The 112,280-nt window shown below is 70.7% G+C and carries 110 protein-coding genes and 1 tRNA gene (1 of these 111 running past the window's edge); 45 read left to right on the forward strand and 66 right to left on the reverse strand.

Features of this window, described 5'->3' with window-relative positions; translation table 11 throughout:
- The 3 genes in view from EDF55_RS08925 to dnaK are tightly spaced (at most 23 nt apart) and all read right to left on the reverse strand, a layout consistent with a single transcriptional unit that may run on beyond the window.
- Nucleotides 1–116, reverse strand: partial view of a DnaJ C-terminal domain-containing protein gene (locus EDF55_RS08925; RefSeq protein ID WP_123654569.1) — the 5' portion only. Its footprint begins 889 nt before the window's first position; the window shows 116 of its 1,005 coding nt (coding positions 1–116); the start codon lies at nt 114–116; the stop codon falls past the left edge of the window.
- A 23-nt stretch (nt 117–139) separates the two neighbouring features.
- Nucleotides 140–775: a nucleotide exchange factor GrpE gene (locus EDF55_RS08930; RefSeq protein WP_123654570.1), complete on the reverse strand. Its 636-nt coding sequence runs from the start codon at nt 773–775 to the stop codon at nt 140–142.
- Nucleotides 776–778: 3 nt separating this feature from the next.
- On the reverse strand, nt 779–2,647 hold the full coding sequence (dnaK, locus tag EDF55_RS08935) for a molecular chaperone DnaK (RefSeq protein WP_123654571.1): 1,869 nt from the start codon (nt 2,645–2,647) through the stop codon (nt 779–781).
- 244 nt (nt 2,648–2,891) lie between these two features.
- On the opposite strand from dnaK, the gene EDF55_RS08940 reads away from it, so the two are divergent.
- The 5 genes from EDF55_RS08940 to EDF55_RS08960 all read left to right on the forward strand — a co-directional run bounded on the left by EDF55_RS08940 (nt 2,892) and on the right by EDF55_RS08960 (nt 11,427).
- Nucleotides 2,892–4,763 carry a hypothetical protein gene (locus EDF55_RS08940; protein ID WP_123654572.1) on the forward strand — a complete coding sequence of 624 codons (1,872 nt, stop codon included), beginning with the start codon at nt 2,892–2,894 and terminating at the stop codon, nt 4,761–4,763.
- A gap of 240 nt (nt 4,764–5,003) precedes the next feature.
- Nucleotides 5,004–7,601, forward strand: a complete 2,598-nt coding sequence (locus EDF55_RS08945) for an Ig-like domain-containing protein (protein ID WP_123654573.1) — start codon at nt 5,004–5,006, stop codon at nt 7,599–7,601.
- Nucleotides 7,602–7,702: 101 nt separating this feature from the next.
- A complete protein-coding gene (locus tag EDF55_RS08950) occupies nt 7,703–8,854 on the forward strand; it encodes a glycosyltransferase (protein WP_221180735.1) in 1,152 nt (383 codons plus the stop codon).
- Nucleotides 8,851–9,885: a glycosyltransferase family 4 protein gene (locus EDF55_RS08955; protein WP_123654574.1), complete on the forward strand. Its 1,035-nt coding sequence runs from the start codon at nt 8,851–8,853 to the stop codon at nt 9,883–9,885. Before EDF55_RS08950 ends, EDF55_RS08955 begins: the two co-directional genes overlap by 4 nt.
- 66 nt (nt 9,886–9,951) lie before the next feature.
- Nucleotides 9,952–11,427, forward strand: a complete 1,476-nt coding sequence (locus EDF55_RS08960; RefSeq protein ID WP_221180736.1) for a polysaccharide biosynthesis tyrosine autokinase — start codon at nt 9,952–9,954, stop codon at nt 11,425–11,427.
- 119 nt (nt 11,428–11,546) lie between these two features.
- Here the strand turns inward: EDF55_RS08960 and EDF55_RS08965 are convergent, their stop codons facing one another.
- The 4 genes from EDF55_RS08965 to EDF55_RS08980 are packed head-to-tail and all read right to left on the reverse strand — an operon-like array spanning nt 11,547 to nt 16,460.
- Nucleotides 11,547–12,818, reverse strand: a complete 1,272-nt coding sequence (locus EDF55_RS08965; protein ID WP_123654575.1) for an O-antigen ligase — start codon at nt 12,816–12,818, stop codon at nt 11,547–11,549.
- On the reverse strand, nt 12,815–14,092 hold the full coding sequence (locus EDF55_RS08970) for a hypothetical protein (protein ID WP_123654576.1): 1,278 nt from the start codon (nt 14,090–14,092) through the stop codon (nt 12,815–12,817). The genes EDF55_RS08965 and EDF55_RS08970 overlap by 4 nt, the downstream gene beginning before the upstream one ends.
- Entirely contained in the window at nt 14,089–15,174 is a 1,086-nt protein-coding gene (locus EDF55_RS08975) for a glycosyltransferase (protein ID WP_123654577.1), read from the reverse strand. The genes EDF55_RS08970 and EDF55_RS08975 overlap by 4 nt, the downstream gene beginning before the upstream one ends.
- 17 nt (nt 15,175–15,191) lie before the next feature.
- The gene (locus EDF55_RS08980; RefSeq protein ID WP_123654578.1) at nt 15,192–16,460 is read right to left on the reverse strand and encodes a nucleotide sugar dehydrogenase; all 1,269 of its coding nucleotides are present in this window, start codon (nt 16,458–16,460) and stop codon (nt 15,192–15,194) included.
- Between the two features lie 172 nt (nt 16,461–16,632).
- Between EDF55_RS08980 and EDF55_RS08985 the strand changes: the two genes are divergently transcribed.
- Both EDF55_RS08985 and EDF55_RS08990 read left to right on the forward strand, forming a co-directional pair.
- Nucleotides 16,633–17,058, forward strand: coding sequence for a DUF3060 domain-containing protein (locus EDF55_RS08985; RefSeq protein WP_123654579.1), 426 nt, complete (start codon nt 16,633–16,635; stop codon nt 17,056–17,058).
- Nucleotides 17,059–17,078: 20 nt separating this feature from the next.
- Nucleotides 17,079–18,251, forward strand: coding sequence for an ankyrin repeat domain-containing protein (locus EDF55_RS08990; RefSeq protein WP_123654580.1), 1,173 nt, complete (start codon nt 17,079–17,081; stop codon nt 18,249–18,251).
- Here the strand turns inward: EDF55_RS08990 and EDF55_RS08995 are convergent.
- The 7 genes from EDF55_RS08995 to EDF55_RS09025 form a co-directional block, all read right to left on the reverse strand.
- Nucleotides 18,248–19,444, reverse strand: coding sequence for a glycoside hydrolase family 1 protein (locus tag EDF55_RS08995; protein WP_221180741.1), 1,197 nt, complete (start codon nt 19,442–19,444; stop codon nt 18,248–18,250). The genes EDF55_RS08990 and EDF55_RS08995 overlap by 4 nt on opposite strands.
- Before the next feature lie 8 nt (nt 19,445–19,452).
- Entirely contained in the window at nt 19,453–20,325 is an 873-nt protein-coding gene (locus EDF55_RS09000) for an alpha/beta fold hydrolase (protein WP_123654581.1), read from the reverse strand.
- Entirely contained in the window at nt 20,322–22,076 is a 1,755-nt protein-coding gene (locus tag EDF55_RS09005) for an ABC transporter ATP-binding protein (protein WP_123654582.1), read from the reverse strand. Before EDF55_RS09005 ends, EDF55_RS09000 begins: the two co-directional genes overlap by 4 nt.
- The gene (locus EDF55_RS09010; protein ID WP_123654583.1) at nt 22,069–23,004 is read right to left on the reverse strand and encodes an ABC transporter permease; all 936 of its coding nucleotides are present in this window, start codon (nt 23,002–23,004) and stop codon (nt 22,069–22,071) included. The genes EDF55_RS09005 and EDF55_RS09010 overlap by 8 nt, the downstream gene beginning before the upstream one ends.
- On the reverse strand, nt 23,001–23,981 hold the full coding sequence (locus tag EDF55_RS09015) for an ABC transporter permease (RefSeq protein WP_123654584.1): 981 nt from the start codon (nt 23,979–23,981) through the stop codon (nt 23,001–23,003). The genes EDF55_RS09010 and EDF55_RS09015 overlap by 4 nt, the downstream gene beginning before the upstream one ends.
- On the reverse strand, nt 23,978–25,702 hold the full coding sequence (locus tag EDF55_RS09020; RefSeq protein WP_260233354.1) for an ABC transporter substrate-binding protein: 1,725 nt from the start codon (nt 25,700–25,702) through the stop codon (nt 23,978–23,980). Before EDF55_RS09020 ends, EDF55_RS09015 begins: the two co-directional genes overlap by 4 nt.
- 563 nt (nt 25,703–26,265) lie before the next feature.
- Nucleotides 26,266–27,366 (reverse strand): LacI family DNA-binding transcriptional regulator, encoded by a 1,101-nt coding sequence (locus EDF55_RS09025; protein WP_185017267.1) that lies wholly within the window; start codon nt 27,364–27,366, stop codon nt 26,266–26,268.
- Nucleotides 27,367–27,601: 235 nt separating this feature from the next.
- On the opposite strand from EDF55_RS09025, the gene EDF55_RS18785 reads away from it, so the two are divergent.
- On the forward strand, nt 27,602–27,739 hold the full coding sequence (locus tag EDF55_RS18785) for a hypothetical protein (protein ID WP_165931293.1): 138 nt from the start codon (nt 27,602–27,604) through the stop codon (nt 27,737–27,739).
- 142 nt (nt 27,740–27,881) lie between these two features.
- On the opposite strand, the gene EDF55_RS09030 is transcribed toward EDF55_RS18785, so the two are convergent.
- Nucleotides 27,882–28,586, reverse strand: a complete 705-nt coding sequence (locus EDF55_RS09030; RefSeq protein ID WP_260235868.1) for a GntR family transcriptional regulator — start codon at nt 28,584–28,586, stop codon at nt 27,882–27,884.
- Nucleotides 28,587–28,721: 135 nt separating this feature from the next.
- Between EDF55_RS09030 and EDF55_RS09035 the strand changes: the two genes are divergently transcribed.
- Nucleotides 28,722–29,867: an MFS transporter gene (locus EDF55_RS09035; RefSeq protein ID WP_123654743.1), complete on the forward strand. Its 1,146-nt coding sequence runs from the start codon at nt 28,722–28,724 to the stop codon at nt 29,865–29,867.
- Between the two features lie 96 nt (nt 29,868–29,963).
- Here EDF55_RS09035 and EDF55_RS09040 read toward each other — a convergent pair whose 3' ends face one another.
- Complete coding sequence (locus EDF55_RS09040) at nt 29,964–31,289, reverse strand: hypothetical protein (protein WP_123654587.1); 1,326 nt, start codon at nt 31,287–31,289, stop codon at nt 29,964–29,966.
- Nucleotides 31,290–31,704: 415 nt separating this feature from the next.
- On the opposite strand from EDF55_RS09040, the gene EDF55_RS09045 reads away from it, so the two are divergent.
- Nucleotides 31,705–32,751, forward strand: a complete 1,047-nt coding sequence (locus EDF55_RS09045; protein WP_123654588.1) for an acyltransferase family protein — start codon at nt 31,705–31,707, stop codon at nt 32,749–32,751.
- Nucleotides 32,752–32,813: 62 nt separating this feature from the next.
- On the opposite strand, the gene EDF55_RS09050 is transcribed toward EDF55_RS09045, so the two are convergent.
- Nucleotides 32,814–33,962: a Vms1/Ankzf1 family peptidyl-tRNA hydrolase gene (locus EDF55_RS09050; RefSeq protein WP_123654589.1), complete on the reverse strand. Its 1,149-nt coding sequence runs from the start codon at nt 33,960–33,962 to the stop codon at nt 32,814–32,816.
- Between the two features lie 197 nt (nt 33,963–34,159).
- Here EDF55_RS09050 and EDF55_RS09055 point away from each other — a divergent pair, with 197 nt between their 5' ends.
- The 4 genes from EDF55_RS09055 to EDF55_RS09070 are packed head-to-tail and all read left to right on the forward strand — an operon-like array spanning nt 34,160 to nt 40,561.
- A complete protein-coding gene (locus EDF55_RS09055; RefSeq protein ID WP_123654590.1) occupies nt 34,160–35,524 on the forward strand; it encodes a sugar ABC transporter substrate-binding protein in 1,365 nt (454 codons plus the stop codon).
- On the forward strand, nt 35,521–36,597 hold the full coding sequence (locus tag EDF55_RS09060; RefSeq protein WP_123654591.1) for a carbohydrate ABC transporter permease: 1,077 nt from the start codon (nt 35,521–35,523) through the stop codon (nt 36,595–36,597). Before EDF55_RS09055 ends, EDF55_RS09060 begins: the two co-directional genes overlap by 4 nt.
- Nucleotides 36,594–37,529, forward strand: coding sequence for a carbohydrate ABC transporter permease (locus EDF55_RS09065; RefSeq protein WP_123654592.1), 936 nt, complete (start codon nt 36,594–36,596; stop codon nt 37,527–37,529). The genes EDF55_RS09060 and EDF55_RS09065 overlap by 4 nt, the downstream gene beginning before the upstream one ends.
- Nucleotides 37,526–40,561, forward strand: coding sequence for a glycoside hydrolase family 2 TIM barrel-domain containing protein (locus EDF55_RS09070; protein ID WP_260235869.1), 3,036 nt, complete (start codon nt 37,526–37,528; stop codon nt 40,559–40,561). The genes EDF55_RS09065 and EDF55_RS09070 overlap by 4 nt, the downstream gene beginning before the upstream one ends.
- Before the next feature lie 172 nt (nt 40,562–40,733).
- Here the strand turns inward: EDF55_RS09070 and EDF55_RS09075 are convergent, their stop codons facing one another.
- Genes EDF55_RS09075 through EDF55_RS09090 form a run of 4 tightly spaced genes read right to left on the reverse strand, consistent with a single transcriptional unit; the run spans nt 40,734 to nt 44,127 of the window.
- Nucleotides 40,734–41,153: a DUF3151 domain-containing protein gene (locus EDF55_RS09075; RefSeq protein ID WP_123654593.1), complete on the reverse strand. Its 420-nt coding sequence runs from the start codon at nt 41,151–41,153 to the stop codon at nt 40,734–40,736.
- 13 nt (nt 41,154–41,166) lie between these two features.
- Complete coding sequence (locus EDF55_RS09080) at nt 41,167–42,315, reverse strand: MFS transporter (protein WP_185017268.1); 1,149 nt, start codon at nt 42,313–42,315, stop codon at nt 41,167–41,169.
- 47 nt (nt 42,316–42,362) lie between these two features.
- Complete coding sequence (locus EDF55_RS09085; protein ID WP_123654595.1) at nt 42,363–43,559, reverse strand: glycosyltransferase; 1,197 nt, start codon at nt 43,557–43,559, stop codon at nt 42,363–42,365.
- 1 nt (nt 43,560) lies between these two features.
- On the reverse strand, nt 43,561–44,127 hold the full coding sequence (locus tag EDF55_RS09090; protein WP_123701295.1) for a TIGR00730 family Rossman fold protein: 567 nt from the start codon (nt 44,125–44,127) through the stop codon (nt 43,561–43,563).
- 375 nt (nt 44,128–44,502) lie between these two features.
- Here EDF55_RS09090 and EDF55_RS09095 point away from each other — a divergent pair, with 375 nt between their 5' ends.
- The gene (locus EDF55_RS09095) at nt 44,503–46,071 is read left to right on the forward strand and encodes an ABC-F family ATP-binding cassette domain-containing protein (protein ID WP_123654597.1); all 1,569 of its coding nucleotides are present in this window, start codon (nt 44,503–44,505) and stop codon (nt 46,069–46,071) included.
- Here the strand turns inward: EDF55_RS09095 and EDF55_RS09100 are convergent.
- Genes EDF55_RS09100 through EDF55_RS09115 form a run of 4 tightly spaced genes read right to left on the reverse strand, consistent with a single transcriptional unit; the run spans nt 46,068 to nt 48,803 of the window.
- Nucleotides 46,068–46,763 (reverse strand): SDR family oxidoreductase, encoded by a 696-nt coding sequence (locus EDF55_RS09100; RefSeq protein ID WP_185017270.1) that lies wholly within the window; start codon nt 46,761–46,763, stop codon nt 46,068–46,070. The two genes, EDF55_RS09095 and EDF55_RS09100, sit on opposite strands and share 4 nt — an antisense overlap.
- Before the next feature lie 10 nt (nt 46,764–46,773).
- The gene (locus EDF55_RS09105) at nt 46,774–47,265 is read right to left on the reverse strand and encodes a DedA family protein (RefSeq protein ID WP_123654599.1); all 492 of its coding nucleotides are present in this window, start codon (nt 47,263–47,265) and stop codon (nt 46,774–46,776) included.
- Nucleotides 47,266–47,304: 39 nt separating this feature from the next.
- Nucleotides 47,305–48,336, reverse strand: coding sequence for a YihY/virulence factor BrkB family protein (locus EDF55_RS09110; protein WP_123654600.1), 1,032 nt, complete (start codon nt 48,334–48,336; stop codon nt 47,305–47,307).
- A 2-nt stretch (nt 48,337–48,338) separates the two neighbouring features.
- Entirely contained in the window at nt 48,339–48,803 is a 465-nt protein-coding gene (locus EDF55_RS09115) for a hypothetical protein (RefSeq protein ID WP_123654601.1), read from the reverse strand.
- A 75-nt stretch (nt 48,804–48,878) separates the two neighbouring features.
- Between EDF55_RS09115 and EDF55_RS09120 the strand changes: the two genes are divergently transcribed.
- Nucleotides 48,879–49,619 carry an MBL fold metallo-hydrolase gene (locus EDF55_RS09120; RefSeq protein WP_123654602.1) on the forward strand — a complete coding sequence of 247 codons (741 nt, stop codon included), beginning with the start codon at nt 48,879–48,881 and terminating at the stop codon, nt 49,617–49,619.
- A gap of 171 nt (nt 49,620–49,790) precedes the next feature.
- Here the strand turns inward: EDF55_RS09120 and EDF55_RS09125 are convergent, their stop codons facing one another.
- The 7 genes from EDF55_RS09125 to EDF55_RS09155 form a co-directional block, all read right to left on the reverse strand.
- The gene (locus EDF55_RS09125) at nt 49,791–50,834 is read right to left on the reverse strand and encodes a Gfo/Idh/MocA family protein (protein ID WP_123654603.1); all 1,044 of its coding nucleotides are present in this window, start codon (nt 50,832–50,834) and stop codon (nt 49,791–49,793) included.
- Nucleotides 50,835–50,922: 88 nt separating this feature from the next.
- Nucleotides 50,923–51,834, reverse strand: coding sequence for a prenyltransferase (locus tag EDF55_RS09130; protein ID WP_123654604.1), 912 nt, complete (start codon nt 51,832–51,834; stop codon nt 50,923–50,925).
- On the reverse strand, nt 51,831–52,256 hold the full coding sequence (locus EDF55_RS09135; protein ID WP_243698164.1) for a lycopene cyclase domain-containing protein: 426 nt from the start codon (nt 52,254–52,256) through the stop codon (nt 51,831–51,833). The genes EDF55_RS09130 and EDF55_RS09135 overlap by 4 nt, the downstream gene beginning before the upstream one ends.
- Entirely contained in the window at nt 52,253–52,597 is a 345-nt protein-coding gene (locus tag EDF55_RS09140; protein WP_123654605.1) for a lycopene cyclase domain-containing protein, read from the reverse strand. The genes EDF55_RS09135 and EDF55_RS09140 overlap by 4 nt, the downstream gene beginning before the upstream one ends.
- Entirely contained in the window at nt 52,597–54,273 is a 1,677-nt protein-coding gene (gene crtI / locus EDF55_RS09145; RefSeq protein ID WP_185017272.1) for a phytoene desaturase family protein, read from the reverse strand. Before crtI ends, EDF55_RS09140 begins: the two co-directional genes overlap by 1 nt.
- The gene (locus EDF55_RS09150; RefSeq protein WP_123654606.1) at nt 54,270–55,205 is read right to left on the reverse strand and encodes a phytoene/squalene synthase family protein; all 936 of its coding nucleotides are present in this window, start codon (nt 55,203–55,205) and stop codon (nt 54,270–54,272) included. Before EDF55_RS09150 ends, crtI begins: the two co-directional genes overlap by 4 nt.
- The gene (locus EDF55_RS09155) at nt 55,202–56,260 is read right to left on the reverse strand and encodes a polyprenyl synthetase family protein (protein ID WP_123654607.1); all 1,059 of its coding nucleotides are present in this window, start codon (nt 56,258–56,260) and stop codon (nt 55,202–55,204) included. The genes EDF55_RS09150 and EDF55_RS09155 overlap by 4 nt, the downstream gene beginning before the upstream one ends.
- 21 nt (nt 56,261–56,281) lie before the next feature.
- Here EDF55_RS09155 and idi point away from each other — a divergent pair, with 21 nt between their 5' ends.
- Entirely contained in the window at nt 56,282–56,815 is a 534-nt protein-coding gene (idi, locus tag EDF55_RS09160) for an isopentenyl-diphosphate Delta-isomerase (protein WP_123654608.1), read from the forward strand.
- An 82-nt stretch (nt 56,816–56,897) separates the two neighbouring features.
- Here idi and EDF55_RS09165 read toward each other — a convergent pair whose 3' ends face one another.
- The gene (locus EDF55_RS09165; RefSeq protein WP_123654609.1) at nt 56,898–57,350 is read right to left on the reverse strand and encodes a hypothetical protein; all 453 of its coding nucleotides are present in this window, start codon (nt 57,348–57,350) and stop codon (nt 56,898–56,900) included.
- 326 nt (nt 57,351–57,676) lie between these two features.
- Between EDF55_RS09165 and EDF55_RS09170 the strand changes: the two genes are divergently transcribed.
- The 5 genes from EDF55_RS09170 to EDF55_RS09190 all read left to right on the forward strand — a co-directional run bounded on the left by EDF55_RS09170 (nt 57,677) and on the right by EDF55_RS09190 (nt 64,551).
- Nucleotides 57,677–58,708, forward strand: a complete 1,032-nt coding sequence (locus EDF55_RS09170) for a magnesium and cobalt transport protein CorA (protein ID WP_123654610.1) — start codon at nt 57,677–57,679, stop codon at nt 58,706–58,708.
- 116 nt (nt 58,709–58,824) lie between these two features.
- Nucleotides 58,825–59,847, forward strand: a complete 1,023-nt coding sequence (locus EDF55_RS09175; protein WP_123654611.1) for a LacI family DNA-binding transcriptional regulator — start codon at nt 58,825–58,827, stop codon at nt 59,845–59,847.
- Nucleotides 59,848–60,570: 723 nt separating this feature from the next.
- Nucleotides 60,571–62,094, forward strand: a complete 1,524-nt coding sequence (mmsA, locus tag EDF55_RS09180; protein WP_123654747.1) for a multiple monosaccharide ABC transporter ATP-binding protein — start codon at nt 60,571–60,573, stop codon at nt 62,092–62,094.
- On the forward strand, nt 62,091–63,383 hold the full coding sequence (gene mmsB / locus EDF55_RS09185) for a multiple monosaccharide ABC transporter permease (protein WP_123654612.1): 1,293 nt from the start codon (nt 62,091–62,093) through the stop codon (nt 63,381–63,383). The genes mmsA and mmsB overlap by 4 nt, the downstream gene beginning before the upstream one ends.
- Nucleotides 63,384–63,444: 61 nt before the next feature.
- A complete protein-coding gene (locus EDF55_RS09190; RefSeq protein ID WP_123654613.1) occupies nt 63,445–64,551 on the forward strand; it encodes a sugar-binding protein in 1,107 nt (368 codons plus the stop codon).
- A gap of 157 nt (nt 64,552–64,708) precedes the next feature.
- Here the strand turns inward: EDF55_RS09190 and EDF55_RS09195 are convergent, their stop codons facing one another.
- From EDF55_RS09195 to dcd, 3 genes are all read right to left on the reverse strand, one after another.
- On the reverse strand, nt 64,709–65,038 hold the full coding sequence (locus tag EDF55_RS09195) for a DUF86 domain-containing protein (RefSeq protein ID WP_123654614.1): 330 nt from the start codon (nt 65,036–65,038) through the stop codon (nt 64,709–64,711).
- A complete protein-coding gene (locus EDF55_RS09200; protein WP_123654615.1) occupies nt 65,035–65,550 on the reverse strand; it encodes an XRE family transcriptional regulator in 516 nt (171 codons plus the stop codon). The genes EDF55_RS09195 and EDF55_RS09200 overlap by 4 nt, the downstream gene beginning before the upstream one ends.
- 80 nt (nt 65,551–65,630) lie before the next feature.
- Nucleotides 65,631–66,218 carry a dCTP deaminase gene (gene dcd, locus EDF55_RS09205; RefSeq protein WP_123654616.1) on the reverse strand — a complete coding sequence of 196 codons (588 nt, stop codon included), beginning with the start codon at nt 66,216–66,218 and terminating at the stop codon, nt 65,631–65,633.
- A 92-nt stretch (nt 66,219–66,310) separates the two neighbouring features.
- On the opposite strand from dcd, the gene EDF55_RS09210 reads away from it, so the two are divergent.
- Nucleotides 66,311–67,387, forward strand: coding sequence for a GNAT family N-acetyltransferase (locus tag EDF55_RS09210; protein WP_123654617.1), 1,077 nt, complete (start codon nt 66,311–66,313; stop codon nt 67,385–67,387).
- A 68-nt stretch (nt 67,388–67,455) separates the two neighbouring features.
- On the forward strand, nt 67,456–69,516 hold the full coding sequence (locus tag EDF55_RS09215; protein ID WP_123654618.1) for a cytochrome c oxidase assembly protein: 2,061 nt from the start codon (nt 67,456–67,458) through the stop codon (nt 69,514–69,516).
- A 69-nt stretch (nt 69,517–69,585) separates the two neighbouring features.
- Here EDF55_RS09215 and EDF55_RS09220 read toward each other — a convergent pair whose 3' ends face one another.
- The 3 genes from EDF55_RS09220 to EDF55_RS09230 are packed head-to-tail and all read right to left on the reverse strand — an operon-like array spanning nt 69,586 to nt 71,222.
- The gene (locus EDF55_RS09220; RefSeq protein WP_123654619.1) at nt 69,586–69,768 is read right to left on the reverse strand and encodes a hypothetical protein; all 183 of its coding nucleotides are present in this window, start codon (nt 69,766–69,768) and stop codon (nt 69,586–69,588) included.
- 25 nt (nt 69,769–69,793) lie between these two features.
- A complete protein-coding gene (locus EDF55_RS09225; RefSeq protein WP_123654620.1) occupies nt 69,794–70,141 on the reverse strand; it encodes a hypothetical protein in 348 nt (115 codons plus the stop codon).
- Nucleotides 70,131–71,222, reverse strand: a complete 1,092-nt coding sequence (locus EDF55_RS09230) for a DUF6177 family protein (protein WP_123654621.1) — start codon at nt 71,220–71,222, stop codon at nt 70,131–70,133. Before EDF55_RS09230 ends, EDF55_RS09225 begins: the two co-directional genes overlap by 11 nt.
- Before the next feature lie 197 nt (nt 71,223–71,419).
- On the opposite strand from EDF55_RS09230, the gene EDF55_RS09235 reads away from it, so the two are divergent.
- The 4 genes from EDF55_RS09235 (at nt 71,420) to EDF55_RS09250 (ending at nt 73,969) form a co-directional block, all read left to right on the forward strand.
- A tRNA-Gly gene (locus EDF55_RS09235) sits at nt 71,420–71,490 on the forward strand.
- 37 nt (nt 71,491–71,527) lie between these two features.
- Nucleotides 71,528–72,628 (forward strand): FAD-dependent oxidoreductase, encoded by a 1,101-nt coding sequence (locus tag EDF55_RS09240; RefSeq protein ID WP_123654622.1) that lies wholly within the window; start codon nt 71,528–71,530, stop codon nt 72,626–72,628.
- A 20-nt stretch (nt 72,629–72,648) separates the two neighbouring features.
- Nucleotides 72,649–73,722, forward strand: coding sequence for a glycerate kinase (locus EDF55_RS09245; protein WP_123654623.1), 1,074 nt, complete (start codon nt 72,649–72,651; stop codon nt 73,720–73,722).
- Nucleotides 73,723–73,777: 55 nt separating this feature from the next.
- Nucleotides 73,778–73,969 carry a hypothetical protein gene (locus tag EDF55_RS09250; protein WP_123654624.1) on the forward strand — a complete coding sequence of 64 codons (192 nt, stop codon included), beginning with the start codon at nt 73,778–73,780 and terminating at the stop codon, nt 73,967–73,969.
- Between the two features lie 9 nt (nt 73,970–73,978).
- On the opposite strand, the gene EDF55_RS18790 is transcribed toward EDF55_RS09250, so the two are convergent.
- Nucleotides 73,979–74,137, reverse strand: coding sequence for a hypothetical protein (locus EDF55_RS18790; protein ID WP_185017274.1), 159 nt, complete (start codon nt 74,135–74,137; stop codon nt 73,979–73,981).
- A gap of 279 nt (nt 74,138–74,416) precedes the next feature.
- Between EDF55_RS18790 and EDF55_RS09255 the strand changes: the two genes are divergently transcribed.
- Nucleotides 74,417–75,463 carry an NAD(P)-dependent alcohol dehydrogenase gene (locus tag EDF55_RS09255; RefSeq protein WP_123654625.1) on the forward strand — a complete coding sequence of 349 codons (1,047 nt, stop codon included), beginning with the start codon at nt 74,417–74,419 and terminating at the stop codon, nt 75,461–75,463.
- A 63-nt stretch (nt 75,464–75,526) separates the two neighbouring features.
- On the opposite strand, the gene EDF55_RS09260 is transcribed toward EDF55_RS09255, so the two are convergent.
- Entirely contained in the window at nt 75,527–76,120 is a 594-nt protein-coding gene (locus EDF55_RS09260) for a TetR/AcrR family transcriptional regulator (RefSeq protein WP_260235870.1), read from the reverse strand.
- Nucleotides 76,121–76,213: 93 nt separating this feature from the next.
- Here EDF55_RS09260 and EDF55_RS09265 point away from each other — a divergent pair, with 93 nt between their 5' ends.
- Together EDF55_RS09265 and EDF55_RS09270 are read left to right on the forward strand one after the other, a co-directional pair.
- Nucleotides 76,214–76,528 carry a multidrug efflux SMR transporter gene (locus EDF55_RS09265; protein ID WP_123654626.1) on the forward strand — a complete coding sequence of 105 codons (315 nt, stop codon included), beginning with the start codon at nt 76,214–76,216 and terminating at the stop codon, nt 76,526–76,528.
- Between the two features lies 1 nt (nt 76,529).
- Complete coding sequence (locus EDF55_RS09270; protein WP_123654627.1) at nt 76,530–76,895, forward strand: multidrug efflux SMR transporter; 366 nt, start codon at nt 76,530–76,532, stop codon at nt 76,893–76,895.
- A 205-nt stretch (nt 76,896–77,100) separates the two neighbouring features.
- On the opposite strand, the gene EDF55_RS09275 is transcribed toward EDF55_RS09270, so the two are convergent.
- Nucleotides 77,101–78,240 carry a CE1758 family FMN-dependent luciferase-like monooxygenase gene (locus tag EDF55_RS09275; protein WP_123654628.1) on the reverse strand — a complete coding sequence of 380 codons (1,140 nt, stop codon included), beginning with the start codon at nt 78,238–78,240 and terminating at the stop codon, nt 77,101–77,103.
- Between the two features lie 183 nt (nt 78,241–78,423).
- Between EDF55_RS09275 and EDF55_RS09280 the strand changes: the two genes are divergently transcribed.
- Nucleotides 78,424–78,888, forward strand: coding sequence for a hypothetical protein (locus EDF55_RS09280; RefSeq protein WP_123654629.1), 465 nt, complete (start codon nt 78,424–78,426; stop codon nt 78,886–78,888).
- Here the strand turns inward: EDF55_RS09280 and EDF55_RS09285 are convergent.
- Complete coding sequence (locus EDF55_RS09285; RefSeq protein ID WP_185017276.1) at nt 78,885–79,706, reverse strand: phosphatase PAP2 family protein; 822 nt, start codon at nt 79,704–79,706, stop codon at nt 78,885–78,887. The genes EDF55_RS09280 and EDF55_RS09285 overlap by 4 nt on opposite strands.
- Nucleotides 79,707–79,806: 100 nt before the next feature.
- On the opposite strand from EDF55_RS09285, the gene EDF55_RS09290 reads away from it, so the two are divergent.
- The gene (locus tag EDF55_RS09290) at nt 79,807–80,478 is read left to right on the forward strand and encodes a DUF4383 domain-containing protein (protein ID WP_165931296.1); all 672 of its coding nucleotides are present in this window, start codon (nt 79,807–79,809) and stop codon (nt 80,476–80,478) included.
- Between the two features lie 161 nt (nt 80,479–80,639).
- On the opposite strand, the gene EDF55_RS09295 is transcribed toward EDF55_RS09290, so the two are convergent.
- The 13 genes from EDF55_RS09295 to EDF55_RS09355 all read right to left on the reverse strand — a co-directional run bounded on the left by EDF55_RS09295 (nt 80,640) and on the right by EDF55_RS09355 (nt 92,805).
- Nucleotides 80,640–81,941 carry an ATP-dependent RecD-like DNA helicase gene (locus tag EDF55_RS09295; RefSeq protein WP_123654632.1) on the reverse strand — a complete coding sequence of 434 codons (1,302 nt, stop codon included), beginning with the start codon at nt 81,939–81,941 and terminating at the stop codon, nt 80,640–80,642.
- Entirely contained in the window at nt 81,938–84,169 is a 2,232-nt protein-coding gene (locus EDF55_RS09300) for a cytochrome c oxidase assembly protein (protein ID WP_123654633.1), read from the reverse strand. Before EDF55_RS09300 ends, EDF55_RS09295 begins: the two co-directional genes overlap by 4 nt.
- Before the next feature lie 193 nt (nt 84,170–84,362).
- Entirely contained in the window at nt 84,363–84,650 is a 288-nt protein-coding gene (locus tag EDF55_RS09305) for an HU family DNA-binding protein (protein ID WP_111114318.1), read from the reverse strand.
- Between the two features lie 306 nt (nt 84,651–84,956).
- Nucleotides 84,957–85,262 (reverse strand): 30S ribosomal protein S14, encoded by a 306-nt coding sequence (gene rpsN / locus EDF55_RS09310; RefSeq protein ID WP_056123554.1) that lies wholly within the window; start codon nt 85,260–85,262, stop codon nt 84,957–84,959.
- Between the two features lie 2 nt (nt 85,263–85,264).
- Nucleotides 85,265–85,435: a 50S ribosomal protein L33 gene (gene rpmG, locus EDF55_RS09315; RefSeq protein ID WP_056123557.1), complete on the reverse strand. Its 171-nt coding sequence runs from the start codon at nt 85,433–85,435 to the stop codon at nt 85,265–85,267.
- A complete protein-coding gene (rpmB, locus tag EDF55_RS09320; RefSeq protein WP_056123559.1) occupies nt 85,435–85,671 on the reverse strand; it encodes a 50S ribosomal protein L28 in 237 nt (78 codons plus the stop codon). Before rpmB ends, rpmG begins: the two co-directional genes overlap by 1 nt.
- Before the next feature lie 278 nt (nt 85,672–85,949).
- Entirely contained in the window at nt 85,950–87,392 is a 1,443-nt protein-coding gene (locus tag EDF55_RS09325) for a lipase maturation factor family protein (RefSeq protein ID WP_123654634.1), read from the reverse strand.
- A 151-nt stretch (nt 87,393–87,543) separates the two neighbouring features.
- On the reverse strand, nt 87,544–88,239 hold the full coding sequence (locus tag EDF55_RS09330) for an alpha/beta fold hydrolase (protein WP_123654635.1): 696 nt from the start codon (nt 88,237–88,239) through the stop codon (nt 87,544–87,546).
- 18 nt (nt 88,240–88,257) lie between these two features.
- On the reverse strand, nt 88,258–88,689 hold the full coding sequence (locus EDF55_RS09335) for a Fur family transcriptional regulator (RefSeq protein ID WP_123654636.1): 432 nt from the start codon (nt 88,687–88,689) through the stop codon (nt 88,258–88,260).
- Nucleotides 88,686–89,600: a metal ABC transporter permease gene (locus EDF55_RS09340; protein ID WP_123654637.1), complete on the reverse strand. Its 915-nt coding sequence runs from the start codon at nt 89,598–89,600 to the stop codon at nt 88,686–88,688. Before EDF55_RS09340 ends, EDF55_RS09335 begins: the two co-directional genes overlap by 4 nt.
- Entirely contained in the window at nt 89,600–90,433 is an 834-nt protein-coding gene (locus EDF55_RS09345; RefSeq protein WP_123654638.1) for a metal ABC transporter ATP-binding protein, read from the reverse strand. Before EDF55_RS09345 ends, EDF55_RS09340 begins: the two co-directional genes overlap by 1 nt.
- 71 nt (nt 90,434–90,504) lie before the next feature.
- Nucleotides 90,505–91,416: a metal ABC transporter solute-binding protein, Zn/Mn family gene (locus EDF55_RS09350; protein ID WP_123654639.1), complete on the reverse strand. Its 912-nt coding sequence runs from the start codon at nt 91,414–91,416 to the stop codon at nt 90,505–90,507.
- 120 nt (nt 91,417–91,536) lie between these two features.
- On the reverse strand, nt 91,537–92,805 hold the full coding sequence (locus tag EDF55_RS09355) for a PTS transporter subunit EIIC (RefSeq protein WP_123654640.1): 1,269 nt from the start codon (nt 92,803–92,805) through the stop codon (nt 91,537–91,539).
- A 177-nt stretch (nt 92,806–92,982) separates the two neighbouring features.
- Here EDF55_RS09355 and EDF55_RS09360 point away from each other — a divergent pair, with 177 nt between their 5' ends.
- Together EDF55_RS09360 and EDF55_RS09365 are read left to right on the forward strand one after the other, a co-directional pair.
- The gene (locus EDF55_RS09360) at nt 92,983–93,219 is read left to right on the forward strand and encodes a PTS transporter subunit EIIB (RefSeq protein WP_123654641.1); all 237 of its coding nucleotides are present in this window, start codon (nt 92,983–92,985) and stop codon (nt 93,217–93,219) included.
- Entirely contained in the window at nt 93,216–93,668 is a 453-nt protein-coding gene (locus EDF55_RS09365) for a glucose PTS transporter subunit IIA (RefSeq protein ID WP_123654642.1), read from the forward strand. Before EDF55_RS09360 ends, EDF55_RS09365 begins: the two co-directional genes overlap by 4 nt.
- A 223-nt stretch (nt 93,669–93,891) precedes the next feature.
- Here EDF55_RS09365 and EDF55_RS09370 read toward each other — a convergent pair whose 3' ends face one another.
- The gene (locus EDF55_RS09370; RefSeq protein WP_243698166.1) at nt 93,892–94,677 is read right to left on the reverse strand and encodes a GntR family transcriptional regulator; all 786 of its coding nucleotides are present in this window, start codon (nt 94,675–94,677) and stop codon (nt 93,892–93,894) included.
- Between the two features lie 105 nt (nt 94,678–94,782).
- On the opposite strand from EDF55_RS09370, the gene EDF55_RS18795 reads away from it, so the two are divergent.
- The gene (locus EDF55_RS18795; RefSeq protein ID WP_165931297.1) at nt 94,783–94,947 is read left to right on the forward strand and encodes a hypothetical protein; all 165 of its coding nucleotides are present in this window, start codon (nt 94,783–94,785) and stop codon (nt 94,945–94,947) included.
- Between the two features lie 33 nt (nt 94,948–94,980).
- Here EDF55_RS18795 and EDF55_RS09375 read toward each other — a convergent pair whose 3' ends face one another.
- Nucleotides 94,981–95,556 carry a GNAT family N-acetyltransferase gene (locus EDF55_RS09375; RefSeq protein WP_165931298.1) on the reverse strand — a complete coding sequence of 192 codons (576 nt, stop codon included), beginning with the start codon at nt 95,554–95,556 and terminating at the stop codon, nt 94,981–94,983.
- Nucleotides 95,557–95,678: 122 nt separating this feature from the next.
- Between EDF55_RS09375 and EDF55_RS09380 the strand changes: the two genes are divergently transcribed.
- From EDF55_RS09380 to EDF55_RS09390, 3 genes are read left to right on the forward strand one after another with little or no spacing between them, the layout of a single operon-like run.
- Nucleotides 95,679–96,281 carry an LppP/LprE family lipoprotein gene (locus EDF55_RS09380; protein ID WP_165931299.1) on the forward strand — a complete coding sequence of 201 codons (603 nt, stop codon included), beginning with the start codon at nt 95,679–95,681 and terminating at the stop codon, nt 96,279–96,281.
- A 40-nt stretch (nt 96,282–96,321) separates the two neighbouring features.
- Nucleotides 96,322–97,377, forward strand: a complete 1,056-nt coding sequence (locus tag EDF55_RS09385) for a hypothetical protein (protein WP_123654645.1) — start codon at nt 96,322–96,324, stop codon at nt 97,375–97,377.
- Nucleotides 97,374–98,090, forward strand: a complete 717-nt coding sequence (locus EDF55_RS09390; protein WP_123654646.1) for a hypothetical protein — start codon at nt 97,374–97,376, stop codon at nt 98,088–98,090. The genes EDF55_RS09385 and EDF55_RS09390 overlap by 4 nt, the downstream gene beginning before the upstream one ends.
- On the opposite strand, the gene EDF55_RS09395 is transcribed toward EDF55_RS09390, so the two are convergent.
- From EDF55_RS09395 to EDF55_RS09410, 4 genes are all read right to left on the reverse strand, one after another.
- Nucleotides 98,087–99,682: a dihydrolipoamide acetyltransferase family protein gene (locus tag EDF55_RS09395; protein WP_123654647.1), complete on the reverse strand. Its 1,596-nt coding sequence runs from the start codon at nt 99,680–99,682 to the stop codon at nt 98,087–98,089. The two genes, EDF55_RS09390 and EDF55_RS09395, sit on opposite strands and share 4 nt — an antisense overlap.
- A 58-nt stretch (nt 99,683–99,740) precedes the next feature.
- Nucleotides 99,741–100,700, reverse strand: a complete 960-nt coding sequence (locus tag EDF55_RS09400) for an alpha-ketoacid dehydrogenase subunit beta (protein ID WP_123654750.1) — start codon at nt 100,698–100,700, stop codon at nt 99,741–99,743.
- A gap of 86 nt (nt 100,701–100,786) precedes the next feature.
- The gene (locus EDF55_RS09405) at nt 100,787–101,920 is read right to left on the reverse strand and encodes a thiamine pyrophosphate-dependent enzyme (protein WP_123654648.1); all 1,134 of its coding nucleotides are present in this window, start codon (nt 101,918–101,920) and stop codon (nt 100,787–100,789) included.
- Nucleotides 101,921–101,925: 5 nt separating this feature from the next.
- The gene (locus EDF55_RS09410; protein ID WP_123654649.1) at nt 101,926–103,023 is read right to left on the reverse strand and encodes a histidinol-phosphate transaminase; all 1,098 of its coding nucleotides are present in this window, start codon (nt 103,021–103,023) and stop codon (nt 101,926–101,928) included.
- 75 nt (nt 103,024–103,098) lie between these two features.
- Here EDF55_RS09410 and EDF55_RS09415 point away from each other — a divergent pair, with 75 nt between their 5' ends.
- From EDF55_RS09415 to purB, 3 genes are all read left to right on the forward strand, one after another.
- The gene (locus EDF55_RS09415; RefSeq protein WP_123654650.1) at nt 103,099–103,497 is read left to right on the forward strand and encodes a phage holin family protein; all 399 of its coding nucleotides are present in this window, start codon (nt 103,099–103,101) and stop codon (nt 103,495–103,497) included.
- Nucleotides 103,498–103,623: 126 nt separating this feature from the next.
- A complete protein-coding gene (locus tag EDF55_RS09420; protein ID WP_123654651.1) occupies nt 103,624–104,142 on the forward strand; it encodes a low molecular weight protein-tyrosine-phosphatase in 519 nt (172 codons plus the stop codon).
- Entirely contained in the window at nt 104,139–105,524 is a 1,386-nt protein-coding gene (purB, locus tag EDF55_RS09425; RefSeq protein ID WP_123654652.1) for an adenylosuccinate lyase, read from the forward strand. Before EDF55_RS09420 ends, purB begins: the two co-directional genes overlap by 4 nt.
- A 73-nt stretch (nt 105,525–105,597) precedes the next feature.
- Here the strand turns inward: purB and EDF55_RS09430 are convergent, their stop codons facing one another.
- Nucleotides 105,598–106,512: a LysR family transcriptional regulator gene (locus tag EDF55_RS09430; RefSeq protein WP_123654653.1), complete on the reverse strand. Its 915-nt coding sequence runs from the start codon at nt 106,510–106,512 to the stop codon at nt 105,598–105,600.
- A gap of 71 nt (nt 106,513–106,583) precedes the next feature.
- Between EDF55_RS09430 and EDF55_RS09435 the strand changes: the two genes are divergently transcribed.
- The gene (locus tag EDF55_RS09435) at nt 106,584–107,600 is read left to right on the forward strand and encodes an EamA family transporter (RefSeq protein ID WP_123654654.1); all 1,017 of its coding nucleotides are present in this window, start codon (nt 106,584–106,586) and stop codon (nt 107,598–107,600) included.
- On the opposite strand, the gene EDF55_RS09440 is transcribed toward EDF55_RS09435, so the two are convergent.
- A complete protein-coding gene (locus EDF55_RS09440; protein WP_123654655.1) occupies nt 107,569–108,549 on the reverse strand; it encodes an epimerase in 981 nt (326 codons plus the stop codon). The genes EDF55_RS09435 and EDF55_RS09440 overlap by 32 nt on opposite strands.
- Nucleotides 108,550–108,876: 327 nt before the next feature.
- Between EDF55_RS09440 and EDF55_RS18800 the strand changes: the two genes are divergently transcribed.
- Both EDF55_RS18800 and EDF55_RS09450 read left to right on the forward strand, forming a co-directional pair.
- Nucleotides 108,877–109,047: a hypothetical protein gene (locus EDF55_RS18800; RefSeq protein ID WP_185017280.1), complete on the forward strand. Its 171-nt coding sequence runs from the start codon at nt 108,877–108,879 to the stop codon at nt 109,045–109,047.
- Between the two features lie 106 nt (nt 109,048–109,153).
- Nucleotides 109,154–110,068 carry a cation diffusion facilitator family transporter gene (locus EDF55_RS09450; protein ID WP_123654657.1) on the forward strand — a complete coding sequence of 305 codons (915 nt, stop codon included), beginning with the start codon at nt 109,154–109,156 and terminating at the stop codon, nt 110,066–110,068.
- A 250-nt stretch (nt 110,069–110,318) separates the two neighbouring features.
- Here EDF55_RS09450 and EDF55_RS09455 read toward each other — a convergent pair whose 3' ends face one another.
- Entirely contained in the window at nt 110,319–110,918 is a 600-nt protein-coding gene (locus EDF55_RS09455; protein ID WP_123654658.1) for a hypothetical protein, read from the reverse strand.
- A gap of 31 nt (nt 110,919–110,949) precedes the next feature.
- Entirely contained in the window at nt 110,950–112,233 is a 1,284-nt protein-coding gene (locus EDF55_RS09460; protein ID WP_123654659.1) for an MFS transporter, read from the reverse strand.
- Nucleotides 112,234–112,280 lie beyond the last annotated feature (47 nt).

Genomic DNA, 112,280 nt, shown 5'->3' on the forward strand with positions numbered 1-112,280 from the left:
GGGTGGAACTGCCGCGCGAGCTTCCGGTACGTCTTCTTCAGCTCGGCGTCGGAGGCGTCCTTGGAGACCCCGAGGACCTTGTAGAAGTCCTTGTCGAACCAGTCTTGGCTGGCCATGGATCACCTACCTCCTGTCCGGATCAGGCCGGGACCGCCACCGCGACCTTGGCCGCACGGAGGACGCGCTCACCGAGCTTGTAGCCCGGCTCGACGACGTCCGCCACGGTCTGGCCGGTGGCGCCCGGGGTCGGGAGCTGCACGATCGCCTCGTGGATGTTCGGGTCGAAGGACTCGCCCTTCTCGCCGATCTGCACGAGCTTGAACCGCTCGAAGCCGCCACGGATCTTCTGGCCGATGACCTGCATGGGGCCCTCGGTCAGGTCGCCGTGGGCCTCGGCCCGGGTGAGGTCGTCGAGCGCCGGCAGGAGTGCGCGCACCACCTCGGCGATGGCGACCTCGCGGTTGGCTTCACGGTCGCGCTCGACGCGCTTCCGGAAGTTCACCAGTTCGGCCTGCGCACGGAGCATGTCCGCGCGCATCTCGGCGACGAGGTCGCGGTCGGCCGTGGACAGCTTGTCCTCGGCCATGCCGCGCGCCGCATCGGCCAGCAGTGCCTCGTCCTCAGGGCTGAGGTCGTTCGCTGCGTCGGTCGGCACCTCGACGTCGGGTCCCTCGGCCTCGATCAGGTCCTCGGGCTCCGCCGCGTTGGTGGCGTCACCCTCGACCTGGGGCTCCTCGTTGTCGTTGACGTTGTCGTCGTTCGTGGAGTCCGTCATCGGCTACTTCTTGTCGTTCTCGTCGTCGTCCACGACCTCGGCGTCGACGATGTCCTCGTCATCCGCGCCGTCGGTCGGCTGCTCGCCCTGCGCGCCGTCCGCACCGGGGGCGCCGGCGGCGTCCTGCTGCGAGTAGATCGCCTGGCCGAGCTTGCCCTGCGACTCGTTGAGCTTGTCGAAGGCGGTCTTGACGGCGTCCTCGTCCTCACCCGCGAGGGCGGACTTCAGCGCGTCGACGTCGGCCTGCACCTCGGACTTGACGTCCGCGGGGAGCTTCTCGTCGTTCTCCTTGATGAGCTTCTCGATCGAGTAGACGAGCTGCTCGGCCTGGTTGCGACGCTCGTTCGCTTCACGACGGGCCTTGTCCTCGGCCGCGTGCTCCTCGGCTTCGCGGACCATGCGCTCGATGTCCTCCTTCGGCAGCGAGGAGCCGCCGGAGATGACCATCGACTGCTCCTTGCCGGTGCCCTTGTCCTTCGCGGACACGTGCACGATGCCGTTGGCGTCGATGTCGAAGGTGACCTCGACCTGCGGGACGCCGCGGGGAGCCGGCGCGATGCCGGTGAGCTCGAACGTGCCGAGCGGCTTGTTGTCGCGGGTGAACTCGCGCTCGCCCTGGAAGACCTGGATCGCGACCGACGGCTGGTTGTCGTCAGCGGTCGTGAAGGTCTCGCTGCGCTTGGTCGGGATCGCGGTGTTGCGGTCGATGAGCTTCGTCATCAGGCCGCCCTTGGTCTCGATGCCGAGCGAGAGCGGCGTGACGTCGATGAGCAGGACGTCCTTGCGCTCGCCCTTCAGGACACCGGCCTGCAGCGCGGCGCCGACGGCGACGACCTCGTCCGGATTGACGCCCTGGTTCGGGGACTTGCCACCGGTCAGCGACTTGACGACCTCGGCCACGGCGGGCATGCGGGTCGAGCCACCGACGAGGACCACGTGCGCGATGTCGTTGACCGACACGCCCGCTTCCTTGATGACGTCGTTGAAGGGCTTCTTGGTGCGGTCGAGCAGGTCGGAGGTCATCTGCTCGAACTGTGCGCGCGAGATGGTCTCGTCGAGGTTCAGCGGACCGTCAGCGGTCAGCGTGAGGTACGGCAGCTGGATGCTGGCGCTCAGCTGGCTCGACAGCTCCTTCTTGGCCTGCTCGGCGGCTTCCTTGAGGCGCTGCTTGGCGATCTTGTCCGTGGACAGGTCGACGCCGTGCTCGTCCTTGAACTTCTTGATCAGGTAGTCGACGATGCGCTGGTCCCAGTCGTCACCACCGAGGCGGTTGTCGCCCGAGGTCGCACGGACCTGGATCGTGGAGAAGTCGTCGTCCTTGCCCACTTCGAGCAGGGAGACGTCGAACGTGCCGCCACCGAGGTCGAAGACCAGGATGAGCTCGTCTTCCTTGCCCTTGTCGAGGCCGTAGGCCAGGGCAGCCGCGGTCGGCTCGTTGATGATGCGGAGGACGTTGAGCCCGGCGATCTCGCCGGCGTCCTTGGTGGCCTGGCGCTCGGCGTCGTTGAAGTACGCCGGCACGGTGATGACCGCGTCGGTGACGTCTTCACCGAGGTACTGCTCGGCGTCGCGCTTGAGCTTGCCGAGGGTGCGGGCCGAGATCTCCTGCGGCGTGTACTGCTTGCCGTCGATCTCGACCTTCCAGTCGGTGCCGATGTGGCGCTTGACGGAGGCGATGGTGCGGTCGACGTTCGTGACCGCCTGGCGCTTGGCGGTCTCGCCGACCAGGACTTCGCCGTCCTTCGTGAACGCCACGATCGACGGGGTGGTCCGGAGACCCTCGGCGTTCGCGATGACGGTGGGCTCGCCACCTTCGAGAACGCTGACGACCGAGTTGGTGGTTCCGAGGTCGATGCCTACTGCACGTCCCATGTGGTGTTGCTCCTTCTGTCGTTGCTGTGGTGCTGAAGTCTTCCGGACTTGCGTCCGATGGGCTCAACTCTACTCCGGACTGGAGGCTCGTCAACTCTGGGAGCTGAAAGTTGCGTCCAAATGGCTCAAGTCCAAACCTTGCAGCCAATTCCGTTGGCGGCATACTGATATGTGTGTTTCATGTGTAGCGTTCAGGTGTCGCGTGCCGTAGATCGCGGCCCGAACAACACAGGAGCACGGAACCATGTCACAACACGGAACGCTCAGGGCGCTCGGCGCGACCGCCCTCGCACTCGCCACCGTCATCACCGGCATCAGCGCAGGGCCGGCTGGCGCGAACGCAGCCCCGCACCTCCGCGCTTCGTACGCCTACACGCCATCCGGTGTCACCTCGTCGGTGAGCGAGAGCGGCATCACCTACCACGGCACCCCGTCGTGCGGTGGGACCTGGGACACCTGCAGTCTCTACCTGTCGACGACGACGACCCACACCGTCGGGCTCGGCGACTTGTCGAACGGTGGCACCGTTCCCTGGCCGGCCTCGATCGCCCCGGGGGCGACGGCGACGCTGTACGTGATGAGCCGCAACTTCTGGCAGTCCCAGGGACACCTCTCTCCTGCCGTTCCCATCACCGTCACCCGCCCGGGCAGCGTGACCCCGCCGCCGGTACCCGGCGGTGGGCTCGTCACCACCCCCGGGTACGACTACACGATGGACGCGGGCACCACGAAGAAGAACCTGCTCGTGCCCGTGCAAGCGCGGGCCGACCTGAAGATCTCGGACGGCACGCTCGCGCTGACCGCGCCGTCCGGCACGACGTTCACGCCGGGCCAGACCACCCTGCAGGGCCGCTACACCACCGGTTCGAACTTCGAGTCCGCACCGTGGCTGAACGCGGTCGGCGAGGTCTCGGCCGACGGCAGGACCTTCATCGGAGTGACGAAGGGGGCGAAGGACACGACCATCGCCGAGAACGCCTACATCGCCTGGCAGGTCAGCGTCGACGCCGCACCCGCGACCGACGACGGCACCGGAACGCTCGGCCAGCGCTTCGTCGGCTCCTCGAACCTCGGCTCCTTCAACGTCGCCGGGACCTCCCGGGTGGCGATCACCGGTGTCACGCCGCCGACGCCGATCGACGGGTCCTTCGACCCGGCCGGCGTCGGCACTCCGGCCACCGTCCCCGCTGGCACTGTCCAGCCCGTGCACTTCGGCGCCACGGTCACCGAGAAGGTCACCGGCATGCGGGACACGAAGGTCGTCCTCACGGCGCCGCGCGGTACCGCGTTCCCCGAGGGCGCGACGACGCTCACCGGCGAGTACGCGTCGGGAGGAGGGTGGAAGCGCACCGATTCCCTACGCGTCACCGGTTCGTTGAGCGCCGACCGCACGACGTTCACCGGCACCATGCCCGACTCCGGCCACGGCTTCGAGCTCCCCACGGGCTACAGCGTCCGCTGGAGCGTCCCCGTCGCCGCTCCCGACGACGCCACGAGCGGCGCCGGTGACCTCGGCTTCACCGTCACGACCACCGTCGGCGAGAAGCCCTTCCGGATCACCGGCGCATCCCGCGTCACCGTCGAGCAGTCCGTGCGCCCCATCACCGCGAAGGTGGACTCGGTCGACGACGCCGCGCGCACCGCAGCAGTCTCCGGGACCGCGACGAAGGAAGCCGAGGTCCGCGTCGGCAACACGATCATCGCGAAGGCGGACACCGACGGGAACTGGTCCGGCACGGTCACGAACCTGGTCGTCGGCAAGCAGGACGTCAGCTTCGCTCAGTACCTGCGCGGCGAGGAGGTCGACGACACCACGATCCCCGTCGAGGTGAAGCAGCTCGAGCTCGCCCCCGTCACGGTGACCACGCGGACGGTCAGTCCCGGGGAGCAGAACACCATCACCGGCACGGGTGAGCCGGGGGCGACCTTCCGGGTCCTCAAGGCCAACGGCAAGGAGATCGCCCCTGGGGCACACGTCGTCGGCATCGACGGAACGTGGTCGTTCGACCACGTGGTCGCTGCAGGCTCCAAGCGCTTCCGGTTCGTGATCGAGCAGTCGAAGTACGGGCAGACCGTCCCGAGCGAGCTCTTCACCGTGCCGGCCGACACGAAGTAGCAGCACGCGGCGACGATGCCGCATCCACGAGGGCCTGGGGCCGGCGCGAGCCGGCCCCGGGCCCTCTGCCGCGCACGGCCGCCTCGTGGAGACGATCGCACTCGGTATGTTGATATCTGTATGATGTGTGTGATATTTTCTTGGAACGCGGCAAGCCTCCCGGATGGGCCGCGTGTCTCCTGTTACCCGACCCGGCCACCCGACACCACGGCACCGGGCCATCACAGAAAGCACACACCCATGCGAAAGCACAAGACCCTCAAGGCGTTCGGCGCGACGGCGCTCGCCGCAGCCACCGTCGCCTCCGGCCTCAGTTTCGGCGCTACCGCCGCCTCCGCCTCCGCAGCCCCGACCTCGACCGCAGCCACGGAGCGATACGAACCGTTTGTGTACACAGCGAACAAGAATTGGTATGCCGGCGTCGTCCAGAAGAGCCCGGAATGGGCCCACGACTTCAAGTGGGTTAAGTACCCGACGGAAGCGGCCGCTCGTGCGGCTGCAGTCAAGATCAGCGTGCCGGCCATCGGCACCCCGAGCACCCTCAAGGTCGAAGGCCAGGACCTCTGCCTCGCGCTGTCCAACACCGCGTTCGTGGGCTGCTCCAGTACGAGCAGCGACCAGAAGTTCGTCCTCTCCTCGAACGGCCAGCTGGCTCCGCAGAGTGCGCCTTCGAGACTCATGTACTCGGAAAGCACGGGCACGAACATCGAGTTCGCTGCGGTAGGGACCGCGGCTGCGGTCCTTTCGGCGGGATGGACGAATCCCGTCGACAATGGCGGATTCGAGCCCTCGCCGGGGTACGACCACGAACTCGAAGCAGGCAAGTCGATGGTCATGTCGGTACCGGTGTTCACCACGACCGCTGTCACGGTGGAGGGCGGTCTGCTCGCGCTCCAGGCACCCGAAGGAACCACGTTCGCCAAGGGGCAGACCCTCCTGAAGGGCCGCTCCGGCGACGGGGGACGTTGGTTTGACTACCCGGCACTCAATGTCACTGGTTCGGTCTCGGCCGACGGGAAGTCCTTCCGCGCGGCACTCCCCGAGAACGTCTCGCTGCCGACCACGATGGTCTTCTCGTGGCTGATCAACGTGACCGCTGACGCGGATGCACCGGACTCGCACGGCCAGCTCAAGCAGAGCTTCGTCGGCACCTCGAACCTCGGCACGTTCATCGTGAACGGGAACACGAGGGTCACCGTGAAGGCGAGCAAGAACGAGTTCACCGCGGTCGGCGCCTTCGCGGACGACGTGACGAAGAAGGCCACGATCAGCGGCACCGGCGTGGACGGTTCGACGATGAAGCTCTACGCACCGAACGGTGACGAGATCGACTCGCAGACCGTGTCCGACGGGAAGTACTCCTTCTCCGTGACTGCGCCGGGCTCCGGTGTCCAGACGTTCAAGGTGTCCCAGACCACGGACGGCGTCGAGTCGCCGCAGAAGGACGCCCCCCTGGACTACGGCAACGCCGTGGCGATCACGGGTCCGGCCACGGGCAGTGTGACCCCGGGTGATGTCACCGTCACCGGAACCGGTGTCTCCGGGTCGAAGGTCACCATCACCGGTGGCGCGAAGACGGTCACCACCACCGTCGGCACGGACAACACGTTCTCCGCTCCGGTCGAGATCGCCCCGTCCAGCTCGATCACGAACATCACCGTGTCGCAGCAGTCCAAGGGCAACCTGACGACGACCGCAGCGGTGAAGGTCACCGCGGACGGCAAGCAGGAGGCCACCGGCACGGCCATCACCGGCCCCGCGGACGGCGTCTACGAGCCGATGAAGACCACCACCGTCACCGGCACTGCGACCCCGTACGCGACGGTCGTCATCACGAACCAGTGGAACGTGTCGATCGCGACGGTCACCGCGGGCAAGGACGGCACGTGGTCCTTCGACCGTGTCTACGGTCCGGCTGCGGAGTACCAGCTCACCGCCACGCAGACCCGTCTGGACGGCAGCGGGAGCAAGTCCGCCGCGTTCGCGCTCGCACCGCTGGGTTCCTTCAAGAACCTCACGATCGACAACGAAGCACCCGCGACCTACACCGCCGGCAAGGACTACACCTTCACCGGTACCGCGACCCCGGGCGCCACGATCACGGCCACGAACCAGTGGGGCACGAAGGTCTTCGAGACCCGCGCGAACCAGTCCAACGGCACGTGGACCTCGACCCGCCAGTACGGTCCGACCGCCGAGTACACCTTGACGTTCGTCCAGAAGGCTCTCGACGGCAAGACCGACAAGCGTGAGGGCTTCGTCCTCAAGCCGCTCGTCACCGAGACCCCGATGACGATCACCAGCCACAAGGACGGCGACTCCTACCGCCCGGGCTCGAACACCTTCACCGGCGTCGGCGCGCCAGGCGCCACCGTCACCGCCCGGAACCAGTGGAACACCGTGATGGGCTCCGCGACCGTGAAGGAGAACGGCGACTGGGCATTCGAGCGCACCATGGGCCCCTCGGCGCCCTACACGCTCACCTTCACCCAGACCAAGGACGGCAAGACCATCAACACGGTCCCGCTGAACCTCGCCGCCCCCGTCGTCCAGGACTTCGCCCTCACCAGCCCTGCCGCCGGTGACACCTACACGCCCATGAAGGCCACCACCTTCACCGGCAAGGCATCCGCGTTCTCGAAGATCACCGTCACGACCACCCTCGGCACCAAGGTCTTCGAGACCGAAGCCGACCAGAAGGGCGATTGGTCGTACACCCGCGCCTACGGCCCGACGAACACCTACACGCTCAACTTCGACGAGACCACCACCAACGGCACCACCACCCGCGTCCTGAAGAACTTCATCTTCGCCCCCGACGCACCCGCCACGAAGTAACACCCACCACCAGCACCACCCAGCACCACCCGATGGGCGGCAGAGCACACCAGCCCTGCCGCCCATCGGCACGACCACACCTCCCGAACGCAAGGAACCCGATGTCCCAGCAGCAGCAGCACACCCCCTGGTCCGGCGCCGTCCTGGCCTACCCGATGCACGGCCAGCGGAAGCTGTCCGACGAGGGCTACCGGACCCGCGACGGCCACGTCATCGAATGGCTCGGCCGCTCGTTCGGGTCCCACGGCGGCGTCGACGTCGTCTCCCGACCCGAGCCCGCGATCGCCCGACGCCCCCGGTCGGACCGCAGCCTCGCTCCGGGAACCCACCCGCACGAGACCCGCACATTCCGCTTCCCCAATCCCTTCTCCCGCCGACGCTGGTGGGTCACCGCCACCGCCGCGTACCCACGGATCGAACACATCGCGGATGCGACGCCGGCGATCGTCTGGAACCCGTTCACCGCGCTCGCGCCAGCAGGAGCGACACCGTTCGCCGACTCCCGCGTGACGGTCCTCGACCTGCTCGACGACTGGTCGAAGCACTACGCCTTCGCGCCGATCGCGGCGCACGTCGAACGCGCCTACGCCGCGGCGTTCGAGCGCGCCACCCACGTCACGGCCAACGCCGAGGGCACCGCGGAACTCGCACGACGCTTCGGCCGGGACGACGTCATCCTGGTCCCGAACGGCTGCGATCCCGAGCGCTTCTCCCCGAACCACACCGCGACGGGCCCCACGACGGTCGGCTACGTCGGCAAGATCGGCCGTCGCCTGGACCTCCCCGGCATCGTCGCCACCATCACGGCGCTGCCGCACGTGCGCTTCGTCTTCGCAGGACCGATCCTCGACGCCGAGTACCGGGCACCGCTCGCCGCACTCGGCAACGTCGAACTCCTCGGCGACGTGCACTACTCCGACGTCCCAGAACTCCTCGAGGGCTTCGACGTCGGCTGGGTCCCGCACCGGGTCGGAGCGGGAGAGGTCGGCGGCGACATCATCAAGACGTACGAGTACCGCGCCGCCGGGCTCCCCACGCTGACCACCCCGGTGGCCGGAGCCGGCACCCGTGGCATCGACGGCGTCACCACCACGCGCATCCACGAGCACGCCGAGGTCATCGGCGACTGGACCCGGAGCGCCACACGCGTCCCCCGCACCCCGACCACCATCCCGGTGGGTGCGACGTGGCGGGACAAGACCGATCTCATCACCGACCTCCTCGTCGGCAGCTCCGTCGGCGTCTCCCGATGAGGGTCACGCTCGTCGCCGCCCCGCTGATGGCCCGGAGCGGCGTGTACCGCTCCGCGGTCGACCTCGTCACGACGGCGCGCGCGGCCGGCCACGACTGGCATGCGGTGCTCGGCGTCCGCCCGGAGGCCGCCGGCATCCCCGTCGAGGACGACCGGCTCACCGAGCGCGTCGTCACGGAGCACGGGCGGCACCTCCTGCCCGCGGTCGACCGACTACTCGACTCCGACGCCGTCCGGTCCGCCGACGTGATCGTCTCGCTGATCCCGCAGTCCGACATGGTGATCGCCCGGCGGCAGGACCTCCTCGCGAAGCGCCGCGTGGCGTGGGTCCGTGGGCTCCCGTGGCCCGCGGTCGGGGAACAGCACGGTGCGCGCCGGGTCCTGCTGTCCGCGATGGAGCGCCGCGCCCTCGCCCGGTTCGACGACGTCTGGTCCACCACGCCGCTCCTCGAGGCCCAGCTCGGGCACTCGGGCCGCGGCAGCATCGTGCCGGCCGGTGTCCCGCTCCTCGCTCGCGGTCGCTCCCGCGCGGAGGCGCCGATCGTCTTCGCCGGGCGACTCTCCACCGAGAAGGGCGCCGACCTGTTCATGCAGATCGCCGCGCGCACGGGGGTGGACGCACGCATCCACGGGACCGGCGCGCTGGAGGCGGAACTGCACCGGGCCTCCCCACCGAACCTCGCCTGGGGCGGATGGCGAGCCGCTGGCGACATCTGGGCCGACGCCGGGGTGTGCGTGGTCCCGTCGCACCGCGACGCCTTCGGTCGCACCCCGGTGGAGGCGGCGAGCGCCGGGGTGCCCGTCGTGATGAGCGACCAGGTCGGGGTGGCACCGCTGCTGTACACGGATACCGAGCTCCGCGACCAGCTGGTGTTGCCGATCGGCGAACCGGATCGGTGGGACGCCGCGATCCGACGGCTTCGGCAGGACGACCTGTTCCGGAGGCGAGTGGTCGAGCACGGGTGGGCGAACGCGCAGCACCTCACCATCGAGGCGTCGTTCCATGCGGCCGTCTCGGCCATGCAGAATTGACATATCAGGTGTTAGAATAACAAACGCAGTGACTCACACCCGACCGACGACCCGAGCGAGGCAACAGTGACCATCCAGGACTTCATCCGCATCCTCCGACGATCCTGGTTGCTCGTGACCGCGTTCGTCGTGATGGCGATCGGGCTCAGCGGCGGCCTTGCGGTCCTCACCACGCCGATGTACAGCACCTCGACGAAGCTCTTCGTCTCCGTGCAGTCGCAGGGCGCGACGGCCAGCGACCTCGTGCAGGGCAACAGCGCCGCGCAGGGCAAGGTCCAGAGCTACGTCGACATCGTCACCAGCGCCAGCGTGCTGCAGCCGGTGATCGACGAACTCGGGTTGAAGACCTCGGTGCCGTCGCTGGCGAGCCGGATCAACGCCAGCTCCCCCGTCAACACCGTGCTCATCACGATCACCGTGACCGATTCCGACCCCGCTCAGGCGGTGAAGACCGCGACCGCGGTGGGCGAGAGCTTCAAGGACGTCGTCGGCAACGACCTCGAGGTCCCCACTGCCGGCGGCCCCAGCCTGGTCAAGATCGGGACGGTGCAGCCACCCGTCGAACCGTCGAAGCCGTCCTCCCCCAAGCTCTCGATCAACCTCGCTGTCGGGCTCCTCGCCGGCATCCTGCTCGGCACCGGCGCAGCGGTGCTCCGCGCGACGCTCGACACGAAGATCCGCCGCCAGGACGACGTCGAGGCCGTCACCGATGCGCCGATCCTCGGCGGCATCCAGTTCGACCCGGGCGCACCGAAGCGACCGCTCATCGTGCAGGTCGACCCGCGGAGCCCCCGTGCAGAATCGTTCCGCACCCTCCGGACGAACGTGCAGTTCATCGACCTCGACGAGTCCACGCGGAGCTTCGTCGTGACCTCGGCGGTGCCCTCGGAGGGCAAGTCGACGACCGGGGCGAACCTCGCGATCGCGATGGCCGAGAACGGCGCACGCGTGGCGATCATCGACGCCGACCTCCGCCGTCCGCGCCTCGCGGAGATCCTCGGTGTCGAAGGCGCTGTCGGGCTCACCGACGTGCTCATCGGGCAGGCGGAGATCACCGAGGTCCTGCAGCCCTGGGGCCACGGCGGCCTGCACGTGATCCCCGCCGGGCGGATCCCCCCGAACCCCAGCGAACTGCTCGGCAGCGCGCGCATGCGGGTCCTGCTCGAAGAACTGACCACCGAGTTCGACTACGTCATCATCGACGCGCCACCGCTCCTGCCGGTCACGGATGCGGCCATCCTCAGCCGCCTGACCGGCGGTGCGCTCGTCATCTCCGCAGCCGGACGCTCGACCCGCAACCAGCTCCGTGTCGCGATCGACGCGCTCTCGAGCGTCGGCAGCCGGACCCTCGGCATCGTCATGACGATGCTGCCGGCGAAGGGCGCGGGGTCCTACGGGTACGGCACCTACTACGCGTACTACGGCGAGCGCGCCGGCGACGACGCACTCGACCCGAGCGAACTCGTCCCGCGACGCGGGCGGCGTGCAGCGCCGGCGATGCCGAGGAGCGAGCGCCGGCTCGCCAGGCAGGATGCCGGGTGACCACCGGACTGGAGGTCCGGCGCGGCCCCGCAGCGCCCGGTGCGTCCGCGGTCTGACGACACGACAGAGCCCCACCCGCTTCTCGCGGGTGGGGCTCTGTCGTGCGCCGGGCAGGCGCGTCAGGCGTTCTGGACGGTGCGCTCCGCCTCGGCGGGCCGCTCCACGTCGCGTGCGGTGGGCAGCGCGAGCACGACCATCAGGAGGAAGAAGACGACCGTCCACCCGAAGTAGTCGAACGAGAACAGCGTGACGAACAGGATCAGCAGGAACGCCCGCCGGGTGCGGTCGCCCCGGAGGAACGACGTCACGAGGAACCCGACGACGAGCAACAGCCCGATGAGTCCTTCCGTCCCGAGGGTCGTGACGAGCTGGTTGTCGATGATCCAGAACCCGTTCTGCGGGAAGAGCCCCCGCTGGTACAGCAGCATGTCCGTGCCGTAGCCGCTCCCGAACAACATCTCGAGCGGATCGCGTCCGAGGAGCGCCGGGACCGCTTCGAACGCACCGGCGCGGTTCGTGTAGGACCCGGAGCCGAGGAGCCGGTCCACCGACGCGCCGAGTGCCGGCCAGAAGACCACCAACCCGAGGAGCACCCCGACCGTCACGATGAGGATGCGGACGGCCCGCCCTGTCGCGTCAGAGGTCCAGAGGAGGAACCCGAGCGCCAGGGCGAGTGCGATCAGGGTGGTACGGCTGCCGGAGAGGAGGACCCCGGCGGACAGCGCCGCACCGATCGTCACGGACAGCAGTCGCGGCCGCTGTCGTGCCGTCGCGATCAGTGCCACGAAGGCCAGCCCGAGGACGATCGAGTACGGGATGGGGTGGCCGAGCGTGCCGGAGACGCGCAGCAGTGATCCGGGGAGCACGGGGTTCCGCAGGGACGGTTCGGACCCGTCGGCGTAGAGCCGGTTCCCCCACGGGATCGGGCGGTGCGTCACCGCGAACTCGACGAGTCCGAGGCCGGCCTCGACGACGCCGATGGTGATGAATGCGGTGAGGAGCATCCGGCGTTCCCGGGCGGTGAAGCCGCTGACCGCGACGAGTGCCAGCACGGCGAGGACGGCGAGTCGGGTGAACTGCAGGGTCGCGAAGGACGCGTTCAGGATCGTCACGGTCTGCACGACGACGAGGAACACGACCGCGATGGCGATCACCGGGCCGCCGCGGGCGGGGCGGCGTCCGCCGGCGAGCAGCCCGATCAGGAGCACCGCCGCGCTCCCGAAGACCACGGCGTCCCGGACGATGGCCGGTGCGGCGGAACCGGCACCGACGAGGAGCAGGACCAGCGCGAGGACGACCGCGGCCCCGCGACGTGCGTCCACCGGGACGAGCACGATGCCGGTGGCGACTGCGGCGAGCGCTGCGAGGCCGACCAGCGCCGCGAGGATCACGACCGGAGCCGTTCGGCGTCGGTGCAGCCCCTGGCGCTCTGCGCGGTTCCGCTGCCGGCGCCGCTCGGCGCCCGGACGGCCCGTGCGAGGATGCCCCACTGCAGGACGAGTCCGACGAACTCCGCGATCACGAGCGCTGCCATCGTTCCCTCCGCACCGGCGAGCACGCCACCGAGGACCGCACCCGGGATCCCGACGACCGCCGAGGACGCGGCAGCCCAGGTCGAGGCGTCCGCGCGGCCGAGTGCGACCAGCGCGAGGCCGAAGCCGCGTGCTGCGCAGACTACCGCGACGAGCAGCCCGGCGATCGCTGCCAGGGCGCCGTCGACGGCGACCACGCCGGTGAAGAGCACGGCGACGAAGGTCGGCATCGCGGCGAGCACGAGGACACCGGCTGCTGCCCCGAGACCGATGTTCATCAGCACGACTTGGACGGCCCGTCGCCGTGCGATCACCTGGTCTTCGACACCGACCCACGTCTGGAGGCGCTGCGGGACGACGGCGAGGAACTGGAGCCCCATCCGGAGCGGCCGGTCCACGGCACTGAAGGTCGCGACGGCCCCGGGGGCGACTCCGGCGAGGAGCGCTGCCGGGAGCGCGCGGTAGAGGGTGCTGATCGTCCGTCCGAGCATCACGACCGACTGGGAGCGGGCGGTCGACGGTGCCGCGCGGAACGCCGCACGAGACGGCCAGGCACGGACGCCGGCAGTCCGAGCGGACAGCAGCACGGTGAGCGCCGCCGCCGCACAGAGTGCGGCTCCGTAGGACTCGAGCGGAGCGCCGAGCGCGATCGCACCGGCGGCCGAGAGCGCGAGGGTCATGCGCGGGAGCGCCTCCACCAGGAGGATGGTCGCCGGTCGGCCGAGTCCGGTCCAGTACCAGGACGGACTGAGCGCACCGCCGAGGATGCCGAGCCCGAGCAGGACCGCGGCCGTCCGGTGCTCGTGCGCAAGCGTGCCGCTCGCGACGGCGACCGGCAGGGCGAGGACCCCGACGGCGACGAGCCGGGAGGCGAGGGCGCGCTCGTAGAGGCCGCTCGCTGCCGCGCGGTCCCTCGACACCTTCTGGGGGCCGACGACGACCCAGCCGAGCTCGCCGATGACCGCACCGGCGAGCCCGACGGACAGCGCGACGGCGACGCTCGCCCACCCGGCGGCGCCGTACTGCGACGTGACCGCGGGGATGACGACGAGCGGGGCGAGCGAACCGAGGAGTGGGGCTCCGACGTACAGCGCGAGCTGGGCGCCGATCCGGGTGACGCGACGGGCGTTCACCGGGGGCCGCCCGCGACGAGTGCGGCGAGTCGTCGGGAGAACCGGTCGAACCGCACGGCGACGAAGTCCTCGAGCCGTGCCGCGAGCTGCGCGGTGTGCGCCCGGGCGCTGTCGGTGGTGAGCGCGTCGAGCTCGATGTCTGCGAGCGCGCTCGTGATCGCGTGTGCCGAACCCGGATCCGTCTGCACCAGCAGCGGGCCGGCGATGCGCGCGAGTTCCTCCACCGCGGCTGAACGCTGCGTGACGACGACCCGTCCGGCGGCGAGTCCCTGCCAGACCTTGTTCGCGACGACGCTCGTCGCCTTCGTGGACGACCCGAACACCCCGAGGACGACGTGGTGGCGCTCGACGAGTTCGGCGAGCTCGGACTCGGACACGGCGTCGAGGAACGTGATGCGTCCGCGCAGGCCGAGCTCTGCGGCGCGCTGTTCGATCGCGGCGCGCCGCACACCGTTGCCGACGAACGTCGCGGTGAAGCGACGGGTGGCGGTGAGCTCGGCGAGGGCGTCGACGACGAGCTCGGTGCCGTGCAGCGGGATGTAGTTCCCGTAGTAGAGCACGCGGAGCCGGGAGCCCGGTCGGATCGGAGCCGTCGAGCCCGCCCAGGCAGGCGCGCCGACGGGGAGGTCGAGCACTTCCCGGCCGGTGACCGCGGAGAGCGCGCGCGCTCGGACCGCCGTGTCGGTGACGACGAGGTCCCCGAGTCCGGTGGCGATCGCGTCCTGCAACGCGAACCGACGGGCACGGGTGCTTCCGGCGGCGACCGACCCCCAGTCCTCGACCGCGGTCTCGTGCAGACCGATGAACCGGTCGATCACGACCACCGCGCGGCGGAGTCGTCCGACCAGCCAGACGAGCGGCGCGTGCGTCAACCGCATCTCGGCGAGCATGACCACGTCCGCTCCGGCCGAGGCACGCCACAGCCCGTGGAGGTCCTGCCGGATCCGCCGCAGCCGCGATGACGCCCGGGACTGCGTGACGACCACGACCTCGGCGTCGAACCGGTCCTGGAACGCGGCGCGCACGCGGGCGTTCCGCGGGTAGGTGACGTCGTGGACGCCGTACTGCACGATCTTCAGCATGGTGATCGGGTCCCGCGTCAGAGGACGACGACGGAGCCGCCGGCGCCGAGCGTGTTCCGGGTGTCGAGCGTCGGGATGCCGCGGAGCAGCTCGAGGTCGACGCCCTCGTGTTCGGTGAGCACGATCGCAGCGTGGATCGTCGGGATCAGCGCCGGTGTGAGGTCGGCGCGGATGACCGACGTCGGCCAGCGGTGGTCCTCGACGTGCGCATCGACACCGACGAGCTCTGCCCCCATGCACGTGAGCAACTCGATCACCCGGGCGGACGGTGCTTCGCGCGTGTCCCCGGAGTTCTTCTTGTACGCGAGTCCCGCGAGCAGGATCCGCGATCCTCGGACGGGGCGGCCGGCGTCGTTGAGCATGCCCGCGATCCGCTCGACCACGTGGTCGGGCATGTGGTCGTTGACGTCGTTCGCCAGCTCGACGAACCGGAAGGTGCGTCCGAGCGAGCGCTTGACCTGCCACGACAGGTAGCTCGGGTCCACCGGGAGGCAGTGACCGCCGACGCCGGGTCCTGGCGTGAACTTCATGAACCCGAACGGCTTCGTCGCGGCCGCGTCGATGGACTCCCAGACGTCGACACCGAGCAGGTCGGCGAACACGGCCAGCTCGTTCACGAGGGCGATGTTGACGTGGCGGAAGGTGTTCTCGAGGAGCTTCGTGAGCTCCGCCTCACGCGTGCCGGACACCGGGACGGTCGTGTCGACGAGCGCGCCGTAGAAGTCCTGCACTCGCTCGAGCGAGGCGGCGTCGATCCCGGAGACGACCTTCGGCGTCTCGACGAACCCCCACGTCGCGTTGCCCGGGTCGATCCGCTCCGGGCTGTACCCGAGGTGGAAGTCCCGACCGGCGGTGAGCCCGGAGACGCGCTCGAGGATCGGCAGCACGAGCTCGTCCGTGGTGCCGGGGTAGGTGGTGGACTCGAGGATGATCGTGCCGCCCGGCCGGAGGTGCTCGGCCAGCGACGCCGCGGACTGCTCGACGTAGCTGAGGTCGGGTGCGGCGTCCCGGAGCGGGGTGGGGACCGTGATCACGGCGATGTCGAAGCCCTCGACGAGCGAGTCGTAGCAGTCCGTGGCGACGTACTGCCCGGATGCGAGCGCCCTCCGGACCTGGGCATCGGGGACGTCCTCGACGTAGGACCGGCCCTCCTGCAGCGCTGAGGACCGGCGGACGTCGACGTCGATGCCGATCACGTCGTAGCCGACCTCGACCGCACGCATGGCGACGGGCAGTCCGACGTACCCCTGTCCGACGATCACGACGGTCTGGTTGCGAGCTGACATGGGGGCTCCTTCTGAGCGCATCGGGTGGTGCACCGCAAGCACGGCCACATCCCCAATCTAATTTCACATGCGAGATATTGCAATGCTTGACACTGAATATTGACATGTTGGACACTGATGAGGCGCGTGCCCCATCGAGCCGCGCCGATCACACCCGAACCAAGGAGCCCTCATGCGTGCCCGTACCGTCATCGCCGCCCTCGCCGCCACCGTCGCCCTCGCCGGCCTGACCGGCTGCGCCGCGAGCCAGCCCGACACCGCGAAGCCGACCTCGAGCACCTCGACCGCGCCGAGCGTCGCGAAGACCGTCTACGACGAGTGCGTCGACGGGCAGGCCACCGTCCTCGCCTCGAAGCTCACGGGCGACTTCTCGCTCGAGGGCGACTGCAAGACCGTGAGCATCGTCGGTGCGGCCAAGAAGGGCACGACGATCACCCTCCCGGCGCTCGACCTCCTCGTCATCGAGGGCAACGCCACGAAGGTCACTGCGGACTCCGCTGCGAAGATCGTGTTCGCCGGCAACGACAACGTCGTCCAGCACGGCGGTCACGCCGAGGTCGAGGACCACGGCACGGGCAACTCCGCGACCGAGCGGTAGGCCCCGGTAGTCTCGACCCCATGCGTTGGTCCCGAGTGAACTGGCCCGCGGTGGGCTACGTGTCGCTCGAGGACTTCGACGGCCACGCCGAACACCTCGCCCGCCTCCTGGAGGACGCCCCGCCCCCGATCGCCGCTCTCGCGACGGTCCGGTGGAGCGACTCCCGGATCGCGAAGTGGACCGTCGAGCCGGCGCACCGGCACGCAGCGGCCGAGACCGACGACACCGCTGCACTCCCGGACCACGGCGAGCCCGACCCGGTGGTCCTGCACGCGCAGGTCATGGTCCGGAACGACGAGGTGCTCGACACCGCAGAGGGTCTCTGGCGGCGCTGGAACCACGCGCGCGTCGCACTGCGGTTCGAGGACGCCGTGATCGATCCGACAGTGCTCGAGCCGGAGGCGCTGCTCGCCGGGGACGCACACATCGCCCGTGGAGAGATCGAGCACGTCGGTCGGGACGGCTGGGAGCTCCGGCTCCTCGTCTCCCCCGTCGGCGAGGTCGCGATCCGCTTCACCGACGTCACCGTCGAGGTCCGGAGCGTCAACGAGGAGGACTTCACCGACCTCGAAGCACGACCGGCACGCGGGTGGCACGGCCCGGTGCCGGACGGCTGGGTGGAGTGGGCGGACGAGGTGGTCCGTGCCGCGGCGTACGGCGACCTCGGCGGCCTGCACCTGGCCGACGACGCGAGCGACGTCGACGACCTCGACCCGCGCTGGGGCTTCGCCCCGCTGCACGCCGCCGCGTGGTTCGACCGCCCCGAGATGCTCTCCGAGCTGCTCGGCCGCGGCGCATCGATCGACCTGCCGGACTCCGAGGGGCGGACGCCGCTCACGTTGGCGATCGACCGGGACGCACGGGCTGCGGTCGACGTCCTGGTCGCGTCGGGCGCCGGCCTGGAGGCCCGGGACAGCGACGGCAACACGCCGATCGTCCGCGCTGCTTGGGGTGGGCACGCGGCGATCGTGCGCAGCCTCGCCGAGGCGGGCGCGGACACCACGACACGGGGGTCACGTGGCGCGACGGTGCTGATCGCCGCGGTGGACTCCGGGGACGTCGACACGGTGCGCGCCGCGCTCGAGCTCGACGTGGACCGGGACGCCCGGGACGACGAGGGCTCGACCGCCGCGGACCGCGCAGATCTCCTGCGCGAACCGGCGACGGCCGAGCTGCTGGCGTCGGGTTCCTAGTCGGCCTGGGACTCGAGGGCGTTCGCCGTCGCGACACCGCCATACCAGTGCGCGGACGGCTTCGGGGTGCGCTCGAACGTCACCGGGTCCCAGGACACCAGCCCGAAGGTCGGCCGGAAGCCGGACGCCCACTCGTAGTTGTCGAGGAGGGACCAGTGCTGGTAGCCGAGCACGTCGATGCCGTCCTCGATGCAGCGGTGGATCCCCTCGAGGGCACCCTGCGTGTAGGCCTGGCGGCGGGTGTCGTCGGCGGTGGCGATGCCGTTCTCGGTGATCATCAGCGGCACGTGGCCGGAGAGTTCCCACGCGCTGCGGAGACCGTCGGCCGAGGCTTCCGGGTAGAACTCCCAGCCCGTGAGGGTGGTCTCGACGTCGTCCCGGACGGGGAGCGGACCGTTGGGGCCGATGAACGTCCGGGTGTACGCCTGGACACCGAGGAAGTCGTCACCCGCGGCGTTCTCCAGGTACCAGTCGTCGCGCGGGTAGCCGTACTCGCGGAGCATCTCCTCGGAGCCGGGCTCACCCGACGCCTTGAACGCCTGCGTCGCGATGGTCCAGCCCGACTTGATGCCGTCCACCTGCGACAGGACCTCGCGGGAGCGCTTGTGCGACGCGAGGAGTGCGTCGGCCACCCCGAGGTCCGGGTTCGGCAGGCCGAAGGCGACCAGGTTCGCGGCGTCCTCGCCACCCGCGAGCATCGCCGCGATGTTCGGCTCGTTGATCGTGCAGACGTAGCGGACGCCGTCCTGGACGACGGGGAGCGCGGCTTCGGTGTACCGGGCGAACAGGTCCGCCGCGTCGGGGGCGCGCCAGAAGCCGTCGCGCTCGAACCAGCGCGGCACGGTGAAGTGCATGAGCGTGACGATCGGCTCGATGCCGAACTCGTGGCACGTCTCCACCATGCGCCGGTAGTGGTCGACCTCGGCGCGGCTGACGAACCCGCGCTCGGGCTCGATGCGCGCCCACTCGATGCTGAAGCGGTAGGAGTTCAGCCCGAGCTCGGCCGCGATGCGGATGTCCTCGCGGTAGCGGTGGTAGCTGTCCGCGGCGTCGCCGGACGGCTCGACGATCGTGGTGTCCGGCTCGTGCTCGTGCACCCACCAGTTGCTGTTGACGTTGTTGCCCTCGATCTGGTGGGCAGCGGTGGCCGCGCCCCAGAGGAAACCGTCGGGGAAGCTGAGCGTGGTGATGATGGGTCCTTTCAGTGCTTCGCCAAGAACGCATCGAAGACGGCGACCGTCCCGAGCGGGTTCTCGACCTGGGGGCCGTGGTAGCTCTCCGGGATCACGACGTACTCGGCGCCGGTGTCCTCGGCCATCGCGCGTTGCCACGGGATCGGCCAGGCGCCGTCCCACTCGCCGTGCGTGACGAGCACCGGGAGGCCGGTGGCGCGGAGTTCGGCGGACGCGTCGGTGTGGTCCTCGAGGATGTGGCCGCCGGCGGTGACGCTGAGCGGGCTCGTGGCGTCGAACCGCTCACGGACCATGCGGACGTCGTCCGGGAGCTCCTCGTCCGGGCGTCCGGCCCAGAGCGGGTTCGTCGCGTCGAACAGGGTGCGGTTGTTCCCGCCGGTGTCGTGCATGATCGTCAGCTCGGTGACCTTGCGGTACGGCCAGCCGTACGGGCCGGAGCAGAACTGCACGACGTCGCGGAAGGCGCTCGGGTCCTGGATCGCAGCCGCACGGACGATGACGCCGCCGAGGGAGTGCCCGATGAGGTGCACGGGCGCCCCGTCGTCGAGCAGCCGTGCGACGCGCACGACGTCGGCGGCCTCTGCCTCGAGCGCGTAGTCCCGCGGCTCCGCCGGAGCTGCCGAATCGGCCTGACCGCGACGGCTGATCGCCACCGCGGTCCAGCCGGCATCGCGGAGGAGCGGCATGAACGTGCGCCAGTCCTCCTTCGAGCCGGTGTACCCGGGGACGATCAGCACGGTGCCCTTGCTCGCGCCGTCCGGGACGACGCGGTACGCGGTCAGCCGACCGATCGGCAGGTCGATGCCGACGACGTCGACGCCGTCCGGGGTGGGCAGGTGCCCGAAGGACGGGACCGCCTCGAAGTCGTGCAGCGTGGTCAAATCAGTCCCTCCGCGAGCCGTCGGCGCGGGTTCGGGACCGCGTCGAGCAGGTCGATCGTGTAGCTGTCCTGCGGGTGCTGCAGCACGTCGGCGGTCCGGCCGCGCTCCACCACGGCGCCGTCGTGCAGCACCATGATGTCGTCGGTGATGAGCCGGGCACTCAGCAGGTCGTGCGTGATGTAGAGGAGCGAGACGCCCCACTGCTCGCGCAGGTCCTCGAGGAGTGCGAGCACACCGGCGCGGAGCGTGACGTCGAGCATCGACACCGGCTCGTCCGCGATGATCACCTGCGGGTCGCTCGCGAGCGCCCGGGCGATCACCACACGCTGCCGCTGCCCGCCGGAGAGCTGGTGCGGGAGCTTCTGCGCGAACTGCTCCACCGGGGACAGCCCCACGGTCTCGAGGAGCTCGAGCACCCGACGACGGGCGTCCTTGCCGCGGAGCCCGGTGTAGTTCACGACCGGACGGGTGAGCGTGTACTCCACGGTGTGCAGCGGGTTCAGGGCCGCGTACGGGTCCTGGAACACCATCTGCACCTCGGAGCGCAGGTCGCGCAGGCCTCGGCGTCCGAGCTTCGCGACGTCGAGGTCACCGAAGCGGACGGTGCCCGAGGTGGGCTTCTCGACGCCGGTGAGCATCTTCGCGATCGTCGACTTGCCGGAACCCGACTGGCCGACGAGCGCGAGGGACTGCCCCGGCTCGAGCGTGAACGAGACGTCGCGGACGGCGCGGACCGGGTCCTCACCGCGACGCGGCGGGGCGTAGGTCTTCACCAGGCCCTCGACGACGATCGGGTTCTTCGCGGCACTGCGCTCGCGGGAACCGACGGTCGCGTGCGAGGTCGTCGTCTCCTGGCGGCTGGCACCGGACTCCCCCCGGAGGGAGCGGTCCGGGAAACCGGGCAGCGAGACGACCTCGGCGCGCGGGTCCGCGTAGTGCGAGAGCAGCATCTGCGTGTACTCGTCCTGCGGGTCGCGGAGGATCTCGCGGGAGCCGCCGTCCTCGACGATCCGGCCCTCGTGCATCACGAGGACGCGCTCCGTGGCCTCGAGCACGATGCCGAGGTCGTGGGAGATCAGCACGGCGGTGAAGCCCTCGGACCGCTGCAGCTCGATGATCGTGTCCATCACCGCGTGCTGCACCAGGACGTCGAGCGCCGTGGTCGGCTCGTCGAACACCATCAGCTGCGGCTCGAGGGACAGCGCCAGCGCGATCGAGACGCGCTGTCGCATGCCGCCGGAGAGTTCGCCCGGGAACCGGGCGAGCATCGAGTCCGGCAGCTTCACCTTGCCGACGAGCTCCCGCATCCGGCTGTCCCAGCGCTCGCGCGGGACGTGGCCGTGGGCCTTGAAGATGTCGATGAAGTGGTTCCGGATGGTGCGCACCGGGTTCAGCGCGTTCATGCCGGACTGCAGCACCATGGCGAACCCGCCCTGGCGCTGCTGCCGGAGCGCCTCCTCGTCGAGGTCGCGGATGTCCTTGCCCGCGAAGACGATGCTGCCGCCGTTCGTGCGCGCCGGCGGCTTCTGCAGACGGGTCAGCGCGTAGCCGAGCGTCGACTTGCCGGAACCGGACTCACCGACCAGGCCGACGAACTCGCCCTTCCGCAGCGAGAACGACACGTGGTCGACCGCTTGGACCGCGGTCTGTCCGGCCGATTCGTAGACCACCGACAGGTCACGGACGTCGAGCAGGACGTCCGCAGCCCGCGGGGCGGAGTCGGGCCGAGCCTCCAGGGTGGATTCAGGCATTCTTTCGCTCCTTACGGGGCCGCGCACCCTCGCGCAGTCGCGGGTTGGACACGGCGTCGACGCCGAAGTTGATCAGGGTCAGGCTCATCGCGAGGAGCGCGATGCAGAGACCCGGGGCGAACAGCAGGATCCACTGACCGGTGAGCAGCGCGTTGGAGTTCTGCGCCCAGTAGAGGATCGTGCCCCAGCTGACGATCGAGGAGTCGCCGAGGCCGAGGAACTCCAGGCCGGCCTCCGCGAGGATCGCGCTCGTCGCGGCACCGAAGAACGAGCCGACGATGAGCGAGGTCATGTTCGGCAGGATCTCGCGGAAGACGATGCGGGTCGCACCCTCACCGGAGAACTGCGCCGCCGTCACGAAGTCGCGACCGCGGAGCGACTGCGTCTGGGAGCGGAGCACGCGAGCACCCCACGCCCAGCCGGTCACCACGATGACCGCGATGATGACCGCGATCCCGCCGTTCTGCAGGTAGGCCGCGATGACGATCATCAGGGGCAGCCCCGGGATGACGAGGAACAGGTTCACGATGAACCCGATGACCTCGGCGATCCAGCCGCGGACGTAGCCCCAGCTGAGACCGATCGCGACGGCGACGAGCGTGGACAGGATGCCCGCGACCGCACCGACCATCACGGAGATGCGTGCGCCGTAGATGATCTGGGAGAGGACGTCCTCACCGGCTGCGGTCGTGCCCATCCAGTGCGCCCACGTCGCGTCGGCGGAACGGGCGAAGCCGTTCTGGGACGCGCCGTACGGGGCGAGGAGGGGTGCTGCGAGCGCCACGACGACGAACACGGCGAGGATGATGATCCCGATCCGGGCCTTCGTGTTGCCCCAGACGACGCCGAACTGGCGGGCTGCACTCTTCCATCGGGACGGAGCCTGCTGCTCCGGTGCGTCTTGCGTGCGTACTGCGACAGTGCTCATCGTCGAGTCCTCGGGTCCAGGACGCCGTACAGGACGTCCACGATGAAGTTGGCGATGAGCACCGACACGGTGATCATCAGGAACAGTGCCTGCATGAGCGGGTAGTCCTGCCCGATGACGGCGTTGAAGAGCAGGTAGCCGATGCCCGGGTAGCCGAACACCTGCTCGACCAGCACCGAACCGCCGACGACACCACCGAGTGCCAGACCGAAGCCGGTCAGGTTCGGCAGGATCGCGTTGCGGGCGGCGTAGCGGATCGCGACCGTGCGGCCACGGAGACCGTTCGCCTCGGCGAAGGTGACGTAGTCGTCGCCGAGGGTGTTGATCATCGCGTTGCGCATGCCGATGATCCAGCCGCCGAGGCTCGTCACGAGGATCGTCACGGCCGGCAGGATCGCGTGCTGCAGGGCGTCACCGACGAAGGCGCCGCTGAGGCCCGGTGTCGTCGTCGCCGAGTACGCGCCCGTGGTCGGGAACCAGTGCAGGACGTAGCCGAGGAAGAACAGCAGCAGGAGCGCGGTCCAGAAGTACGGGAACGTCGACATGAAGCTCCCCGACAGGGTCGGGAGGGAGTCGAGCCAGGTGCCGCGCTTCCACGCTGCGCCGACACCGATCAGGGTGCCGAGCACGAACGCGATGATCGTGACCAGGCCGACGAGGATCAGCGTGTACGGCAGCGCGCGGGCCACCAGCGACCCCACGTCCTGCGGGTAGAACGTGTAGCTCACACCGAAGTCGAGCGTCACGACCTGGTGCAGGTAGCTGACGTACTGGTCCCACAGGTTGCCGGTCGGGACGCCGAGCTGGGCCTCGATGGCCTTCTTGGTGGCGTCGGTGACCGGGCCGTTCTGGCTGAGCTTCGCCAGGGCCGCGTCGGTCGGGCTGCCCGGCATGAGTCGCGGGAGCACGAAGTTCAGCGTGACCGCGGCCCAGAGGGTCAGGACGAAGAGGACGAGTTTCTGGAGGATGTACTTCACTTCTGCTCCTGGAGGATCTTGCGTCCCGCGGCGCTGTCGCGCAGTCGGAGCTTGGAGAAGATGAGCAGCGGAGCCGAGTCGTAGTTCTGCGGCGCCATGTACGGGTCGTCCGCACTCGGCCACCCGACGAACTTCGACGTGTTGAACAGGCCCCAGAGGCCGCCGTAGTACATCCCGATCACGGGCAGGTCGTTGTACACGACCTCCTGCAGCTGATCGAGGATCTCCTGCTGCTTCGCGGTGTCGGTCGTCGCCTTGTACTCGTCGAGGAGCTTCTGCGTGTCGGCGTTCTTGTAGCGCTCGTAGTTGTTCACCGTCGACTTGCCGACGGGCTGGTAGAAGTCGGAGCTCAGCAGGGAGTTGAACGCCTGGTAGACGTCGCCGTTGCCCATGCCGCCCATCGCCATGTCGAAGGTGCCGTTGTTGATGTTCGACTGGTACCCGGCGGGCTGCGGCGCGCTGATCGTGACCTTGATGCCGATGGCGGTCAGGTTGCGGCGGACCTCCTGTGCGGCGCGGAGCCAGTCGGAGTAGCCGTTCGCGGTCATGATGTTGATCTCGAGCTGCTTGCCGTCCTTGACGATCTTGCCGTCCTGGACCGTGTAGCCGGACTTCTCGAAGCTCGCGATCGCGGCCTTCGTGTCCTGCGTGACGACACCCTTGTCCGGGATGCTGTCGTTCACGTACTGCTCCTGGTTCGGCAGGATCAGGCCGGTCTGCGCCGCCGCCTTGAGGTTGCCCTCGGTCGCGGTCTCGGCGATGTCGTCACGGTTCAGTGCGAGCGAGATGCCCCGGCGGACGTTGACGTCGTTGTACGGCGCCTTCGTCAGGTTCGGGATCAGGCCGATCACACCCCCCGGCGGGAACCAGTACGTGTTCGTCTTGGAGGCTGCACCCCACGTGCCCTGGACGTCGGAGATGAACGCGTACGCCCAGTCGTAGCCACGCGTGACGGTGTCGAGCTGCGTGTTCGTCGCCGGCAGGATCAGGTGCTTGATGGCGATCTTGTCGGCCTGCCAGTAGGACTTGTTCTTGTCCATCGAGTACTGCTGGTCGGTGTAGTTGCCGAGCACGAACGGGCCGGTGCCGACCGGGTTCGGGTCGCGGAACGTCGTCGGGTCCTTGACGTCCTTCCAGTGCTGTTCACCGAGGATGTACGTCTGCCCGATGATCGTCAGGCTCGGGACGTCCTCCGACTTCAGGTGGAAGATGACGTGCTGGCCCTGCTGCTCGATGCTCGCGATGTGCTGCCAGGCACCCTTGAGGTCCATCGCCGGGAACTTCTTCAGCAGGTCGAACGTGAAGACCACGTCCTTCGCGCTGAAGGCGTCACCGTTGGACCACTTGACGCCGCTGCGGATCGTCATGTCGATCGTCTTGGCGTCCGGCTGCGTCCAGGAGCTCGCGAGCCACGGGTTGCGCTTGCCGTCGAGGGGGTTCACCTCGATGAGGGGCTCGTACATCCACTTCGACGCGGTACGGGCGTTCGCGATGTACGGGTTGAAGTTGCGGTCGAACAGCGGGTTGCCGTGGTCCGCGTTGATGAGCATCGTGTCCTTGCCGATGCTCGGGTCCGGCTGGGACCGGACCTGGATGCTGCAGCCGGTGGCGGTGAGGGCCACGATGGCGAGCCCGGCGAGGGCCGCCATCAGGCGTCCGCGCCGGCCACGGCGTGCGCCGGGGACGCGCGGGGAGCGCGTGCGCTGTGGGGGAAGCGTCATTGCTCGGTCGACCTCCGTGTCGAGTGGGTACCGGGACAATGTATGCGCTTACATCGCGCTTTGCAACCGGGGGTTTGTGGTGCACCCCGGAACGCCGCGTGCTCGGCGTGCGCCGGCTCCGCGCACGCGGCCCTCGAGCGGCCACGGCGTGCCGCCGACGGCCGCCGACGGGCGCTGAGATCGCACGGCGTGCCGCCGACGGCCGCCGAGGGGCGCTGAGATCGCACCTTGTGTCGCGTCAGGCGCACCGATGCGACAGTTCGTGCGATCTCGGCGGGCAGCGGGCGGGTGGTGCTGCCGCTCAGCGGGACTGCCGGGAGGCTCGGCTCGGCCCCGCCACGGAACACGCGCGATCCGTCCCATCTCGGCCGCTCTGGGAAGAGGAAACGCGCGTTGGTGGTGGGAAGTTCCGACCCCCCACGCGCGAAACGACTCACCACGCACGGAACGACCCAGGGGCGCGGCAGCGGCGCGGCAGCGCCGCGGCGGCGCGGCAGCGGCGCGGCAGCGCCGCGGCGGCGCGGCAGCGGCGCGGCAGCGCCGCGGCGGCGCGGCGCGCGGCGCTAGAGCGCCGGGGGGCAGCTCTCGCGGAGGAGCACCTCGACGGGGAGGCGCACCGACCGCGGCGGCCCCTCGGTACGCTCGAGCCGGTCGACGATCGCCGCCACGGCAGCCCGCCCGAGCTCGCCCATGGGCTGGTGCACCGTCGTCAGGCGCGGGGACGAGAACCGTCCGGCGTCGATGCCGTCGAACCCGGTCACGACGACGTCCTCCGGCACGCGCAGCCCCCGCGCCGCGACGGCGTCGAGCACGCCGAGCGCCGACTGGTCGTTCGAGCAGACGATCGCCCGCGGGGCTGCATCGGCGAGCAGGGCCGCCGCGAGCTCCCGCGCGCGGGCCCGGCCGAAGTCGCCGTGGACGGTCCGCACCGACTCGACGGGGAGGCCGTGGTCGGCGAGCGCCGCCCGGAACCCGGTCCACCGCTCCATGTCGTCCGGGGAGTCGATGGGACCGGCGACGTACGCGATCGAGTCGATCCCGAGCCGGCCGATCACGTGCGAGGCCACGGTGCGCATGCCGGCGGCGTTGTCGACGCTCACCGAGTCGAACCCGTGCGAGCGGCGGTCGTCGGCGAGCACCACGACGGGGATCCGGCGGGCGACGTGCTCGAGCAGCTCGTCCGGCACGGTCTGCGCCAGGACCGCGAGTCCGTCGACGCGGCCGGCGACGTCGTTGACGATCACGTCGCGCGAGGGTCCACGTCCCGCCGCCACCATGAGGGCGAGGCCACGCTGCCAGGCCTCGGTCTCGGCGCCGCGGAGGACCTCGTCGAAGTACAGGTTGGACGCGAAGGGCTGCGTCACGTGACGGCGGTCGTCGACCACGCGGACCCCGCCGTCGGTCACGAGCCCCGGTCGCTCGTCCGGGACCACGTCGAACCCGGGCAGCAGCAGCCCGATCACCCCGGTGCGCTTGCCCGCGAGCGCCCTGGCGTTGCCCGACGGCACGTACCCGAGCGTCCGGATCGCTGCCTGCACGCGGTCACGGGTGCCCTCCCGGACGGCGTCCGGGGTGCGGAGCACACGCGAGACGGTGGCGATGGACACACCCGCCGCGGAGGCGACGTCGTAGACCGTGGGAGGTGCGGTGCGCTGCTCGCTCAACCCGTGCCTCCCGTCCGTCCGTTCGTCGACGCCGGGAGTGAGCCGCCCCGACAGCGGACCATCCTAGGCACCGGTCCCCGACACACTTCTCCACAGCGCGGTGTGGACCCTTGCGTTCCGCGGACGCAGCGGACCACACTGGGGCGACCTCAGTACGTCCCGTGGGGAAGCGCAACCAGCGGACGGTGTCCGCGTCATCGCGGGCCTCGGCCCGCCTTCGGGAAGGACGATCCAGATGTCACAGTCGACCCATTCAGGACGCCGCGACGCGATCCGCGTGAGCCGCGATGAAGCAGAGGTGCGCGAGGCGCTCCTCGAACACACGGGCGCGATCGCGCTCGACGACACCGACGACGGAGCGCGGCTCGAGTAGCCGCTGACGCGGTCTCGGCTCGAGTAGCCGCTGACGCGGTCTCGGGCAGGAGGCCCGGGTCGACTCCGTCACGCGCGCTCGGCTCAGCGGTGGGTCACGTCGGCGAGCGCAGCAGGGCCGGTGATCGCCGCCGCCGTGCTGCTCAGCGGTCGGTCGCGCCGACGATCGCCATGCCCGCTCCGCGCAGACGGCGACGCTCCTGCGCGATCCACGCGAGCAGGCGGTCGTTGGTGCCGGCGACGTGCGCGGCGAGCAGTTCGGCGGCGCGGTCCGCGTCGCCGGACTGCACCGCATCGATGATCTCGCTGTGCTCCGCCCAGGCGGCGTCGCGGGCCTCGGGCGTGCGGACCTCGATCCATCGGGTGCGCTCGAGCCGGGTGAGCGCGTCGGCGATGGCCTCCGTGATGAACCGGTTGCCGCCGAGTGCGGCCAGGTCCAGGTGGAACGTCGAGCCCATCCGGATGCCGGACTGCTGGTCGGGTGTCGGACGGAGGGTGTGGAGGTGCGCCCGGACCTCGGCGAGCTGCTCCGCGGAAGCACGCGAGACCGCCAGCCGGGCGGCGGCGGGCTCCAGGACGCCACGCAGTTCCGCGAGTGAGGCGATCTCGTCGAGGTCGATCGGGGTGACCGTCCACGAGCGGCCCTCGTGCAGGATGAGCCCCTCGCGCTCCAGCCGGGACAGCGCGGCGCGGACGGGGGTGCGTGACGCGTGGAACCGGGCCTCGAGCCCGCGCTCCGAGATGCGCTCACCCGGCGCGATTTCGAGCGTGAGGATCGCGGCTCGGAGGTTGTCGTAGAGCTGCGCCGTCTGCGACACCGGTGCTGCTGCGTCGATCGATTCGGTCACGGCCAACCACCCTAGCGGCGGGCAGCCTCGGATGGTATACCGTTTTGGTATACCAATCAGTTCCGAGACGAAACGATTCCCGTGACCACGACTGCTCCCGCCCCCGTCCCCACGATCAGCGCCCGCGCCTGGACGATGCTCGCGCTCGGCGTGGCGGCGCAGGCAGCGGGCACCCTCGTCGTCTCCGCTCCGGCGCTGCTCATCCCCTACCTGCACGCACAGGGGACGTCGCTCACCCTCGCGGGTGTCCTCGCCGCAGCACCCACCTTCGGCATGGTCCTGACGCTCATCGCCTGGGGCGCGATCACCGACCGCTTCGGCGAGCGCATCGTGATCGCCGGCGGGCTCGTGCTCACCACGCTGGCGGTCCTCGCCGCGTGGGCCGCGGCCGGCAACCCGGTGCTCCTCGGGCTGGCGTTCCTCGCAGGCGGCATGACGAGCGCCTCGACGAACGCGGCCAGCGGTCGCGTGGTCGTGGGGTGGTTCCCGAAGGAGCGTCGTGGGCTCGCGATGGGGATCCGGCAGATGTCGCAGCCGCTCGGGGTGACACTCGCGGCGGTGACCGTGCCGCAGCTCGCCGAGGTGTCGGGCATCCGGGCAGCACTCGTGCTGCCGATCGTGCTGTGCGCGGTGCTCGCGGTGCTGTGTGCGATCGGGATCGCGAACCCGCCGCGTCCGGCACGGTCGGCCGCGCCGGAGACCGTCACGGCGAACCCGTACCGGGCGAACGGCTTCCTGTGGCGGATCCACGCGGTGTCGATCCTGCTCGTGGTGCCGCAGTTCACGCTCTCCACCTACGGCTTGGTGTGGCTCGTCGGCCTGGGGTGGTCGACACCGGCGGCCGGGCTCCTCGTCGGGGCGTCGCAGTTCGTCGGGGCGATCGGGCGGATCCTCGTCGGCGTCTGGAGCGACCGCGCGGGCTCGCGGGTCGGCCCGCTGCGGATCGTCGCCGTGAGTGCCGCCGTGGTGATGGCCGTGCTGGCGCTGGTCGACGTGTCGCACCTGGCCGGCGCCGCGGTGTTCCTGGTCATCGCGACGAGCGTCACGGTGGCGGACAACGGCCTGGCGTACACGTCGGTCGCCGAGGCGGCCGGGCCGTTCTGGTCCGGCCGGGCACTCGGCGCGCAGAACACGGGGCAGTTCATCGCGGCGAGCGCCGTGGGCCCGGGCATCGGCGCCCTGGTCGGGGCACTCGGCTTCGCGGCGTCGTTCGGGATCGTCGCGGTGCTGCCCCTCCTGGCACTGCCGCTGGTCCCGCGCGCGGACCGCTCGCACGACTGACCCGGGCGGGACGCCCCGGGCGCGCGCGGCTCAGCGCAGGCGGCTGCGCGGCTCAGCGCAGGCGGCTGCGCGGCTCAACGCAGGCGGCCACACGGCTCAACGCAGGCGGACGCCCGGCTCGACACTCATGGCGAGTTCGTCGAGCACATCGGTGAGCGGGCGCCCGAGGTCGCTCCGGCTCGCGACGCGCTCGGCGGCCGCGGGGGCACCCTCGCTCGTCATCCCGAGCCCCGCGAGCACAGCGCGAGCGACCGCGGTCCCGAGCGTCGCCGGATCCGCCGGCACTGCGCCGATGCTGGGGTGGAGGCCCGCCCGCGCGCCGCCGAGGTCGTTGGTGACCACCCGGGCGCCCGACTCGGCCGCATCGAGCGGCGGATGGCTCGGGTGCGGACTCTGCTGGAGGGACAGCACGACGTCGGTTTCACCGAGGACCTCGAAGTAGCTGTTCCAGTCGAGCGTCCCGAGCGACCTGAGGACGTCGCCGGTGCCGAGCTCCACGGCCTCGTGCTGCTCGCCCGCGGAGACGAACTCGGCGATGACGCCGGCGTCCCGGAGCTGTGCAGCGGCGGCCGCGAGTGCGGCGACCCCGAGGACGTACATGTTCCTCGGCTTCGACGGGCGCGCGTAGAACAGCACCCGGGCGGCGGTCCTCGTCGATGCTGCGCGGACGGCCGCCGCACGGTCGATGCCGGCACGGTCGAGTTCGGGTGCGAAGACGAGGCCGGACGCGACGGCGACGCCCTCGGTCTGCCGGAGCGCGGCGGCGACCGGCTCCGAGTTGACGCAGAGCGTGAAGCCTGCGCGGTAGGTCGACGAGGCGACGGCGAACGCGGTCGACCACGGCTGGAACCCCGGCTCGTGGTCCTGCACGAGGTAGACCACCCGGCGCGGGTCGACGACCCCGGCACGAGCGGCGACGTCGAGGGCGTGAGCGGTCTTCCAGTAGGTCGCGATCCACACGGTGTCGGCTGCGAAGACCGCTGCCGGGATCGACTCCCTCGTCACGACCTCGACCGGTCCGCGCCCGGCGAAGCGCCCGGGGAAGCGCTCGGCGATGAGTGCCGCCGCCCGTTCGGCGCTGTTCCCACGAGACGTCGAGCGCGTCATGACGACACGCAGGTCTCGTCCGGTCCGGTCGGCGTACCCGATCGCTGCTGCAAGTGCGGTCTGGACGCCCGCGAACGCCGCTCCTCGTCGGACCTCGTCGATGACGAGGACGACTTCCGGGTGGCGTTCGCCGACCTCGATCCCGGCGAGGACGAGGCTCCGATCGGTCACCCCGTCGTAGACGAGTGCCGCCCGCGGGGCCCGGGAACGTTCGGCGTCGGCAGCCCTCCGGTCGTCGCGACGTGCGCGGACGCGATCCGCGACGACACCGGCCAGGCGGGCCACCCGGCGCGCATGGGTGATTGAATTTCGCATGCAATCACAATATCAGCATCTGATATTCATGAACAGGGGAGCCGCGCTCCGGCCGGTTGCTCGGGTGCCGTCGCCACCCACGGCGCCGCGCCGAGTGCGAGCAGGGTCCGGTCACCGATCGCGACGGCATCGAGCGCAGCGTGATCGCCGGCGGGCTCGTGCTCACCACATTGCCGGACCTCGCCGCGTGCGCCGCAGCCAGCAATCCGGTGCCCCTCTGGCTGGTGATCCTCGCGAGCGGCGGACGCCGCCGCGATCGCCGCCGGCCCGGGCATCGGCGCCCTGGTCGGCGGCGCTCGGCTTCGCAGCGTCGTTCGGGATCGTCGCGCTGGCGCTGCCGCTGGTCCCGCGTGGACCGTTCGCACGACTGCGTTGGATCCTTGAAAACATGTCGTATGTCACATACTCTTGTAGGATGCGACGAATCGGATGGCTCGACTCTGCCAAGGGCATCGCCATCATCGGCATCGTGCTCATCCACGCGGTCTCGTGGAGCCCGGCCGCATCGGCTCCGGCGACCTGGGTCCTCGACCGCCTCGTGGTCTCCCTGCCGGTCTTCTTCCTCGTCTCCGGGATCGTCTCCGGGCCGGCATTGCTCGACGCTGCGGCCGGTCGACGGCGTCTTGCCGATCGGGTGCTCCCGTTGCTCTGGCTCTACCTGCTCTGGCAACCGGTCGTCCTCGGTTACCGGATCCTCGGCAGCCTGACCACCGACGGTGCCGTCGACCTCGTCGGCGAACTCGCCAGGGTCGCCGTCGCTGTCGTCCGGCCGAACGGCGAGATCTGGTACCTGTGGGCGCTCGCCATCCACCTCACGCTGGCATGGGCCACACGCCGGCTCCCCACCGCCGCGGTCCTCGCGTCGACCTTCGTGCTTGCCGCCGCCGTGATCGGTTGGGGTCGTGAGATGACCGGAGAGGCGACTTGGCACGTTCTCGGGCCCGGCTTGCAAGGACTCCCGGGGTACGCGTTCTTCACCCTGGCAGGAGCTCGCCTCGCACCATGGATCATCGCTCGTGTACAGCTGGCGTCACCGGTCGTCGTGATCATCGCCGTCCTCCTGTGGCTCGGGATCGGTGAACTGCACGCGACCGCGGACCCGAGCGTCGCGTCGCCGCTCGGAGTCGTCCAGGTGTTCGTCGGCACCGCTGCGACCGTCCTCGCTGCTCGGGCAGTGACGCGATGGGCTGCTCCTCTCGCCTGGCTCGGGAAGTGGTCGGTCGTCCCCTACCTCACCCACACACCAGTCATCGTCGTGCTGCTCGCGATCAGCACGGATGCGGGCTTGCTGCCGCTCCTCTGCGCAAACCCCACCTGCACGGTGCTCGTGCTGACGACCACCGCCTCCCTCCTCGGCCTTGCCGTGTTCTGGTCGTTCCGCCACACGCCGGCGCGCTTCCTGTTCGAGATGCCCCCTCGCGCCCGGCGCCTCCTGGCGAGCAGAACGCCCGTTTCCGACTGAGACGCCACCGAGTTCGGTGGCGTCTCAGCAGGAGAGCAGCGTGGCGGGGCGTACCCGCGGGCTCAGGCCGGGACGGTCGGGCCGACGGGCCAGCGCAGGAGCGCCGCCGCCGCGGCACCGCCGGGCAACGACGCAGCGTTGACGAGCACGAGCTCCGCATCCGTCAGCACCGCGGCGCGCACGAGCGCGCACACCGCCGGCACAGGGCCGATCACCGGCGCGCCGGCCGCCTGCTCGGGTGCCGTGGCCACCCACGGAGCCGTGCCGAGCGCGAGCAGGGTCCGGTCACCGATCGCGACGGCATCGAGCGCGATCGTCGAGCCCTGCGCCTGCTGCAGCGCCTCGACGACGGGGCCGAGCCCGGTCACCGCCTGGTTGTCGCCGCGCCCGACGTGGGTGCGGAGCGAGTCCTCGAGGTCGTGTCGGTGCCCGGCGATGACCCGGGCCAGTGCGACGCGCACGTGGTCGCCGACGACGGTCTCGTCGAAGCCGCCGCCTGGCACCTCGCTGACGAGACGGCGCGCATCGGACGAGAGCCGCTCGATGAGCATCGGACGTGCCTGCAGGTCGCCGGACACCACGATGAGCGCGGGGCTCAGCCGTTCCACCGCCTTGTCGATCGCGGTCGCCACCTCGGCGGTGTTCTGCCGCCAGATCTCCTCGGTGCGGCCCTGCCATCGGGGCTGCTTCCAGTCGCCGAAGCCGCCCTTCACCTTGTGCTGGTCGAAGGTCTCCCCCTGGATGCGTTGCTCGTCGTCGGAGTTCCCGGGGTGCCCGAGCTTGTAGGCGCGGTACCCGCCGCCGTCCTTCCCGATCTGGACCACCAGGAACGGCAGGTCGATCGGGCGGTGGGCGACGAGCGGCACGAGGTCGGGGACGGCTCCGGCGCCGATCGACTCCGCCGCGTGCATCGGACCGGGGAGCACCTCGCTCAACACGAGTTCGCCGTCGTGCACGAGCACGTACCGAGCCACCGGGGCCGGGATCCCCGGGGTGTCCTCGAGCTCACCGGCGATGACGTCGACCGCGTCGAGATCGGAGCCCTGCGCGCGGAGCGCCTCCTCGACGGCACGGAGCTTCAGCGCGGCCTGGCGGCGCGGATCCTCGACGTTGGCGGAGGCGTCGACGTAGGCCCACGCCCACGTCCCACCACCTTCCAGCCGCTGTCCCAGTACCCGGTGCAGTTCGTTCGTGACGTTGGTCGACGTCATGGCAGCTCCTCTCGGAAGGCGAATCACCGGAGCTCGGTCGAGCCCCTGCGCTCTCACGTGGTCCCCACCATTCACCGCCACCGCGGATCGCGTTCGCAGATCGGAGCGAACGCCCAGAACGCGAAAGTGCACCGACGCTCGGTTTTGTGGTTGGCTGAACCGCAACCCCGATCCAACGACGAACCGGAGTGCAGGCAATGACGCCCCCATCACCACGACGCCCCATCACACGACGCCAGCTGTTCGGCTTCGGGATCGGCGCGGCAGCCACCGGCCTCCTCGCTGGCTGCGCGGTCCCCGGTTCCACGAACGTGAACCGCGCCGCCGTCATCCCCGCCGCTGCGAGCGGTGAGACCATCACGCTGACGTACTGGGCCTGGCTGAAGGACCTCCAGAAGGTCTGCGACATCTGGAACGCGAAGAACCCGAAGGTCCAGGTGCAGGCGAACTGGATCCCCGGCGGCAACAGCGGCGGGTACCAGAAGATGTACTCCGCGCTCGCGGCCGGCGGCGGCCCGGACATCGGGCAGGTCGAGCTCCGGCAGATCCCCGAGTTCATGCTCGCGAACGGCCTGGTCGACCTCGCCCGGTACGGCGCGAAGGACTTCGAGGCGAAGTACGACGAGGCCGCGTGGGCGCAGGTGTCGTTCGTCGACGGCATCTACGGGATCCCGCAGGACACCGGCCCGATGGGCTTCTACTACCAGACCGCGCTCCTCGAGCAGGCGGGCGGCGAACCGCCGAAGACCTGGGACGAGTGGAAGGAGCTCGCCGAGAAGGTCCGGAAGACCGGCAAGCAGAACTACCTCGAGGTGTTCCCCGTCGCCGATGCCTCCCCGTTCGCCGCGTACGCGCAGCAGGCCGGCGCCCGCTGGTTCAAGGTCGACGGTGACGAGTGGGTCGTGGACATGACCGACGACAAGACGATGATGGTCGCCGACTTCTTCGACGGCTGCATCGACGACAAGCTCGTCGACACCAGCGCCGGCGCCTACACGCCCGGCTGGTACGCGTCGGCGGCGAGCGGCAAGATCGCCGCCGTCACGAGTGCGAGCTGGGGCGACGCCCTCATCGAGTCCGTGCAGGGCGGCGAGGGCAAGTGGAAGGTCGCCCAGATGCAGACCTGGGGCGACACGGGCTTCGGTTCGAGCGCGATCGGCGGCTCGACGGCCGCGGTCCTCGCGAACGCGAAGCACCCGAAGGAGGCGCTCGACTTCATCACGTGGATGACCACCTCCAAGGAGGGCATCGACGCGATGATCAAGTACTGCGGCATCGGCTGGTCGCCGGCGAAGGACTACATCGGCAAGCAGCGTCAGCAGCCGTCGAAGTGGTTCTCCGGCCAGAACTACAACGAGGACGTCTTCGTCCCCGCGTCGCAGGAGCAGAACGTCGACTGGTCCTGGTCCCCCGTCACGCAGTCGGCGTTCACGTCGCTGCAGAACCAGTTCCGCCGCAAGATCACCGGCAACCTCAAGCTGAGCGACGCCGTCGAGCTCGCGCAGCGGGAGATCGTCCAGTCCTTCAAGGACAAGGGCCTCAGCGTCAGGACGGCACGATGACCCAGCAGACACCGACCTTCCGCACGAGCACGAAGGCCACCCGGGCGCAGAAGCGCGCCCCGTGGATCCTGCTCGCGCCGTTCCTGGCGCTCTTCGTGCTGACGTTCATCATCCCGATCATCAGCGCGCTGTTCCAGAGCTTCACCACGGTCGACCGTGCCGGGCTCTTCGGCGAGGACGGCGTCACCGGCCGGTTCGCCGGCTTCGACAACTACGTCACGGCCCTGAGCGACAACGGCTTCGTGGCGTCGATCGGCCGAATGCTGCTCTTCGGCATCGTCCAGGTGCCGGTGATGATCATCGCCTGCACGATCCTCGCGCTCCTGCTGGAGTCGGCGAGCGCCCGCTGGCCGGGCTTCTTCCGGGCGATCTACTTCATGCCCTACGGCGTCCCCGGCGTCATCGCGACGATCCTCTGGTCGTTCCTGTACGTCCCGGGGCTCTCGCCGATCGTGTCGCTGCTGCAGTCGATGGGGCTGCAGCCGGACTTCCTCGGCGCGAACAGCGTGCTCTGGTCGATCGCGAACATCGTCACGTGGACCTACACGGGCTACAACATGCTCATCATCGTGGCGCAGCTGAAGTCGATCCCCGGTGAGATCTACGAGGCGGCGAAGATGGACGGCGCCGGACCCTTCCAGGTGGCGTGGCGGATCCAGATCCCGCTCATCGCGCCCGCCCTGGTGCTCACGACGGTCTTCTCGATCATCGGCACGCTGCAGCTGTTCGCGGAGCCGCAGATCCTGTCGACGGTCGCCCCCGCCATCGACACCGAGTACACGCCGAACTACGCCGCCTACACGAACGCGTTCGCGTTCAACGAGTACGGCGTCGCGAGTGCGCAGGCGGTCATCATCGCGTTGGCCGCGTTCATCCTGTCGTTCGCGTTCCTCGCGCTGACGAACCGGCCGCCGAAGAACGAGCGCGACCAGCGCAAGCGGGCCAAGAAGGACGGCCTGGAGGCACGACGCACGCTCCAGACGCGCGCATCCGCCGTCCGCGCGGTCACCACCCAAGCCGACCCGGGCCTGGCGTCCGGTCGCGTCGCGACCACCGAAGGGACCGACCGATGACCAGCGAAGCCATCGAAGCGTCGACCACGGCGAAGTCCGCCGTCCCGGTGGACACCACGTCGATCTCGGCGCACCAGCGCCGCAAGCTCGACCGCTCCCCGAAGTCGCAGATCGTGGTGACCGGGATCCTGGTCATCGTCGCGGTCTACTTCCTCGTCCCGCTGTACTGGGTCGTGATCGCCGCGACGAAGACCACCGGTGCGCTGTTCTCCACGAACGGGTTCTGGTTCGGCGGGGACTTCTCGCTGTTCTCCAACATCGGGGACGTCTTCACCTACGACGGCGGGATCTTCGTCCGCTGGATCGCGAACAGCGTGCTGTACTCCGGCGTCGGCGCGGTGCTCGCGACGTACTTCGCCGCTGCCGGCGGGTACGCGCTCGCGAAGTACGAGTTCCGCGGACGCCAGCTGGTGTTCGGGACGATCCTCGGCGGCGTGCTGGTGCCTGGCACCGCGACGGCCCTGCCGCTGTTCCTGCTGTTCTCGACGCTCGGGTTGACCGACACGTACTGGAGCGTGCTCATCCCGAGCCTCGTCTCCCCGTTCGGTCTGTTCCTCTGCCGGGTCTACGCGGCGGCGTCGATCGACACGGCGCTGATGGAGTCCGCACGACTCGACGGCGCCAGCGAACTGCGGATCTTCCACACCATCGCGCTCCGGCAGATGACGCCGGCGCTCGTCACGGTGTTCCTGTTCCAGGTCGTCGGCATCTGGAACAACTTCTTCCTGCCGCTGATCATGCTGGCCGACCAGAAGCTCTACCCGATCACGCTCGGGCTGAACAACTGGCGCGCGCAGGTCGACCGGCTGCCGGAGTTCTACCAGCTCACCACCGGCGGGGTGCTCGTCTCGGTCATCCCGCTCGTCATCGCCATCATCGTCCTGCAGCGCTTCTGGCGCGGGGGCCTCACGGAAGGATCGGTCAAGGGTTGACCACCACCGCCATCGACGACCTGCACTCCGAAACGCCGGGTTCGGCGTCCCGCCTGGCGCCCCGCGCGTGGCTGCACACCGATGCACCCGCGGTGTCGCTCAACGGGGAGTGGGACTTCCGCTGGTCGCCGGTGGCGGCGGCTGCGTCCTTCGAGGACCAGGACGGGTGGGGCACGCTGCCGGTCCCGGCGCACTGGGTCCTGTACGGGCACGGAGCGCCGAGCTACACGAACCTGCAGTACCCGTTCCCGATCGACCCGCCGCACCCGCCGGAGGAGAACCCGACGGGCGACTACCGGCGCAGCTTCTCGGTGCCGTCGTCGTTCGACGCTGCGGCCCGGGTGCTGCTGCGCTTCGACGGCGTCGAGTCGCACTTCCGGGTGTGGGTGAACGACTCGCTCATCGGGTGGTCGACCGGGTCCCGGCTCGCGACGGAGTTCGACGTCACGAGCGTGCTCCGTCCGGGACCGAACGAGATCCGGGTGCGGGTGCACCAGTGGTCCGCCGCCTCGTACCTGGAGGACCAGGACCAGTGGTGGCTGCCCGGCATCTTCCGCGACGTGACGCTGCTCGCACGGCCCACAGCACCGGTCGACGACGTGTTCGTCCGCGCCTCGTGGGCGCCCTCGCTCGGGAGCGCGGCGACCGCCGGGACGGCGGCGTCCGGCCGCCCGTCCACCGGTACGGGGACGATCTCGTTCCCCACGCTCGAGGCGGCGTTCCCGCTGCGGTTCGCCGTGCCGGACCTGGGCGTCGACGTGGTGTGGGCCTCGGCGGCCGACGTCGCGCCGATCGACGTCGAGGGCGTCGAACCGTGGAGCGCCGAACTCCCCCGCCTGTACGACGCGACGGTGTCCACCGGGACCGACGCCGGCGGCACGACCGGCGGCGAGACGGTGTCGCTCCGCCTCGGGTTCCGAACGGTCGCGATCGACGGTGACCGGTTCCTCGTCAACGGCGAGCGCGTCGTGTTCCACGGGGTGAACCGGCACGAGACGCACCCCACCCGGGGACGGGTCTTCGACGAAGCCCATGCCCGCGCGGACATGGCGCTCATGAAACGCCACAACGTCAACGCGATCAGGACCTCGCACTACCCGCCGCACCCCCGCGTGCTGGACCTGGCCGACGAGCTCGGCTTCTGGGTGATCCTGGAGAGCGACCTCGAGACCCACGGGTTCTTCTTCCTCGACTGGCAGGGCAACCCGTCCGACGACCCGGCGTGGGAGGACGCGTACCTCGACCGCATCGCGCGGACCGTCGAGCGCGACAAGAACCACCCGTCGATCGTGATGTGGTCGCTCGGCAACGAGTCGGGCACCGGTCGGAACCTCGCCGCGATGTCCACCTGGGTGCACGCCCGCGACCCGGAGCGCCCGGTGCACTACGAGGGCGACTACACGGGCGAGTACACCGACGTGTACTCGCGGATGTACCCGACGCTGCAGGAGACCGAGTCGATCGGCGGCGGCACCCCCACGCCACTGCTCGGCTGCGGCCCCGCCGAGGCGGCCCGGCAGCGTTCGAAGCCGTTCATCCACTGCGAGTACGTGCACGCGATGGGCAACGGCCCCGGCCAGATCGCCGAGTACGAGGCGCTCGTCGACCGCTTCCCACGCCTGCACGGTGGGTTCGTGTGGGAGTGGCGCGACCACGGGTTGCTCGCGCACACCCCCGACGGCACCCCGTACTACGCGTACGGCGGGGACTTCCACGAGGTCGTGCACGACGGCAACTTCGTGATGGACGGCCTGGTGCTGCCCGACGACATCCCCACCCCGGGGCTCGCGGAGTTCGCGGCCGTGGTCGCGCCGGTCCGCCTGTCGGCGTCCGTCGGCTCCGGCGGCGGCACCGTGCTCGTCGAGAACCGGTTCCACTCGGCCTCGACCGCGGGGATCCGGTTCACCTGGACCCTGACGCGGAACGGCGTCCCCGCGGCCACCGGGCGACTCGCCCCCGGGGTCATCGCCGCGCGGGAGTCCGCGACCGTGCCGGTGCCGAAGGAGGTCCTCGAAGCCGCGGCCGGTCCGATCGCCCCCGGCGAGGAACTCTGGCTCGACATCGTGGCGGAACTCGCCGGGCCGACCGCGTGGGCGGACACCGGCCACGTCGTCGCACGCACCCAGACGCTCGTCGCGGCGCGACCGGCGGAGGCGATCCGAGCCTCCCGTCAGGGGTGGGAGGGCGACCGGCTCGGGGAGGCGACCTTCACCGAGCGCGGAGACCTGTCCAGCTGGAAGGGACTGCCCGTCGCCGGGCCGCGGCTGGAGCTGTGGCGCGCACCGACCGACAACGACCGGCTCGCATCGCAGGGCGGCTACGAGACGGCCGACCCGGTGCTCACCCACGGGGTCGGTGACCCGGACGCCCCGGCGTCGGCATCGAAGTGGGAGCGAGCGGGCCTCGACCGGCTGACGCACCGGCTGGTCGACCTCGAGCGGACGTCGCACGGACTCGTGCAGCGGGTCCGGGTCGCGGCGGCCAACAGCGGCGCCGGCGTGGAGGTCACGCACCGCTGGACACTGACCGAGGCCGGGCTGCAGCTCGACACCACGGCGATCCCCTTCGGCGCCTGGGACGTGACCTGGCCGCGGATCGGGGTGCGGATCGACCTGCCCGCCTCGCTCCTGTCCGAGTCCGTGGAGTGGTTCGGGACCGGGCCGCTGGAGTCCTACGCGGACTCGTCGCACGCGGCGCACGTCGGACGCTTCGGCTCCCCGGTGTCCCTGCTGAACGTGAACTACTCGCGGCCACAGGAGACCGGGCACCGTCCCGAGCTCCGGACGCTGACGGTGGGGCCGTTCACGGTGTCGTCCGTCGGTGCCAGGCGGACCGGGTTCACCCTGACGCCGTGGACCGCGCAGCAGGTCGGGCGTGCCGGGCACCCGTACGAGCTCCCGACGCCGGAGGCGACGTACCTGTACCTCGACGCGGCGCAGCACGGCCTCGGTTCGCGCGCCTGCGGGCTCGACGTGCTGCCGGAGCACCAGCTGTGGCCGGCGACGACCGCGTGGTCGGTGCTGCTCTCGTAGCGGGTTGCGGGCGCCGGGCGGCGTCGCCGGGCGGCGGTGCCGATCGGCGTCGCACAACGGAAACCGGCTCGCACCACGGAAATCCGTGGTGCGAGCCGGTTTCGGTTGTGCGGTGCCGGGGCCCGGGTCGGCGGGCGCCGCGTCGGCGGGCCCCGCGTCGGCGGGCGCCGCGCTACGCCTCGAGCGCGGGGATCGCCGCGGGGTCCGCGCCGTTCAGGAACTCGGTGAGGCGCTCGGGCTCGCCCGGCTCGTCGATCGCCTGGGCAGCGCGACGGAGCGCGAACAGGGACCGCAGCACCCCGCGGTTCGGCTCGTGCGACCACGGCACCGGCCCGGCACCCCGCCAGCCGGCCTTCCGGAGCGAGTCGAGCCCGCGGTGGTACCCGACACGGGCGTACGCGTAGGACTCCAGCGTCGCGCCGCGGTCCCAGGCCTCGTCAGCGAGGAGAGCCCACGCCAGGCTCGAGGCCGGATGGGCGACGACGACACTCGCGACGGGAGCGTCAGCGGCGAGCGCCGCGTCCACCTCCGGGTCGGCGGGGAGCAAGGTCTCGGGGTTCGCGGACGGGGTCGGCAGCAGGTTCTCGGGCATGTCTCCAAGCCTGTCATGGCGACACTGGGTCGGACCGCATCGGGGTGGTGGTGTGGTCCTGGCGCAGCACTCGGGCGCCGGCAACCACCGCGACGAGGAGCGCCGCCGGCACGAGGAGCGCGATGCGGAGTCCGGTGAGCGTGCTCACGAACCCGATGACCGCCGGCCCGCAGAGGAACCCCACGTACCCGGTCCCGACGACCACGGACATCAGTCGCGCGCTCGCCCCGACGGCGCCGTAGACGGTGGGCACGATCGCGGCCAGGCCGACGCCGAGTCCCGCGAACCCGACGAGTGCCAGGACAGGAGAGCCGCCCGAGACCGCGAGCACGAGCGCGCCGATCGCGACGACGGCGCTCCAGCGGACGGTGCGGACCGGTCCGGCACGAGCGCCGACACGGTCGACGACGAGACGGGTGCCCGTCATCGCGACCGCGAACGCCGAGTACGCGAGCGCCGCGACACTCGCCGGCGCACCGAGCGCGTCCCGCAGGTACACGGCACCCCAGTCACCGACGGCGCCCTCCGCGACCATCGCCGCCAGCGCGAGGGCGCCGAGCAGCACGACGATCCGGACGGGAGGCACGTGGCCGTCCCGGACGACGGCACCGGACCCGCGGCGGTCGGCCGGGGTCGGGGACCACCGCCGTGCCCACCCGGCGCACGCTGCCAGCGCACACGCGAGCGCCGCGACGAGGAAGGTCACCCCGGCTCCGCCACCGAATCCGGCGACGGCGCCACCGATGCCGGCGCCGACGAACCCGCCGATGCTGAACCGGGCGTGCAGCCCGCCGAGCACCGGACGCCCGAGTGTGCGTTGCAGCGCGGCGCCGTGAGCGTTCATCGTGACGTTGCAGGTGCCCTGGACGAGGCCGACCAGCACGAGGACCGCGCACAGTGCGGGCAGCGACGACACCACGGCGGTCAGGGGCAGGACCACGCCGAGCAGGAGCACCGCGACCGGCATGAGCACGCCGGACCGGGCGCGGTCGACGAACCGGCCGAGCACGACCATCCCGAGCACGCAGCCGGCGGCGAGGCACACGAGTGCGATGCCGAGCTCCCCGTGGTCGGCTCCGACCCTGTGAGCCACGGCGGGCAGCCGTGCCGACCACGTGCCGACGACGATCCCGAACGCCGCGAACACCAGCCCCGTGGCCACCCGGGCTCCTTCGACGCGTGCACGATCGGTCTCAGGCACGATCGGTCTCACGCACGGTGACGGCTGCCGCTCAGCAGTTCGGCGACCTGGCGAGCGATGCGCGCGGGTTCCCACTCCCTGGTCCGTGCGCGAGCCCGCGCTCCGGCTGCCCGGCGGAGGTCCGGGTCGTCGATCAGGGCAGCGAGCAGGTCGAGGAACTCGTCGCGACCGCCGTGCAGCATCGACGGGTCACCGACGATCTCCGGGAACGCTCCGCGGTCGTACGCGACGACCGGGGCACCGTGGGCCATCGCATCGACGATCGCCATGTTCCACAGCGCGTTCTCGCGGAGCGGTCCGAGGGCGATGTCGGTCCGGGCGAGGACCCGCTCGTAGGTGGCTCGGTCGGCGGCGGTGACGACCTCGACGAAGGGCAGCGTCCGCAGGCGGTCGAGCGCGCGGTCGATGCTCGGGTCGAGGCGGCGGCGCTCCGCCGAACGCTCGCCGGTGGGGTTCGTCACGACGACCCGGAACGCCCCGGGTCGTCGCGCGGCGAGCGCCTCCAGCCGGTCGGTGAGCTCCGCCGTGCCGTAGTGCGCGTAGAGCCGGTGGTTGTAGAGCAGCGTCACGGGTTCGTCGGGGTCCGCCGGCACCGCGGGATCGGTGTGGTGCTCGTCGCCGGCCGTCCGCGGTGGTGGCACGATCGCGAAGCGGTCCGCGAGGCGCCACGGCTCGGTCGTCGCGGCGAGGAACAGGTCACGGCCGTACGTGCTGCCGATCATCGCGACGTCGGCGAAGCAGGCCGCCTCGACCTGGCGTGTCCAGATGCTCGCCGCGAGCCCGTCGTCGTCGAGGCTGGGGTCGAACGTGACCACACCGTCGGACGCGGCCTGGACGGGGACGTAGTGGAAGTACACCCCCATCGGGACGCGGTGGCCGGCGGCGCGCGACACGAGGGCGAGCAGCGGCACCGCGAGCTCCGGCTGGTTGACGAGCAGGGCGTCCGGGGGCGACGGGAGCGCCGCGAGCTCGGCGTCGAGCGTGTCCCACGGCATGCCGTACCGCACGCCGTACTTGGACTGCGGGACCGGGATCTCGATCGTGCGCGAGGCCGAGACGGCACCGATCCCGGGTGGACCGACGAGCACCGTGTCCCAGCCGAGTTCCCGGAGCTCCGCGAGCAGGGACTCCTGGAACACGAAGCCGCTGTCCGCCTGCAGGTTCGAGGCGTTGCTGACGTTGAGGTACGAGAGGAGCGTCGGCATCTCAGGCCACCGCCGTCGGGGTGCCGGCGAACGCGAGCGCCAGCGCGTCGTCGACCGTCCGGGCGAAGCAGATCTCGCGATCCAGCGCGATGAAGCCCGAGCGGCGGAGGTGCTCCAGCAGCACGCGGAGCGTCTGCCAGAACCCGTCCACGTCGACGAAGACCACCGGCAGGTCGTGCAGCCCCAGCTGGGCGCCGGTGAGGGCGTCGAACGCTTCGTCGAGGGTGCCGATGCCACCGGGCAGCACGAGGACCGCGTCCGTGCAGTCCAGGAACCGCTGCTTGCGCTCGGCCATCGTGTCGACGTGGACGAGGTCGATGCCGGACGCCGGTGGTTCGATCGCCGCCAGGTGGTGCGGCGTCACACCGGTCACGGCGCAGCCCTCGGCGTGCGCGGTCCGGACGATCCGCCCCATCAGGCCGACGTCCGAGCCGCCGTGCACGATGCGGATGCCGCGGGCCGCGCAGACCCGGACGAGTTCGTCCGCCACGAGCGCCGGCCCCGCGCCGGTTCCGTCGCTCGAGCCGCAGAACACCGCGATCGCTGGCTCGGTCCGTGTCGAGTCCATCGTGCCTCCATCGTCCCCGCGGTCGGCGCCTCCGGCCCGTCGTGAAATGCAATGTATCGACGGACGGCTCCGGCGTCCAGTGGTTCCGCCGTCCATGCAGCATCGCTTGCGCACACCACGTTCCCGGGCTTAGCGTGGTCCCACTCCGTCGTGACCGCGGAGCAGCGGGGCGGGAGACCGACCGCCGGCTCGGGTCACGGACACGGGGGTGAACCGACGGAAGAAGCCGCCTTGCGCGTGATCACCGGTACTGCGTCCTCGCAGCAGCTGCCCCTGCGCTGACACCGTGATCACGCCCGCCGTCGAGTGGGCACCTGCCGCTCCCGCGGCGGTCCGGTGTCGTGCGCCCGCACGATCACACCGGAAGGCACCACCATGCCCGCGAACCCCTCGGTCGTCCTGCACGACCTCACCTTCACCTGGCCCGACGGCACCGTCGCGCTCGACCACCTGACCGCCGCCTTCGGGTCCGGCCGGACCGGCCTGGTCGGGAGGAACGGGGCCGGCAAGTCCACGCTGGTCCGGCTGGTCACCGGCCGGCTCTCCCCCACGTCGGGCACGATCACGACGTCGGGGCCCGTCGACCACCTGCCGCAACGGCTGCAGACCGGGGCCGACGACACGGTCGCCGACCTGCTCGGTGTCGGCGACGCGCTGACGGCCCTGCGCGCGATCCTCGGTGGTGACCCGTCCCCGGCGCACTTCGACGTCCTCGGAGACGACTGGGACGTCGAGGAGCGCGCCACCGCTGCCGTCGACCCCCTCGGACTCGAGCTCGACCGTCCCGTCGGCACACTGTCGGGTGGCCAGGCCGTCCTCGCCGCGGTCGCCGGGATCCGCTTGCGCGGACTGCCGATCGCGTTCCTGGACGAGCCGACGAACAACCTGGACCGCCGTGCTCGCGCGATGCTCCTCGACATGGTGGACACCTGGCGCGGGACCCTGGTGGTCGTCAGCCACGACCGGGAACTCCTCGAACACGTGGACGAGGTGGCCGAACTCCGTGCCGGTGCGATGACCGTCTTCGGTGGCACGTTCTCGGCGTACGAGGAGTACCTCGGCGTGCAGCAGGCCGCGGTGGAGCGTGAGGTCCGCGTCGCGGAACAACGGCACCGCACCGAGAAGCGGCAGCGCATCGAGGCGGAGACGAAGATCGCGCGGCGGGCGAAGGCGGGCGAGAAGGCCGGCCGGTCGATGCCGAAGATCCTGGCGAACGAGCAGCGCAAGAAGGCGCAGGAGACCGCCGGGCGGCTCCGCGTCGCGCACGGGTCCGCGGAGGAGGCCGCGCTCGCGACCGCGCGCGAGGCCGAGTTGCGACTCCGGGACGACGAGTCCATCCACGTCGAGCTCCCTGACCCGCGCGTGCCCGCATCCCGGCGCATCGCCACGATCACCGTCAGGGGGCGCGAAACGGTCGTGCAGGGGCCGGAGCGCGTCGCCGTCGGCGGGGACAACGGCGTCGGCAAGACGACCCTGCTCGAGCACCTGGTCCGGGTCCCCGGCGCGCGCGAGCACCCCCTGCCGGACACGGGTGCCGTCCCGCACGTGGAGCACATCGCGTACCTGCCGCAGCGGAAGGACGGACTCGACGACGACGCCACGGTGCTCGAGAACGTCCGCCGCGGGGCACCACATGTGCCGGAGGCGGAACTCCGCAACCGGCTCGCTCGGTTCCTCGTCCGCGGGAGCACGGTGGACCGGCCCGCGGGATCGCTCTCCGGCGGGGAGCGGTTCCGGGTCGCGCTCGCGAGCCTCGTGCTGGCGGATCCGGCGCCGCAGCTCCTGGTGCTGGACGAGCCGACGAACGACCTCGACATCACGAGCGTCGACCAGCTCGTCGATGCCCTGCAGGCCTACCGCGGCGCGGTCGTCGTGGTCAGCCACGACGAGACGTTCCTGGATCGTCTGGGGCTGGACGTGCGCTTGGACCTGACCGCGGGTTAGCGCTTCCGGGTGGGACGGATCGAGAGCGTCTCGATCGTTCCGCGCTCCGGCAGGTCGACGACGGTGCGGACGGCGTCGGCGACGTCCTGCGGGGCGAGGAAGTACGCCGTGTCGTAGGACTCCCCGAGCTTCTCGGTCAGGGCCCGCTGCATGTCGGAGTCCGTGCGGCCCGGGTGCACGCTCGACACCCGGACGCCGTTGCCTCGTTCTTCTTCCCGCAGGGCATCGGTGAACGCACGGAGCGCGAACTTGGACGCGCCGTACACGCCGCCGCCGGGGCCGGAGAGGAAGCCCGAACCGGAGTTGATCGTCACGACCAGACCGTGCGACGCCCGGAGCTCCGGCAGCGCCAGCCGGGTGAGCTCGGCGACCGCGAACACGTTCGTCGCGAACACGGCTTCCCACGTGGCACGCGGGGTGTCCGCGATCCGGTTGCCCTGCTCCACGCCCGCGGAGTGCACGAGCACGTCGAGGCGATCCGGCAGGTCGGGGACGTCCCCCGCGCCGAGGTCGCCCACGAAGGGTCCGGCACTCGGCAGGTCGGCCACGACGGCCGCGACCGCGTCGGCCGAGCGGCCGCCGACGAGCACGTGGTGGGTGCGGCCGAGGTCGGCCGCGATCGCGCGGCCGATGCCGCGGGTGGCTCCGGTCACCAGGGCGACCGGACGATCTGCAGGGAGGGAAGTCGTCACGCGAGCCAGCCTACGGAAGCCGAGCCGAGCCTCCAGGCCGGTTGCGGCGGTTGTGGAGAACTGCCACCGTCCCCACCAGCAGGACCACCAGGGCCACGACCGCGGCCATCCCCCACGGCGAGCCGGCGAGTGCGGCGACGACGGCCCAGAACACGGCGAGGCCGACGGTGGCGTAGAGGAACGCCCACGCGACGCAGCCCGGGACCATCGCGACGAGGTACCGCCACCACGGCACCCGGGCGAGGCCGGCGGCGGCGTTCATCACCGTCTGGAGCACCACCGTCACGAAGCTCACCGTGAGCACCGGCAGGCCGAACCGGTCGAGCAGAGCCGAACCCCGACGGACCGCAGCCGAGTCGAGCCAGCGCCCCCACCGCGAACGCGATGCTCCGGCGACGGCACCGCGCGCGATCCAGTACGTGGCCTGCGCGCGGCAGAACACGATCACGAAGAGCGCGAGGACGAGCCACCAGAACGGGAGCCCCTCGAGGAAGTCGGGCACGTCCGAACCGTAGCGGACGTGCCCGGGAGTCGTCGGCGGCTACTCGCGGCCGGCGCTGTCGCGGATCTTGATCCCCTCGAGGACGTCCTGCGCGTGCTTCTCGTCCTGCTTCGCGATCTGCCGGGTGTCGCGTTCGGGCAGCTGGATGTCCTCCTCGGCACGGATGCCCGCCTGCAGCTGCCGGCTCCGCTCGAGCTCGGCGTCGAACTCCGCACCGAACAACAGCGCGTTGTTCGTGATCCAGATCCACAGCAGGAAGACGATCACACCACCGAGGGACCCGTACGTCGCGTTGTAGTTCGAGAAGTTCCCGACGTAGAACCCGAAGCCGACGCTCGCGATGATCCAGATGAGGAGCGCGAGGATCGAGCCACCGCTCACCCAGGTGAACTTCGGCTGCTTGATGTTCGGCGACCAGTAGTAGAGCACCGCGACGACGACGATCGCGATGACCAGCAGGATCGGCCACTGGACGATCGACAGCACGGTCACCGCGACGTCACCGAGGCCGATGACGTCGCCGAAGCTGCGGGCCAGCGGGCCGCTCACGAGGACCAGGAGACCGAGCACCAGCAGGATCACGGTGAAGAGCGTGACGCCGAGCATGGTCGGACGGAGCTTCCAGATCGGACGGCCCTCACGCACGTTGTAGACGCGGTTCATCGCCCGACCGAACGCCCCGACGTACCCGGAGGCGGACCAGATCGCGCCGACGATACCGACGATGAACGTGACCGGGGCGGCAGGCGACCGGACGAGGTTCTCGATCGGGCCGCGGATCAGCTCGACGACCTGCGGCGAGCCGATGTTCCCGACGATGTCGAGGAGCGTCTTGATCGTCGTGTCCGCCTGGCCGACGAGGCCGAGGATCGACACCACGGCCAGCAGGCCGGGGAACAGTGCCAGGACCGAGTAGTAGGTCAGGCTGGCGGCGAGGTCGGTGCACTGGTCGCTCGAGAACTCGCGGAGGGTCTTCTTGAGCGTGTACATCAGCGACGGCTTCGTGAGGTCCGTCGGGCTGTCCGGCTTCCTGGGGTCGTCCGGCGCGGGCTTCTGCTGGTCGCGTGCCATGCTCAGATCCTCCTCGCGCGCTTGGCGGCCTGCTTGCCGGCCTTCTTCGCCTGCTTCTGGACCTTCTTGCGGCGCTTCGCAGCGGCCTGCTGGTCCTGCAGCACGGGGTTGTGCTTGTCGTCCTTGCGCGAGAACGCCGGGACGCCCTTCGACTTGCCGTCCTTGCCCACCTTCACCGGCTTGAACACGGGGACCGGTGCCGGGGTGCGGAGCGCGTCCAGACGCGCCCCCGGCGAGTGCCGGATGCGGACGCCCACGACGATCGCCGCGATGCCGGCGGCAGCGGTGGCCGCCAGCGCGACGAGCGGGGTCGGGTCGCGGTGCCAGCGCTGCTTCGTCTTCGCGACGGCGAGACGGGTGCGCGCGGGCACGTCGACCTTCTGCCGGATCCGCTCGACGGTGTCGGTGATGCGCTCGCGGGTGCGGACGTTCGCGAGCTCGAGCTCGGGGAGACTGTCGTTCGCCATACATCGTTCGTACACGCTCGCGGCCCGACACACACCCGGAAGGACGCCCAGAGACGGACGGCTAGCGTCCCGCGCATGCTGTACCGAGACGTCGCCGAGGGGATCCACCGCCTCGAGATCGCACACACGAACCAGTACCTCGTCGAGACCGGGGACCGGTTGCTCGTCGTCGACGCAGGGCTCCCCGCCGCGTGGCCGCACCTGCTGCTGGCCGTGCACGACCTCGGGTACACGCCGTCCCGGGTCGAGGGGATCCTGCTCACGCACGGGCACTTCGACCACGTCGGCACCGCGGCGCGGGCACACCGGGAGTGGGGCACGCCGGTGTTCGTGCACCCCGGGGACACGGCGCTGGCCGCACACCCGTACTCGTACCGGCCGCAGACGAACCGGCTCGGGTTCGTGCTCGGCCACCCCGGAGGGTTGCTGCCGCTCGGGCAGATGCTCCTCGCCGGGGCGGCGAACGTCGACGGGATCGAGGACACCGAGCCGCTCGAGTCCCGCGCCGACGTCCCGGGCTCGCCGTGGATCATCGAGACCCCGGGGCACACCGACGGGCACGTCGCGCTGCACTTCGCGGACCGGGACGCGGTGATCGTCGGGGACGCGCTGGTCACCTTCGACCCGTACACCGGCGGGATCGGGCCGCGGGTGGTGGCTCCGGCGGCGACGGCCGACATGGACACCGCGGTCGCGTCGCTGTCCCGGCTGGAGGACACCGAGGCGCGCCACGTCCTGCCGGGGCACGGCCCGCAGTGGTCCACGGGCGTGCGGGCCGCGGTCGCGCAGGCGCGGCGGACGGCCGGCGCGGCCTGACGCGCTCCTGCGGGTCCGGCCCGGGCCCTGGTCGCGACCACGGCCGGACGGGAGGCACGGTGCCGGTCCGCCACGGGCCTCCCGGGCGCCGAGCGCGCACGAACGGACGCCTGCTCGCGCGCGAGGCGACCGTTGGTGACCACTCGGCACGCGACAGCCGCGCGCCGACCGTCAGGACGGCACGACGACGTCCTCGGGGAAGCCGGACGCCGCGGAGCGGGTCGCCGCCTCCATCAGGGCGAGGCTCCGCAGGTTGTCGCGCCCGCTCGTCTCCGGTGCCGGACCGCCCGCCACCGCCCGGGCGAAGGCCTGCAGCCCGCCCTGCCGGTCGTGGTGCTCCGCGGTCGGCAGCTCGACGGGCGCCGCACTCGTGTCGCCCGGACGGCGGACCGTGACGAGGTCCCAGCTGACGTCCCCGGGCTCGCCGCCGCGGCTGGTGAACTGGAGCTCACCGTCCTCCCCCTGGATGCTCCACTCCCCGGCCCAGGGCGTGTGCTCCCCACGGCTCAGCCAGCTGCCGCGGTAGCTGACGACCAGGCCGTCCTCCATCTCGATCAGCATCGACGCGACCGCCTCGTCCTGGTACTTGCTGAAGGACGGGTAGGTGGCCTTCGCGAAGACCCGGACGGCTTCCTTGCCGGTGACCATCCGGAGCAGGTCGAAGTGGTGGATCGCCATGTCGTTGATCATCGCGTGCGGGAACCGGTAGTGCGGGTGGTCCTCGAACGCACGGTCGTTGTCCCACTGGCGGAAGTCGATGTTGATCGCCGAGAGCTCCCCCACGGCGTCCGCGGCGAGGAGGTCCTGCACCACCCGGGGCGCCGGGTAGAAGCGGTAGTTCTGGCTGACCTGCAGCACGAGACCGAGTTCCTCGGCACGGTGCACGGCCTCAGCGGCTTCGACCGCGGAGTTCGCGAACGGCTTCTCGACGAGGACGTGCTTGCCGGCGTCCAGCGCCTCGAGCGCGAGTGGCACGTGGGTGACCGCGGGTGCGGTGATGACGACGGCATCGGCCTCGACGCCGGCGAGCGCATCGGTCAGCGAGGGGAACGCAGCGCTGGTGGGGAGCCCGAGGTCCGTCCGGACGGCCTCGAGCGTCGTGGCACTCGGGTCGGCGATGCCGACCACCTCGACCTCCGACACCGCGGGGAGCGCGACGCGTGCCCAGCTGCCGCCCCACCCTCCGAGACCGACGTGGATGATGCGGACCGTCATGCGTGCACTCCTTCGTGTTCGAGCGACGCCGACGACGACGTCCCGTCCATCCTGTCAGGGACCGGTGACGCCGTGGGCACGTGCGGGGTCAGTGTGTGAAGGCGTACGCGATCAGCGCCATCGTGACGATGAAGCCCGCCAGGTAGTTGATCCAGAGGAAGCGCTTCCACCCGGCGTTCGCCGACTCCGCGCCTGCGTCGGTCACGTTCCACCACGGCAGCACGTTGAGCGCGTACGGGATCACCACGACGGCGGCGATCGGCCCGGGGAACGCGGAGAACAGCAGCGCGACGCCGGCGACGACGTACGCGACGAAGGCCAGCCGGACCGTGGCACGTGCGCCGATGACGGTGGCGACGGAGCCGATGCCGCCGGCCCGGTCGGCGAGGACGTCCTGCACGGCGCCGAACGCGTGCGATGCGACGCCCCAGAGGAAGAACGCGATGCACACCGCGACGAGCTGGCCCGTCCAGTGCGGCCCGGAGAGCGCGAGGCCGTAGACCGCGGGCGACACGAAGTGGGTGCTCGAGGTGAGCGAGTCGAGGAAGGGCTTCTCCTTGAAGCGGAGCCCGGGTGCCGAGTACGCGATGACCGCGAACACGCTGATCGCGAGGACGAGCCACGACCACGGTCCGCCGAGGAGCACCAGCGCGATCAGGAAGGGCACGTTCGTGACGACGACCGCCCAGAGCGTCGTGCGGTGCACGCTCTTGTCGAGCAGCGCACCTTCGACCCCGCCCTTCCGCGGGTTCACCAGGTCCGACTCGTAGTCGAAGACGTCGTTGATGCCGTACATCGCCAGGTTGTAGGGCACCAGGAAGTACACGACGCCGATGAGGAACGCGGCGATCGAGAACCCGCCACCGCCGTCGACGCCGACGCCGCTGCCGAGCAGGTACGCGGCGCCGAACGGGTAGGCGGTGTTCACCCAGCTGATGGGTCGGGACGACACGAAGAGCGCGCCCAGTGTCGACTGCCGGGAGGCAGGGGTCGCCGTCATCGCGGATCCTCCGGTCGGGGTCGTGGCCGGTTCTCGGGCACGGGGCTGGTCGCGCGGTCGGGTCCCGACCGCGCGTGGTCGCGGCTGAGCAGGACCCAGAGCGCGGGGAGCAGGACGACCGCGGCGATCGAGTACGCGAGGTCCTCGACCGGGATCGCGCCGATCTTCGCGCCGCTGATCAACGACGGGTCGTAGGCCACGATCCGCAGCGAGACGATCACGTTGTCGAACACGATCGTCATCGCCAGGAGCGCGATCCCGGTGACGAGGCCCGTGACGAGCCCGATCCGGCGGGTGCGGTGCACCGAGCGGCCGGTGCGCCGGGCCCGGCGCGCGCCGACCACCGCGGCGACGACACCGACGACGGCCACGATCGCGAAGAACGGCAGGGCGAGGAGCGCGTACGCGCCTGAGCCCGTCACCGGTCGGCTCGTTCCGCGGCGGCGTCGGCCGACCGGGCGACCCGAGGACGGACGAACCCGAACAGGTTCATCGTCGTGTAGCAGAGCAGCAGCAGGAAGAAGAGCTCCTCGAGCGGGACGTCCGGCGCGAGCAGCACCCCCGTGAGCAGGTGCTGCTCGCCGATGAAGAAGATGCCGAGCCCCACGCCGACGGCGTCCCAGACGAGGAAGAACGCGACGCCGATCACCGTCACGGCGCACGCCCGCCACGGTGCTCGCCAGAAGAACAGCGTGAACCGGCGGTCCAGGACCACCATGCCGGTCAGGGCGACGAGCAGCCCGAGCAGGTACAGCCCCGGCATCAGCCTGCGGCCGCGGTCGTCCGCCGTGGCGCACGCTTCGTCGGCCGCGGCGGTGCGTCCGCGGCGCGTTCGAGCGGCGTCGGGAGCGGCTCGGTCGACGTGTCGCCGTGGATGCGCTTCAGCAGCACCTCCGCGGAGATCAGGCACATCGGCAGACCGATGCCCGGGATCGTCGAGGACCCGGCGTAGTAGAGCCCGTCGACCTTCTCGGATGCGTTGCCCTCACGGAAGAAGGCGCTCTGCTTCAGCGTGTGCGCCGGCCCGAGCATGGACCCGCTCCAGGCGTTGAAGTCGTCCGCGAAGTCCCGGGGACCGACCGTGCGCCGGACCCGGATGCGGTCGCGGAGGTCGGGGACGCCGGCACGCTCGGCCACGACGTCGATCGCCCGGTCGGCGATGCGCTCGACCTCCCAGTCACCGGCGCCGTCGACGCCGCCCTTGCCGATGCCGACGTCGGCGGGCAACGGCACGAGGATGAACACGTTGCTCGAGCCGGGCGGGGCGACCGTCGGGTCCGTCTCGGAGGGGGCGCAGACGTAGATCGACGCCGGGTCGGGCACGTGCCGGTCGTCGCCGAAGACCGCGCCGAAGTTCGCCTTCCAGTCCGCGGTGAAGACGAGGGTGTGGTGGAGGAGCCCGGGCACCGGGCCGTCGACCCCGAGGTACACGAGCACGGCGGAGGGGCCCGGGTCGCGCTTCTTCCAGTGCGACTCGCCGTGCGTCCGGTGCTCCCGGTCGAGGAGCTGCATCTCGGTGTGCCGGAGGTCCGCCGCGCTGACGACGACGTCGGCCGGCGCGACGTGCTGGACGCCCCGGCGGTCCCGGTGCACGACGCCCGTGACGTGGTCGCCCTCGACGACGATCCGCTCGACCTTCGCTCCGGCGATGATCTGGGCGCCCTCGGCCCGGGCGACCCGCTCGACGGCGTTGATCACCTCGGTGATGCCGCCCTTCGGGTAGAGCACGCCGTCGGCGAGGTCGAGGTGGCTCATCAGGTGGTACATGCTCGGAGCGGCATACGGGCTCGTGCCGAGGAAGACGGCGGGGTAGCCGAGGACCTGCCAGAGCCGGCGGTCCCGCACGGCACTCTCCGCGAAGGTCGACAGCGGCTCGATCAGGAGCCGGGCGAGCTTGCCCATCCGGAGCAGCACGTCCGGTGCGGCGAGCTTCCGGAAGTCCTGGAACGTGCCGTACAGGAACCGGCGGACGGCCATGTCGTAGGTCTCCGCCGCGGAGTCCAGGTACTTCGCCATCCGCTTGCCGGCGCCCGGCTCGATCGACTCGAACAGGGCGAGGTTGTCCTCCCGCGATGCCCGGAGGTCGATCGGCTCGTCGTAGCCCTCGCTGTAGACGCGGTACCCGGGGTCGAGCTTGACGAGGTCGAGCTGCTCGTCGGCGCTGGTGCCGAGCAGCCGGAAGAAGTGGTCGAACACCTCGGGCATCAGGTACCACGACGGGCCGGTGTCGAACCGGAAGCCGTCCCGCTCCCACGACCCGGCGCGGCCGCCGAGCTGGTTCCGCTGCTCGAGCACCGTGACGGCGAAGCCGTCCCGTGCGAGGAGCGCGGCGGACGCGAGCCCGCTGATGCCACCGCCGATCACGACGGCGCGACGGACGGGCACCTTGCGGGCAGTGGACGGCTGGGTCGTCGGACCGGAGGCACGGGTCGGGCTCATGACGGGCCTCCTGTCTGTCTGGTGGGGACGGTGCGGGATCGCAGCGGCGCGCGGCCGGCGAGCACCTGTGCGGCCAGCTTCGCCTTCACCGGGTTCGGCACGCGGACGCGCGTGGTGATGAGCCGGCTGGCGGGGGTGGCCGCGATGCGGTCGTTGAGTTCCTGGAAGAGCGCGTGCGCGAGGCCCACCGCGTGGCGGGCGTCCTTCGGCAGCAGCGGGACCGTCCGGGCTGCGGTGTCGAGGTCCGCCTGGACGTCGGCGACCAGGCGGTCCTTCGTCGCCTCGTCGAAGCTCCGGACGTCGACGCCCGGGAAGTACGAGCGACCGAGGACCTCGAAGTCCGCGTGCAGGTCGCGGAGGAAGTTCACCTTCTGGAACGCGGCACCGAGCGCCCGGGCACCGTCGACCAGCACGGAGTCGTCGAAGGTCGGGCGGCCTGCGCGGTACACGAACGCGCGGAGGCACATCAGACCGACGACCTCCGCGGAGCCGTAGACGTACGTGTCGAACGAGGCGTCGTCGTGCTCGGTCTGCTCGAGGTCCATCCGCATCGACGCGAAGAACGGCCGCGTCAGTTCAGCGCCGAAGTCCGTCGTCCGCGCGGTCCGGGCGAAGGCGTGCACGACCGGGTTCACCGAGAAGCCGTGCGCCATCGCCCGCTCGGTGTCCTGCTCGAGCTCGTCGAGCACCGTGCGTGCGAGCGCGGGGTCGAGGCCGGCTTCGGTCGCCGGGCCGTCCACGACCTCGTCGGCGACGCGCACCAGGGCGTAGACGTTCCGGATGTGCTCTCGGGTGTCCTTGGTGAGCAGGCGGCTCGCCATCCCGAACGACGTCGAGTACCGGTCGATGACGACCGAGGACGCGGCTTCCGCGGTGGCGTCGTAGAGCGGGAGCCGCGCGGTGTGCGTGCTCCCCGAGTTGCTGGAGCTCACCGGACGCGCTCCACCAGCTCGGACACGAGCGTCTCCAGCCGGTCCGCGAGTTCGTACGGCAGCGCGGCGAGTTCGGCGCGGGCGAGGGCGGTGTGTTCCCGGACACGGGCGAGTGCCGCATCGTGGGCGCCGCACTCGACGAGCAGGCGACGCATCTCCGCGGCGCGCTCCTCGGTCAGGTGCGGGTCGCCGAGGTACGGCGCAAGCTCTGGCCAGCACGCCGTGGTCGCCGCGTAGGCGATGAGCATGGTGCGCTTGCCCTCGCGCAGGTCACCGATCGCGGTCTTGCCCGTCGCGGCTTCGTCCCCGAACACGCCGAGCAGGTCGTCCACCACCTGGTAGGCGATCCCGATCTCGCGGCCGAAGGCACCGAGTGCCGCGACCACGGTCTCGGGCGCCCCCGCGAGCACGGCACCGGACTGCAGCGGTGCTTCGAACGAGTAGACGCTGGTCTTCGCACGCTCCATCGCCAGCACTTCGTCCACGGTCGGCATCACGCCGTGGGTCAGGTCGACGTCCGCCATCTCACCGGCGGCGCTGGCGAACACCGCGTCGTCGAACAGGTCCAGCAAGCGGGTGCGGCGGTCTCCGTCGACCCCGCTCGACTCGATGAACCGCGGTGCCCCGGACAGCGCGAGGTCCCCCGCGATCACCGCGGCGCTCATCCCCCGGTGCTCGGCGGTCGGCAGCGGCAGCCCACCCGTCGTGCCGGTGTCGCGGAACGACCCGGCGACGTTCGGCATCCCGCGGCGCGACCAGTCGCGGTCGATGACGTCGTCGTGCACGACGAGTGCGGTGTGCAGCAGTTCGTACGCGGCCGCGACGTTGGCGGCGGCGTGGACGTCGGTGCCGCCGAGCCCGGCGTACGCCGTGATGACCATGCGCGGACGGAACCGCTTGCCGCCCATGCTCGCCTTGCGGAGCACACGCCAGAGTTCTTCCGAGGGGCGTCCGAACGCCTGCGCCCGGGCCGAGGACACGGCGAAGAACCGCTCGAGGCACTCGTCGACCAGGGCGAGGTCGATGTGCGCCACGGTGGCCGCTTCGTCCGTCATTGGCCTAATCTATCGAGACAGATGAGCCAATTCCCGGAAACCGTGGTGCTTCTGGCCGATGACCGTACCCCGATCGGTACAGCGGACAAGTTCACGGTGCACACAGACCACACGCCCCTGCACCTGGCGTTCAGCTGCCACGTGACGAACGCCGCCGGCGAGATCCTCGTGACCCGTCGGGCGCTCGCGAAGAAGACCTGGCCCGGTGTCTGGACGAACTCGTTCTGCGGCCACCCCGGCCCGGACGAGTCGTTCGCGGACGCCATCGCCCGCCGTGCCGCACGCGAGCTCGGCCTTACCGTGCACAGCATCGAAGAGGTCCTGCCCGACTTCCGGTACCGCGCCGTCGACGCGTCCGGCATCGTCGAGAACGAGGTCTGCCCGGTGTTCCGCGCCGTGGCCGACCACGACCCGGAACCCGCCGCCGACGAGGTCTCCGAGTGGGTGTGGCTCTCCGAGGAGAAGCTGCGCGCCGCGGTCTCGGCGGCACCGTTCGCCTTCAGCCCCTGGCTGGGGTGGCAGCTCACCGAGCTCCCGGTCCGGGCGCTGGACTGAGCTGCTCCGAAGCGACAGTGCTCGCGGGTCCGCCCAACGAGCACTGTCGCTCTCCTGCATCAGTCGGCGCTCGGTCGCCCCGTCAGAGCCACTTGGAGGCGGCGCACTGCGGGTAGGTCGGGAACCCCGCGTACACGAACGTGAACGCGTGCTCGATCGCCGCATCGCTCGCGGCGGTGGTCGTCGCGGTGGCGCCCAGTGCATGCCAGCCTCCGTCCGCGGTCAGGCTCTTCTTCCAGACCGAATCGCCACCCGTCAAGCGGAGGAGCACCTCGCCGTTCTGGTTGGTGTCGCCGTGCGCCGGCGAGAGGCGGTACTCGTCGATCGTCGCCGTGTACTTCGTGCCGACGCGCTCCCACGACACCCGCGCGCCGCCGCCCGGGGTCCCGTTGCAGTTGAACTCGAAGCTCCCCGTCGTCGTCGGCGTCGGGTCGGCGCCGCTCGTCGCCGAGGCCGGCGCCGCCGCCAGCCCGCCGAGCAGGACGGTCGCGAGTGCGGTGGCCGCGATGGACAGTCGGAATCGTGTGCTTGCCATGACATCTCCTTCGATGAACAGTGACCGCAATGTCACATGGCAGCATCCTGGTCCCGATGCCGCTGTTTGGGGATCGCGGGTGACAGGCGTACGCTCGGCGGTCGGCTGCGCAACGGGCGCCGCCGGGCGCGTGCAGCGCCGGACGACGGCGCGATCCGCGCCGCAGGACGAACCAGAAGGGCAGGTGAGGCGCGATGTCGGGTGACCATCCTCGTGCGGGCCGGCTGCCCCTGAACGTCGTCGCCGCGCCCGTGTCCTGAACCGCCCCCGCAACGGCACCGCTGCGCGGACTCGCGCCTGCCTGCTCCCCATCGGAGGAGCACAGCATGGCAATGATCGACAACGCCGTCTACGTCGACGGACGCCGCGTCGAGTCGTCATCGGACCACGACCTCGCGTGGATCGGACTGCTGCGCCCGGACCCGCGTGAGCTCGACGCCGTCGCGACCGAGTTCGACCTGCACGAGAACGCGGTCGAGGACGCGATGAAGGGGCACCAGCGCGCGAAACTCGAGCGCTACGGCGACACGCTGTTCGTCGTGCTGCGCCCGGCCTGGTTCTGCGCCGACGAGGGAACCGTCGCGTTCGGCGAGGTGCACCTGTTCGTGGGCGACCGGTTCGTGGTGAGCGTCCGGCACGCCGACCGGCCCGACCTCGCCGCCCTGCGCGCCCGCGTCGAGCAGGACCCGGAGTTCCTCGCCAAGGGCTCCGAAGCCGTCACCGCCGCGGTCCTCGACGAGGTCGTGGACGGCTACGCGCCCGTCGTCGAGGTGCTGCAGGACGAGATCGACGAGATCGAGGACCAGCTCTTCGCCGGTCACGTCGCCGCGGACGTCTCGAAGCGGATCTACCAGCTGCTCAGCGAGGTCCTGGCGTTCCAGCGCGCCACGAAGCCGGTGCCGGCCATGGTGAAGGGGCTGCTCCGCGGGGCCGACAAGTACGGCGTCGACGACGAGGTCCAGCACCGGCTCCGCAACGTCCTCGACCACGCGCTGCGGGTCACCGAGCGGGTCGACTCGTTCCGCGCGCTGCTCGAGAACGCACTCACGCTGCACTCGACCCTGGTCTCCCAGGAGCAGAACGAGGCGATGCGCCGGATGACCAGCGCGAGCCTGGCCCAGGGCGAGGAGAGCCGGCAACTCGCCCGCGCCGCGCACCGGCAGGGCGAGGAGGTGAAGAAGATCTCCTCGTGGGCAGCGATCCTCTTCGCGCCGGGGCTGATCGCCGGCGTCTACGGGATGAACTTCGACCACATGCCCGAGCTGCACTGGCGGTACGGCTACCCGGCCGCGATCGCCGGCATGTTCGCGCTCGCGGGGATCCTCTGGGTCGTCTTCCGGAAGCGCGACTGGCTGTAGGACCCGGGCTCCGGCGCTCTCAGCTGGCGTCGGGGCCGCGGACGTGCATAATGATCTGGCTCGGAATGTGAACGTGCACATGGGCGTGCCACGGTCCCGGGCGGGAGAGAGCAGCAATGGCGTCGACGCGGGCACAGCAACCGCGATCGCCCAGCATCCGCGATGTCGCGCGGGTCGCCGGTGTGTCGCACCAGACCGTGTCACGGGTGCTCAACAACTCGGACGCGATCCGCGCCGAGACGCGCGACCGCGTGGTCGCCGCGATGGAGCAACTGCAGTACCGGCCGAACCGGGCCGCGCGCGCACTGGTGACCAGCCGGACGCGGACGATCGGTGTCCTGACGGCGCGCCGGTCCCACTACGGCCCGGCGGTCACGCTGCAGTCGATCGAGGACGCCGCCGTCGGTCGCGGGTACTCCGTCACGACCGCGAACATCGCGGAACCGACGGACACCGCGGTGCGCGACGGCCTCGGCCACCTGCTCGACCAGGACGTCGAGGGCATCATCGTGCTCGCCCCGCAGCAGCGGGTCTTCGACCTCATCGAGGAGCTCGGCGTGCGCACCCCGTACGTCACGCTGCGCTCGAGCATCAACGAAGACCCGACGGCGCTCTGGGTCGACCAGATGGAGGGCGCCCGCCTGGCGACCGCACACCTCCTCGACCTCGGCCACGAGTACATCCGGCACATCGCGGGACCGCAGGACTGGATCGAGGCGGACGCCAGGATGCAGGGCTTCCTCCGCGAGATGTCCGACCGCGACATGCCCGTGCAGCCGCCGATCCTCGGGGACTGGACCGCAGACTTCGGCTACCACGCAGGGCGTGAGCTGCTGCGGTGGCGGGACTGCACCGCGGTGTTCTGCTCGAACGACGCGATGGCGCTCGGGGTGATGCACGCTGCCCGGTCGTACGGGCTCGACGTCCCCGGGGACCTCTCCGTGGTGGGCTACGACGACATCCCGGAGGCGAAGCACTTCTGGCCGCCGCTCACCACCGTGCAGGTCGACTTCGCCGAGCTCGGCCGACGCTGTGTGGACCTGCTGCTCCCTCGCGAGGACGACCTGCTGCGCCCCGTGGAGATCGTCCCGCAGCTCGTGGTCCGCGCCTCCACGGGCGCTCCGCGCACCCGCGGCTGACCCGGCGCCGGCTGGCGCCGCCCCGCCCCGCTGACAGCTGCCCCACGCGGCTGACCAGGAGTTTCGCTCGAAGGGGGTCGAATCGCGCGTTGGTGGTCGTTCCTTCCGACCCCCGACGCGCGATTCCCCTTCCCGGTGCGGGCGCGATGGGAAGGAACGCGCGTGGGGAGCGCGAGCGCGCACGATGCGCGGAGCGCAGAGCCGCGCGATGCGCGCAGCGCACGATGAGCCGGAGCGCGCGAGCGCGCCATGACAGGAACCGGCGGGCGGCGGCGCGGACGCGGGCACAGGGCCGACGGGAGGCTCTGGCCGGGGCCGCCACGAGCCTCCGGTCCGGCCCGTTCCACGCGGGGCTGGCGGCGACCGCAGCAGCCGACACGCGGGCAGCGCGACCCCAGCCCGGGGGCCACCGGACGCCCCCTTCCGTGCGGAGATGCGGTCCGTTACCGAAACGCGACCATACGGAATTGACACCCGTGCCGACGCCGTGCGTAGTATTACCTCCGTTCCAGCCGATGTGACCGTTCACATCACCGTCACACCGGCGGGGACACCGGACCGACAGCGAAGTCCGCACAGCCTCCTGTGCCCTTCGTTGCCGCAGCAGAACCACCCGAAGGACTGCCGCATCGCAGCGGCAGAAGGAGATGCACCGTGGCGTCAACCCCGATCGACACCGGACTCGAGACCCGGTCGATCACCGCACCCGAGACCATCCTCGAGATGCGGTCGATCACCAAGGAGTTCCCTGGTGTCAAGGCACTGTCCGAGGTGTCGCTCAACGTCCGTGCCGGCGAGATCCACGCGATCTGCGGCGAGAACGGTGCCGGCAAGTCGACCTTGATGAAGGTCCTCTCCGGCGTCTACCCGTACGGCACCTACACCGGCGAGATCGTCTACGAGGGCGAAGAGGTTCGCTTCGCGAACATCAAGCAGTCCGAGCAGGCCGGCATCGTGATCATCCACCAGGAGCTCGCGCTGATCCCGGAGCTCTCGATCACCGAGAACCTGTTCCTCGGCAACGAGCCCAGCCGGTTCGGCGCGATCGACTGGACCACGGCCCAGCTGCGCGCCCAGGACCTGCTCGCCCGCGTCGGTCTCGGCGACGACCCGGACACCCAGATCAAGAACATCGGCGTCGGCAAGCAGCAGCTCGTGGAGATCGCGAAGGCGCTGCACAAGGACGTCAAGCTGCTCATCCTCGACGAGCCCACCGCGGCCCTCAACGAGAACGACTCGCAGCACCTGCTCGACCTGATCGTCGGCCTGAAGGCCCGCGGGATCTCCAGCATCATCATCAGCCACAAGCTCAACGAGATCGAGCAGATCGCGGACAGCATCACGATCATCCGTGACGGCAAGACCATCGAGACGCTCAACGTCAAGGCGGACGGCGTCAACGAGGACCGGATCATCCGCGGGATGGTCGGCCGTTCGCTCGAGTCGCGCTTCCCGGACCGCACCCCGAAGATCGGCGAGACCTTCTTCGAGGTCCGCGACTGGACTGTGCAGCACCCGCTCGACGCGAGCCGCCTGGTCTGCAAGGGCTCGAACTTCACCGTGAAGCGCGGGGAAATCGTCGGTTTCGCCGGCCTCATGGGCGCCGGTCGCACCGAGCTCGCGATGAGCCTCTTCGGCCACTCCTACGGCACGTTCCTCGGCGGTCAGGTCTTCAAGGACGGCCACGAGATCAAGGTCAACAACGTCCAGCAGGCGATCGACGCCGGCATCGGGTACGTCTCCGAGGACCGCAAGGCGCTCGGGCTGAACCTGCTCGACACCGTGAAGCGCTCGACCGTGTCGGCCGACCTCAAGAAGATCTCCAAGGGCGGCGTCGTCGACTCGCTCGAGGAGTACTCGGTCGCCGAGAAGTACCGGAAGCTGCTCCGCACCAAGGTGCCGAGCGTCGAGGAGAACGTCGGGAAGCTCTCCGGCGGGAACCAGCAGAAGGTCGTCCTGTCGAAGTGGATGTTCACCGACCCCGACCTCCTCATCCTGGACGAGCCGACCCGCGGTATCGACGTCGGCGCCAAGTTCGAGATCTACGGCATCATCCAGCAGCTCGCGGCAGAGGGGAAGGGCATCATCCTGATCTCCTCCGAGCTGCCCGAGCTCCTCGGTCTCTCCGACCGGATCTACACCATCTTCGAGGGTCAGATCACCGCTGACCTGCCGGCCGACCAGGCCGATCCCGAATCGCTCATGCGCAGCATGACCTCCGCGCGGAAGGGCGCCACCGTCTCATGAACAACCTGAAACTGCTGTTCGGCAAGGGCAACAGCATCGGCCAGTACGGCATGGTCATCGCACTCATCGTGCTGCTGGCGTTCTTCGCGTTCACCACGAACGGGCTCATCCTGCAGCCCACGAACGTGATCAACCTGTTCCTGCAGTACTCCTACATCCTGATCCTGGCGCTCGGCATGGTCATGGTGATCATCGCCGGCCACATCGACCTCTCGGTCGGTTCGGTCGCCGCGGTCGTCGGCATCATCGTGGCGCAGTCCATGGCGGTCTGGCACTTCCCGGTGTGGACCGCGATCATCCTCGGCCTCGCCGTCGGTGCCCTCATCGGTGCCTGGCAGGGCTTCTGGGTGGCGTTCGTCCGCGTCCCGGCGTTCATCGTGACGCTGGCCGGTCAGCTCATCTTCCGCGGTGTGAACCAGATCATCGGCAACTCGACCTCGGTCCCCGTGCCGAACGGCTACACGACGATCGGCGCCGGCTTCCTCGGTGACTTCGGCCCGGACTTCGGCTACAGCAACGGCACACTGCTGATCGGTCTGGTCACGATCGCCGCGCTCATCATCATCGAGGCCCGCGGCCGTGCCCGTCGTCGCAAGATGCAGGCCGAGGTCCCGCCGCTGTGGGTCTCGATCGTCCGCACCGGCATCCTGGTCGCCGTGACGCTCGTCGCGACGTACCTGTTCGGTGCCGGCCCGGTCGGCACCTCGGTCCCGATCGTCGCGATCATCCTCGGCGTCCTGACGATCATCTACGGCTTCGTCACGAAGAACACGATCTTCGGCCGCCAGGTCTACGCGGTCGGTGGCAACTCCAGCGCCGCGGTGCTCTCCGGTGTCAGCGCGAAGAAGGTCAACTTCTTCGTCATGATGAACATGTCCGTCCTCGCCGCGATCGCCGGCATGGTGTTCGTCGCCTACTCCGGTGCCTCCGGCCCGGCCGACGGCACCGGCTGGGAGCTCGACGCGATCGCCGCCGTGTTCGTCGGTGGTGCAGCGGTCGCCGGTGGTGTCGGCACGATCTCCGGGTCGATCATCGGTGGTCTCGTGATGGCCCTGCTCTCGAACGGCCTGCAGCTGATGGGCCTCGAGTCCAACAAGGTGCAGATCATCCGTGGTCTGGTGCTGCTCATCGCGGTCGCCTTCGACGTCTACTCGAAGTCGCAGGGACGCCCGTCCCTGATCGGCGGCATGATGCGGCAGTTCCAGCGGAAGGACACCGAGCAGAACACGGTGGCCGCCCAGCAGCCGCGGTCCATCGAGGACCAGCCCGAGAAGATCACCCTCCCTTAGTCCCCACCTCCCACAGCGGGGCTCCGGCCCCAACCCTCCTCAACGAAGAGAAAGCAATCACATGCGCAAGAAGATCGTCGCCGGCCTCAGCCTGGCGCTCATCGCGGGCCTCGCCCTCAGCGGCTGCTCGTCCCGTGGCTCCGACTCGGGCAGCGGTTCGGACGCGACCATCAAGAAGGGCGACCTCATCGGTGTCGCCCTGCCGGCGAAGACCTCGCAGAACTGGGTCCTCGCGGGTGCCGCGTTCAAGAAGTCGATCGAGGACGCCGGCTTCAAGGCCGACATCCAGTACGCCAACGCCGGCAGCCCGGTCCCGGACCAGCAGTCGCAGATCTCCGGCATGATCACCAAGGGTGCCAAGGCCGTCATCATCGGTGCCGCCGACGGTTCGCAGCTCACCTCGCAGGTCAAGTCGGCGAAGTCCTCGGGCGCCGTCGTCATCGCCTGGGACCGCAACATCCTGAACACCAAGAACGTCGACTACTACGTCGCGTTCAACAACTACAAGGTCGGCCAGCTCCAGGCCCAGGCGCTCCTCAAGGGCCTCAAGGAGAAGAAGGGCAACGGACCGTACAACGTCGAGCTCTTCGCCGGTTCGGCTGACGACGCGAACGCCACCGTGTTCTTCAACGGTGCGATGAACGTCCTGCAGCCGAAGATCGACGACGGCACCATCAAGGTCGTCTCGGGTCAGACCACCTTCCAGAAGGTGCAGACCAAGGGCTGGCTCGCGCAGAACGCCCAGTCGCGCATGACCGACCTGATCTCGCAGTACTACTCGGGTGACACCAAGCTCGACGGCGTCCTGTCGCCGAACGACACCCTCGCCCGTGCGATCCTCACCGCGACGAAGGCCGCCGGCAAGGAGAACCCCGTCGTCACCGGTCAGGACTCCGAGACCGCCTCGATCCCGCTGATCATGGCCGGCACGCAGTACTCGACGATCTACAAGAACACCACCGAAGAGGCCCAGGCCGCCGTCGACCTGGTGACCGACCTCTCGAAAGGCAACAAGCCCGACACGAAGATCGACAAGACGAACAACTACAACGGCGTGAAGACGGTCCCCGCGATCGAGCTCACCCCGGTGCTCGTCACGAAGGACAACGCGGTCGAGGCCTACAAGGGCAACGACACCCTGGAGAAGCTCGCCAAGGCCGGCAGCTGACCCTCGCGTCACCCTCTGGAGGGCCCCGTCCGCACTGCGGACGGGGCCCTCTCCCGTTGGTGGGCGGTGGTCGCGACGGGCGCGCCGGACGGGAGGCACGGGTCGGGTCCGCACCGAGCCTCCAGGCCGGTGTGGGCCAGCCGGGCGGCGGGGGCCGTCACGCGATCCGGGCGCGCAGCCGCCGCGCCGCGTCGCAGAGGTGCGGGACGTCCACCCGCGCCGTCCCGAGCACGATCGCCGGCGTCGTGTCGAAGTAGCGCCGCGTGAGCCGCTCCCCGAGCAGTGAGACGCGCGACCACGGGATCCCCGGCTCCCCCGCCGTCACCGCGACGGGCAGCATCCGCACGGCCTCGCCGATCTCGACCAGGCGCATCCGGACCGCGTCGTAGACCAGGTCCTCGGGCAGCGACGGCTGTGAGACGTACCGGTCGATCACCCCGCACGCGCGGATGACGTCGTCGAGGCGCTCCCCCACGTTGCGGTTCACAGCGCGACCGATCCGCGGACGACCTCGCGGCTCATCCCGTCCGCCGCGACGACGTCGACCCGGACGCCGAGGACCTGCTCGGCCGCGTCCTGGATCCGCATCAGCGCGAAGATCCCGAGGCCCGGGAGCAGGTCCACCATCAGGTCGACGTCGCTGTCCGGCCCGTCCTCACCGCGCGCGACGCTGCCGAACAGCCGCGGGTTCCGGCCCCCGAGCCGGGAGATCACCTCGAGCAGCTCGGCGCGGTTCGCCGTCACCCGGTCGCGGAGCGGCGGCGGGTCGGCGACCGGTTCGAGGTCGATCACGGTCAGGAACCCCGCGGCGAGCAGGAGTCGCTGGAGCGCCGCGAGCGACGGCTCACGACGACCGTTCTCGTACGTGCTGATGACGCTCTGCGTGACCCCGGCCCGGTGCGCGAGCTGGACCTGGGTCAGCTCGGCTCGGAGGCGGGCGTCACGGATGAGCTCGGCTGCTGAGAGGTGCGGCGCAGGCCGTGACGAGACTCCGGACATGCCGCCACGATACACAACATGAGAAATTTCGTAGCATCCGGCGCACCGAGCGTTCTACTGCCGCGGAGGCACCGCCCCGGTCAGGGGCGCTGGGAGACGTCCGCCCGGTGGAAGTTCTGCGCCGAACGCGACGGCGTCGGTCCGCGCTGTCCCTGGTAGCGCGACTGGTACTCGGCCGAACCGTAGGGCTTCTCCGCGGGGCTCGAGAGCTGGAAGAAGCAGAGCTGTCCGATCTTCATGCCCGGCCAGAGCTTGATCGGCAGCGTCGCGACGTTCGAGAGCTCGAGGGTCACGTGTCCGGAGAAGCCGGGGTCGATGAAGCCGGCGGTCGAGTGCGTGAGGAGGCCGAGCCGGCCGAGCGAGCTCTTGCCCTCGAGCCGTGCGGCGATGTCGTCGGGGAGCGTGACGACCTCGTACGTGGACCCGAGGACGAACTCCCCCGGGTGCAGCACGAAGGCCTCGTCCGGGTCGGTCTCGACCAGACGGGTCAGGTCGGGCTGGTCGGTGGCGGGGTCGATGTGCGGGTACTTGTGGTTGTCGAACAACCGGAAGTACTTGTCGAGGCGCACGTCGATGCTCGAGGGCTGGACGAGCGAGGCGTCGTGGGGATCGAGGCCGATCCGGCCTGCGGCGAGCTGGGCGGTGATGTCGCGGTCGGAGAGCAGCACGTCCGGAATCCTAGCGGCAGCGGGTGGGGTCCCGATATGCTGCTCGGCTGCCCTGCACCGTGCTCGGCCGCGGAGGGAACACCGTGTACCGCGTGATCGAACTCGACGTGCCCGCGACGATGGCGGGCGAGCCGGCGGTGGTCGAGGCGTTCCGGGAGTGGGTCGCGGTGCAGAACGCGGCCGAGGTGGCCGTCACCGGTCTGCCCGAGCTCCTCTGGACGCCCGAGGAGCAGCTCCCCTACCTCCTCGACACCGAGGCGCCGAGCCGGCTCTTCGCGCTCCGCTCGCCGGACGGCGTGACCGTCGCCGTCGGCTCCTACGACACCAAACAGGCCCCGGGCACCCCGAACTGCTGGATCTCGATCGCCGTCCGCCCGGACCACCAGCGGCGCGGCCTCGGGACCCTCCTCGCCGACCACCTCGAGGGCATCGCGCGTGCCGACGGCCGGACGCAGTGGAAGACGTACGCGGTCTCCCGTCAGGTCGGCCCGGCCGTCGGGCACGGGTGCCTGCACGCCCCGACCGGGTTCGGGGGCGTCCCCGAGGACGAGGCGGCCGTCCGGTTCCTGACCGGCCGCGGGTGGCGCTTCGGCCAGGTGAACCGGATCAGCCGACTGCTCCTGCCCGCCGACCACTCCGTCGTGCAGACCCTGTACGAGCGTGCATCGACCGCGGCCGGGGCGGACTACCGCGTGCACACCTGGGCCGGCCCCACCCCGCGTCAGTGGCAGGCCGGCATCGCCCTGCTCGAGACGCGGATGAGCACTGATGCGCCCGAGGGCGACATGGAGGAGCCGGAGGACGTGTGGACGCTCGAGCGCCTGGCCGAGCACGAGGCACACCTGGCGGAGTCCCCGCGCACGATGGTGACCGTGGCCGTCGAACACATCCCGAGGACCACTCTGGCCGGTTTCACACAGCTGGCGGTGCCGAACGAGGTCACCCAACCGGTGATGCAGGGCGACACCCTGGTCCTCCGGGAACACCGCGGGCACCGACTCGGGTGGCTCCTCAAGGTCGTCGGGATCGACACGATCGCACGGGACCACCCCGGGCACCCGTCGATCATCACCTTCAACGCGGAGGAGAACCGCCCGATGCTCGACGTCAACGAGGCGGTCGGCTTCCTCGCCGTCGGCAGTGAGGGCATCTGGGAACGCAGGGTGTGACCAGACGGGCGCGCCTACGATGGAGGGTCCGCGGACTCGCGGGCGGAAGCGTCCCTGGAACAAGGTTGATGACCGTCACGTCCCCCCAGCCAGATTCAGCGCAGGCCCAGCCTGGAGGCCCGGCGCCGGAGTCCGCGCCCCGCACCGCGCGCACGTCCACCGTCGCGACCGTGCTCGCCATCGCCCTGCCCCTCGCGGTGGCGTGCTCGATCATCGGGATGACGGTGACCGGCGCGTTCTCCTCGGACCAGCAGCTCGTCTCCGCAGGCGACCTCGTGCAGTACGGCCTGCCGGTCGCGCGGGCGGTGCACGACGGGATGGCCGCGCTGACCGTCGGGCTCCTCATCGTCGCCGCGTTCGCGCTCCCCGCGCAGAAGAAGGACCACGGCGCGATGTCGAGCGTGCAGCACCGGGCCGTCCGGTGGGCCGCGACGACCGGCGCGATCTGGTTCCTCGCGGCCGTCGTGGGGATCGTGTTCACCGGGGCGAACACCCTCGGCTCGTCGATCACGTCGCCGCTGTTCGCGCGGAACTTCCTGCTCTTCGCGTTCCAGGTCGAGATCGGCCAGTCCCTCGTGGTCTCCGCCGCCGCGATCCTCATCGCCACCGTGCTCGCCGCGTTCGCGACCCGGGTCACGACGCTCGCCGTCGCCACGGTCTTCGGGCTCTTCGCCCTGCTGCCCCTCGCGCTCTCCGGCCACGCCGCCGGCTCGCTCGAACACGCCAACGCGGTGAACTCCCTCGCGATCCACCTGCTCGGGGTGTGCGTCTGGGCCGGCGGGCTCGTCGCCGTGCTCCTCCTCCGCACCCGGACGAAGGGCGCCACCGGACGCGTCGTCGCCCGGTACTCGACGCTCGCCGGCTGGTCGTTCGCCGCGGTGGCGTTCTCCGGCGTCGTGAACGCCTCGCTCCGGCTGACCGGCCCGCTCGACCTGTTCACGACGACCTACGGGTGGCTCATCACCGTCAAGGCGTCGATCCTCATCCTGCTCGGCATCGCCGGGATCGTGCAGCGCCGCAAGCTCGTGCCGGCGCTGCTCCGCTCCCCGCTCGACCGCCGGTCGTTCACGCGGTTCGCCCTCGCCGAGGTGGTCTTCATGGCCGTGGCGATCGGCGTCTCCGTCGCCGTGTCCCGCAGCCAGCCGCCGATCCCGCAGACCCCCGAGACCGGTGAGGACACCCGGTCCGGTCTGATCGGCTACCCGTACCCGCCGGCGCAGACGCTGCACACCTTCCTGACGCAGTGGCACATCGACTGGGTCTGGCTCGCGCTCGCGGTGGTCGGCGCCGGGTGGTACCTGTTCGCCGTCCGGAAGCTCCGGAAGCGCGGCGACAAGTGGCCCGTCGGCCGGACGATCTCCTGGGTCCTCGGCTGCGCGGTGTTCATCTGGACCACCTCGGCCGGGCCGTCGGTCTACGGCATGATCCACTTCTCGTCGCACATGATCCAGCACATGCTGCTGATGATGTTCGTGCCGCTGCCGCTCGTCCTCGGCGGCCCGGTGCTCCTCGCGCTGCGGACCCTGCCGGTGCGCAACGACGGCTCGCGCGGCGCCCGCGAGTGGCTGATGCTCTTCGTGCACTCCCGCTACATGCAGTTCATGGCGAAGCCCGCCGTCGCCGGGGTGATCTTCGCCGGGTCCCTCGTGGTGTTCTACTTCACGCCGGCGTTCCAGTTCGCGATGCAGTCCCACGAGTGGCACGTCGTGATGGTCGTCCACTTCGTGCTGAGCGGCTACCTGTTCTTCTGGGTCTTCGTCGGCATCGACCCGGGGCCGAAGCGGCCGCAGTACCCGATCCTGATCATCGCCCTGCTCGCGACCCTGGCGTTCCACGCGTTCTTCGGCGTCGCGGTGATGACCTCCGAGTCCGTGTACGCGATCGACTGGTTCCACGCGCTCGGGCAGACGAACGACGCGGCGCTCCTCGACGACCAGCACACCGGTGGCGGCATCGCCTGGGGAGCATCCGAGCTCCCCATGGTGTTCGTCGCGCTGCTCGTGGTGCGCAACTGGGTGAAGTCGGACACCCGCGACGCGAAGCGCCTCGATCGTCAGGCCGAGCGCGACGGGGACGCGGAGCTCAAGGCGTACAACGAGCGCCTGGCCGCCATGCGCGAGCAGGACTGACGCACGGTACGACGAGAACCGCCCCGCACCACGGAAGGCCGTGGTGCGGGGCGGTTCTCGTCGTGGGGGCTACTCCTGCGTGGACTCCGTGTCGCGGGCCGCGCGGCGACGCGCCACCAGCAGCACCAAGCCACCGACGAGCAGCGCCAGGGCGAGGGCGATCCCGGTGCTCATCACGATCGGCGCACCCGTGAAGGCGAGCTCGGTGCCCGCGGTCGCGGCAGGCGTGGCCGTCGCCGTCGGGCCCCGCACAGGAAGCTCGAAGGGTGGCGCTGACTCAGTCCCCGTGGACGATGCAGACCGCGTCGAGGTCGATCGCGGCCTCGAGCGCGGCGGCGATCCCGGACTCCCCGTCGGCGCCCGCCGGGGTGACCGTGTCGACCCACCACAGCGGAGTCGAGAGCGCGGGGGCCTCGGGCAGGATCCGCTGTACCTCGTCGAGGGTGTCCACGCGTCGGACGCCGAGCACGGTGATCACCGGGTGCGTCGCGTCGCGGCAGACCTGCATCATCGGGCCGTCGTCGAGTGCGCGGACCCCCCAGGTGTCGTCGTGCAGGAGCAGCGCCTCGGCGATCTCCCGGACCTCTACCTCGTCCCGGCAGAGCAGGGTGACGTCACGCGGCACCGTGGCCACCGTGGAGCCCGGCCGCGACGTGTCCGTCGAGGGTGCCTTCGTCGTGCGCGGGGTCGAGGGGGGCGCCACCGACGAGCTGCAGGAAGCGGTCCTCGTCGATGCGGTCGAGGAACGACTCGAGCGCGGTCCATCCGTCTTCGAGACGGACGATCAGCCCCTGGTCGTCGGAGTCGCCCGGGGCGAGCCCGCGACCGCCGAAGGTGGAGGTCGAGGTGTGCGGCGGAGGCCAGACGTCACCACGGTCGAGGAACGACACCGCTTCCGGTCCGACCACGACGGCCAGCGGCGACGGTTCCGCGTGGGCCACCGCCCGGACGAGGTGGTCCGCGTCGCCGCGGCGCTGCATCACGACGCCGAACACGGGGACGACGTCCTCGGCGACGCGGTGCACGGCCTCGAGCATCCGCTCGGCGAGCTGCGGGTCGGTGCCCTCGTCGGGGACGGTGAGGACGGCGGACATCGTCTCGACGACCACGCCGTCGTCGAGGTGCGCGGTCATCGTCGCGGAGAAGCCGTCACCGACGGCGTAGGAGGTGCTGATGCCCGGGGACTCGTGCTTCGCGTACTGCGTCACGACCCAGCGGTCCCACGGGAGCGACAGGGGCTCGGCGGTCCCCCAGCGGTTCGGGCAGGTGCCGACGGTGTGGCACAGCGCCTCGATCGCGGAGCCGATGTCGACCGCACGCTCGGCGTGGTGCCTGAGGGTCAGGTCGATGCTGATCTGGCGGACCGAGCCGGTGGCGGTGGGGACGCCGGGTGCCGGTTCCCCGAGGAGCTCGGGACCGTGCTGCACGAAGTCGTCGATCCCGTCGGCGACGACACCGGTGCGGCCGTCGCGCAGGGTGCCGTCCGCGTCGGTCACGGCCCATGCGGCGCCGTGGGCGCCGAGCGCGTGCCGGAGCGCTGGGGTGATCGCGGCGTCCGGTCCGGTCCGGAGGACGACCATGCGGTCGGAGGCGGAAGCACGCCGCAGCAGCGAGCCGAGCGCGTCGGTCAGCCACACCACCTGCGAGCCGGAGTCGACCACGATGGCGGGGCCGCTCACGTCGTCGATGAGGGGATGTCTGACCATCCGGGTCCTCCTCGGGTCGGGGTCGCTGGAACTCCCTGGACGGTACACACACGCCCGACACCTGTCCGTCAGGTGGCACGGCTCACAGAAGAGACACGGGAGGTTCGGGGCGACTCCGCCGGTCAGCGTGCGGCGCGCGGTCGGCTGGCTTCCCGGCGAGAATCCGATATGGTTGTCGAGTCCCGCTGAGCGGGCGCGCGAGTGTAGTTCAATGGTAGAACTCCAGCTTCCCAAGCTGGTAGCGCGGGTTCGATTCCCGTCACTCGCTCGTGATCGTCAGGCCATCCGGCCGTTCCCCCAGGTCCGTGGTCGACCAGGTCGTCGTCGGGGGCGGTGTCGTCGGAGCCGCTGCTGCCCGGGCTCTCGCCGCGCGAGGGGAACGTGTCCTGCTCGTGGAGCAGCACCGGCGCGGGCACGACAAGGGGTCCTCACACGGCGCCAGCCGGATCTTCCGCATGGGCTACGCGGACGCCGAGTACGTCGCGCTCTGCATCCGGGCACTCGACGCATGGCGGGCACTCGAACGGGCCAGCGGGCGGACGCTCCTCGACCTCACGGGGGCGGTCGACCACGGCCGGCCGGACCAGATCGCGGCCATCCACGCCGCACTCACCGACGCAGGCATCGACCACGAGCTGCTCACGCCCGACGAAGCCGCCGAGCGGTGGCCGGGGCTGGCGTTCGAGGGCCACGTCCTCACGCACGCGTCCGCCGGGCGGATCCGTTCCGCCGACACCGTCGAGGCGCTCCTCGACCTGGCCGCGTCGGACGGCGCGGAACTCCGTTTCGGCACCCGGGTCACCGGCGTCGAGGACCACGGCGACTCGGTCACGCTGACCCTCGACGGCCCGGGCGGCGCCACGTCGGTCACCGCATCCGGCGTGGTCGCGGCCGCGGGCTCGTGGGCCCCCACGCTCGTCGGCGACGTGCTCCGTGGACGCGGGGCGAGCCTCCCGGCCATCCGCGTCACCCAGGAGCAGCCTGCCCACTTCCCCAGCCACCTGCCGGACGGGGCGTGGCCGAGCTTCGTGCACTGGCAGCTCGACGGACCCGACGTCTACGGGCTCCTCACGCCGGGCGAGGGCGTCAAGGTCGGGTTCCACGGGACCGGGCCCGTCGTCGACCCGGACCACCGGGACTTCATCCCCGTGCCCGAGGAACTCGAGCGGCTGCAGGCGTACGTCGCGCGCTTCGTGCCGGGCGTCGACGCGAGGGACCCCGAGCCGATCAGCTGCCTGTACGACAACTCCCCCGACGACGACTTCGTGATGGACCGTCGCGGCCCCGTCACCGTCGCGACCGGCTTCTCCGGGCACGGCTTCAAGTTCGCGCCGCTCCTCGGCGAGATGCTCGCCGACCTCGCCACGGGCGGGACACCGCACCCGAGGTTCGCGCTCCTCGACTGAGCCCGCACTACGGTTGTCGCGTGCACGTCGTGATCGCGCCCGACTCCTTCAAGGGGACCGCCACCGCCGCCGAGGTCGCCACGGCGATCGGCGAGGGCTGGCAGTCCGAACGGCCGGACGACACCGTGACGCTGATGCCGATGGCCGACGGCGGCGAGGGCACGCTCGACGCGTTCGCCACCGCGTTCCCCGACGCCCGTCGCGTCCCGGTCACGGTCACCGGACCGGCCGGCGCGCCCGTGGACACCGCGTGGCTGGCGCTGCCGGACGGTCGCGCGGTCGTCGAGCTCGCGGCGACGAGCGGACTCCCGCTCCTCACGGCACCGGAGCCGGACCGCGCGCAGACGACCGGGTTCGGCCAGGCGATCGCCGCCGCGCTCGACGCCGGAGCCACCGGGCTCGTGCTCGGGATCGGCGGGAGCGCGTCGACGGACGGTGGCGCCGGGATGCTCGGCGCGCTCGGGCTCTCCGGCGTCTCGACGACGACCACCGGCTCACTGCTCGACGACGTCGCCGCGGTGAGCACGGCCGGCCTCCGCCCGCTGCCGCCGCTCGGGGTCACCGTCCTCACCGACGTGACGTCGCCGCTGCTCGGCCCGACCGGCGCGGCCGCGGTCTTCGGGCCGCAGAAGGGCGTCGCACCCGACCGCGTGGCGGTGCACGAGGCACGACTCGAACGGTGGGCCGGCCGCTTCCCGACGGTCGACCCGATCACCCCGGGTGCGGGAGCCGCGGGCGGCGCCGGGTTCGGGCTGCTCGTCTGGGGCGCGACCCTGGCACCCGGTGCCGCCGCGGTCGCGACCGTCCTCGGGCTGCCCGCGGTGCTCGACACCGCCGACGTGGTGATCACCGGCGAGGGGCGCTTCGACGGGCAGTCCGCAGTGGGCAAGGTGCCGAGCGTGGTGGGGTCACTCGCCGCCGGACGTCGGCGGATGCTCGTCGCGGGAGCGATCGACGCGCCGATCGACGACTTCGACGCCGCCGCTTCCCTGACCGTCATCGCCACACAGACCACCGGGGAACCGTCCGACGCGCTCGCGGATCCCCTGCGGTTCGCCCGCATCGCGGGGCAGCGGCTGGCCGTTCGCGCCTGACGGGGTACGTGCGAACCAGTGCGTCGGCGCACCCCCGGCGCGTAGCGTCAGGACCATGGCACGCACCTGGACCCGCAGACCGCACGTGCTCGGACTCGTCGGGGCGCTCGTGCTGCTGCTGGTCGGCATCGGGCTGCTGATCAGCCCGTGGGACGGGGTGGTCGGCGCGGTCGCCTGGGTCCTCATCGTCGCGGCGATCGCACTCGGAGCGCTCACCCTGTTCTTCGCGAGGACCCCCAGGAGCTAGCGGGTCGGTTCAGGCCACCTGCTCGCCGAGGAAGTCGGCGTAGGTGGGCTCGTGCGTGTCGGTGTGGTGGATCAGGCGAGCTTCGACGAGCGCCTGGATCTCGGCCGGTGAGCGCAGGCCCCGGCGGTGCCATTCGTACGGGTGGACGGTGACGTTCTCGGCGGTCATGAGGACCAGCCCTTCGTGGGCGGCGAAGCCCGGCTGCCCGTGTCGTTCCGCTGTGCCAGGGATCCGCAGGACGCGGACGGCATCGTGGCGACGGATTCGGTGTCGACTCGGTTGCTCCACCGTAAGTCGGCCGATGGTCGCCGACAAAGCCAGTGCGCGAACCGGACCGCTGCGTGCGTTTCCCCGGGGTGCCCTGATGGTGCCTCCCACTCTCGGGAGCGCTCCAGCAAGATGGATGCGGGCCGGATCCGGCCCACATGCGACCCCACGAGGAGATCATTGCGCACCGTCAACGCGTACGCGGCACCGTCAGCCACCGAGCCGCTCGTCAAGACCACCATCACCCGTCGTGACGTCGGCCCGAACGACGTCGAGATCGACATCGCCTACGCCGGCATCTGCCACTCGGACATCCACACGGTCCGCGGCGAATGGGGCGAGATCCAGTACCCGCAGGTCGTCGGCCACGAGATCGTCGGCCACGTCACCTCCGTCGGCTCGGCGGTCACCAAGCACCAGGTCGGCGACCGTGTCGGCGTCGGCTGCATGGTGAACTCCTGCGGCGAGTGCGTGAACTGCGTCGCCGGCGAGGAGCAGTACTGCCTGAAGGGCAACATCCAGACCTACGCGGGCGTCGACCCCGCCGACGGCACGATCACGCAGGGCGGCTACTCCCAGGCCGTCGTCGTGAACGAGGACTTCGTCCTCCGCGTGCCGGAGTCGCTCGACATCGAGAAGGTCGCGCCGCTGCTCTGCGCCGGCATCACGACCTACTCCCCGCTGCACCACTGGAAGGCCGGCCCCGGCACCCGCGTCGCGGTCGTCGGCATGGGCGGCCTCGGCCACATGGCCGTGAAGATCGCGGTCGCGCTCGGCGCCGAGGTCACCGTCCTGTCGCAGACCACCTCGAAGCAGGAGGACTCCCTCCGCTTCGGTGCGAAGGCCCACTACGCGACCAAGGACCCGGCGACGTTCGAGCAGCTCGCGAGCTCATTCGACCTGATCATCAACACGGTGTCCGCGAAGATCCCGATGGGTTCCTACCTCGGGCTCCTCGCCGTCGACGGCACGATCGTCAACGTCGGCGCCCCGGCCGAGCCCCTCGAGGTCCCGGCCTTCGCGCTCATCGGACACCGTCGCAGCTGGGCCGGTTCGGCCATCGGCGGCATCCGCGAGACCCAGGAGATGCTCGACTTCTGCGCCGAGCACGGGATCCTGCCGGAGACCGAGCTGATCAGCGCCGAGGACATCAACGGCGCCTACGAGCGCGTCCTGGCGTCGGACGTGCGCTACCGCTTCGTGATCGACGCGGCCACGTTCGCGTAGTCGGCCCGACTGGGTCCAGTTCCCGGACACCGCACCGCGCATCCGCGCGGTGCGGTGTCCGTTTCACGATGTGGTGGCCGCCCGGGCGGCGAGCTCCGCGACGTGGCGGTCGAGCAGGTCGATCGCCCAGCTCGCGTCGCCGCCCGGATCGAGCCGCACGACGTGGAGCGCGAGTCCGTCCACGAGCGCGTGCAGGCGCCGCGTCTCGTACTCCGCGTCGGTGGCCGGCACCCCGAGTGCGTCGAGGATCCGCGCGCACCACTGCCGCATCTCCTCGACGACGCGGTCGTGGAACGGCCGGAGCTCGGCATCGGTCAGCGCCGCCGTGCCGAGCGCGAGGTAGACGTCGAGCTCGATGCGCCGCGCGTCGTCCAGGGGCAGCAGCTCGACGAGGACCGCGTGCGCGTACGCCGTCCCGGTGAGGTCCGACGGCAGCGCGTCGATGCGCGCGGCGGTGCCGTCGAAGACGAGGGTGAGGGCGTGTTCCCGGACGCTGGACTGCGTCGGGAAGGTGTACCGGACGGTGCTCGGCGGCAGCCCCGCTTCGGCCGCGACGTTCCGGACGCTCAGCGCGCCGAGGCCGTCCCGCGCCAGGACGCGCCAGGCCGCCGCGGAGACGGTCCTCCGGCGTTCCTCGACGTCCATGCTGCGAGCCACCCGATCATTCTGGCACGAGTGTGCGACTTCGTGCTAGAACTGTGGTTGTCGCACAGTCGTGCGAGAAACGTCCCGAAGTGGAAGAGGAACACCATGACCTGGATCGTCCTGGTCCTGTCCGGCGTGCTGGAAGCGGTCTGGGCCACCGCACTCGGCGCGTCGAACGGGTTCAAGAAGGTGGTGCCGACGATCGTCTTCGTCGTCGGCATGGCCGCGAGCATGGCCGGCCTGGCCTTCGCGATGACGGCGATCCCGGTCGGCACGGCCTACGCGGTGTGGGTCGGGATCGGTGCGTCCCTGACGGTGCTCGTCGCGATCGCCCGCCGGCAGGAAGCGGCGTCGTTCGGCCGCATCGCCCTCGTGTTCGGGCTCGTCGCGTGTGTCGTCGGCCTCAAGGTGGTGAGCTGAGATGGCCTGGATCGTGCTGTTCGTCAGCGCCGCGCTCGAGACCGTCTGGGCGACGGCCCTTGGCGAGAGCCACGGCTTCACCCGCCTGCAGCCGACGATCGTCTTCGCGATCACGATCGTGATCAGCCTGGTCGCGTTCGGGTATGTGCTCCGGCACGTCCCGATCAGCACCGCGTACGCGGTGTGGACCGGCACCGGGGCCGCACTCACCGTGCTGTGGGGCATGGCGACCGGCGCCGAGCCCGTCACGGTGCTCCGCCTGGTCTTCATCGCGGGCATCGTCGGGTGCGTGGTGGGACTGAAGCTGCTCCCGGCGCGGCCGGCAGCGCACGCCGCGTCGGCACCCGCGGCGCGGGATCGCGCGTAGTCAGTCGAATCGCGGGTCGGGGGTCGAATCGCGGGTCGGGGTCGAATCGCGCGTAGTCAGTCGAATCGCGCGTCGGGGGTCGAAAGTTCCGACCCCCGACGCGCGTTTCCGCTTCCCATCGCGCGCGGCGTGGGTGGGAACCACCGACGGACGGGAGGCCCGGTGCCAGCTGGCACCGAGCCTCCCGTCCGTCATGGAGCTGCGATCAGACCGACGCTCCGGTCCACTCGTCGACCGCGGCCACGTGGTCGCTGCCGACCGAGCCCGCTGCGCGCGCCGCGGCCACACGCTCCGCGTGCGTCGGCGGGTTCGACGGCACGTCGGCCGGACGGCCCTCGTCGTTGATCTTGCGGAGCTCGGGGACGATGTCCTCGGCGAGGATGTCGATCTGCTCGAGCACCGTCTTGAGCGGCAGTCCGGCGTGGTCGACCAGGAACAGCTGGCGCTGGTAGTGCCCGACGCTGTCCTTCATCGCGGCGTACCGGTCGATGACCTGCTGCGGGGAGCCCACGGTGAGCGGGGTCTGCTGCGTGAAGCCCTCCATCGACGGCCCGTGCCCGTAGACGGGGGCGTTGTCGAAGTACGGACGGAACTCGTCGATCGCGTCCTGCGAGTTCTTGCGGGCGAAGAACTGTCCACCGAGGCCGACGATCGCCTGGTTCGCGGTGCCGTGACCGTAGTGCTCGAAGCGCTGGCGGTACAGACCGACCATCTGCGCGGTGTGCTCGATCGGCCAGAAGATGTTGTTGTGGAAGAAGCCGTCGCCGTAGTACGCGGCCTGCTCCGCGATCTCCGGTGTGCGGATGGAGCCGTGCCAGACGAACGGCGCGACACCGTCGAGCGGACGCGGGGTCGAGGTGAAGCCCTGCAGCGGCGTGCGGAACTTGCCCTGCCAGTTCACGACGTCGTTCTCCCAGAGCTGGCGGACGAGCGCGTAGTTCTCGATCGCCAGGTTGACGCCCTGCCGGATGTCCTGCCCGAACCACGGGTAGACCGGGCCGGTGTTGCCGCGGCCCATCATCAGGTCCATGCGGCCGTCGGAGATGACCTGGAGCATCGCGTACTCCTCGGCGATGCGCACCGGGTCGTTCGTCGTGATCAGGGTCGTCGAGGTCGAGAGCGTGATGTGCTTCGTCCGACCGGCGAGGTACCCGAGCATCGTCGTCGGCGAGGACGCGACGAACGGCGGGTTGTGGTGCTCACCCGTGGCGAAGACGTCGAGACCGGCCTGGTCCGCGTGCTCGGCGATGGTGAGGATGTCGCGGACGCGCTGCGTGTCGTCCGGCGTGGTTCCCGTGGTGGGGTCGGTCGTCGCGTCGCTGACCGTGAAGATACCGAACTGCATGGTGTCCGCCTCCTGCGTGATCGTTCTATGCGTTTGCATCGAACTGACGAGTACAACGTAACGCACCGGAGACTATTCCGCGACGTCCACCGAAGTGCCGACGGCCGTTCCTGGGCAACACGCGTAGCGTCGACGTGGAACCCTCACCAGGCTCACCGATCAGGACACCGCGGAGGTTCCACCGTGCCGACCATCTCCTCGACCGCCGCGCTCGTCGACGACGAGTGGGTGCTCCGCTGCGTGGACTACCCCGCCATCGAGCACCGCGGCGCATGGCTCGACGACGTCGTCGTGCGGCACCGGACGATGGTGCAGGACTTCGCCGGGTCGGCGCCCCGCATCGAGTTCGTCGTCGGGGACGCCGCCACGGCTGCGCGGATCGCAGCCGTCCGCGACGCCAGCGAACGGGCACGGGCGATGCGCGCCGCTGCCCGTGCGCTGGAGGAATCCGTCGCCGGTGAGCGGGAGCGACTCGTCGAGCGACTCACCGACCTGCACGTGGCACCGTCGGAGATCGCCGAGATCCTCGGGCTCTCCGTCCGGGCCGTCCGCGACGAAGTCGGGTCCGACGACGAGGCACGGATCGCCCGCCGGATCCTCCGCACCATGCACGCGGGCGAGACGGCTCGGTCGTCCGCGACGCCCTAGGACCGCGGTGTCGGCAGGGCCGTGGTGTCCGTCGTCGGGGCCGCGTGGTGCATGCCGTCGGCGAGCCAGACCACCGTCACGACGATGAGCACGCTCGCGGACGACGCCATGCGTCCCGCGACGAGCATGGCGTCGTGGTCGTACCCGCCGCTGCCGCTGCCCGACCCGGTCGTCAGGGCGACCACGAGCGCGGTCACCCCGACGGCGACGACCACCCCGACCGACACGAGCAGCACGACGGTGACGACCCGGCGCGGACCACGGCGTCCGTCACGGTCGCCTCGAGCTCCGCGATCCACCAGCGGTCCCACCGCCCGGACGATCCCGAGCCAGAACAGTGCGACCGCGCAGGCACCGACGATGTCGCTCACCCGGTGCCACCCGTAGACCACGGTCTGGTTCGCGACGAACACCGCGTACGCCGCCCCGACCAGCAGGACGACCGGGCGGAAGCGCCTCGGGGTGACCATGAGCACGGCGAACAGCGCGGCGAGGGCGATCGTCGCGTGTCCGGACGGGAACGAGTTCGGCGTCGTCGACTGGGCGATCTCCGGGCGCACGGCGATACGCTTGAGCAACGTCGAGGTGCCGGCCGAGGCGAGCACCACCAGACCCGCCGCCAGTCCGACGGCGAGCCGCCTCCGGGCGAAGGCCACGGCGGCGATCACGACGATGAGCAACAGGATCACCGGGACCGAGATGACGTTGAGCGCGGTGTCCGACCCGAACAGGTCGGTCTCCCTGACCCCGCCGAGCGCGGAGTCCTCGAGCCGCTGCCCGAACGGCGTCAGCACCGCGACTCCGTAGACGAGAGGCACGATCACGAACCCCACACCCGCAAGCACACCCCACCGGAGCCGCCGGGACACGCTCGGCCCGCGCGCGTCGTCACGCGAAGGCAGGGCGTTGCGATCGGGCGTGCGGGTCACGGGGATCGTCCTCCTCGGTGTCGTCGTCGCCGGCCTCGTCGTGCGCCTGGTCACGGCGCTTCGATTGGGTCGCTCGGGGTCCGACACGATACCGTTGAGCGGCCGGTCGAATCCTGGGAACCAGGGCCCGATCGGCATCGTCCAGCGGAGCGTCAGCCCCGCTCGGAGCACACCAGTCGCCGCGCAGGACGTGGCACCACAGGAGGAGACCGACGTGGCCGTCAAGGAACCGAGCATCATCGCTTCGCCGAACCGTGCGCTCGCGCTGACCGTCGGCACCCTGCTCGCCATCTGGGGCATCCTGGGCTTCTTCTTCGCCGGTGAGAACGGTCACGCCTTCTTCGGTGACTCGGGCGGCCTGCTCTGGAACGCCTTCCTGGTGAACCCGGCACTCGCCTCGGTGTGGACACTGCTCGCTGCGGCGCTGTTCATCGTCGGGCTCGGCAACACCGTCGGGTCGCGCAACGTGAACATGCTCGTCGGCATCGTCCTCGTCGTGCTCGCGGTGTACGGCTTCGTGTTCGTGAACACCTCGGCGAACATCTTCGCGCTCAACACGACCGACAACGTCTTCAACGCCATCGTCGGCGTCGTCCTGCTGCTCACCGCGCTCGGCGCCGACAAGCAGAACATCCGCGCGCTGCGAGCCGCGCGCGCCTGACGCTGCTGCTCCCCGACGCCCGTCTGCCGTTCGGCAGGCGGGCGTCGTCGTGTGTGGGGCGTGCCGGCGGCCGGGTGTCGGGCACCGCATGCGCTTTCCGACACGCCAGCAGTCGATCGACTCGTGCGGTGTCGAAACATGCGGACGCGTCCGGGCGCGGGTCAGGCGTCGGGCTTGGGTGCCTCGAGCTGGGTGGCGACCACGCGGGGCGCCTCCGACATGAAGCGCCGGACGTCGAGGTCCACGATGATGTCCGACGGGCGCAGCGGGCGGGTCAGGAAGAGACCGTCGAGTGAGGTCAGCCGAGACAGTGCGACGTAGGTCTGACCGGCGCTGAACACCCGGTTGCCGAGGTCGATCACCGCCCGGTCGTAGGTACTGCCCTGCGACTTGTGGATCGTCACGGCCCAGGCCAGGCGCAGCGGGAACTGCTGGAACTCCCCCACGGTGTCCTTCTTGAGCTCCTTCTTGTCCGCGTCGTAGGAGTACTTGAACTTCTCCCACACGGAGGGCTGGACCTCGAAGGACTCACCGTCGACGTCGACCCACACCGTGTCGCGGATGGTCTGCACGATGCCGAGCGTGCCGTTCACCCAGCGCTGGTCGGGGTCGTTCCGGAGGAACATCACGTGCGCGCCGGGCTTCAGCTCGAGGGCTTCGTCCGCCGGGAAGTTCCGGCCGCCGAAGTCGCCGTTGACGTCGGCCTTCGCCGTCTTCGTCTTGCCGGGGAGCCGATCGAGCGCCGCCTTGTTGATCCGTGCGACGGTGTCGTTCCGGGTCGCCAGGGTGATCGCGTCGTCGGGGGCCGGACGGGCGCCGGCTTCGTTGAGCCGGTTCGCGATGTCCGCGGTGACCCGTCCGTGCCGCACGGCGGTGAGCATCGCGGCGAAGGCGTCGTCCCGCTGCCGGTGCACGGTCGCGAGTTCGATGATGTTGAGCTCGGCTTCGAGCCAGACCTTCGCGTCGAAGAACCACAGCGACCGGTAGTGGTCGGTGAAGTACGCGCGCTCGTCGGCGTCGCCCGGGACCGGGGGCAGCTGGTACGGGTCGCCGAACATCACGACCTGCACGCCGCCGAATGCCTCGAACTGGCGGCCTCGTGCCTTGCGCAGTGAGCGGTCCATCGCGTCGAGGAGGTCGGCGTTCACCATCGAGACCTCGTCGATGACGAGGGTGTCCATGGTGTTCAGGAGCTTGCGGGTCTCCGGGCCCTGCCGGAGCTCGGCGTCCGCGATGAGGCCGATCGGCAGCCGGAACAGCGAGTGGATCGTCTGCCCGCCGACGTTCAGCGCGGCGACACCCGTCGGGGCACAGATGACGACCTGCTTCTCGGTGTTCCACGACAGGTGGTTGAGCAGCGTGGACTTGCCGGTGCCCGCACGTCCGGTGATGAACACGTGGTCACGGGTCGACTCGATGTACTCGAAGACGGCGCGCTGCTCGGCGCTGAGTTCGACGCTCACGGGGTGCTCGTCCCGGAGTCGGCCGTGTCCACGCTGTCCTCGTCGAAGTCGTCCTCGTCCTCGTCCTCGTCCGAGGTCGAGGTCGAGGTCGAGGTCTCGGTGGCCGTGCGGGTTGCGTCCCCGTGCGCGCGTTGCGCCCCGGCAGAACGGGGCGCGATGTCGTCGGCGGGGCGCGAACCGGGGGCGGCCGAACCGGGGGCCGCGGGCTCGGGCACGTCGGACGCGGCAGCAGGCGCGTCGGGGGCGGCCGAACCGGGGGCCGCGGGCTCGGGCACGTCGGACGCGGCAGCAGGCGCGGCAGCAGGCGCGGCACCCGGCCCAGCAGCCGGCGCCGTCCCCGCCGCGCCGGCGTCTCGCCGGAGCCGCACGGCACCGACCACGAGCACGGCGACGAGCAGCAGCACGCCGGCCACCACGAGCACGCCGCCCGCGCGGGCCTGGTCGACGAGCGGGTCCGGTCCCCACGTGCGCCCCATGGAGCCGAACCACGAGGCCTGTAGCAGCCCGAGCGGCCCCCGCATCGCGACGCCGAGCGACACCATGCCGGCAGCCACGACGAGGGCGCCGACGGCCCGGACGAGGACCGCCGCCCGCGAGGCTCGGCGCGCTCCGGCAGCGATCGGGGTGAACAGGGTCGGGAGCGCGAGCAGTCCGACGAGCAGGAACACGGCGTCGATCACCGTCCGGCCGATGGAGTCACTGCCGGACCACCGGACGGCCTGGGTGCCGTAGAACGCCCACCACACCGCCGCGAGCAGCAGGATCGACGGGAACGGTTGCACGAGGTACCGCACGGTGGGGTTCTCGACCACGACGTCGGTCCACTCGCGGACACCGGTGCTGTCGTCGTCGCGCGGGTGCACCGCCGCGCGGATGAGCTGCACGGGTGCCGCGGCCCAGGCCAGCGCGGGCACGACGACCCCGAGGAGCACGTGCGCCCCGACGTTGGCGGAGATCAGGAAGCGGTCGTAGTCGTGGAGCGAACCGGAGGTCGCCACGACGAGGCAGACGATCGCGAGCGCGGCGGCGACGGAGCGGCGCACGGGCCAGGACCAGCCGCGCCGTCGGAGCCGGACGACCCCCGCGACGTACGTGGCGGCGAGCAGCACCGCGGCCATCAGCCAGAAGAGGTCGATGTTCCAGTGCGTGAGCCATCCCCATGCGCCCGGTGCGTGCGGCAGGGAGTCGTCGGTGAGCAGTTCGGCGGGCGAGGGGTTCGTGGTCTTGCTCAGCGCGATCTGGTCGACCGGGGTGGCCGTCCGGCCGAGCGCCGCCGCGAAGCCGGATGCGACGCCCATCACGGCGAGCTCGAGCACGATGAGGGTCCAGAACGGCCGGTGCCGCGCGGGAGCCGTGGACAGCGCGACGATCGCGCGGCGGCGCTGCACGGCGCCGAGGACGCCCATCGCGACGATCGCGCCGATCTTCACGAGGATCAGGACACCGTAGGGCGTGAACAGGTTCGACAGGGCCCCCACGCGGATCTGCGCGGAGGCGATGCCCGAGACGGCGACGAGCACGAAGCAGCCGAGCGCGATGCTCGAGTACCGGCCGACCACGACCGCGAGACGGTCGCCGGGCACCACGCCGCGGACGAGCACGAGCATCACGAGTCCGCCGACCCAGAGTGCGGCGCCGACGAGGTGCAGGCCGAGCGCAGTGACCGCAGCGTCGTGGCTGGCGGTCCCTGCCGCGTGGCCCTGCTGCGCGAGCGGGATCAGGCCGATCATCGAGACACCGGCAGTCAGGGCGACCATGCCCCGCGAGCGCACCGCGAAGCAGAGCACGGTGACCGCTGCCGCGACGAGCACGGTGACCAGCCACGCGAGTCCGAGGTCGGTGCCGGTGAGGAACACCCCCATCGACTGGCCGAACTGCTCGTCGAGGGAGACCTTCGACCCCGCGACGCTGAGGAACGTGAAGAACGTGGTGACGGCGGACGCCACCGTCCAGACGCCGGCGGCAGCGGCAGCGACGTCGATGGCGCGGTTCCACTCCGGAGCCGTCCGGGACAGGCCGATCGTGGCGAGGGCGAGGCCGCCGATCGTGGCGGCTGCCGAGAGGTCCACCACGACGCGGGCGATCGGCAGGCCGAAGCGCACCGCGGCGCCGGGGTCGGCGATCAGCGCGGCGTTCGCCCCACCGCCGATCACCAGGGCGATCAGGAGGGACACGAACGCGGCGAGGACCAGGACTGCTGGCCCGGCGATGCGCGCGATCCGGTTCACCCGTCAAGCCTAGGCGCTGGCCACGCGGCGGCAGAATCCGCCGACCCAACCTGTGGACAGCCGACCGGAGCGCCGTCCGGAGCGCAGCCCGGCGCGCCGACCGAGCCGCCCAGGCCGCCCGGGCCGCCCCGCCGGCCCCCGGGAACGACGAAGGGGACGGCCGCAGCCGTCCCCTCCGTGCAGTGGAGCAGTCTTACTTGACCGAAGCCTTGAGCTTCGAGCCGGCGCTGACCTTGACCGAGTCGCTCGCGGCGATCTCGATGGCCTCACCCGTCTGCGGGTTGCGGCCGGTGCGGGCGGCGCGGTGCGTCTTCTCGAACGCGATCCAGCCCGGGATCGTGACCTTCGTGCCGTCGGCAACGGAGCCCGAGACGACGCTGAAGAGGGCGTCGACGACGCCGTTGACGGTGGCCTGGCTCTGGCCGGACTCGGCGGCGACGGCAGCGACGAGCTCGGTGCGGTTCAGTGACTTGTCAGCCATTGGATGTCCTCCTCGGACTTCTTGCGTATCGGTCGGACGCACGTGGCGCCCGGTGCCCTGAGCGGTTGCCCCGGGGCTTCGGACCAGCAGGCCGAGGGCCCGTGGAACCGGAGTTGAACCTATCAGCCGGGTCGGACGAAACCTGCCGACTCGCCCGGATTTCCGGGGTTGTTGAGGTGCTGGAGAGACAGATGTGACCAGTGTGACAAAGCTGTCCCCCAAATGGACGCCGAACGACACGAACGACACGAACGACGAACGCCCCGCCACCCGATGAGGGTGACGGGGCGTTCGGGAAGCGGATGCTTACCAGGAGCTCTTCGTGATGCCCGGCAGCTCGCCACGGTGCGCCATGTCGCGGAAGCGGACACGGCTGATGCCGAACTCACCGAGGTGGCCACGGGGGCGGCCGTCGATGGCGTCGCGGTTGCGGTAGCGGATCGGCGAGGCGTCGCGGGGGAGCTTCTGCAGCCCCACGCGAGCGGCCTCACGCGACTCGTCGGTGCCGTTCGGGTCCACGAGGGCCTTCTTCAGCTCGAGACGACGGTCGGCGTAGCGCGCGATGATGACCGCACGCTGGTTGTTCTTCGCGATCTTGCTCTTCTTCGCCATGCTTAGCGCTCCTCACGGAAGTCGACGTGCTTGCGGACCACCGGGTCGTACTTCTTGAGCACGAGACGGTCCGGGTTGTTGCGACGGTTCTTCTTGGTCACGTAGGTGAACCCGGTGCCCGCCGTCGAACGGAGCTTGATGATCGGACGAACGTCCTGACCCTTCTTGGCCATCAGATCTTCTCCCCACGGGCGAGGACGTCCTTGACGACGGACTCGATGCCGCGTGCGTCGATGACCTTGATGCCCTTAGCGCTGAGCGTGAGCGTGACGTTCCGGCGAAGCGACGGCACGTAGTACGTCTTCTTCTGCACGTTCGGGTCGAAGCGACGCTTCGTCCGGCGGTGCGAGTGCGAGATGTTGTGTCCGAAGCCGGGGGTGGCTCCGGTCACCTGGCACACTGCTGCCATGGTTTCCTCCTGAGGTACCGTGCGACCGGACGGCCGCACCCAAGTTCACTTGCCTGGTGCGCACGCGCAGGACACCGGGTGACGAGCACCGGAGGTGGCTGCGAGGGGGTTGTACGCACCGCCCAAGCCCGTGGACCCTGTCGAAGGGAACCCAAGCACCGCGCGACCGCGGCGTTCGCGACGGTCGGAGGGCTGAACAACGGGCCCGCGCGGACGCGGACCAGCCACCCACGATACAAGACCGCCGGGCGTGTCGCAAACCGGCGAACCGGTCCGGATCACCGACCGGCCCGGAGCGACGTCGCCGGCAGCATCGTGGACAGCTCCGTCCGGATCCAGTACAGCCCGCTCTCCCGCCGCTCGGCCCTGGTGGCGAACCGGTAGCGGAACACCCGTGCCCGCACGGCCTCCGGCGCGGCACCGCCGAACGGGTCGTGGCGCAGCAGCCGGAGCGTCGCCGGGTCGGCCTCGAGCAACCGGACGACGAAGACCCGGAACCACCGGTCGTCCGCCCCGAGCGCCAGGAACCACATCAGCCAGTCGAGCCGGAGGTGGTACGGCGCGAACTGCCCCGGTCGACGTCGGGGATCGCCGGGCTTGCCCTTGAACTCGTACGGCAGCCACGTTCCGTCCGCGGCCAGCCCTTCGACGATGACCTCGTCCCGCTGCTGCGTCACCGATCCGAACGCGCCGTACGCGTTGGCCAGGTGCCACCGGTTGAAGGACGCGTTCATGAGCTGCCGCCGGGACACCAGGTTCCGCGCGGACGGGATGGACAGCCAGACCAGGAGCAGCCCGACGAGCATCGTGAGCACGACGAACCAGACCGGGGTCGCCGCCGGACCGGAGGAGACGACCGGCCGGAGGAACGGCAGCACCGCCACCACGGAGTGGTCGTCGACGGCCGCGAACGTCAGGACGAGCGTGATCCAGTTCAACCAGGCGAAGTTCCCGGAGACCACGAGCCACAGCTGTGTCAGGAGCACGAGTCCCGCCGCGATCGAGGCCACCGGCTGCGGCGCGAACAGCAGGAACGGCACGACCAACTGCACCAGGTGCGACGCCAGCGTCTCGAACCGGTGCACCGGACGGGGCAGCAGGTGCGCCGTCCGCGAGACCGGGTTCGGCATCGGCTGCGTCTCGTGGTGGTAGTACAGCGCGGTCAGGTCGCGCCAGGACCGGTCGCCGCGCATCTTGATCATCCCGGCCCCGAACTCGAGCCGGAACACCAGCCACCGCAGCGCGAACAGCACGACGACCGGTGGTGCGACCGAGTCGGACCCGAGGAACGCGACGGTGAACAGGGACTCGACCAGGAGCGACTCCCAGCCGAAGGCGGTGAACGTCTGTCCGACGTCCGCGATGGACAGGTAGGCGAGCCAGAGCAGCAGGAAGCACACCGCCGGCACCCACGCAGGACCGAGCTGCGGGACCCCGACGACGATGGCGAACGACACGATCGCGCCCCCGGTGGCGAGCGCTCGGAACCGTGCGTCCGTGTACCGCCACCACCGCCAGATGACCGGCAGCGAGCGCGCGTACGGCCGCTCCATGAACCGCGGAACGGGCAGCAGACCGCGTTCACCGACGAGCGCCGGGAACTGCAGGAGCGCCGACACGAACGCGATGCACGCGATCGCCGCGACCCCGCGCTGCACCACGAAGCGCGCGACGTCGTAGTCCGTCGCTCCGGCCCAGCTCGTCCACGCCTCCGGTCCCACGGTTGGTCACCGTACGCGCGGTGGGCGCAGCCCACACCCGGTCTGGAGGCCGGACTCGCCCCCGCAACGCGCCTGCGGCCCCGAGGGCGGCCACACGTGGAGCCGCACGCGCGTCGGCGACTCGGGTCGGGCCTCCCGTCCGGGTGGGTCGCTAGTGACCGACGGACGGACGCGGTGCGAGTGCCTGCACCATCAGCGCACCCAGCTCCCGCGGTGCGGTGAACATCGGCCAGTGGCCGGTGTCGAGGCCGACGATCGCCAGGTCTTCGGTCTCGACGAGCTCGGTCGCCCACGCCTGGTGGTCCGCGACCATCGTCGCGAGCTCGGGAGCGGGGATCTCGCAGGAGATGATCGTGGCCGGGATCGTGTGCCGGGCCGCGTCCTCGTAGTGGAACCGGTCGCTCGGCAGGGCGGACGGTTCGGGGATCGCCCGGTGCTCGAAGTCGCGCTTGTCGGCGTCCGACAGGCCGCGGAGCGTCGCCGGCTCCCAGAAGTCCCAGTCGGGCAGCGGGACGACGCCGTCCACGATCGGGAGCTCGTCGTTGACGCACCCGCCGGTCGGGCCGGGGAAGGTGTCGACGTAGAGCAGGTGCGCGACGAGCGACGGGCGCTGGTCGGCAGCCATGTACACGATCGGGCCGGCGCCGGAGTGCCCGGCGAGGACGACCGGGTCCTCCGGGGTGGCGACGTCGTCGAGGCGTTCGACGACCGCGGCGACCTGCTCGTCGAGCGTGTCTCCGTCGCGGGTCAGTGCCTCGACGGAGTGCCCGGCATCGCGGAGGACCGGGACGACCTGGTCCCACGCATCCGCTTCGAGCCAGAAGCCCGGCACCAGGATCACGTGCATGGCCGGGACTCTACGCGGCTACGCCTCGGCCCGCGCGGCCGTGCACTCGGCACACTCGCCGAAGATGTCCACGACGTGGCTGGCGTTGGTGAACCCGTGCTCCGCGGCGACCTGCTGCGCCCAGCGTTCCACCGGGTCCGCCTGGATCTCGACGGCGCGCCCGCAGTTCCGGCAGATCAGGTGGTGGTGGTGCTTGTCGGTCGTGCAGGCCCGGTACAGGGCCTCACCGTCCTGCTGGAGGGAGTCGGCGTCCCCTTCGGTCGCGAGGTCCGCCAGGGCGCGGTAGACCGTCGCGAGACCGATGGTCGAGCCGCCCTCACGGAGGTGGGCGTGCAGGGCCTGGGCGCTGACGAACCCCTCGGTGCCGTCGAGCGCGCCACGGACCGCTTCGCGCTGCCAGGTGTTGCGCTTGGGCTTCTGGACCGCGGCGGGCCTGTCCGGTGCGTTCATGCTGCTGCTCCTGCCTGCTGCCGTTCGGGGGTGCCGGTCGTGTCGTGCTGGTCGCGCACCGCGACGCGATCGCGCCCGCGGCGTTCCTTCCGCGCCCCGACGATCCGGCAGACCACCCAGATCGCGAAGGAGATCGTCGTCACGTACGGGCTGATCGGCAGGCCGCCGCCGAGCGCGAGGAGGATGCCACCGACGACCGACACCACGGCGAAGACCATCGACAGCACCGGGACGAGCACGGGGTGCACCGTCAGGCGGAGTGCTGCGGCGGCCGGGGTGACGAGCAGCGACAGCACCAGCAGGGCACCGACGATCTGCACGGAGACGGCGGTCGCGAGCCCGAGCACGAGCATGAAGACGAGCGCGAGGGTCCGCACCGGGACCCCGGCCGCCGCGGCCACGTCCGGGTCCACCGACGCGAACATCAGCGGACGCCAGATCACGATGAGCGTGACCACGACGATCGCGCTGATCACGATGAGGAACGCCAGCTGCGGGTTGTCCACGGAGACGATCTGCCCCGTGAGCAGCCCGAACTTGTTCGCCGCGCGGCCCTTGTAGAGCGCGAGGCAGAGGATCCCGAGGCCGAGTCCGAACGGCATCAGCACGGCGATGATCGAGTTGCGGTCCCGCGCGCGGGAACCGAGCAGGCCGATGAGGAGCGCGGCGATCACCGACCCGACGAGCGAACCCGTGACGACGTTCACCCCGAGGAGCAGGGAGGCACTCGCGCCGGCGAAGGACAGCTCACTGATGCCGTGCACCGCGAACGGCATGTTCCGCGCCACGACGAACGGGCCGATCAGCCCGCCGACGATGCCGAGCACCGCGCCCGCGAAGATCGAGTTCTGCACGAGCGCGACGAGCTCGCCGTAGTCCTGGAACGAGAAGATCGTCGACCAGACGTCCATCAGATCCGCCCTTCGTCCGTGGTGGGCAGGTGCGGGTCGACCTCGCCGGGGTGGTGGTGCTCACCGGTGTGGTCGTGCGTCTCGTTCGCGCCGACGATCACGATCCGCCCCATCGTCCGGACGACGTCGACGGGCGTGCCGTACAGGTCGGAGAGGACGTCGGCACGGAGCACCTCGTCCGGGGAACCGATCCGGAACCGGCCGCCCGCGATGTAGAGGACCCGGTCGACGACGTCGAGGATCGGGTTCACGTCGTGGGTGACGAACAGCACCGCGGCGTTCTGCTGCCGGCGCTGGCGGTCGATGAGCTCGGTGACGCCCCGCTGGTGGCGGAGATCGAGCGAGATGAGCGGCTCGTCGCAGAGGAGCAGGGACGGGTCCGCGGCGATGGCCTGCCCGACGCGGGTGCGCTGCTGCTCGCCGCCGGAGAGCTCGGCGACGGGGGCGTTCGCGAACGCGGTGGCGCCGACCTCGTCGATGATGCGGTCGATGCGCTCCCGCTCGGCCTTCCGCTCCGGCCGGATGCCCCAGCGCGAGCCGGTGACACCCTGCGCGATCATGTCGCGGGCGCGGAGCGGCGTGCCGGACTCCATCAGGCGCTGCTGCGGGATGTAGCCGATCTTCCGGTGGCCGCGGCGGATGGGCTGGCCGAGGAACGACATCGTCCCGCTGGTCAGGCGCTGCTGCCCGAGCACCGTCTTCAACAGGCTGGTCTTGCCCGCACCGTTCGGCCCGAGCACCGCGAGGAACTCCCCCGGCCGGACGTCGAGGTCGAGGCCGTCCCAGAGCTTCCGCTCGCCGTACGACAGGCCGGCGTCCCGGAGTGCGAGCACGGCGGAACCGCCACTGCTCGGAGCAGTGGCGGTTCGCGTCGGTTGCTGTCGCGTCTGGTCTCGGGTGGTGGTCACTTCGCCAGTGCCGCCTTCACCGCGTCGATGTTCGCCTGCTGCCACGAGACGTAATTCTTCCCCTTCGGGAGGGTCTCGGTGACACCGACCACGGGGACGTCGTTGTCCTCGGCGGCCTTCTTGACCTGTTCGGTCTCCGGACTCGAGGTCTGGTCGTTGTACGCCAGGAGCTTCGCGGTGCCGCTCGTGAACAGCTTGAGCGTGTCGTTGAGGGCCGCTGGCGGGACGTCGTCGCCTTCTTCGATCGCCTCGGAGAAGTCCTCGGGGGTGACGTTGTCGAGGCCCATCGCGTCGAACAGGTACCCGGGCACCGGCTCGGTGTACGCCACCTTCTCGCCGTCGTGCTGCTGCTTCAGGGCTGCGGTCTGGGACTCGAGGTCCTCGAGCTTCGTGGTGAGCGCGTCGGCGTTCTTCGCGAAGGTGGCCTCGTCCGCGCTGTCGAGTGCGCCGAGGCGCTTCGACACGTCGGCGACGAGCTTCACCATCGTCGGGTAGCTGTAGAAGACGTGCTCGTTGAACTCGGCGTCGCCGCCCTTGTCCAGGCCGGAGAGCTTCACCACGTTGATGGTGTCGGCCTTCGTCGACGACGAGTCCGCGAGGGTCGTCATGAAGTCGTCGTAGCCGCCGCCGTTCTCGATGAGCAGGTCGGCCTTCGACACCGCGAGCTGCGTCGTCGCGCTGGACTCGAACGAGTGCGGGTCCTGCGAGGGGTCGTCCAGGATGCTCGTGACGTCGACGTGGTCGCCGCCGATCGTCTCGACGAGGGATCCGTAGACGTTCGTCGAGGCCACGACCTTGATCGTGCCGTCGCTGTCGTCGTTCGTCGAGGCCGAGGAGGTCGCGCAGCCGGACAGGGCGAGCGCGGCGGCACCCGCGATGAGCGGGAGGGCGAGGAGGCGGTTGTGCATGGTCACAACCGTAGGGCTAGATGATAACGATTGTCAAAACCAGTCTCACGGCTGGTCTGGGAACGGACGGGAGGCACGGTGCCAGCTGGCACCGTGCCTCCCGTCCGTCGCGAAGTCGCGTCAGTCCTTGGTGGCCGCTTCGATCGTGTTCTCCGCGATCGAGTCCTCCTCGCGACCAGGCGTCCGGAGGTTCCACTTCCGGATGACCCAGCCGAACAGGAAGTAGTAGATCGCCGCGTACCCGAGGCCGATCGGGATGAGCCAGATCGCCCCGTCGGCCTTGCCGAAGTTCAGCACGAAGTCGATCGCACCCGCCGAGAAGGAGAACCCGTCGTGGATGCCCAACGCGTTCACGAGGGCGAGCGAGGTCCCGGTGAGCACCGCGTGGATGATGTAGAGCGGGAACGCAACGAACATGAACGAGTACTCGAGCGGCTCGGTGATGCCCGTCACGAACGAGGTCAGTGCGGCGGAGAGCATGATGCCACCGACGAGCTTGCGGTTCTGCGGCTTGGCGTTGCGCCAGATCGCGAGCGCACCGGCGGGCAGCGCGAACATCATGATCGGGAAGAAGCCGGTCTGGAAGATGCCGGCGGTCGGGTCACCCGCGAGGAAGCGCGGGATGTCGCCGTGGACGATGTCACCGGCCGCGTTCGTGAAGCTGCCGAGCTGGAACCACGGGAAGAAGTTGAGCAGCTGGTGCAGACCGATCGGGATGAGCATGCGGTTCGCGAACCCGAAGATCCCGCCACCGATGACGGCGTTGTCCGCGACGGCCTGGCCTGCCGCGGTCAGCGCGATGTCGAAGTAGCGGTACACGAACGACATGAGCACGGCGATGACGAGCCCGGCAGCGGCAGTCAGGATCGGGACGAGACGTCGGCCCGAGAAGAACCCGAGGAAGTCGGGCATCTTCGTACGGTGGAAGCGCTGCCACAGGTTCGCCGCGACGAGACCCATCACGATGCCGCCGAGGACGCCGAAGTTGATCGTCGCCTGGTCTCCGTTGGCGTCCTTCACCCCGGCGAGGACGATCGGGGACATGACCGCGAACACCTCGTACATGACCATGTAGCCGACGACCGCGGCGAGGGCCGTCGTGCCGTCGGACTTCTTGGCCCACCCGATCGCGATGCCGACGGCGAAGAGCAGCGGCAACCAGGTGAAGATGGCCTGACCGGCAGCGGAGATGACGCCCGCACCGGTCTCGAACCCGGGGATGGCGCCGAGCAGGTCGGGCTGGCCGATGCGGTTCAGGATGCCCGCGGCCGGCATGACCGCGATCGGCAGCAGCAGGCTCCGACCGAGCCGCTGGGCGTTCGCGAAGAGCCGGCTCTGCTTCTTCGGCGTCTTCTTCTCCGGCACATCCGTGGCAGCAGTCGTGCTCATCGGAGTTCCTCTCGTCATTGGGTGGAGCTGTCGGGGTGAGTTGAGTCACGCAGCCGGCGCAGGTAACCTCAGCGGTGTCGCCAGGTCCGGTCCTGTCCGGTCATGACCAGTACGTAGTGTCGATGACCCGGCACGGCATGTCAACCTGGACGCGCACCCGCAACGAGGAGGAAACAGATGGCCGACATCAAGGCTGCCGACATCATCGCCGCGCTCGGCGGCGCCGAGAACATCGAAGAGGTCGAGGGCTGCATCACGCGGCTCCGCGTCGAGGTGGAGGACGGTGACCTCGTCGACAAGGACGCGCTCAAGTCGGCCGGCGCCCAGGCGGTCGTCGGTGGCGGCACCGGCTGGCAGGTCATCGTCGGCCCGATCGCGGACAACCTCGCGCAGGACATCCAGGACGAACTGTGACGGCGGTCCTCACGCCGTTCGCGGGCCCGGTCGTCTCCCTCGCCGACGTGCCGGACCCGGTGTTCGCCGGGCAGCTCGTGGGCGCGGGCGTCGCAGTCGACCCCACCGCGTCGACGGAGTCGATCACCGCGGTGGCGCCGGTCGACGGCACCATCGTGAAGCTGCACCCGCACGCGTTCGCGCTGCAAGGCGCGGCGGGGACCGACGTCCTCGTGCACGTCGGGATCGACACCGTGAAGATGGCGGGCGAGGGCTTCGAGCTCCTCGCGGCCGAGGGTGACACCGTCGCCGCCGGGGACCCCGTCGTCCGGTTCACCCCGGCGACGATCCTCGCCGCCGGCTACTCCCCCGTGTGCCCGGTCGTCGTGCTCGGCTCCACGCCGGACTCGATCGCGCAGGACGCCGTCGGCACCACGGTGGCCGCCGGCGACACCCTCTTCGAGGTCTGAGCGCGGTCGGCTGCCGGTCGCGGTCGCGGTCGCGGTCGCGGTCGCGGTCGCGGTCGATCGACGAAAGCGACACCCCGCTGCCGTTTGCGCAACGCATTCGGCCGCGGGGTGTCGCTCGATGCGCACGCAGCCACCGGAGGCGACAACGCCCGGCCGGAAGCGCGGCGCAGAGGTGTACCCGGTGTCGCTTCCGCCGACCGGACCCGCAGCGCCGGAGCAGCGCCTACGCGACGGCCTTCGTCGCGGTGACCTCCATCTGCACGCGGTAGCGGTCGGACCGGTACCAGCTCCGCGTGTGCTCCACGGGGCGGTCGCCCGCGTAGGACACCCGGTCGAACTCCAGCACGGGAGCCCCTGTCTTCGTGCCGAGCAGGGTCGCGACGTCGTCGGCCGCGGGGTTCGCCGCGACGGTCTGCTGCGCGCGGTCGATCGGGGTGCCGTACTCCGACGCGATGATCGAGTACACCGACCCGGACAGGTCGTGCTCGAGGAGCCCGGGGAACGCGTCCGCGACGAGCCACGCATCGTCGATGGACACCGGCGCGCCGTCGGCCATCCGGAGGCGCTTGACGTGGAAGGCCGTCACGTCCGGATCGAGCCGCAGCGCCGCGGCCGTGTCCGACGGTGGCACCCGCTCTTCACGGACGAGGACGACCGTCGTCGGGACGTGCCCCATGGCCCGCATCTCCTCGGTGAACGAGGCGAGGTGCAGCGTCGACTGCACGGGACGGTGCGCGACGAACGTGCCCTTGCCGCGGACCCGTTCGAGGTAGCCCTCGTTGACGAGCTGCCCCAGCGCTTCGCGCACGGTGATCCGGGAGACGCCGTACTCGGCGATGAGCTGCCGTTCGGACGGGATCGCGGAACCGGGAGCCAGGCGGACGGTGGCGAGCTCGAGGAGGATGCGGCGGAGCTGCTGGTGCTTGGGCTCGGCCCCCTCGGTGATGCGGGTCGTCATCGGTTCCTCGTGCTCCGTCGCGTGGTTCGGCCGGTGGTCATGGGCGGACATGACCAGTCCCTTCACACTAGCGAGTCGTCCTCGTGACGTCGATGTCTGTGACGCTTCATCCCTGCGGCCGATGTGCCCCGCGGAGCGCGCCGCTGAGATGGGTGCATGACCTCGATCCGGCTCGCGACGATGGGTGTCGTCGTGCTCGTGGCCACCCTGCTGCTGACGTTCGCGACGGCCGACGTGTGCTGGGTGGCTGCGGTTCCGCTCCTGCTCAGTGTCCCCGTCGCCGGCGTCCTCGCCGCGATGGTCAGGGACCGACGACACTGACCGCCGCCACCGGATCGCCCGACGAGCCGTGCCTCAGGCGTTGGCGACGAGCCAGTCGTGCTGCTCGGTGGTGAGCGCACGGTCGGCCCAGACCTGACGCTCCACGCCGTCGGGCGTCGCCGCCGCGGTCGTGCCCTGCCAGACGAGCGCGAGGCCGACCCGCACGAGCACGGCGGCGGACGCCGGGTTGTTCGTGAGGACGCGGCCCGTGACCGGCACCGCCGGGGCGACGTCGTGCGCCGCGGTCACGGCAGCGCGTGCGACTTCCGTCGCGTAGCCGTTCCCCCATGCACTCGGCGCGAGACGGTACCCGAGGTTCCACACCCCGCCCGCGGTCATGTCGACGCCGCCGACGCCGATGAGCTCCGGCGCACCGGCCACGCGGATCGCCCACGACCCGAGGCCGTGCCGGACCCGGCCGCCGATCTTCCGCTGCACGAGGTCCTGCGTCTCCGACCGGTTCGCGTGCCGACCGGTGGGCAGGTGCGTCCACGTGTGCGCGTCGGAGAAGACCGCGTGTGCGGCGTCGATGTCGGCGGGGGTGATGGGTGCGAGCACCAGGCGATCCGTTCGGATCTCCTGCGGAGGCATCAGGAGCTGGTGGACCATGCACCGATCATGCCGCCGACCACCGACATCCGCGTGAACACCACGCGACATCCCGGCGGATCCGTCCACGAACCTCCACGTCTCCCGACACCCGCGCACCGGTCTCCCGGCAGGATGGATCGGTGAAGACGACGCACCGCACCGCTCTGGCACTCATCACCGCGGCGTTCGCCGTCACCGTCGCGGGCTGCACCGGCGGGTCGTCGGCAGCGGACCCGACGAGCAGCCCCACCGTGACCCGGACGGTCACCGCGAGCCCGACGACGACACCAGCACCGACGCAGACCCCGACGCCGGCCCCGACCAGCACCTGTGGTCCGGAGAGCGCCGCGGACGCCGCCGCCGCGGCGATCCGCGCACTGCCAGCTCCGGCGGGCATCGAGGGCGCGACCTGGGACGCGGCCCGGGCTGACCACTCCGGCTACGACGCGTGCGCCGCGCTGTCGTGGTCGGTCGTCTTCCCGGTGGACGCCACCGGCAGCTCCCCGTACGCGATCCTGCTCTTCCACGACGGCACGTACCTCGGCACGGCGACGAAGGAGCAGTACGCCTTCGAGCCGCAGATCACCCGGACCGACGCCGACACGATCGCCGTCACCTACCGCTACCCGAAGGCCAGCGACCCCCTGGCCGACCCGACGGGCACCGCGCAGGCGACCTTCGCCTGGGACGAGGACACGCAGCGCGTGCAGATGACGGGTGCCGTCCCGCCTGCGCAGTCGTGACACTTTCACCTCTGCTCTATTTTCACTGTACAGTGAAAACATGCCCATAACTGAACGGGAGCTCGTCGCTGAGCTCCGCCGAGTCGTCCCCCCGGGATCGATCGAGTTCAGAGAACCCACGAACGTCGGGGACGAGCGGCCGACGGCGAGGCTTCCCGACGGATCCCACATCCCGATCGATCTCCGGTGGGCGGGCCGCGGCTTCCCGCGCGATGTCGCGGCTGCACTCGACCGCAGGCCCCAGGTCGACGATGAGCCGACTGAGACGCACCTGATCGTCGGCGCGCACGCGATCTCCGACGGCTCGCGCCAGCTCCTCGACCGCGTGGGCGCATCGTGGTTCGCGCTCGACGGTTCGGCGTCGATTCACCTCGGCACAGTGTGGATCGAACGATCGGCGTCGCATCCAGCGCCCGAGCCACCTCGCGAACCCGGCTGGTCCCCCGCGCGCGCGGAGATCGCAGAGGTCCTCCTGGAGAGCGTCGCGAACGGGATCGCGTGGGACGACGAACGACCGCGCGTCGCCGACGTCGAGACGATCGCGCGCCTGGCCGGGCGGTCCCTCGGATCCGTCGCCAACGCGCTGGCCGGCTTCGACTCGTCCGGCTGGACCGTTCCCGGGCCGGAACCGCGAAGCCGCGCGGTCGCCGACCCCGCGGGGCTGCTGGACTCGTGGGCGGGCTGGGAGGCCAACCGCCGACGACGATGGGATTCGTTCCATGTCCTGGACCGTGATCCGGTCCGCATCGAGCAGCACCTCCGCGATGTGTTCGGACGGACGTTGATCCTCACCGGGGCCGCCGTCTCCGAACGCGTCCGACCGACCTTGACCGGTGCTCGGACGATCGCAGCGTACGTGGACGCCGATTGGGACACGATCGCTGCAAGCGCGGACGAGGTGCGGATGCTTCCGGCAGCGACCGGCCGCGTCCGGCTCAGCGTCGCCCCGGCACAGGTCTCCCACACGAGCCGAGTCGTCGACGACCGACGCGTCGCGTCCGCGGTCCGGGTCTATGCCGACCTGCTCGGCGGCTCGGAGCGGGAGCGGGAGGCAGCAGAGCTGTACCGGGATGCCGAACTCGCGATGTTCGCATGAGCCGCGGTGAGCGGCCGCGTGACCGCGAGGCCCGAGCCCTGGCGGAGGCAGCACTTGCATCGTTGCTCCACGCGGCCGATCGACACTCCACGGAGCTCGTGCTCATCGGCGGACTCGTCCCGGAGTACCTGGTGGACGCGGACGATCCGCACCAGGGCACGAACGACGTGGTCGAGTTCCTCACCGACGTCGCCGACAACCTCGACCAGGAGATCGCGCTTCCCGGAACCCGAGCGGTCAGCGTGAAGAACCTCCGCGGCCCCGGGCCCGCGCTCCGGGACGCGCACGTCGCGAGCGTGCTCGGCGAGCGCGTCCGGATGGTCGAGATCGGCGGGTACCTGGCGGCCAAGGGTGCTGCGGCGTTCTGGCGTCGGGCGGAGAAGGACCTTTACGACTTCGCGTGGGTACTCGTGCACGCTGCGAGGACGGATCCCGATCGTGCCCAGCGTGCCGTCGCCGCCGTCCTCGATCCGGAGGTCGACCGCGACCGCTGGGGCGCGGTGCTCGGTGTGTGCGGCCTCTTCGAGGACGAGGAGGGCACCGGAACGACCACGTTCGTCGACACATCGCTCGCTGCCGGGAGCGAGCAGGCACCCGAGGACCTGGCACTCGACGCTGTCCTCGCCGTCCGGCTCTTCCGAGCCGGACTGCAAGCGCGGCGCCACGCGGCGACCACGCCCGCGGGGCCTGGTCGAGCAGGAGCGCAGTCCTAGTCGAGCAGGAGCGCGGGCTCCTCGAGCACCGATGCCACGTCGTGCACGAACCGGGACGCCACGTCGCCGTCCACCACACGGTGGTCGAACGAGGCACCGATCGTTGTCACCATGCGGGAACGGACCTCACCGTCGACGACCCACGGCTTCGGCTTGATCGTGCCCATGGCGACGATGGCGACCTGCCCCGGGTTGAGGATCGGTGTCCCGGTGTCCATCCCGAACACGCCGATGTTCGTCACGGTGATGGTGCCGTCGGCCATCTCCGCCGGGCTCGTCTTGCCGTCGCGCGCCGTCAGCGTCATCTGCTCGAGGGCCTTCGCCAGCTCGAACAGGGACATGTCCTGCGCGTCCTTGATGTTCGGGACGATGAGGCCCCGCGGGGTGGCCGCGGCGATCCCGAGGTTCACGAAGTGGTGGACGATGATCTCGCGGTCGGTCCACGACGAGTTCACCGAGCGGTTCCGGCGGACGGCCCAGATCACGGCCTTCGCCATGATGAGGAGCGGCGAGACCTTCACGCCCGCGAACGTCGGTGAGGCCTTGAGCCGCTTCACGAACTCCATCGTGCGGGTCGCGTCGACGTCGACGAACAGCGAGACGTGCGGCGCGGTGAACGCGGACGTGGTCATCGCGGTCGCGATCGCCTTGCGGACGCCCTTGACCGGGATCGTCTCCTGGCGGACGTCACCCCACTCCGGCGTCTCGATGTTGCGGAACACGGTGGCCTGGGTGGCGTGCCGGATGACGTCGTCGCGCGTGACCTCACCGGCGAGGCCGGTCGCGACGACGGTGGTCAGGTCGACCCCGAGGTCCTTCGCGAGCTTCCGGATCGGCGGCTTCGCGATCACCGGCAGTGCCAGCGAGGCGGGGACGGTCGAGGGGCGCGCGGGGCGCTTCCCCTGTTCGGCCACGGCGTCGGCGGTGCTCGCCTCGCCGTCGTCGGTGACCAGGTCGAGGTCGGCTTCCCGACTGGAGGCTCGGCTCGCCTCCGCCGCGGCGGCTGCGGCCCGGCGGGCGCCCGGCTTCCGGCGCGACGGTGCGGACGTCGCGGAGCCGTAGCCCACGAGGACGGCGCCGGACGACTCGTCGGTCCCGATCACGGAGGCGCCCTCGGCCGCAGGCAGCGACGCGGGGACCTCGGCGGGGGCGGGTGCCGGAGCGGGCGCCACTGCGGCCGGGGCCGCGTGCTTCGGTGCGACCGCGGGCGGAACCGGCGCTGACGCGACCGGCGTGGCGGGCGCCACCGGGGCAGCGGGCGCGACCGGGGCGGTGGCGGTGACGTCCGGCGAGACCGGAGCGGCGTCGGCGACGGGTGCCGCGCCTCCCGACGGTGTCGACGTGCCGTGCGATTCGGACTCGACCCGGATGATCGGCTTGCCGACCTCGACCGTGTCGCCTTCGGACACCAGCAAGCCGGTCACCTTGCCGGCGAACGGCGAGGGGAGCTCCACCAGCGACTTGGCGGTCTCGATCTCGACGAGGACCTGGTCGACGGTGATGTCGTCACCGATCGCGACGCGCCACTGGACGATCTCGGCCTCGGTGAGGCCCTCACCCACGTCGGGGAGGGGGAATTCGGCGACGGCCACGTCGGCTCCTTCGGCGGTTCGGTCTGTCTGCGGTGGGGGTGGTCCTGGCGGACCCTGGTCAGTAGGCGAGAGCGCGGTCGACGGCCTCGAGGACGCGGTCGGCGTCCGGCAGGTGCAGGTGTTCGAGCTTCGAGACCGGGAACGGGATGTCGAAGCCGGACACCCGCAGGGGCGGTGCCTGCAGCGTGTAGAAGGACTTCTCGGCGACGGTCGCGGCGATCTCGCTGCCGACGCTGACGAAGCCGGATGCCTCTTGCGCGATGACCAGACGGCCGGTCTTCCGGACCGACGCGAGCAGCGGCTCCCAGTCGATCGGCGAGATCGAGCGGAGGTCCACGACCTCGCACGACGTCCCTTCGGACTCGGCGAGCTCGGCAGCCTGCATCAGCGTGGCGACCATCGCGCCGTGCCCGACGAGGGTGACCTCGGTGCCGGTGCGCGCGACGCGGGTGGTGTGCATCGGGACGTGCCCGTCGACCAGGTCGACCTGCCCCTTCGGCCAGTACCGCGACTTGGGCTCCATGAAGATCACGGGGTCCTTCGACGCGATGGCCTCTTGGATCATCCAGTAGGCGTCGTTCGGGGTGCTCGGGCTGACCACGCGGAGGCCGGGGGTGTGCGCGAAGTACGTCTCCGGGCTCTCCTGGTGGTGCTCGACGGCGCCGATGTGCCCGCCGTAGGGGATGCGGATGACGATCGGCAGCGACATGTGCTCGGGGAGGCGGTTCGCCATCTTCGCGAGCTGCGAGGTGATCTGGTCGAAGCCCGGCCAGACGAACCCGTCGAACTGGATCTCCACGACCGGACGGTAGCCGCGGAGGGCCAGGCCGATCGCGGTGCCGATGATGCCGGACTCGGCGAGCGGGGTGTCCATCACGCGGGTGTCGCCGAAGCGTTCCTGCAGGCCCTCGGTGATACGGAACACGCCGCCGAGACGGCCGATGTCCTCACCCATCAGCAGGACCTTGTCGTCCGACTCCATCGCGGCGGCGAGGCCGGCGTTCAGGGCCTTCGCCATCGGCAGGGTCGGGGTGGGGTCGGTCGGGACCTGCCCGGCGCCCGGGTGGGAGCGCAGGGTGTAGTCGAAGAGCTGCTCGGTGGTGCTCATGCGTCAGCTCCGTCCTGGTCGGCCTCGTAGTTCGCGAGCCATTGCTTCTGCTCGTCGATCCGGGGGTGCGGTTCGCGGTAGACGTTGTCGAACATCGTCTCCATCGGCGGGGCGACGAGCTGCGGGGTCCGGGTGCGGATGTCCGCGGCCACCGCCTCGCCCTCTTCGTCGAACTCGGCGAGCTGGGCGTCGGTGACACCGCGGCTGCGCAGGTAGCCCTCGGACCGGGCGATCGGGTCGCGCTCCACCCAGCTGGCGAGCTCGTCGTCGCCGCGGTAGCGGGTGGGGTCGTCGGAGGAGGTGTGCGCGCCGATGCGGTACGTCTCGGCTTCCACGAACGCGGGACCCTGCCCGGAGCGGGCGTGGTCGGTCGCCACGACGCTGGCCGTGTAGGACGCCAGGATGTCGTTGCCGTCGATGCGGATGCTCGGGATGCCGAAACCGCGCGGGCGGTCCACGAGCGGGGTCGGCGACTGCACCGACACCGGGACCGAGATCGCCCAGTGGTTGTTCTGCAGGAAGAAGACGACCGGCGCCTTGTACGAAGCGGCGAAGACGTACGCCTCGTTCACGTCGCCCTGGCTGGTCGCACCGTCGCCGAAGTACACGATCGAGCAGGCGTCGCGCTCGGGGTCGCCCGTGCCGACGTCGCCGTCGAGACGCATGCCCATCGCGTACCCGGTGGCGTGCAGGGTCTGCGAACCGATCACCAGCGTGGAGATGTGGGTGTTGCCGCGCTCGTCCGGGTTCCAGCCGCCGTGCGTCAGCCCGCGGTACAGGCTGATGATCTCCATCGGCTCGACGCCGCGGGTCATGGTGACGGCGTGCTCGCGGTACGACGGGAACACGTGGTCCTGCGGGCGGAGCGCGAACACGGAGCCGACCTGCGCGGCTTCCTGCCCGTGGCTCGGCACCCAGAGCCCGAGCTGGCCGGTGCGCTGCAGGTTGTGCGCCGCGTGGTCGAACCGACGCGTGATCACCATCCTGCGGTGCATGGCGAGCAGGGTCTCGTCGGGGATCGCCCGCGCTGCGGCGGCGAACTCGGCGTTCTCGTCGGTCTCCACGAACCGGCCCTCGGAGTCGAGGAGCCGGATCATGGTCGTCGCGGGAGCCGCGGCGTGGAAGGACATGCGGGTCAGCGTATCGGCCGGGCGTCAGCGGTCGTTGTGAGTCCCCCGACAAGCGAACGCGCGGTTTCGAGGAGCTTCTCGACAGCCTCGTGCTCACCGATCGAGATACGGATCCCCTCGGGGGCGAAGGCCCGGACGATGATGCCGGCGTGCTCGAAGGCCTCGGCCGCCGCGGCGGTGCGCTCACCCGTCGGCAGCCACACGAAGTTGCCCTGCGCGTCCGGGACGTCCCAGCCCTGGCCGCGGAGCTCGGCCACGATGCGGTCGCGCAGCGCGGCGAGCTCGGCGACGCGGGCGAGCAGTTCGGCCTCGCGCTCGAGGCTGGCGAGCGCCGCGGCCTGCCCCTGCGCCGTGACGCTGAGCGGGATGGCGCAGGCGCGGACGGCGTCCAGGACGTATGCCGGTCCGAGCGCGTACCCGACGCGGAGACCCGCCAGTCCGTACGCCTTCGAGAACGTCCGGAGCACGACGAGGTTCGGGTACCGCTCCAGGAGCGACGCCCCGCGGACCGCGTCGGGATCGGTGACGAACTCCGCGTACGCCTCGTCGAGGACCACGAGGACCGTGCTCGGCACCCCCGCCATGAAGTCGTCGAACTCGGTGCCGGTGACGATCGGCCCGGTCGGGTTGTTCGGGGTGCAGACGATCACCATGCGGGTGCGCTCGGTGACGGCGGCGGCCATCGCGTCGAGGTCGTGGCCGCCGTCGGCGCGGTTCGGGACCTGGACGCTCGTCGCGCCGGCGACCGTGACGACGCCGGGGTACGCCTCGAAGGAGCGCCAGGCGTAGACGATCTCGTCACCGGGGCCCGAGGTGGCCTTCGCGAGCTCGTGCAGGATCGCGACGCTGCCGGGGGCGACGTGGACCTCGTCCACGGTGAGCCCGAACCGGTTCGCGAGCACGGCGCGCACGGCCAGGGCGGTGGCGTCCGGGTAGCGGTTGTACGCGGTCTGCGCCTGGACGGCCTCGATCACACCGGGCAGGGGCGGGAACGGGTTCTCGTTGCTCGACAGCTTGAACGCGTCGGCCGCGGCCTGGCGTCCCTGCTTGTAGGCGGGGAGGATCGCGATCTCGGGCCGGATGTGCACGGGCTGGTCAGTCACGGCCCCAGATTACCGGCAGCGCTGAGCCGGGAGACGGGCCGGGCGACGAGGCCGTCCAGCGGGCATCATGGGGGCATGCGATTCCTCGTCCGCCTCGTCATCAACGCCGTCGCGCTGTGGCTCACCACGCTCATCGTCAGCGGCGTCTCCGTCACGGCCTTCGGGGACGGCGGCCCCGTCGCGACCGTCCTCACGTACCTGCTCGTCGCCTTCGTCTTCGGGCTCGTGAACGCCGTCATCGGCACGCTCATCCGGATCGTGGCGTTCCCGATCTACATCCTGACCCTCGGGCTCATCTCGCTCGTGGTGAACGGGATCCTGCTGCTGATCGTGGCCGGGATCTCCTCCGCCATCGGGTTCGGCCTCGACGTCGAGTCCTTCGGCTGGGGCATCGTGGGCGCACTCGTGCTCGCCGTCTTCGCGTGGCTGATCGGCCTGTTCGCCCGGCCGGTGCTGAACCGCCCGCGCGCGTGAGCCAGCGCCCGCCCGCGCGCATGTGCCCGCGCCCGTGACGCCAACCGCGCCCGTGACACCGGGCACGACACCGGGCGTGCGCGCACCGGGCAGCGGTGCGTCGCGTCGATGCGTCATGATGTGGGGATGACCACGGACGTCGGCGCCCCGTCGCCCTTCCGCGTGTCGTTCGTCTGCAGCGGCAACATCTGCCGCTCCCCGATGGCCGAGATCGTCTTCCAGCGCTTCGTCGACGACGCCGGGATGACCGACCGCTTCCAGGTGCACTCCGCCGGCACCGGCGACTGGCACGTCGGCGAGCCCGCGGACGAGCGGACGATCGCAGCACTCGCGGCGCGCGGATACGATGGCAGCAGGCATCGCGCCCGTCAGTTCGACCCGGACCGGTTCCCGGACCTCGACCTGGTGGTCGCACTCGACCGCTCCCACGAACGCATCCTGCGCTCGTGGGCACCCACGATGGACGACGCCGCGAAGGTGACGCTCCTGCTGCGGTACGACGACGCCTGGCCAGAGCAGGCCGACGTTCCGGACCCGTACTACGCGGACCGGCACGAGTTCGACCGGGTCCTCAGCACGGTCGAACGGGCCTGCCGAGCACTCTTCCACCAGATCGAACCGGCCGTCCGCCAGGGAGCACCATGACCCCCCTTCCCCCGCAGCCGATCAGCCCACTCGACGGGCGGTACTACCCGGTCGTGCACACGGTGGGCGAGCACCTCTCCGAGGCCGGCCTGAACCGCGCCCGCATCACCGTCGAGGTGGAGTGGCTGATCTTCCTGACCGACCACGCGATGTTCACCACGTCGCCGCTCAGTGTCGACGACAAGGCCGCCCTCCGCGCCATCGTCACGGACTTCGGCCAGGCGCAGATCGCCGAGCTCGCGGAGATCGAGGCGACGACCCGCCACGACGTCAAGGCCGTCGAGTACTTCGTCCGCCGCCGGCTGTCCGAGCTCGGCCTCGACGCCATCGCCGAGCTGACGCACTTCGCCTGCACCAGCGAGGACATCAACAACCTCTCCTACGCGCTCACCATCAAGGACGCGACGGAGCACGTCTGGCTGCCCGCGTTCACGGCCGTCGTCGCTCGCCTGCGCGAGGTCGCGCTCGAGCTCCGCGCCGTCCCGATGCTCTCCCACACCCACGGCCAGCCCGCGACGCCGACGACGCTCGGCAAGGAGCTCGCGGTCGTCGTGTACCGGCTCGAGCGCGTGCTCGCCCAGATCGAGGGCAGCGAGTACCTCGGCAAGTTCTCCGGCGCGACGGGCACGTTCTCGGCGCACCTCGCCGCGGACCCCGAGGCCGACTGGCCCACGCTGTCGCGGGAGTTCGTCGAGGGGCTCGGCCTGACGTGGAACCCGCTGACCACGCAGATCGAGTCGCACGACTGGCAGGCCGAGCTGTACGACCGGGTCCGGCACGCGAACCGGATCCTGCACAACCTGGCCACGGACGTGTGGACCTACATCTCGATGGGGTACTTCACGCAGATCCCGGTGGCCGGTGCCACGGGGTCGTCGACGATGCCGCACAAGATCAACCCGATCCGGTTCGAGAACGCCGAGGCGAACCTCGAGATCTCGACGGCCCTGTTCTCCACCCTGTCGGAGACCCTCGTCACGAGCCGCCTGCAGCGCGACCTGACCGACTCCACCACGCAGCGCAACGTCGGCGTCGCGTTCGGGCACTCGCTGCTCGCGCTCGACAACCTCCGTCGCGGGCTCGGCGAGATCTCGGTGAACGTCGAGCGCCTGGCCGAGGACCTCGACGGCAACTGGGAGGTGCTCGGGGAGGCGATCCAGACGGTCATCCGCGCCGAGGTCACCGCCGGCCAGTCCGACATCGAGGACCCCTACGCGATGCTCAAGGAACTCACCCGCGGCAAGCGGATCGGACAGCAGGACCTCGTCGCGTTCGTGAACGGCCTGGACATCTCCGACGGTGCGAAGGCGCGGCTGACGAACCTCACGCCGGCCACGTACACCGGCCTGGCGGACGAGCTGGTCGACCACCTCGACGTCTGAGGTCACGTCCGTCCCGGTGCGGCAGTGCACCTGACGGGAGGCTCGGTGCGGCCCCGCCGCGGGCCGCACCACCTCAGGTGGTGACGTCCAGGGCGGTGGCGACCAGGGCCTCCAGGACGGTGCGGACCACGGGACGGACCATCCGGTCCGGGCGGACCAGCGCTTCGATCCGGCGACCGGCGCGGACGTCGGCCAGCTCCGCGAGGCGGAACCGGCCGGGTGCCCGCGTGCCCGAGGTGTAGCGCGGGACCAGCGCGACACCGTGTCCAGCGGCGACCAGGTTCTCGATCACCGGCAGGTGGATCGTGCGGAACGTGACCTGCGGCGGTGCGTCCGTCGCGGCTGCCATCGCGGTGAGCACGCGGTCGATCGGGTACCCCTCCGGCACACCGATCCACGTCTCGTCGACGACCTCATCGATCCGGACGCGCTCGTGACCGGCGAGCCGGTGGCCCTCGGGGAGGGCGACGTCGAGCGGTTCCCGGAGGAGCGGCACCGTCGTCAGCGATGCGCGGTCCGGAGCGGGCGCGCCGTCCGGGCGGTGGCCGACGACGACGTCGTGGTCGGCGGCGAGCGGGGCGAACTCGTCCTCGCTGACGTCCACGTCGGAGAGCACCAGTTCGACGCCGGGGTGCTCACGCATCCTGGTGAGGAGACCGGGGAGCAGCAGTTCCGCGGCGGACGGGAAGATCGCCAGGTCCACCGTCCCGGATGCACCGCCGAGGTGCTCCTGCCAGGCCGCGTCGACGGTCGCGATCGCCGTCGCGACGCCGGTGGCGAGGCCCGCGAGGACCCGGCCGTCCTCGGTCAGCCGCACGCCGCGGCCGACCCGCTCGACCAGTGCGACGCCGACCTGGCGCTGCAGGGTCTGCAACTGCTGCGACACCGCACTCGGCGTGCGGTGGGTGGCTGCCGCGACGGCGGTGACCGATCCGCGCTCGTCGAGTTCCCGGAGGACCGGCAGCAGTGCGATGTCGAAGGCGACCATGCAGGGAACCTACATCGTCAGTGTCGCAACGTTCGCTGGTCCTACCACTTCTCCTGCGCGACGATCGGAGGGTGCTCCTCCGTGATCGTCTCCTCGCCGTGGTCGTCGCCGTCGTCTGGGGACTGAACTTCCCCGCGACGGCGCTCGCCCTCGAGCACTTCCCGCCGTTCCTGCTCGCCGCCCTGCGGTTCACCCTGCTCGCGATCCCGACACTGCTGTTCGTGCCGCGGCCGAAGATGCCGTTCGGGCGGCTCCTGCTGATCGGCTTCGGACTCGGCGTGCTGCAGTTCGCGTTCCTCTACCTGAGCATGGCGTCCGGGATGCCGTCCGGGCTGGCCTCGCTGGTGCTGCAGGCGTCGGCGCCGTTCACCGTCGTGCTCGCCGGGGTGTTCCTCCGCGAGCGCCTGACCGGGCGGCAGGTCGTCGGGGTCACGATCGCCGTGTGCGCACTCGCCGCGATCGCCGTGGACCGCTCGCAGACCGCCGCGCTGCTGCCCGTCGTGCTCGCGCTCTGCGGCGCCCTCGGGTGGGCGATCGGCAACGTCGCCACCCGGCGCGCCGGGCCGGTGAACCCGCTGCACCTGACGCTGTGGTGGTCCGTCGTCCCGCCGATCCCGATGGCAGTGCTGTCGTTCGTCGTCGAGGGGCCGGCGCGGATGGGACACGCGCTCGGGACCGCGTTCACGCCGTCGGCGCTGCCCGCTGACCTCGGGCTGCTCTACATCGTGCTCGTGGCGTCGCTCGTCGGCTACGGGATCTGGTCGCGGCTGCTCGGCACGTACCCGTCGAGCACCGTCGCGCCGTTCTCGATGCTCGTCCCCGTGGTCGGGGTCCTGGCGTCGTGGGTGGCGTTCGGGGAGGTGCCGGACCTGGTCGAGGTGCTCGCAGGCGCCGTCGTCGTGGGCGGGGTGCTGTGGGCGTCGCGGACACCGCCGGGCCTGCCGGCAGGGGTGCGTGCTGTGTCGAGTGCGCAGACGATGCGGTCTGATGCCGGGTTCGATCACCACGACCGCGCACTCGATCAGCAGACGGAGACCGGCCCGGTCATGCCGGCACTCAGCCCCGGTGCTGGCGACGCTCCGCGATGATGCTCGCGAGCGCCCCGCGGAGCAGCGGGTACCGGAACTCGTAGCCAGCCTCGACCAGTCGGGTCGGGACGACCCACCGGCTCTTCAGCACGAGCTCCGTCTCCGACCGGATCGCGAACGTCCCCACCTCGAGCACCCACCGCGGGGTCGGCATCCCGAAGCGCCGCCCGACGGAGTCCCGGATGGTCGCCATCACCGTGCGGTTGTCCGACGGGTTGGGGCTCGAGACGTTCACCGGCCCGTCGATCTCCTCGTGGTCCCGGACGAACCGGATCGCGCCGAGGACGTCCGCGATGTGCACCCAGCTGAACTTCTGGCGCCCGCGGGTGTGCCGGTCGTGGTGGTAGGTGCCCGCCGCGAGGCGCCCGGGAGTCGGGAACCACGGCCCGTCGATCTGCGCCCCGCCGAGGCCCGCCTGCGCGAGGCGGAGCAGCGGCACCAGGGCACTGCCGTCGCCGAACACGATCGCCATCCGGAGTGCGACACGACGGGTACCGGGCAGGTCCGCGCCGAAGAAGGCGTCCTCCCACGCACGCGCGACCCCGACCGAGAAGCCCTCGCCGAGCTCGCCGGTCGCTTCGTCCTGCGGGCGGTCGTCGGCGTGCCGGTAGATCGTCGCGGTGGACGCGTTCAGCCACAGCGGCGGCGGGTGCTCCGACGTGCGGATCGCCTCGGCGAGCTCGAGCGTGGTGTCCACCCGTGACCGGATGATCTCCGCGCGGTTCCGACGGCCGTACCGGCAGTTCACGCTCTTCCCCGCCATGTTCACGACGATCGCGGCGCCGTCCACCAGCTCGCGGATGCGGAGCGTGTTGCCCCACACCGCGTCGCCCGTGCGGCCGATCGTGACGACGTCGTAGCCCTCGTCGCGGAAGGCGTCCCGCAGGTACTGCCCCACGAAGCCGCTCGCCCCCGCGATCACGGCTCGACCCCTGGTCGTCTCGGTCATCGTGCTCCCCCGTCGGTGTCCGGCGCGATCTCGTCCCGGAACGCCCCCTCGTACCGGTACAGCGTGCCGGGATCGGCGACGCCAGCACCAGGGACACGCGCTGCAGGTCGGCTTCGTCATCGAATCGTTCCACGAGCGTCATGGGAGCAATTTGACACGTTGCATATCAGCGTCCAATGTCGCTACGGTTCGGGAGCGGTCGCGCTGTTGCTTCCGCCCATCTCGAAGGGGAATGACAATGGTGTACCCATTCGCCGGAGGCAAGGTGAAACCGCGATGCGCTTGACGCAGAGAGGGTCGGGAGCCCTGCGCCGTCTGTTGATCAGCGTGCCGTTTGCCATCGCCGTCAGCCTCGCGCTCGTGGCCGGCAGCGCGGTGCTCACCACGGCACCCGGTACCGCCGGGCGCTGGGGGAGCATCGTGATCGCCGCGCTGGCCCTCTTCACAGCGATCGTCTACACGGGCGCGGCGATCCGCCGCAGCGCGGACCAACACTGACGACGCCCTCACACGGTGCCCTGCGCCCGATCGGCGCAGGGCACCGCCGCGTCGGCCAGCCGCTGGTCCCTGGCATGTCCACGGCTGTGCTCCCTACGATTGGGGCATGGGACACGACCACGGGCATGCACACGGGAGCGCCAACGAGCGCGCGCTCCTCGTGGCGTTCTGCATCTCCGCGACGATCCTGCTCGCCGAGGTCGTCGGCGCCGTGGTCACCGGGTCCCTCGCCCTCCTCGTCGACGCTGGGCACATGGTCGTCGACACCGGTGGGATCGGGATCGGCCTCGTCGCCACCCGGCTCGCCCGCCGGTCCCCCACGTCGCAGCGCACCTGGGGCTTCCAGCGCGCCGAGGTCCTGGGGGCCACCGCGCAGGCCGCGATCCTGCTGGCGGTCGGCGTCTACGTCATCATCTCCGCGATCCAGCGGCTGTTCGTGCCGGCGGAGATCCACTCCGGTCCGCTGCTGGTCTTCGGGGTCATCGGGCTCGTCGGCAACCTCGTCGCGTACGCGGTGCTGCTCCGGGCCTCCGGCGAGAACTTCACGTCCCGGGCCGCCCGGCTCGAGGTCCTCAACGACACGCTCGGCTCGGTCGCGGTCATCGGCGCGGCGATCGTGCTCGCGTTCACCGGGTGGGAGCGGGCGGACTCGGTCGCGGCGCTCATCATCGGCGGGCTGATCCTGCCGCGGGCGATCCGGCTGCTCCGCGAGACCGCGAACGTCCTGCTCGAGGCGACTCCTCCCGGTCTCGACCTCGAGGACGTCCGCGGCCACATCCTCGAGCTCGACCACGTGATCGCCGTGCACGACCTGCACGCCACGCTCGTCGCCACCGGGGTGCCGAACCTCACGGCGCACGTGGTGGTGGATGACCACTGCTTCACGACGGCGCACGCCCCGGCGATCCTCGACGAGCTGCAGCAGTGCGTCGCGGAGCACTTCGACGTACCGGTCGAGCACTCCACGTTCCAGCTCGAGCCCGCGTCGCACCGCCGGCACGAGCACGACGTGCACGCGTAGCGGTCGGGGGTCGGCCACGGCGCCGTCGTGCCCGCGGGCCTGACGCGGAACGACAACGTCGCTGTCGTACGACGACCGCGCTGTCGCACCGCCGCGTCCGCAACATCCGGCGCGCGCAAGGAACGACACCCACGCTGTCGTACGACGACGGGCCTGTCGTTCGGGGTCAGCCCGGCGCGGGGCGGGCGGCGCGGGGCGGGCGGGGCGGGCGGGGCGGGGCGGGCGTGGCGCGGCCGGGGCGCGGTCCGCGTCAGCAGTCGTCGGAGCGGGTGGGGTACGCGGTGATCACGCGGTCGGTGGTCTCGGACACGATGACCTTCACGAACCCGTCCGGCGAGGGCGTCGACCCGTCGTCGAACCGCAGTGCCGCCGCGTAGCAGACCTTGCCGTCGCCGGCGTCCTTCGGGAATCCGTCGCGCGGCGCTGTGAGCACCGCCTGCACGGCCGTGAGCATCGCGTCGTCCCAGTCCCGCGAGCCGCTCCCGGCGAGCACGTCCTGCCAGTCCGCGGTGTGCCGCACCCGGATGTGCTCGTACCCCTGGCTCGAGTTCCCGCACTGCATGACCACGTCCCCGAGGGCCGCGGTGTCGTAGCTGGCGACGTCCGCGCGGCTGCTCGTGTCGCAGCGCTGCAGCACGGCGGCACCCGGCAGGTCCGCACCCTGACGGGCGATCACGACCACCCCGTCGGAGGTCGCCTCCGCCGTCGGGGCCGTCGACGCCGACGGCCCGGCGATGACCGGGTCGTCGCTGCCCTGTTGCGCGGTCAGCGCGAACCCGCCGACCACGAGGGCCGCCGCGATGACCGCGGCGACCCCCGTGACGACGGATCGGTTGCGTCGAGACGGCATGCGCCCAGTATGCCGGGAGGCCCGGCGCGCGTCAGGCGCGCGCGGCCAGTCGGGCGCCGGCGACGATCGCCAGCGCCGAGACGAGCACCACGTACCCGATGAGGACGGCGAGCGTCGGGAGCACCAGGAGGGCGGCGCCGACCGCCACGACCGGGACCGTCAGGCCCGCGTAGGCGATGAGGAACACCGCGGCGAGGACCCCGCCGCGCTGCGCGGGCGCGGCGAGGGCCCCGGCGCTGCCGATGCTGGCGCGGAAGAGCAGGCCGACCCCGGCACCGGCGACCACGCCACCGGCGATGAACCCCGCGACCTGCAGGACCACGGCCGCGGCGGCGAGGACCGCGAGGCCGCCGACCAGGAGCACGACGCCGAGGCGGATCTGCGTGCGCTGCGCCAGCCGGGCGAAGACGAGCTGCGAGACGGCACTCGCGGCGAAGACCCCGAAGGTCGTCGCCCCGGCTGCCAGTCGGTCGGTGACGTGGAAGGTCGTCCCGAGGAACGTCGGCGCGACCGAGGTGAAGAGCCCCTGCACCGCGAAGGCGGCGAACGCTCCCGTGCCTGCGGCCCAGAACGCGGCGGACTTGCCGGCCGGCGCCTGGACGCGCTGCGGACGGTAGGCGACGCGCTCGGCGGGACGGTCGACCGTCTCCGGGACGGCGAGGACCAGCACGAAGGCGACGACCAGGGCGACCACGAAGACCTCGTACGGCACCATGAGCGGCTTGCCGACGAACTCGGCGAGGGCACCGCCGACGAGGGCGCCGAGCGACAGACCGCCGAGGTTCACGACGCCCGCCGCGACGCTGGCGCCCTTCGCGGAGGCCTCGTCCCCGGTCGCCCGGACACGGAGCTCGCCGAGGTGCGCGGTGGCCGTCGCGGTGAGCATGCCGATGCCGAGGCCGGTGACGAGCCGGGCGACGATGAGGCCGCTGACGTCGTTCCACACCAGGAACAGGATCGCCGCGACGATCTCGAGCGCGATGGAGACCAGGATGAGCGGCTTCCGTCCGTGCACGTCGCTGAGGTGTCCGGCGAGCCACAGGGAACCGACGACCCCGACGCCGTACGCGGCGAAGACCACGGTGGTCGTGAACGTCGGGAAGCCGTCCCGCGCCTGGTACAGGACGTAGAGCGGTGCCGGGACGGTCCCGAACGCCATCACCGCGGCGAACGCGAACGCGACGGACCAGAAGCCGATCCCGTGCCGGCGACGGGAGTGTGCTCGGCGGCCGCGGGGTGCGGCGGGCGTGGAACCGGAGGCAGTGAGGGACGTCGCTGCGGTGGGTGTTCCGGCGGTCTCGATGACGGATGACATGCTCCGAGGATCGCGCGTCGCGTCCATCGAGTCCAACGGATCCTCTT

The organism is Curtobacterium sp. ZW137, assembly GCF_003762905.1.
In the GTDB taxonomy this organism is placed as follows: Bacteria; Actinomycetota; Actinomycetes; order Actinomycetales; family Microbacteriaceae; genus Curtobacterium.

What these genes read in the sequence shown, in the direction of transcription:
- EDF55_RS08945 (WP_123654573.1), top strand. Translation starts at nt 5,004, where the DNA reads ATGCGAAAGCACAAGACCCTCAAGGCGTTCGGCGCGACGGCGCTCGCC.
- dnaK (WP_123654571.1), bottom strand. Translation starts at nt 2,647, where the DNA reads ATGGGACGTGCAGTAGGCATCGACCTCGGAACCACCAACTCGGTCGTC.
- purB (WP_123654652.1), top strand. Translation starts at nt 104,139, where the DNA reads ATGACCCCCCTTCCCCCGCAGCCGATCAGCCCACTCGACGGGCGGTAC.
- EDF55_RS09020 (WP_260233354.1), bottom strand. Translation starts at nt 25,702, where the DNA reads ATGACGCTTCCCCCACAGCGCACGCGCTCCCCGCGCGTCCCCGGCGCA.
- EDF55_RS09450 (WP_123654657.1), top strand. Translation starts at nt 109,154, where the DNA reads ATGGGACACGACCACGGGCATGCACACGGGAGCGCCAACGAGCGCGCG.
- EDF55_RS09335 (WP_123654636.1), bottom strand. Translation starts at nt 88,689, where the DNA reads ATGAACGCACCGGACAGGCCCGCCGCGGTCCAGAAGCCCAAGCGCAAC.
- EDF55_RS09355 (WP_123654640.1), bottom strand. Translation starts at nt 92,805, where the DNA reads ATGAGCACGACTGCTGCCACGGATGTGCCGGAGAAGAAGACGCCGAAG.
- EDF55_RS09060 (WP_123654591.1), top strand. Translation starts at nt 35,521, where the DNA reads ATGACCCAGCAGACACCGACCTTCCGCACGAGCACGAAGGCCACCCGG.
- EDF55_RS08985 (WP_123654579.1), top strand. Translation starts at nt 16,633, where the DNA reads ATGCGTGCCCGTACCGTCATCGCCGCCCTCGCCGCCACCGTCGCCCTC.
- mmsA (WP_123654747.1), top strand. Translation starts at nt 60,571, where the DNA reads ATGCGGTCGATCACCAAGGAGTTCCCTGGTGTCAAGGCACTGTCCGAG.
- EDF55_RS09190 (WP_123654613.1), top strand. Translation starts at nt 63,445, where the DNA reads ATGCGCAAGAAGATCGTCGCCGGCCTCAGCCTGGCGCTCATCGCGGGC.
- EDF55_RS09050 (WP_123654589.1), bottom strand. Translation starts at nt 33,962, where the DNA reads ATGACGTCGACCAACGTCACGAACGAACTGCACCGGGTACTGGGACAG.
- EDF55_RS09360 (WP_123654641.1), top strand. Translation starts at nt 92,983, where the DNA reads ATGGCCGACATCAAGGCTGCCGACATCATCGCCGCGCTCGGCGGCGCC.
- EDF55_RS08990 (WP_123654580.1), top strand. Translation starts at nt 17,079, where the DNA reads ATGCGTTGGTCCCGAGTGAACTGGCCCGCGGTGGGCTACGTGTCGCTC.
- EDF55_RS09415 (WP_123654650.1), top strand. Translation starts at nt 103,099, where the DNA reads ATGCGATTCCTCGTCCGCCTCGTCATCAACGCCGTCGCGCTGTGGCTC.
- EDF55_RS09075 (WP_123654593.1), bottom strand. Translation starts at nt 41,153, where the DNA reads ATGCCCGAGAACCTGCTGCCGACCCCGTCCGCGAACCCCGAGACCTTG.
- EDF55_RS09275 (WP_123654628.1), bottom strand. Translation starts at nt 78,240, where the DNA reads ATGCAGTTCGGTATCTTCACGGTCAGCGACGCGACGACCGACCCCACC.
- mmsB (WP_123654612.1), top strand. Translation starts at nt 62,091, where the DNA reads ATGAACAACCTGAAACTGCTGTTCGGCAAGGGCAACAGCATCGGCCAG.
- EDF55_RS18785 (WP_165931293.1), top strand. Translation starts at nt 27,602, where the DNA reads ATGTCACAGTCGACCCATTCAGGACGCCGCGACGCGATCCGCGTGAGC.
- EDF55_RS09040 (WP_123654587.1), bottom strand. Translation starts at nt 31,289, where the DNA reads ATGCGAAATTCAATCACCCATGCGCGCCGGGTGGCCCGCCTGGCCGGT.
- EDF55_RS09170 (WP_123654610.1), top strand. Translation starts at nt 57,677, where the DNA reads ATGGCAATGATCGACAACGCCGTCTACGTCGACGGACGCCGCGTCGAG.
- EDF55_RS08930 (WP_123654570.1), bottom strand. Translation starts at nt 775, where the DNA reads ATGACGGACTCCACGAACGACGACAACGTCAACGACAACGAGGAGCCC.
- EDF55_RS09430 (WP_123654653.1), bottom strand. Translation starts at nt 106,512, where the DNA reads ATGGTCGCCTTCGACATCGCACTGCTGCCGGTCCTCCGGGAACTCGAC.
- EDF55_RS09370 (WP_243698166.1), bottom strand. Translation starts at nt 94,677, where the DNA reads ATGTCCGCCCATGACCACCGGCCGAACCACGCGACGGAGCACGAGGAA.
- EDF55_RS09420 (WP_123654651.1), top strand. Translation starts at nt 103,624, where the DNA reads ATGACCACGGACGTCGGCGCCCCGTCGCCCTTCCGCGTGTCGTTCGTC.
- EDF55_RS09045 (WP_123654588.1), top strand. Translation starts at nt 31,705, where the DNA reads ATGCGACGAATCGGATGGCTCGACTCTGCCAAGGGCATCGCCATCATC.
- EDF55_RS09175 (WP_123654611.1), top strand. Translation starts at nt 58,825, where the DNA reads ATGGCGTCGACGCGGGCACAGCAACCGCGATCGCCCAGCATCCGCGAT.
- EDF55_RS09065 (WP_123654592.1), top strand. Translation starts at nt 36,594, where the DNA reads ATGACCAGCGAAGCCATCGAAGCGTCGACCACGGCGAAGTCCGCCGTC.
- EDF55_RS09130 (WP_123654604.1), bottom strand. Translation starts at nt 51,834, where the DNA reads ATGACGGCGACCCCTGCCTCCCGGCAGTCGACACTGGGCGCGCTCTTC.
- EDF55_RS09340 (WP_123654637.1), bottom strand. Translation starts at nt 89,600, where the DNA reads ATGGACGTCTGGTCGACGATCTTCTCGTTCCAGGACTACGGCGAGCTC.
- EDF55_RS09125 (WP_123654603.1), bottom strand. Translation starts at nt 50,834, where the DNA reads ATGACGGTCCGCATCATCCACGTCGGTCTCGGAGGGTGGGGCGGCAGC.
- EDF55_RS09115 (WP_123654601.1), bottom strand. Translation starts at nt 48,803, where the DNA reads ATGGCGAACGACAGTCTCCCCGAGCTCGAGCTCGCGAACGTCCGCACC.
- EDF55_RS18790 (WP_185017274.1), bottom strand. Translation starts at nt 74,137, where the DNA reads ATGACCGCCGAGAACGTCACCGTCCACCCGTACGAATGGCACCGCCGG.
- EDF55_RS09400 (WP_123654750.1), bottom strand. Translation starts at nt 100,700, where the DNA reads ATGGCGAAGGCCCTGAACGCCGGCCTCGCCGCCGCGATGGAGTCGGAC.
- EDF55_RS08980 (WP_123654578.1), bottom strand. Translation starts at nt 16,460, where the DNA reads ATGTCAGCTCGCAACCAGACCGTCGTGATCGTCGGACAGGGGTACGTC.
- EDF55_RS09085 (WP_123654595.1), bottom strand. Translation starts at nt 43,559, where the DNA reads ATGCCGACGCTCCTCTCGTACCTCAACGTCAGCAACGCCTCGAACCTG.
- EDF55_RS09035 (WP_123654743.1), top strand. Translation starts at nt 28,722, where the DNA reads ATGCTCGCGCTCGGCGTGGCGGCGCAGGCAGCGGGCACCCTCGTCGTC.
- EDF55_RS09305 (WP_111114318.1), bottom strand. Translation starts at nt 84,650, where the DNA reads ATGGCTGACAAGTCACTGAACCGCACCGAGCTCGTCGCTGCCGTCGCC.
- EDF55_RS09010 (WP_123654583.1), bottom strand. Translation starts at nt 23,004, where the DNA reads ATGAGCACTGTCGCAGTACGCACGCAAGACGCACCGGAGCAGCAGGCT.
- EDF55_RS09270 (WP_123654627.1), top strand. Translation starts at nt 76,530, where the DNA reads ATGGCCTGGATCGTGCTGTTCGTCAGCGCCGCGCTCGAGACCGTCTGG.
- EDF55_RS09390 (WP_123654646.1), top strand. Translation starts at nt 97,374, where the DNA reads ATGAGCCGCGGTGAGCGGCCGCGTGACCGCGAGGCCCGAGCCCTGGCG.
- EDF55_RS08940 (WP_123654572.1), top strand. Translation starts at nt 2,892, where the DNA reads ATGTCACAACACGGAACGCTCAGGGCGCTCGGCGCGACCGCCCTCGCA.
- rpsN (WP_056123554.1), bottom strand. Translation starts at nt 85,262, where the DNA reads ATGGCGAAGAAGAGCAAGATCGCGAAGAACAACCAGCGTGCGGTCATC.
- EDF55_RS09265 (WP_123654626.1), top strand. Translation starts at nt 76,214, where the DNA reads ATGACCTGGATCGTCCTGGTCCTGTCCGGCGTGCTGGAAGCGGTCTGG.
- EDF55_RS18795 (WP_165931297.1), top strand. Translation starts at nt 94,783, where the DNA reads ATGACCTCGATCCGGCTCGCGACGATGGGTGTCGTCGTGCTCGTGGCC.
- rpmG (WP_056123557.1), bottom strand. Translation starts at nt 85,435, where the DNA reads ATGGCCAAGAAGGGTCAGGACGTTCGTCCGATCATCAAGCTCCGTTCG.
- EDF55_RS09455 (WP_123654658.1), bottom strand. Translation starts at nt 110,918, where the DNA reads ATGCCGTCTCGACGCAACCGATCCGTCGTCACGGGGGTCGCCGCGGTC.
- EDF55_RS08975 (WP_123654577.1), bottom strand. Translation starts at nt 15,174, where the DNA reads ATGCTGAAGATCGTGCAGTACGGCGTCCACGACGTCACCTACCCGCGG.
- EDF55_RS09165 (WP_123654609.1), bottom strand. Translation starts at nt 57,350, where the DNA reads ATGGCAAGCACACGATTCCGACTGTCCATCGCGGCCACCGCACTCGCG.
- EDF55_RS08955 (WP_123654574.1), top strand. Translation starts at nt 8,851, where the DNA reads ATGAGGGTCACGCTCGTCGCCGCCCCGCTGATGGCCCGGAGCGGCGTG.
- EDF55_RS09005 (WP_123654582.1), bottom strand. Translation starts at nt 22,076, where the DNA reads ATGCCTGAATCCACCCTGGAGGCTCGGCCCGACTCCGCCCCGCGGGCT.
- idi (WP_123654608.1), top strand. Translation starts at nt 56,282, where the DNA reads ATGAGCCAATTCCCGGAAACCGTGGTGCTTCTGGCCGATGACCGTACC.
- EDF55_RS09215 (WP_123654618.1), top strand. Translation starts at nt 67,456, where the DNA reads ATGACCGTCACGTCCCCCCAGCCAGATTCAGCGCAGGCCCAGCCTGGA.
- EDF55_RS09330 (WP_123654635.1), bottom strand. Translation starts at nt 88,239, where the DNA reads ATGCACGTGATCCTGGTGCCGGGCTTCTGGCTCGAAGCGGATGCGTGG.
- EDF55_RS09110 (WP_123654600.1), bottom strand. Translation starts at nt 48,336, where the DNA reads ATGGCACGCGACCAGCAGAAGCCCGCGCCGGACGACCCCAGGAAGCCG.
- crtI (WP_185017272.1), bottom strand. Translation starts at nt 54,273, where the DNA reads ATGAGCCCGACCCGTGCCTCCGGTCCGACGACCCAGCCGTCCACTGCC.
- EDF55_RS09460 (WP_123654659.1), bottom strand. Translation starts at nt 112,233, where the DNA reads ATGTCATCCGTCATCGAGACCGCCGGAACACCCACCGCAGCGACGTCC.
- EDF55_RS09440 (WP_123654655.1), bottom strand. Translation starts at nt 108,549, where the DNA reads ATGACCGAGACGACCAGGGGTCGAGCCGTGATCGCGGGGGCGAGCGGC.
- EDF55_RS09375 (WP_165931298.1), bottom strand. Translation starts at nt 95,556, where the DNA reads ATGGTCCACCAGCTCCTGATGCCTCCGCAGGAGATCCGAACGGATCGC.
- EDF55_RS09155 (WP_123654607.1), bottom strand. Translation starts at nt 56,260, where the DNA reads ATGACGGACGAAGCGGCCACCGTGGCGCACATCGACCTCGCCCTGGTC.
- EDF55_RS09200 (WP_123654615.1), bottom strand. Translation starts at nt 65,550, where the DNA reads ATGTCCGGAGTCTCGTCACGGCCTGCGCCGCACCTCTCAGCAGCCGAG.
- EDF55_RS08950 (WP_221180735.1), top strand. Translation starts at nt 7,703, where the DNA reads ATGTCCCAGCAGCAGCAGCACACCCCCTGGTCCGGCGCCGTCCTGGCC.
- EDF55_RS09140 (WP_123654605.1), bottom strand. Translation starts at nt 52,597, where the DNA reads ATGCCGGGGCTGTACCTGCTCGGGCTGCTCGTCGCCCTGACCGGCATG.
- EDF55_RS09385 (WP_123654645.1), top strand. Translation starts at nt 96,322, where the DNA reads ATGCCCATAACTGAACGGGAGCTCGTCGCTGAGCTCCGCCGAGTCGTC.
- rpmB (WP_056123559.1), bottom strand. Translation starts at nt 85,671, where the DNA reads ATGGCAGCAGTGTGCCAGGTGACCGGAGCCACCCCCGGCTTCGGACAC.
- EDF55_RS09055 (WP_123654590.1), top strand. Translation starts at nt 34,160, where the DNA reads ATGACGCCCCCATCACCACGACGCCCCATCACACGACGCCAGCTGTTC.
- EDF55_RS09120 (WP_123654602.1), top strand. Translation starts at nt 48,879, where the DNA reads ATGCTGTACCGAGACGTCGCCGAGGGGATCCACCGCCTCGAGATCGCA.
- EDF55_RS09250 (WP_123654624.1), top strand. Translation starts at nt 73,778, where the DNA reads ATGGCACGCACCTGGACCCGCAGACCGCACGTGCTCGGACTCGTCGGG.
- EDF55_RS09405 (WP_123654648.1), bottom strand. Translation starts at nt 101,920, where the DNA reads ATGTCCTTCCACGCCGCGGCTCCCGCGACGACCATGATCCGGCTCCTC.
- EDF55_RS09350 (WP_123654639.1), bottom strand. Translation starts at nt 91,416, where the DNA reads ATGCACAACCGCCTCCTCGCCCTCCCGCTCATCGCGGGTGCCGCCGCG.
- EDF55_RS09095 (WP_123654597.1), top strand. Translation starts at nt 44,503, where the DNA reads ATGCCCGCGAACCCCTCGGTCGTCCTGCACGACCTCACCTTCACCTGG.
- EDF55_RS09230 (WP_123654621.1), bottom strand. Translation starts at nt 71,222, where the DNA reads ATGGTCAGACATCCCCTCATCGACGACGTGAGCGGCCCCGCCATCGTG.
- EDF55_RS09090 (WP_123701295.1), bottom strand. Translation starts at nt 44,127, where the DNA reads ATGGACTCGACACGGACCGAGCCAGCGATCGCGGTGTTCTGCGGCTCG.